109 protein-coding genes and 2 pseudogenes (2 of these 111 cut by a window edge) are annotated in these 109,753 nt (G+C 66.3%); 52 read left to right on the plus strand and 59 right to left on the minus strand.

The window, feature by feature from the left end:
* The 4 genes from CAG33_RS07230 to CAG33_RS07245 all read left to right on the plus strand — a co-directional run.
* Positions 1-666: the final stretch of a GMC family oxidoreductase gene (locus tag CAG33_RS07230; protein WP_085633937.1), read on the plus strand. It extends 981 nt beyond the left edge of the window; only the last 666 of its 1,647 coding nucleotides appear in the window; its start codon lies off the left edge, out of view; its stop codon occupies positions 664-666.
* A 127-nt stretch (positions 667-793) separates the two neighbouring features.
* Positions 794-2,416, plus strand: coding sequence for an MFS transporter (locus tag CAG33_RS07235; protein WP_085637530.1), 1,623 nt, complete (start codon positions 794-796; stop codon positions 2,414-2,416).
* A 175-nt stretch (positions 2,417-2,591) separates the two neighbouring features.
* A complete protein-coding gene (locus tag CAG33_RS07240) occupies positions 2,592-4,823 on the plus strand; it encodes a C1 family peptidase (RefSeq protein WP_085637533.1) in 2,232 nt (743 codons plus the stop codon).
* Positions 4,824-4,839: 16 nt separating this feature from the next.
* The gene (locus CAG33_RS07245; protein ID WP_085580040.1) at positions 4,840-5,259 is read left to right on the plus strand and encodes a hypothetical protein; all 420 of its coding nucleotides are present in this window, start codon (positions 4,840-4,842) and stop codon (positions 5,257-5,259) included.
* Between the two features lie 10 nt (positions 5,260-5,269).
* Here CAG33_RS07245 and CAG33_RS07250 read toward each other — a convergent pair whose 3' ends face one another.
* From CAG33_RS07250 to CAG33_RS07265, 4 genes are all read right to left on the minus strand, one after another.
* Positions 5,270-5,629 carry a DUF427 domain-containing protein gene (locus CAG33_RS07250; RefSeq protein WP_085580038.1) on the minus strand — a complete coding sequence of 120 codons (360 nt, stop codon included), beginning with the start codon at positions 5,627-5,629 and terminating at the stop codon, positions 5,270-5,272.
* Between the two features lie 143 nt (positions 5,630-5,772).
* Positions 5,773-7,179 carry a serralysin family metalloprotease gene (locus tag CAG33_RS07255; protein ID WP_085637536.1) on the minus strand — a complete coding sequence of 469 codons (1,407 nt, stop codon included), beginning with the start codon at positions 7,177-7,179 and terminating at the stop codon, positions 5,773-5,775.
* A gap of 198 nt (positions 7,180-7,377) precedes the next feature.
* The gene (locus tag CAG33_RS07260; RefSeq protein ID WP_085580034.1) at positions 7,378-8,139 is read right to left on the minus strand and encodes a hypothetical protein; all 762 of its coding nucleotides are present in this window, start codon (positions 8,137-8,139) and stop codon (positions 7,378-7,380) included.
* Between the two features lie 24 nt (positions 8,140-8,163).
* Positions 8,164-9,639 (minus strand): alkaline phosphatase D family protein, encoded by a 1,476-nt coding sequence (locus CAG33_RS07265; RefSeq protein ID WP_085580032.1) that lies wholly within the window; start codon positions 9,637-9,639, stop codon positions 8,164-8,166.
* Positions 9,640-10,073: 434 nt separating this feature from the next.
* On the opposite strand from CAG33_RS07265, the gene CAG33_RS07270 reads away from it, so the two are divergent.
* Positions 10,074-12,020 (plus strand): DNA topoisomerase III, encoded by a 1,947-nt coding sequence (locus tag CAG33_RS07270; RefSeq protein WP_085580030.1) that lies wholly within the window; start codon positions 10,074-10,076, stop codon positions 12,018-12,020.
* Positions 12,021-12,064: 44 nt separating this feature from the next.
* Entirely contained in the window at positions 12,065-12,568 is a 504-nt protein-coding gene (locus CAG33_RS07275) for a GNAT family N-acetyltransferase (protein WP_085637539.1), read from the plus strand.
* A gap of 13 nt (positions 12,569-12,581) precedes the next feature.
* On the opposite strand, the gene CAG33_RS28190 is transcribed toward CAG33_RS07275, so the two are convergent.
* Positions 12,582-12,953, minus strand: a complete 372-nt coding sequence (locus tag CAG33_RS28190; RefSeq protein ID WP_085580026.1) for a hypothetical protein — start codon at positions 12,951-12,953, stop codon at positions 12,582-12,584.
* Positions 12,954-13,080: 127 nt separating this feature from the next.
* Between CAG33_RS28190 and CAG33_RS07280 the strand changes: the two genes are divergently transcribed.
* Positions 13,081-13,410 (plus strand): hypothetical protein, encoded by a 330-nt coding sequence (locus CAG33_RS07280; RefSeq protein WP_085580111.1) that lies wholly within the window; start codon positions 13,081-13,083, stop codon positions 13,408-13,410.
* A 30-nt stretch (positions 13,411-13,440) separates the two neighbouring features.
* Here CAG33_RS07280 and CAG33_RS07285 read toward each other — a convergent pair whose 3' ends face one another.
* Together CAG33_RS07285 and cynR are read right to left on the minus strand one after the other, a co-directional pair.
* The gene (locus CAG33_RS07285) at positions 13,441-14,502 is read right to left on the minus strand and encodes an MBL fold metallo-hydrolase (protein ID WP_085637542.1); all 1,062 of its coding nucleotides are present in this window, start codon (positions 14,500-14,502) and stop codon (positions 13,441-13,443) included.
* Positions 14,503-14,548: 46 nt separating this feature from the next.
* Positions 14,549-15,430, minus strand: a complete 882-nt coding sequence (gene cynR / locus CAG33_RS07290) for a transcriptional regulator CynR (RefSeq protein WP_085637545.1) — start codon at positions 15,428-15,430, stop codon at positions 14,549-14,551.
* Positions 15,431-15,548: 118 nt separating this feature from the next.
* Between cynR and cynS the strand changes: the two genes are divergently transcribed.
* From cynS to CAG33_RS07310, 4 genes are all read left to right on the plus strand, one after another.
* Positions 15,549-16,016 carry a cyanase gene (gene cynS / locus CAG33_RS07295; protein ID WP_085580022.1) on the plus strand — a complete coding sequence of 156 codons (468 nt, stop codon included), beginning with the start codon at positions 15,549-15,551 and terminating at the stop codon, positions 16,014-16,016.
* 82 nt (positions 16,017-16,098) lie between these two features.
* Entirely contained in the window at positions 16,099-16,335 is a 237-nt protein-coding gene (locus tag CAG33_RS07300) for a DUF2790 domain-containing protein (RefSeq protein ID WP_085580020.1), read from the plus strand.
* A 12-nt stretch (positions 16,336-16,347) separates the two neighbouring features.
* Positions 16,348-17,007: a carbonic anhydrase gene (locus CAG33_RS07305; RefSeq protein WP_085580018.1), complete on the plus strand. Its 660-nt coding sequence runs from the start codon at positions 16,348-16,350 to the stop codon at positions 17,005-17,007.
* Positions 17,008-17,178: 171 nt separating this feature from the next.
* The gene (locus tag CAG33_RS07310) at positions 17,179-17,955 is read left to right on the plus strand and encodes an alpha/beta fold hydrolase (protein ID WP_085580016.1); all 777 of its coding nucleotides are present in this window, start codon (positions 17,179-17,181) and stop codon (positions 17,953-17,955) included.
* Between the two features lie 48 nt (positions 17,956-18,003).
* Here CAG33_RS07310 and CAG33_RS07315 read toward each other — a convergent pair whose 3' ends face one another.
* Together CAG33_RS07315 and glsB are read right to left on the minus strand one after the other, a co-directional pair.
* Complete coding sequence (locus CAG33_RS07315) at positions 18,004-19,506, minus strand: aldehyde dehydrogenase family protein (protein WP_085637548.1); 1,503 nt, start codon at positions 19,504-19,506, stop codon at positions 18,004-18,006.
* A 186-nt stretch (positions 19,507-19,692) separates the two neighbouring features.
* Positions 19,693-20,601, minus strand: coding sequence for a glutaminase B (gene glsB / locus CAG33_RS07320; RefSeq protein ID WP_085580012.1), 909 nt, complete (start codon positions 20,599-20,601; stop codon positions 19,693-19,695).
* 418 nt (positions 20,602-21,019) lie between these two features.
* Here glsB and CAG33_RS07325 point away from each other — a divergent pair, with 418 nt between their 5' ends.
* Both CAG33_RS07325 and CAG33_RS07330 read left to right on the plus strand, forming a co-directional pair.
* Positions 21,020-21,217, plus strand: a complete 198-nt coding sequence (locus tag CAG33_RS07325) for a hypothetical protein (protein ID WP_085580010.1) — start codon at positions 21,020-21,022, stop codon at positions 21,215-21,217.
* A 59-nt stretch (positions 21,218-21,276) separates the two neighbouring features.
* Complete coding sequence (locus CAG33_RS07330) at positions 21,277-21,792, plus strand: DoxX family protein (RefSeq protein ID WP_085580009.1); 516 nt, start codon at positions 21,277-21,279, stop codon at positions 21,790-21,792.
* Between the two features lie 2 nt (positions 21,793-21,794).
* Here the strand turns inward: CAG33_RS07330 and CAG33_RS07335 are convergent, their stop codons facing one another.
* On the minus strand, positions 21,795-23,423 hold the full coding sequence (locus tag CAG33_RS07335; protein WP_085633953.1) for a murein L,D-transpeptidase: 1,629 nt from the start codon (positions 23,421-23,423) through the stop codon (positions 21,795-21,797).
* Positions 23,424-23,571: 148 nt separating this feature from the next.
* Between CAG33_RS07335 and CAG33_RS07340 the strand changes: the two genes are divergently transcribed.
* The 4 genes from CAG33_RS07340 to CAG33_RS07355 all read left to right on the plus strand — a co-directional run bounded on the left by CAG33_RS07340 (position 23,572) and on the right by CAG33_RS07355 (position 26,886).
* Positions 23,572-24,297 (plus strand): murein L,D-transpeptidase catalytic domain family protein, encoded by a 726-nt coding sequence (locus CAG33_RS07340; RefSeq protein WP_085580005.1) that lies wholly within the window; start codon positions 23,572-23,574, stop codon positions 24,295-24,297.
* A gap of 232 nt (positions 24,298-24,529) precedes the next feature.
* On the plus strand, positions 24,530-24,787 hold the full coding sequence (locus CAG33_RS07345) for a DUF2790 domain-containing protein (protein WP_085580003.1): 258 nt from the start codon (positions 24,530-24,532) through the stop codon (positions 24,785-24,787).
* Between the two features lie 12 nt (positions 24,788-24,799).
* Complete coding sequence (locus CAG33_RS07350) at positions 24,800-25,471, plus strand: heavy metal response regulator transcription factor (RefSeq protein WP_085580001.1); 672 nt, start codon at positions 24,800-24,802, stop codon at positions 25,469-25,471.
* Positions 25,468-26,886: a heavy metal sensor histidine kinase gene (locus tag CAG33_RS07355; RefSeq protein ID WP_085579999.1), complete on the plus strand. Its 1,419-nt coding sequence runs from the start codon at positions 25,468-25,470 to the stop codon at positions 26,884-26,886. The genes CAG33_RS07350 and CAG33_RS07355 overlap by 4 nt, the downstream gene beginning before the upstream one ends.
* A gap of 312 nt (positions 26,887-27,198) precedes the next feature.
* On the opposite strand, the gene CAG33_RS07360 is transcribed toward CAG33_RS07355, so the two are convergent.
* The gene (locus tag CAG33_RS07360; RefSeq protein ID WP_085637551.1) at positions 27,199-28,590 is read right to left on the minus strand and encodes an MFS transporter; all 1,392 of its coding nucleotides are present in this window, start codon (positions 28,588-28,590) and stop codon (positions 27,199-27,201) included.
* 102 nt (positions 28,591-28,692) lie between these two features.
* Here CAG33_RS07360 and CAG33_RS07365 point away from each other — a divergent pair, with 102 nt between their 5' ends.
* Entirely contained in the window at positions 28,693-29,580 is an 888-nt protein-coding gene (locus CAG33_RS07365; RefSeq protein ID WP_085579997.1) for a LysR family transcriptional regulator, read from the plus strand.
* On the opposite strand, the gene CAG33_RS07370 is transcribed toward CAG33_RS07365, so the two are convergent.
* A complete protein-coding gene (locus tag CAG33_RS07370) occupies positions 29,577-30,197 on the minus strand; it encodes a cell wall hydrolase (RefSeq protein ID WP_085579995.1) in 621 nt (206 codons plus the stop codon). The genes CAG33_RS07365 and CAG33_RS07370 overlap by 4 nt on opposite strands.
* A 200-nt stretch (positions 30,198-30,397) precedes the next feature.
* Between CAG33_RS07370 and CAG33_RS07375 the strand changes: the two genes are divergently transcribed.
* Entirely contained in the window at positions 30,398-31,249 is an 852-nt protein-coding gene (locus tag CAG33_RS07375) for a CAP domain-containing protein (protein ID WP_085579993.1), read from the plus strand.
* 216 nt (positions 31,250-31,465) lie between these two features.
* Here CAG33_RS07375 and CAG33_RS07380 read toward each other — a convergent pair whose 3' ends face one another.
* From CAG33_RS07380 to CAG33_RS07395, 4 genes are all read right to left on the minus strand, one after another.
* Positions 31,466-31,621, minus strand: a complete 156-nt coding sequence (locus tag CAG33_RS07380; protein ID WP_085579991.1) for a DUF2474 domain-containing protein — start codon at positions 31,619-31,621, stop codon at positions 31,466-31,468.
* Complete coding sequence (gene cydB, locus CAG33_RS07385) at positions 31,608-32,624, minus strand: cytochrome d ubiquinol oxidase subunit II (RefSeq protein WP_085579989.1); 1,017 nt, start codon at positions 32,622-32,624, stop codon at positions 31,608-31,610. Before cydB ends, CAG33_RS07380 begins: the two co-directional genes overlap by 14 nt.
* Positions 32,625-32,641: 17 nt before the next feature.
* Complete coding sequence (locus tag CAG33_RS07390) at positions 32,642-34,057, minus strand: cytochrome ubiquinol oxidase subunit I (protein ID WP_085580109.1); 1,416 nt, start codon at positions 34,055-34,057, stop codon at positions 32,642-32,644.
* A 109-nt stretch (positions 34,058-34,166) separates the two neighbouring features.
* The gene (locus CAG33_RS07395; RefSeq protein WP_085637554.1) at positions 34,167-36,491 is read right to left on the minus strand and encodes an FdhF/YdeP family oxidoreductase; all 2,325 of its coding nucleotides are present in this window, start codon (positions 36,489-36,491) and stop codon (positions 34,167-34,169) included.
* A 352-nt stretch (positions 36,492-36,843) separates the two neighbouring features.
* Between CAG33_RS07395 and moaA the strand changes: the two genes are divergently transcribed.
* The 4 genes from moaA to CAG33_RS07415 all read left to right on the plus strand — a co-directional run bounded on the left by moaA (position 36,844) and on the right by CAG33_RS07415 (position 41,046).
* Entirely contained in the window at positions 36,844-37,842 is a 999-nt protein-coding gene (gene moaA / locus CAG33_RS07400) for a GTP 3',8-cyclase MoaA (RefSeq protein ID WP_085579985.1), read from the plus strand.
* Positions 37,843-37,869: 27 nt separating this feature from the next.
* Positions 37,870-38,769 carry a bestrophin family protein gene (locus CAG33_RS07405; RefSeq protein WP_085579983.1) on the plus strand — a complete coding sequence of 300 codons (900 nt, stop codon included), beginning with the start codon at positions 37,870-37,872 and terminating at the stop codon, positions 38,767-38,769.
* A gap of 206 nt (positions 38,770-38,975) precedes the next feature.
* Positions 38,976-40,268: an MFS transporter gene (locus tag CAG33_RS07410; RefSeq protein WP_085579981.1), complete on the plus strand. Its 1,293-nt coding sequence runs from the start codon at positions 38,976-38,978 to the stop codon at positions 40,266-40,268.
* Positions 40,269-40,278: 10 nt separating this feature from the next.
* Positions 40,279-41,046: a substrate-binding domain-containing protein gene (locus CAG33_RS07415; protein ID WP_085637557.1), complete on the plus strand. Its 768-nt coding sequence runs from the start codon at positions 40,279-40,281 to the stop codon at positions 41,044-41,046.
* Here CAG33_RS07415 and CAG33_RS07420 read toward each other — a convergent pair.
* The 11 genes from CAG33_RS07420 to CAG33_RS07470 form a co-directional block, all read right to left on the minus strand.
* Complete coding sequence (locus tag CAG33_RS07420; RefSeq protein ID WP_085579977.1) at positions 41,036-41,944, minus strand: LysR family transcriptional regulator; 909 nt, start codon at positions 41,942-41,944, stop codon at positions 41,036-41,038. The two genes, CAG33_RS07415 and CAG33_RS07420, sit on opposite strands and share 11 nt — an antisense overlap.
* A gap of 78 nt (positions 41,945-42,022) precedes the next feature.
* A complete protein-coding gene (locus CAG33_RS07425; protein ID WP_085630461.1) occupies positions 42,023-42,643 on the minus strand; it encodes a DUF2867 domain-containing protein in 621 nt (206 codons plus the stop codon).
* Between the two features lie 80 nt (positions 42,644-42,723).
* Positions 42,724-43,776 carry a ketoacyl-ACP synthase III gene (locus tag CAG33_RS07430; RefSeq protein ID WP_256576720.1) on the minus strand — a complete coding sequence of 351 codons (1,053 nt, stop codon included), beginning with the start codon at positions 43,774-43,776 and terminating at the stop codon, positions 42,724-42,726.
* 2 nt (positions 43,777-43,778) lie between these two features.
* Positions 43,779-44,021 (minus strand): acyl carrier protein, encoded by a 243-nt coding sequence (locus tag CAG33_RS07435; protein WP_085637562.1) that lies wholly within the window; start codon positions 44,019-44,021, stop codon positions 43,779-43,781.
* Between the two features lie 35 nt (positions 44,022-44,056).
* Entirely contained in the window at positions 44,057-45,415 is a 1,359-nt protein-coding gene (locus tag CAG33_RS07440; RefSeq protein ID WP_085637565.1) for a class I adenylate-forming enzyme family protein, read from the minus strand.
* A 32-nt stretch (positions 45,416-45,447) separates the two neighbouring features.
* Positions 45,448-45,759: a hypothetical protein gene (locus CAG33_RS07445; protein ID WP_085579968.1), complete on the minus strand. Its 312-nt coding sequence runs from the start codon at positions 45,757-45,759 to the stop codon at positions 45,448-45,450.
* A gap of 40 nt (positions 45,760-45,799) precedes the next feature.
* Positions 45,800-46,606 (minus strand): SDR family oxidoreductase, encoded by an 807-nt coding sequence (locus CAG33_RS07450; RefSeq protein WP_085637568.1) that lies wholly within the window; start codon positions 46,604-46,606, stop codon positions 45,800-45,802.
* Entirely contained in the window at positions 46,606-47,379 is a 774-nt protein-coding gene (locus tag CAG33_RS07455) for an SDR family NAD(P)-dependent oxidoreductase (protein WP_085579964.1), read from the minus strand. Before CAG33_RS07455 ends, CAG33_RS07450 begins: the two co-directional genes overlap by 1 nt.
* The gene (locus tag CAG33_RS07460; protein WP_085637571.1) at positions 47,376-48,557 is read right to left on the minus strand and encodes an NADH:flavin oxidoreductase; all 1,182 of its coding nucleotides are present in this window, start codon (positions 48,555-48,557) and stop codon (positions 47,376-47,378) included. Before CAG33_RS07460 ends, CAG33_RS07455 begins: the two co-directional genes overlap by 4 nt.
* A complete protein-coding gene (locus tag CAG33_RS07465; protein ID WP_085637574.1) occupies positions 48,554-49,639 on the minus strand; it encodes an AfsA-related hotdog domain-containing protein in 1,086 nt (361 codons plus the stop codon). Before CAG33_RS07465 ends, CAG33_RS07460 begins: the two co-directional genes overlap by 4 nt.
* A 73-nt stretch (positions 49,640-49,712) precedes the next feature.
* Entirely contained in the window at positions 49,713-53,324 is a 3,612-nt protein-coding gene (locus tag CAG33_RS07470; protein WP_256576721.1) for an indolepyruvate ferredoxin oxidoreductase family protein, read from the minus strand.
* A gap of 1,356 nt (positions 53,325-54,680) precedes the next feature.
* On the opposite strand from CAG33_RS07470, the gene CAG33_RS07475 reads away from it, so the two are divergent.
* A complete protein-coding gene (locus CAG33_RS07475; RefSeq protein ID WP_085579956.1) occupies positions 54,681-56,489 on the plus strand; it encodes a monovalent cation:proton antiporter-2 (CPA2) family protein in 1,809 nt (602 codons plus the stop codon).
* Positions 56,490-56,818: 329 nt separating this feature from the next.
* Here the strand turns inward: CAG33_RS07475 and hcnC are convergent, their stop codons facing one another.
* The 5 genes from hcnC to CAG33_RS07500 all read right to left on the minus strand — a co-directional run bounded on the left by hcnC (position 56,819) and on the right by CAG33_RS07500 (position 61,605).
* On the minus strand, positions 56,819-58,078 hold the full coding sequence (hcnC, locus tag CAG33_RS07480; RefSeq protein WP_085637581.1) for a cyanide-forming glycine dehydrogenase subunit HcnC: 1,260 nt from the start codon (positions 58,076-58,078) through the stop codon (positions 56,819-56,821).
* A complete protein-coding gene (hcnB, locus tag CAG33_RS07485; RefSeq protein ID WP_085637584.1) occupies positions 58,071-59,480 on the minus strand; it encodes a cyanide-forming glycine dehydrogenase subunit HcnB in 1,410 nt (469 codons plus the stop codon). Before hcnB ends, hcnC begins: the two co-directional genes overlap by 8 nt.
* Positions 59,477-59,791 (minus strand): (2Fe-2S)-binding protein, encoded by a 315-nt coding sequence (locus CAG33_RS07490; RefSeq protein ID WP_085579950.1) that lies wholly within the window; start codon positions 59,789-59,791, stop codon positions 59,477-59,479. Before CAG33_RS07490 ends, hcnB begins: the two co-directional genes overlap by 4 nt.
* A 372-nt stretch (positions 59,792-60,163) precedes the next feature.
* Positions 60,164-61,087, minus strand: a complete 924-nt coding sequence (locus CAG33_RS07495) for a hypothetical protein (RefSeq protein WP_085579948.1) — start codon at positions 61,085-61,087, stop codon at positions 60,164-60,166.
* A 191-nt stretch (positions 61,088-61,278) separates the two neighbouring features.
* Positions 61,279-61,605 (minus strand): hypothetical protein, encoded by a 327-nt coding sequence (locus tag CAG33_RS07500; protein WP_085637819.1) that lies wholly within the window; start codon positions 61,603-61,605, stop codon positions 61,279-61,281.
* A 176-nt stretch (positions 61,606-61,781) separates the two neighbouring features.
* Between CAG33_RS07500 and CAG33_RS07505 the strand changes: the two genes are divergently transcribed.
* Both CAG33_RS07505 and CAG33_RS07510 read left to right on the plus strand, forming a co-directional pair.
* On the plus strand, positions 61,782-62,465 hold the full coding sequence (locus tag CAG33_RS07505; RefSeq protein ID WP_085579946.1) for a response regulator transcription factor: 684 nt from the start codon (positions 61,782-61,784) through the stop codon (positions 62,463-62,465).
* Positions 62,443-63,837: a HAMP domain-containing sensor histidine kinase gene (locus tag CAG33_RS07510; protein WP_085579944.1), complete on the plus strand. Its 1,395-nt coding sequence runs from the start codon at positions 62,443-62,445 to the stop codon at positions 63,835-63,837. Before CAG33_RS07505 ends, CAG33_RS07510 begins: the two co-directional genes overlap by 23 nt.
* 82 nt (positions 63,838-63,919) lie before the next feature.
* Here the strand turns inward: CAG33_RS07510 and CAG33_RS07515 are convergent, their stop codons facing one another.
* Positions 63,920-64,717, minus strand: coding sequence for an SDR family NAD(P)-dependent oxidoreductase (locus CAG33_RS07515; RefSeq protein ID WP_085637588.1), 798 nt, complete (start codon positions 64,715-64,717; stop codon positions 63,920-63,922).
* A gap of 137 nt (positions 64,718-64,854) precedes the next feature.
* On the opposite strand from CAG33_RS07515, the gene CAG33_RS07520 reads away from it, so the two are divergent.
* Complete coding sequence (locus CAG33_RS07520; protein ID WP_085579940.1) at positions 64,855-65,775, plus strand: LysR substrate-binding domain-containing protein; 921 nt, start codon at positions 64,855-64,857, stop codon at positions 65,773-65,775.
* On the opposite strand, the gene CAG33_RS07525 is transcribed toward CAG33_RS07520, so the two are convergent.
* Both CAG33_RS07525 and CAG33_RS07530 read right to left on the minus strand, forming a co-directional pair.
* Positions 65,696-66,289 carry a DinB family protein gene (locus CAG33_RS07525; protein ID WP_085630481.1) on the minus strand — a complete coding sequence of 198 codons (594 nt, stop codon included), beginning with the start codon at positions 66,287-66,289 and terminating at the stop codon, positions 65,696-65,698. The genes CAG33_RS07520 and CAG33_RS07525 overlap by 80 nt on opposite strands.
* Before the next feature lie 72 nt (positions 66,290-66,361).
* Positions 66,362-67,282, minus strand: a complete 921-nt coding sequence (locus CAG33_RS07530) for a pyridoxal-phosphate dependent enzyme (RefSeq protein WP_085637592.1) — start codon at positions 67,280-67,282, stop codon at positions 66,362-66,364.
* A gap of 166 nt (positions 67,283-67,448) precedes the next feature.
* Here CAG33_RS07530 and CAG33_RS07535 point away from each other — a divergent pair, with 166 nt between their 5' ends.
* Positions 67,449-68,108, plus strand: a complete 660-nt coding sequence (locus CAG33_RS07535) for an isoprenylcysteine carboxylmethyltransferase family protein (RefSeq protein WP_085630486.1) — start codon at positions 67,449-67,451, stop codon at positions 68,106-68,108.
* A 132-nt stretch (positions 68,109-68,240) separates the two neighbouring features.
* Here the strand turns inward: CAG33_RS07535 and CAG33_RS07540 are convergent, their stop codons facing one another.
* Both CAG33_RS07540 and CAG33_RS07545 read right to left on the minus strand, forming a co-directional pair.
* Positions 68,241-68,921, minus strand: a complete 681-nt coding sequence (locus CAG33_RS07540) for an HAD-IA family hydrolase (protein WP_085637595.1) — start codon at positions 68,919-68,921, stop codon at positions 68,241-68,243.
* Positions 68,922-68,986: 65 nt separating this feature from the next.
* Complete coding sequence (locus CAG33_RS07545) at positions 68,987-69,403, minus strand: response regulator (RefSeq protein ID WP_085579929.1); 417 nt, start codon at positions 69,401-69,403, stop codon at positions 68,987-68,989.
* Between the two features lie 189 nt (positions 69,404-69,592).
* On the opposite strand from CAG33_RS07545, the gene CAG33_RS07550 reads away from it, so the two are divergent.
* Complete coding sequence (locus CAG33_RS07550) at positions 69,593-70,534, plus strand: class I SAM-dependent methyltransferase (RefSeq protein WP_085630492.1); 942 nt, start codon at positions 69,593-69,595, stop codon at positions 70,532-70,534.
* A 266-nt stretch (positions 70,535-70,800) separates the two neighbouring features.
* Here the strand turns inward: CAG33_RS07550 and CAG33_RS07555 are convergent, their stop codons facing one another.
* On the minus strand, positions 70,801-71,574 hold the full coding sequence (locus tag CAG33_RS07555) for a helix-turn-helix transcriptional regulator (protein WP_085579925.1): 774 nt from the start codon (positions 71,572-71,574) through the stop codon (positions 70,801-70,803).
* Positions 71,575-71,685: 111 nt separating this feature from the next.
* On the opposite strand from CAG33_RS07555, the gene CAG33_RS07560 reads away from it, so the two are divergent.
* Both CAG33_RS07560 and CAG33_RS07565 read left to right on the plus strand, forming a co-directional pair.
* Positions 71,686-72,789, plus strand: a complete 1,104-nt coding sequence (locus CAG33_RS07560; protein ID WP_085579923.1) for an extracellular solute-binding protein — start codon at positions 71,686-71,688, stop codon at positions 72,787-72,789.
* A 160-nt stretch (positions 72,790-72,949) separates the two neighbouring features.
* The gene (locus CAG33_RS07565) at positions 72,950-74,065 is read left to right on the plus strand and encodes a P1 family peptidase (protein WP_085637599.1); all 1,116 of its coding nucleotides are present in this window, start codon (positions 72,950-72,952) and stop codon (positions 74,063-74,065) included.
* A gap of 21 nt (positions 74,066-74,086) precedes the next feature.
* On the opposite strand, the gene CAG33_RS07570 is transcribed toward CAG33_RS07565, so the two are convergent.
* Positions 74,087-74,674: an NAD(P)H-dependent oxidoreductase gene (locus CAG33_RS07570; RefSeq protein WP_085630498.1), complete on the minus strand. Its 588-nt coding sequence runs from the start codon at positions 74,672-74,674 to the stop codon at positions 74,087-74,089.
* A gap of 99 nt (positions 74,675-74,773) precedes the next feature.
* Here CAG33_RS07570 and CAG33_RS07575 point away from each other — a divergent pair, with 99 nt between their 5' ends.
* Complete coding sequence (locus tag CAG33_RS07575) at positions 74,774-75,403, plus strand: TetR/AcrR family transcriptional regulator (RefSeq protein ID WP_085637602.1); 630 nt, start codon at positions 74,774-74,776, stop codon at positions 75,401-75,403.
* A 203-nt stretch (positions 75,404-75,606) separates the two neighbouring features.
* Here CAG33_RS07575 and CAG33_RS07580 read toward each other — a convergent pair whose 3' ends face one another.
* Positions 75,607-76,293, minus strand: coding sequence for a GNAT family N-acetyltransferase (locus CAG33_RS07580; RefSeq protein WP_085579917.1), 687 nt, complete (start codon positions 76,291-76,293; stop codon positions 75,607-75,609).
* Between the two features lie 213 nt (positions 76,294-76,506).
* Between CAG33_RS07580 and CAG33_RS07585 the strand changes: the two genes are divergently transcribed.
* A complete protein-coding gene (locus CAG33_RS07585) occupies positions 76,507-76,833 on the plus strand; it encodes a YXWGXW repeat-containing protein (RefSeq protein ID WP_085637605.1) in 327 nt (108 codons plus the stop codon).
* A 41-nt stretch (positions 76,834-76,874) separates the two neighbouring features.
* On the plus strand, positions 76,875-77,087 hold the full coding sequence (locus CAG33_RS07590; protein ID WP_085637608.1) for a YXWGXW repeat-containing protein: 213 nt from the start codon (positions 76,875-76,877) through the stop codon (positions 77,085-77,087).
* A gap of 6 nt (positions 77,088-77,093) precedes the next feature.
* Here CAG33_RS07590 and CAG33_RS07595 read toward each other — a convergent pair whose 3' ends face one another.
* Complete coding sequence (locus CAG33_RS07595) at positions 77,094-77,651, minus strand: YceI family protein (protein WP_085579911.1); 558 nt, start codon at positions 77,649-77,651, stop codon at positions 77,094-77,096.
* 51 nt (positions 77,652-77,702) lie between these two features.
* Positions 77,703-78,608, minus strand: coding sequence for a LysR family transcriptional regulator (locus CAG33_RS07600; protein WP_085630500.1), 906 nt, complete (start codon positions 78,606-78,608; stop codon positions 77,703-77,705).
* 120 nt (positions 78,609-78,728) lie between these two features.
* Here CAG33_RS07600 and CAG33_RS07605 point away from each other — a divergent pair, with 120 nt between their 5' ends.
* Positions 78,729-80,162, plus strand: a complete 1,434-nt coding sequence (locus CAG33_RS07605) for an amidase (protein ID WP_085637611.1) — start codon at positions 78,729-78,731, stop codon at positions 80,160-80,162.
* 53 nt (positions 80,163-80,215) lie between these two features.
* Here the strand turns inward: CAG33_RS07605 and CAG33_RS07610 are convergent, their stop codons facing one another.
* Positions 80,216-81,574 (minus strand): MATE family efflux transporter, encoded by a 1,359-nt coding sequence (locus CAG33_RS07610; RefSeq protein WP_085579905.1) that lies wholly within the window; start codon positions 81,572-81,574, stop codon positions 80,216-80,218.
* Positions 81,575-81,747: 173 nt separating this feature from the next.
* Here CAG33_RS07610 and CAG33_RS07615 point away from each other — a divergent pair, with 173 nt between their 5' ends.
* Together CAG33_RS07615 and CAG33_RS07620 are read left to right on the plus strand one after the other, a co-directional pair.
* Positions 81,748-82,308: a chorismate mutase gene (locus CAG33_RS07615; RefSeq protein WP_085637614.1), complete on the plus strand. Its 561-nt coding sequence runs from the start codon at positions 81,748-81,750 to the stop codon at positions 82,306-82,308.
* 135 nt (positions 82,309-82,443) lie between these two features.
* Positions 82,444-82,806: a hypothetical protein gene (locus CAG33_RS07620; RefSeq protein WP_085637617.1), complete on the plus strand. Its 363-nt coding sequence runs from the start codon at positions 82,444-82,446 to the stop codon at positions 82,804-82,806.
* A gap of 69 nt (positions 82,807-82,875) precedes the next feature.
* Here CAG33_RS07620 and CAG33_RS07625 read toward each other — a convergent pair whose 3' ends face one another.
* Positions 82,876-83,211 carry a hypothetical protein gene (locus CAG33_RS07625; protein WP_085579899.1) on the minus strand — a complete coding sequence of 112 codons (336 nt, stop codon included), beginning with the start codon at positions 83,209-83,211 and terminating at the stop codon, positions 82,876-82,878.
* 174 nt (positions 83,212-83,385) lie between these two features.
* Between CAG33_RS07625 and CAG33_RS07630 the strand changes: the two genes are divergently transcribed.
* The gene (locus tag CAG33_RS07630; protein WP_085637619.1) at positions 83,386-85,062 is read left to right on the plus strand and encodes a diguanylate cyclase; all 1,677 of its coding nucleotides are present in this window, start codon (positions 83,386-83,388) and stop codon (positions 85,060-85,062) included.
* A gap of 12 nt (positions 85,063-85,074) precedes the next feature.
* Here the strand turns inward: CAG33_RS07630 and CAG33_RS07635 are convergent.
* A pseudogene (locus tag CAG33_RS07635) lies at positions 85,075-86,162 on the minus strand (polyamine ABC transporter substrate-binding protein).
* A 51-nt stretch (positions 86,163-86,213) separates the two neighbouring features.
* A complete protein-coding gene (locus CAG33_RS07640; protein ID WP_085630510.1) occupies positions 86,214-87,515 on the minus strand; it encodes an FAD-binding oxidoreductase in 1,302 nt (433 codons plus the stop codon).
* Between the two features lie 160 nt (positions 87,516-87,675).
* On the opposite strand from CAG33_RS07640, the gene CAG33_RS07645 reads away from it, so the two are divergent.
* A complete protein-coding gene (locus tag CAG33_RS07645; protein WP_085637623.1) occupies positions 87,676-88,581 on the plus strand; it encodes a LysR substrate-binding domain-containing protein in 906 nt (301 codons plus the stop codon).
* 1 nt (position 88,582) lies between these two features.
* On the opposite strand, the gene CAG33_RS07650 is transcribed toward CAG33_RS07645, so the two are convergent.
* Together CAG33_RS07650 and CAG33_RS07655 are read right to left on the minus strand one after the other, a co-directional pair.
* Complete coding sequence (locus tag CAG33_RS07650; RefSeq protein ID WP_085579889.1) at positions 88,583-88,972, minus strand: cytochrome c family protein; 390 nt, start codon at positions 88,970-88,972, stop codon at positions 88,583-88,585.
* A 78-nt stretch (positions 88,973-89,050) separates the two neighbouring features.
* Complete coding sequence (locus tag CAG33_RS07655; protein WP_085579887.1) at positions 89,051-90,382, minus strand: PLP-dependent aminotransferase family protein; 1,332 nt, start codon at positions 90,380-90,382, stop codon at positions 89,051-89,053.
* Between the two features lie 90 nt (positions 90,383-90,472).
* Here CAG33_RS07655 and CAG33_RS07660 point away from each other — a divergent pair, with 90 nt between their 5' ends.
* Positions 90,473-91,366: a DMT family transporter gene (locus CAG33_RS07660; RefSeq protein ID WP_085637626.1), complete on the plus strand. Its 894-nt coding sequence runs from the start codon at positions 90,473-90,475 to the stop codon at positions 91,364-91,366.
* Between the two features lie 3 nt (positions 91,367-91,369).
* Here CAG33_RS07660 and CAG33_RS07665 read toward each other — a convergent pair whose 3' ends face one another.
* Positions 91,370-92,191: an AraC family transcriptional regulator gene (locus CAG33_RS07665; RefSeq protein WP_085579883.1), complete on the minus strand. Its 822-nt coding sequence runs from the start codon at positions 92,189-92,191 to the stop codon at positions 91,370-91,372.
* A 133-nt stretch (positions 92,192-92,324) separates the two neighbouring features.
* Between CAG33_RS07665 and CAG33_RS07670 the strand changes: the two genes are divergently transcribed.
* The gene (locus CAG33_RS07670; RefSeq protein ID WP_085579881.1) at positions 92,325-92,837 is read left to right on the plus strand and encodes a carboxymuconolactone decarboxylase family protein; all 513 of its coding nucleotides are present in this window, start codon (positions 92,325-92,327) and stop codon (positions 92,835-92,837) included.
* Positions 92,838-93,250: 413 nt separating this feature from the next.
* Here the strand turns inward: CAG33_RS07670 and CAG33_RS07675 are convergent, their stop codons facing one another.
* Positions 93,251-94,696 carry a SulP family inorganic anion transporter gene (locus CAG33_RS07675; protein WP_085637629.1) on the minus strand — a complete coding sequence of 482 codons (1,446 nt, stop codon included), beginning with the start codon at positions 94,694-94,696 and terminating at the stop codon, positions 93,251-93,253.
* A 138-nt stretch (positions 94,697-94,834) separates the two neighbouring features.
* Between CAG33_RS07675 and CAG33_RS07680 the strand changes: the two genes are divergently transcribed.
* Positions 94,835-95,131 carry a hypothetical protein gene (locus tag CAG33_RS07680; RefSeq protein ID WP_085630516.1) on the plus strand — a complete coding sequence of 99 codons (297 nt, stop codon included), beginning with the start codon at positions 94,835-94,837 and terminating at the stop codon, positions 95,129-95,131.
* A 5-nt stretch (positions 95,132-95,136) separates the two neighbouring features.
* Here CAG33_RS07680 and CAG33_RS07685 read toward each other — a convergent pair whose 3' ends face one another.
* Complete coding sequence (locus CAG33_RS07685; RefSeq protein ID WP_085630518.1) at positions 95,137-95,595, minus strand: GNAT family N-acetyltransferase; 459 nt, start codon at positions 95,593-95,595, stop codon at positions 95,137-95,139.
* A gap of 124 nt (positions 95,596-95,719) precedes the next feature.
* Between CAG33_RS07685 and CAG33_RS07690 the strand changes: the two genes are divergently transcribed.
* Positions 95,720-96,361: a TetR/AcrR family transcriptional regulator gene (locus CAG33_RS07690; RefSeq protein WP_085579873.1), complete on the plus strand. Its 642-nt coding sequence runs from the start codon at positions 95,720-95,722 to the stop codon at positions 96,359-96,361.
* Positions 96,362-96,382: 21 nt separating this feature from the next.
* Here the strand turns inward: CAG33_RS07690 and CAG33_RS07695 are convergent, their stop codons facing one another.
* The 3 genes from CAG33_RS07695 to ggt all read right to left on the minus strand — a co-directional run bounded on the left by CAG33_RS07695 (position 96,383) and on the right by ggt (position 99,912).
* The gene (locus CAG33_RS07695) at positions 96,383-97,402 is read right to left on the minus strand and encodes a lysozyme inhibitor LprI family protein (protein ID WP_085637632.1); all 1,020 of its coding nucleotides are present in this window, start codon (positions 97,400-97,402) and stop codon (positions 96,383-96,385) included.
* A gap of 180 nt (positions 97,403-97,582) precedes the next feature.
* Complete coding sequence (locus tag CAG33_RS07700; protein ID WP_085579869.1) at positions 97,583-98,116, minus strand: cysteine hydrolase family protein; 534 nt, start codon at positions 98,114-98,116, stop codon at positions 97,583-97,585.
* 68 nt (positions 98,117-98,184) lie between these two features.
* A complete protein-coding gene (ggt, locus tag CAG33_RS07705; protein WP_085579867.1) occupies positions 98,185-99,912 on the minus strand; it encodes a gamma-glutamyltransferase in 1,728 nt (575 codons plus the stop codon).
* Positions 99,913-100,063: 151 nt separating this feature from the next.
* Here ggt and CAG33_RS07710 point away from each other — a divergent pair, with 151 nt between their 5' ends.
* Complete coding sequence (locus CAG33_RS07710) at positions 100,064-100,579, plus strand: methylated-DNA--[protein]-cysteine S-methyltransferase (RefSeq protein ID WP_085637635.1); 516 nt, start codon at positions 100,064-100,066, stop codon at positions 100,577-100,579.
* Positions 100,580-100,664: 85 nt separating this feature from the next.
* Here the strand turns inward: CAG33_RS07710 and CAG33_RS07715 are convergent, their stop codons facing one another.
* From CAG33_RS07715 to CAG33_RS07725, 3 genes and pseudogenes are all read right to left on the minus strand, one after another.
* Positions 100,665-101,255 carry an NUDIX domain-containing protein gene (locus CAG33_RS07715; protein WP_085579863.1) on the minus strand — a complete coding sequence of 197 codons (591 nt, stop codon included), beginning with the start codon at positions 101,253-101,255 and terminating at the stop codon, positions 100,665-100,667.
* A 165-nt stretch (positions 101,256-101,420) separates the two neighbouring features.
* Positions 101,421-102,422: pseudogene (locus CAG33_RS07720) on the minus strand (chitinase); the annotation flags it as partial.
* A gap of 40 nt (positions 102,423-102,462) precedes the next feature.
* On the minus strand, positions 102,463-103,098 hold the full coding sequence (locus tag CAG33_RS07725; RefSeq protein ID WP_085580105.1) for a lytic polysaccharide monooxygenase auxiliary activity family 9 protein: 636 nt from the start codon (positions 103,096-103,098) through the stop codon (positions 102,463-102,465).
* Between the two features lie 317 nt (positions 103,099-103,415).
* Here CAG33_RS07725 and CAG33_RS07730 point away from each other — a divergent pair, with 317 nt between their 5' ends.
* Positions 103,416-103,841: a GNAT family N-acetyltransferase gene (locus CAG33_RS07730; RefSeq protein ID WP_085630524.1), complete on the plus strand. Its 426-nt coding sequence runs from the start codon at positions 103,416-103,418 to the stop codon at positions 103,839-103,841.
* A gap of 168 nt (positions 103,842-104,009) precedes the next feature.
* Here the strand turns inward: CAG33_RS07730 and CAG33_RS07735 are convergent, their stop codons facing one another.
* Positions 104,010-104,360: a hypothetical protein gene (locus tag CAG33_RS07735; protein WP_085579857.1), complete on the minus strand. Its 351-nt coding sequence runs from the start codon at positions 104,358-104,360 to the stop codon at positions 104,010-104,012.
* A gap of 146 nt (positions 104,361-104,506) precedes the next feature.
* Here CAG33_RS07735 and CAG33_RS07740 point away from each other — a divergent pair, with 146 nt between their 5' ends.
* The 7 genes from CAG33_RS07740 to CAG33_RS07770 all read left to right on the plus strand — a co-directional run bounded on the left by CAG33_RS07740 (position 104,507) and on the right by CAG33_RS07770 (position 108,771).
* Positions 104,507-105,211, plus strand: a complete 705-nt coding sequence (locus CAG33_RS07740) for a YoaK family protein (RefSeq protein ID WP_085637641.1) — start codon at positions 104,507-104,509, stop codon at positions 105,209-105,211.
* 86 nt (positions 105,212-105,297) lie between these two features.
* A complete protein-coding gene (gene tusD / locus CAG33_RS07745) occupies positions 105,298-105,690 on the plus strand; it encodes a sulfurtransferase complex subunit TusD (RefSeq protein WP_085580103.1) in 393 nt (130 codons plus the stop codon).
* Between the two features lie 2 nt (positions 105,691-105,692).
* A complete protein-coding gene (gene tusC, locus CAG33_RS07750; protein ID WP_085580101.1) occupies positions 105,693-106,049 on the plus strand; it encodes a sulfurtransferase complex subunit TusC in 357 nt (118 codons plus the stop codon).
* Positions 106,049-106,342 carry a sulfurtransferase complex subunit TusB gene (tusB, locus tag CAG33_RS07755; RefSeq protein ID WP_085579853.1) on the plus strand — a complete coding sequence of 98 codons (294 nt, stop codon included), beginning with the start codon at positions 106,049-106,051 and terminating at the stop codon, positions 106,340-106,342. The genes tusC and tusB overlap by 1 nt, the downstream gene beginning before the upstream one ends.
* Positions 106,339-106,674: a TusE/DsrC/DsvC family sulfur relay protein gene (locus tag CAG33_RS07760; RefSeq protein WP_085579851.1), complete on the plus strand. Its 336-nt coding sequence runs from the start codon at positions 106,339-106,341 to the stop codon at positions 106,672-106,674. The genes tusB and CAG33_RS07760 overlap by 4 nt, the downstream gene beginning before the upstream one ends.
* Positions 106,671-107,672, plus strand: a complete 1,002-nt coding sequence (locus CAG33_RS07765; protein ID WP_085579848.1) for a glycosyl transferase family protein — start codon at positions 106,671-106,673, stop codon at positions 107,670-107,672. The genes CAG33_RS07760 and CAG33_RS07765 overlap by 4 nt, the downstream gene beginning before the upstream one ends.
* Before the next feature lie 91 nt (positions 107,673-107,763).
* On the plus strand, positions 107,764-108,771 hold the full coding sequence (locus CAG33_RS07770; RefSeq protein WP_085637645.1) for a glutathione S-transferase family protein: 1,008 nt from the start codon (positions 107,764-107,766) through the stop codon (positions 108,769-108,771).
* A gap of 103 nt (positions 108,772-108,874) precedes the next feature.
* Here the strand turns inward: CAG33_RS07770 and cysG are convergent, their stop codons facing one another.
* On the minus strand, positions 108,875-109,753 hold the 3' portion of the coding sequence (gene cysG, locus CAG33_RS07775) for a siroheme synthase CysG (RefSeq protein WP_085579844.1). The gene runs 516 nt beyond the window's last position; 879 of the gene's 1,395 nt are visible here — the last part of the coding sequence; its start codon lies off the right edge, out of view; it ends in the stop codon at positions 108,875-108,877.

The raw sequence follows: 109,753 nt of genomic DNA on the forward strand, positions 1-109,753 counted from the left end.
CGCTACCTGTATGACCGCAGCGGGCCGCTGTCGATGGCGCCGAGCCAGTTGGGCGCGTTCGCCCGTTCGGGGCCGGAGCAGACCTCGGCCAACCTTGAGTACCACGTGCAGCCGCTGTCGCTGGAGCGTTTCGGCGAACCGCTGCACCCCTTCCCCGCCTTCACCGCCTCGGTATGCGACCTGCGTCCGCAGAGCCGCGGCCGGGTGGAGATCCGCTCGGCGGATCCCCAGGCGGCGCCGCTGATCCAGCCCGATTACCTCAGCCATCCCGAAGACTTGCGCGTGGCCGCCGACGCGATCCGCCTGACCCGGCGCATCGTCGCCGCCCCGGCCCTGCGCGTGTTCAACCCGGTGGAATACCTGCCCGGCGCCAACCTGCAGACCGAAGAGGAACTGCACGAGGCGGCGGCGAAGATCGGCACGACGATTTTCCATCCGGTGGGCACCTGCCGCATGGGCCACGGGGCGGACGCGGTGGTGGACGCGCAGTTGCGCGTGCACGGCGTGCCGGGCCTGCGCATCGCCGATGCCTCGATCATGCCGCGCATCACCTCGGGCAACACCTGTTCGCCTACGCTGATGATTGCCGAGAAGGCGGCGCAACTGATCCTTTCCCCGACCGTCGCCGCAGACCTTGCGGGAGCCAGCCTGCTGGCGATCTCCTGAATTACCGCTATCGCCAGCAGGCTGGCGCCTACAGGGGACGCTGCACCCGCTTCACAGACATCGCGCTTCACCGGGACACGCAACACCAGTGGAAACAACAAAAACAATCACTGTGAGGGATACCGATATGTCAGAACACGTTCAGCCGCTGGACGCCGTGGGCGCCACGCAGACCACCCCCGATACCCGCAAGGTCATCTTCGCGTCGTCCCTGGGGACGGTGTTCGAGTGGTATGACTTCTTCCTCTACGGCGCCCTGGCGGCGGTGATCAGCAAGCAGTTCTTCGCCGGGGTCAACGACACCACGGCGTTCATCTTCGCGCTGATGGCGTTCGCCGCAGGCTTCATCGTGCGGCCGTTCGGAGCGCTGGTGTTCGGTCGGCTGGGGGACATGATCGGGCGCAAGTACACCTTCCTGGCGACGATCATCCTGATGGGCGTGGCGACGTTCGCCGTGGGCCTGCTGCCGACATACGCCAGCATCGGCATCGCCGCGCCGATCATTCTGGTGGTGCTGCGCATGCTCCAAGGCCTGGCCCTGGGCGGCGAGTACGGCGGCGCCGCGACCTATGTGGCGGAGCACGCGCCCATCGGCAAGCGCGGGTTCCACACCAGCTGGATTCAGTCCACCGCCACCCTCGGCCTGCTGCTGTCGCTGCTGGTGGTGCTCGGCTGCCGTTACTTCACCGGCGATCAGTTCGAGATGTGGGGCTGGCGCATTCCGTTCCTGCTGTCGATCGTGCTGCTGGGCATCTCCACCTGGATCCGCCTGAGCCTGCACGAGTCGCCCGCGTACCTGAAGATGAAAGAGGAAGGCAAGACCTGCAAGGCGCCGATCCGCGAGTCGTTCGGCAAGTGGGAAAACCTCAAGGTGGTACTGACCGCGCTGTTCAGCATCAACGCCGGGCAAGCGGTGACCTTCTACGCGGCGCAGTTCTACGTGCTGTTCTTCCTCACCCAGTTCCTGAAGATGGACGCGGCGGTGGCCAACAGTCTGCTGATCGTCAGCGTGGTGATCGGCGCACCGTTCTTCATCATTTTCGGCTGGCTGTCGGACAAGGTCGGGCGCAAACCGGTGCTGATGATCGGCCTGCTGCTGGCCACGGCGCTGTACTTCCCGATCTTCAAGTCCCTGGCCCACTACGCCAACCCGGCCATCGACCAGGCCAGCCGCCAGGCGCCGATCACCGTGTCCGCCGACCCGGCCACCTGCACCTTCCAGTTCGATCCGGTGGGCAAGGCCAAATTCGACAGCCCGTGCGACAAGGTCAAGACCTTCCTGGTCAAGCAGGGCCTGCCCTACAACAGCGAAGCCCTGCCGGCCGGCAGCGGCGTGCAGGTGAGCGTCGGCGACGTCAAGCTCGACGGCTTCGACGAAGCCGCCCTGCGCGGCGCCGTGACCCTGGCCGGCTACCCGCAGCAGGCCGACATGCAGCAGATCAACAAACCGATGATCGTCGCCCTGATCGTGGCGCTGATCATCATCTCCGCCATGTGCTACGGCCCCCTTGCGGCGCTGATGGTCGAACTGTTCCCGACCCGCATCCGCTACACCTCGATGTCGTTGCCCTACCACATCGGCAACGGCTGGTTCGGCGGCTTCCTGCCGACCGTGTCGTTTGCGCTGGTGGTGTACACCGGGGATATCTTCTACGGCTTGTGGTACCCGGTGCTGATCACCGGGGTGAGCCTGGTGGTGGGCATGCTGTGCCTGCGGGAGACCAAGAACATCGACCTGAACAAGAACTGACGCCGGTCCTTGTCGGCGAGGGGCACCCCTTCGCCGACCACGCTTCATCGGCTCGCCGTACCCCGCGCCTGCGCCCGGAAATTCTCGTCTACGCTAAACCTCACCAACGAAACCCTGCGACGCAGAAAGCGTTCGTGGCGTGGGGGTACGCGCCTCTCGGATCGAGGATTTCCCCATGCCTGCCTCCGTGTTTTCCTTCGCCAAGACTCCCCTCACCCTCGACGCCCGCCCGGATCGCCTGGATCTGCGCGACCGGATCTTCACCCCGCGCGTACAGTCGCTTCCCGCCGCGTTTCCCTCGGATGACGACATCATCCATGAGCTGGCCGACTACCTGAACCGCGGCATGGTGCTGTACCAGGGCAACGAAGGGGCCTGCACCGGTTTCGGCCTTTCGGCGGTCATCAACTACCTGCTCTGGCGGCGCGACCGCCAGTCGGTGCTGACCAGCCCGCGCCAGCTCTACCATCTGGCCAAGCTCTACGACGAGTGGCCGGGCGAGGACTACACCGGCTCCAGCTGCCGCGGGGCCTTGAAGGGCTGGCACAAGCACGGTGCCTGCGAACGCAGCCTGTGGCCCTACACCGTCGCGCCGAACGGCTCGGCGCCGGACTTCGAAGCGCCGGCGGCCAACTGGGCGCAGGACGCCGTGACCCGGCCGCTGGGCGTTTACTACCGCGTCGAGAAAGACGACATCACCGCGATGATGGCGGCGCTGTATGAAACGAAAGTGCTCTACGTGTCGGCCAACGTGCACAAGGGCTGGGACCTGCAGCACAAGGGCAAGTCGGGCACCCAGGCGTTCCACAGCACCTCCCAGTTGCCGGTGATCAAGTGGACGTCCAAGCCTGAAGGCGGACACGCGTTCGCCCTCCTCGGCTACACCCACGAGGGGTTCATCGTGCAGAACTCCTGGTCCACGGCCTGGGGCTTTTCGGGCTTTGCAATCCTGACGTTCGAAGACTGGCTGGCCAACGGCACCGATGCCTGGACAGTGTCGCTGGGGGTGCCGATCAAGCACGGAACGGTTGCGCGCAATCTGCAGCCTGCCGACGTCCGGGGCGGTGCTTCGTCCCCGTTCATCGATGCCTTGTCTCCGGTCAACGCCAAGCGCGCAGGTCTTTCCCTGTTGTCGTTCGACCTGTTCAAGAAGCCCCGCAAGGGCCTGCCCGCCCTGGAGCCGAAAGCCGCCTATGGAATGACGGTGGTCATGGAAAACAACGGCGCCATCGGCCCACGCCTCGTAGACAAGGAAAACGTGCGCACCGCCGTGATGCATATCGTTCGGCAAGCGCCGAAGGTGTGGTACGGCAACCTCAAGGACTCAGACCGGCCGGACAAGCTGCGTATCGCGGTCTTCTCCCACGGCGGCCTCAACACCGAGAGCGATTCGATCGATCGCATCTGCGCGATGGCCCCCTACTTCCTCGCAAACGGCGTCTACCCGTTGTTCATCACCTGGCGCACCGGCGTGCTGGAGACCGTGGCGGATATCGTCAAAGACAACTTCCCCGGCCTGCTTTTCTCCTCGGGCGGCATCATCGACTCGATCAAAGACGCCAAGGACGAATTCGTGGAGGACATGGATCGCACGCTGGAAATGCTCACCAAACAATTCGGCGGCGACCAATGGAGCCAGACGAAGCAGAACGCGCTGGCCGGTTCGGTCAGCGGATTCACACCGCGGGCGTTGGTGGAGATAGCCGACAATCTGCAGGCGCTCGCCGCCGACCTGGGGCCAGCCAACGTCGAACTGCACCTGATCGGCCACTCCGCCGGGTCGTTGATCAATGGGCATCTGATCCAGTTGCTCTGGTCCAGGCATTTGCCCACCGCCACGTCCACACTGTTGGCGCCGGCCTGCACGCTCGACTTCGCCAATCGGACCTATCGCAGGGTCATCGAAGACGGCGGCTTGCAACGCAGCGACTTCCACTTGCACATCATGTCCGACAATCGCGAACAGGACGACAACGTCATCCACGTCTATCAAAAATCGCTGCTTTACCTCGTCTCCCGCTCGTTCGAGGAACTGCAACGCATGCCGCTGCTGGGCATGGCCAAGAGCCTCGACGGTGCCTATCACACCTTCAGCGACCCCAAACTGAGCGAATGGAACCCCGCCGCCAAAGACATGACCCTGCAGTGGAACAACTTCTACTGGAACGGCAATGCGCCTTCGGGTTTCGCCCTGACGGGCAAAGGCCTGACCGAGGAGGCCGCACGAACCCTGCACATCTACAACGACACGAAAATGAAGTACGGGCCCGACGACAAAGACAAGCACGACACCTCCCACGGCGGATTCGACAACGACGTGAATGTCATGACCTCGGCCCTTAAGACCATTCTGCGGCTCGACCCCGACGTCAACCTGAAAGAGCGCATCGTCGACCTGAACTATTGAGCACCGGAGCCCGCACATGACGCCTTCAACCCTCGCTCCACCGGGCGCAAGCGAACTGCTGCGCACCGTCGACGTCCGGGCCGTCGAACCCTGGTTCCCCACCTCGGTGATGCTGACCGCCGGGGAACGCTATTTCTTCCGGGCCTGGGGAAACTGGTTCGATTGGGGCACACAGCACAACGCCAACGGTGAGCCGCAACCCAAACTCGACAAGTTCCTGCCGTACATCCGCTGCAAGGCACCAGGCGCCACCTGGTTCACGCTGATCGGCGCGGTCGACAAGGACCGGGACAGTTTCTTCCCCATCGGCGACGGCCTGCGCTGGCCCGACGGCTGGGTCGCACCGGCCAGCGGTCAGCTCAGGTGCTTCGCCAACGATGTGCGGATCATGTACTTCAACAACACCGGGGCAGTCACGTTGCAGGTCTGGCGCTGAGCCCGGCGGTTCAACTGATCACCTGGAACTTCACCTGATCGGGGTAGAACGCCACATAGTCGCGGATCGCCGCCACCGACACTTTGGGGCGTTCGTAGGTCCACACCGCGTTGGCGCCTTCATGGCCGGGCACCTGCAGGCTGAAGTAGTTGGCGTCGCCCTTGTACGGGCAGTAGCTGGTGTGGTCGGTGCGGGCGAAGTATTTCTCGTCGATGTCTTCGCGGGGGACGTAATAGACCGGCGGGTAGTTGGCTTCCTTGAGGATCAGCACGTGGGAGGAAGCGGCCACCTGGATGCCGTGGAATTTCACCAGCAGGCAACCGGAAAGCTCTTCGAGGGAGATGACGGGTCTGGGGCCTGAACGTTTCATCGACTGCTCCTGACGGCGGTACAGGGATCGGTTCAGGTATAACCCATGCGACCCGACCGCGCCGGATCCGCAGCCGAACGGCGCACCGCCCATGAAAAAACCGCAGCCTTCGCAGGCTGCGGTTTCTTTTTGCGCAGGTCAGGTCACGCGACGATGTCGCTTGCCAGCGCCTGCCCCACCACGCCCACGGCGAAGTCCACCGAACCTTGGCCGGTCAGGTCGATCATCAGACTGGTCTGGTTGGTCTGCGCGAAGTAGGTGAGGATCGCATCGCCGGCATGGCCGGTGAAGCCGCTGACGAAGTTCAGCGTGGCCGCGCCGGTGGCGAAGCCGGCGATGCCCGACAGGTCGATCTTGTCCAGGCCGCTGGTGAAATCCATGATCCAGTCCGGCGCGGTCATGGTCGAGTCGCTGGCCGCGCCGAACACGAAGGTGTCGGCCCCTTCCCCGCCCCACAGCGTGTCGCCGCCGCCACCGCCGTAGATCAGGTCGTTGCCGGCGCCGCCCACCAGTTCGTTGGCCGCCGCGTTGCCGATCAGCAGGTCGTTGCCCGAACCGCCGATGGCGTTCTCCAGGGTCACGCCATAGGCGATGGACACGTTGCCCACCAGGCCGCCGACGTCGGAGAACGAACCTTCATTGAGGTTGATCTTCTGGTTGTGGCTGAAGCCGGAGAAGTCCAGGGTGTCGTTGCCGCCGCCGTCCCACACCGAGAACACCACCTTGGAACTGTTGGAGGTGGCGCTGTAGAAGTCGCGCTCGGCGTTGGAGTTGAAGCCGTAGACGGTGTCGTCGGCACGGGTCTGCAGGTTGGCGCCGTAGAGTTTCTGCACCGCCACGATGTCGTCCAGCAACGGCGCCGACGCGTAGGCGCCGCTGCCGTCCTTGCTGAAGTTCTGGGCGGTGTTGCTTTCGCTCCAGTAGCTCATGAGGCTGTAGCCGCGGGTGTCTTCGGCGTACTTGGCGTCACCGTAGGTCGGGTTGCCGTTGCCGGCGTTGTAGGCGCCGGGGTGCGACAGGCCGAGGGTGTGGCCGATTTCGTGGGTCAGGGTCTGGCGCCCGTAGTTGTTGGTGCCCGGGGTCTTGTTGACCTGGTACTGGTCGTTGATCAGGTACCAGGACTGACCGTCGTAGCTGCTGCCTTGGGGCAGATAGGCGAACGCCGCGCCGCCGGTGCTGACGTCGTAGTTGCCGAACGTCATGTGGCCGTCGCCGCCGTTGCCTTCGGTGAAGTTGACGTTGGCCACGTCGGCCCAGGATTGCATGGCGAGCACGGCCTGGGCTTTCTGCAGGGCGCTGAACTCGCCGAAGTTGCCCAGTTTCGGGTTGTAGTTGGCAGGCTTGTCGGTCAGGAAGGTGTAGCTGAGGTCGATCTTGCCGTCGCCGTTCTTGTCCTGCCAGGACATGCCCTTGCGCAGGATCTCGGCGGCGGCCTGGTCGGCGGTGAACGACGGTTTGCCGTTGACCTGACCGTCGCCGCGGTCGTACAGGTGGCGGAAGGTGTCGATTTCGGTGAAGGCGTTGCTGGCCTGGGAAGAGGCTTGAGGCATGGTGTACGTCCTTGTTTCAGAATTGTCGGTGTCCGACAGACCACGGCGATCTCCGGCGAGACCGTCCTGTCACTCGCCCCTGCCGTCGCGAAACGGCAGGCGCGGTGAACCTGACACAGCCCGAAACAGCGCGCCAATCAATTTCTCGATACTCCCGCCCGCGTCCCCGCTCTTCCCTTCACCTCAGTTGCCGTCGGCTCACTTGCCGTCGTGGATGTTGTAGTCGTGCGGCGCGGTGTACCGACCCTTGGGCGGCGCCACGTTGTTCTTGGTGAAGTATTCGTACCAGTACATCGCCGTCGCCCAGATCGCTTCGGGGCTGGAGGCGCGCGATTCGAGGCCGGGCGTGAGGTCCAGGCCGGTGGCCGCGTAGAGGGTTTCCAGCATGCAGGCCGTAGGCAGCCCGATGCCGTCGTGGATCGGGTTGGGCGTGCGCGCCACGCCCCAGGAAAACGCCAGCCAACGCACGACGTGCTCAAGCGCATCGACATAGGCCCGGCCCTTCTCGAACAGTTCGCGCTTGCTCAGCACGTCCTCCTGCGAACGGGGCCAGGCGATCACGGCGATGTTTTTCCAGCGGCCCTCGTCCGCCAGCAGCTGCACCGGGGACTCCACCACACCGTTGCGCTCGGTGGCGAACACGCCGCCTTCGGGCTGGAACAACGGCACGTGCAGGATCGTCGAGTGCGCCACGCCCTTGGGCGACAGTTTCAGGAAGGCTGACGTTGACCAGTAGGACGGCAGCAGGTCAAAGCGCAAGTGCGACTGGCCGGTGCGCAAGCGCCAGGCCATCGTGTCGTTGGCGCCGGCCAGCAGCACATAGGACTGGTCGGGATTCTTCTTGTCCGCCAGCTCGCCGACGGCGCGCTCCAGCCAGCCGACGTTGTCTTCCTTGGCCTTGCGCTTGAAGGTGCTGATCTGCGGGTTGGACCGCGCGACCTCTGTGAATTTGACGGGCATGTCGGTTCTCCATGAACGGGGTCATCAGGCATTGAGCAACGTGAAAGGGCCGGCGGACGACGCCGGCGTGGGTGGCGCGGTGATCGGGTAGTAGGTGACCTTCAGTTCCACGCCGAACCCTGAACGGGAAAACTCCACCAGCGCGACATGGTTGCCCCGCCAGCCCTGCGGCCGCGTCGGCTCGTCCGGCCGGAACGCCTTGTTGCCGAAAGAGGCCGGGGCCTTTTCGGGATCGGAGTGCAACGGCCATTGCTGGCGGTCGCCGAAGATGCCGTGCAGGAAGTCGCCCGCCTTGGCCAGTTGATCCACCACCGGCGTCGGCACCAGGCTGGTGGGCGAGCAGACCACCTCGGTCAGGCAGGTGCGCGAGGTCTTCATGTTGCTGGCCTGCATCACCCGGCTCCAGTGCACGTCGCCGGTGAGGAACACCACCTGGATGCCGTGCTGCCCCAACCGGTCGAGGGTGTCGATCATCATCTTGTACTGGACGCCGTAGTTGGCCAGCTCGGCGTCGCCCAGCTTGTCCATGAAGGCCGGCTGGGCCGACAGCGTCTGCCCGGTGGCCAGCACGCCGATGCGCGGCTGACCCTTGCCTTGGGAAGCGATCAGGTCATTGGCCCACAGCTTGAACGCGTTCTCGGCATCGATCGGCATCAGGCCCTGGGGGTGGTTGAAATCGGCCATGCGCTGGCTGCGCGTGTCGAGAAACAGCATGCTCAGCGGCTCGATGTCCAGGCGCAGGCTGGTCTGCGCCACGGTGCCGCCCTGCTGGTAGTCGGCGTACATCTCACGGGCGGCGTCGGCCCACAGGTTGACGCCGCCGGCGGGTGTCGGCGCGGTCTGGGTGCCGTTCTTCCAGAACTGGCTCCACGGGTAGTTGTTCCAGAACTCGTGATCGTCCGGCAGGCAAAAGGCCGGGGCCTTGCTCAGCCCTTGCTGGAGGCCGATGCCGCCGGTCATCTCCGAGAGCCAGTTGTGCCGGTACTTGCGCGAGATGGCCTGGCGCAGCGCGTCTTCGGTCTGGGGCATGGACTCCAGCGCCGGGGCATCGAGGTAGACCTGGTCGCCGGCGAACAGGGCCATGTCCGGCTTGACCGGCAGGCGTTGAATGAACCGGCCGACGTCCACCGCGTCGGTTTCGCAGCAGTAGCACGAGGCGAGCAGGATCTTGAAGCTGCCTTGCAACTTCGCCGGTACGCTGGCCGGCAACGAGGTCACCCGCAGGAAATACGGCGTGAAACCGGCCCCGGCGTCGACCCGGACGGGGTGCTCGACCCCGGCGCCCAGCGCCTTGAAGGTGAACACCGCCTGAAAGTTGGAGTACGGGTTGCCCGGCTTGCGGTCACGGATCGGCGCAAACACGCCGGCAGCCACCGGCACGAAGGGTTGGGAACCGACCGTGAAACTGACGGTGGGCGGCTTGGGCACGTCAAACGCCCCCACCCACAGCTTGATCTCATCGGGCGCGCCGAGCAGGGGACGAGCGATCAGATAGGCCATGGCAACTCCTGGGCCGCGAGGCCGGAAGATCTGGGTGACAGGCAGAGTCCGCCAATGGCCGGGCGACGCTGGCGCAAGGAAGGATGCCGGAGGAAAGCACGGGAAACGCGGCTCGGCTGCATCATGCAAATGCCCTCTCCACTGGACGCTCCAAGGTGGCCGCGCCGCTTCACCGATGAAGCGGGCCGGGCCTGATCCATAAGGAGTCTCGTTCCGAGAATTCGCCGCAGGACACAGCCATCGAACGAAACGGGCTCCGCCGAAACCGTTCGGGGGCGCCCTGATTGCTCAGTTAAGCAACGGTCGGCAGGAACGCAAGGCGCGGCAACCTCCGGCAACACGAAGGCTGTACATCCATACAGATAAAAGTTGCCCATCGGCGCAACTCCAGCCATCCTGTGCGCCTCTTCGGACTTTGATCGACGACGGTGTCCATGCGGCTGTACCTCTGCGAAAAACCTTCCCAGGCGAAAGACATCGCCGCCGTGCTGGGCGCCAAGCGCCGGGGCGACGGCTGCTGGCTGGGAACGGACGTCACGGTGACCTGGTGCATCGGCCACCTGCTGGAGACCGCGCCGCCGGACGCCTACGACGCCCGCTACAAGCGCTGGGTGCTGGCGGACCTGCCGATCATCCCCGACCGCTGGAAAATGACCGTCAAGCCGCGCACCGCCAGCCAGTACAAGGCAGTGAAGCGCCTGCTCGGCGAGGCCAGCGAACTGGTCATCGCCACCGACGCCGACCGCGAGGGCGAAATGATCGCCCGCGAACTGGTGGAGCATTGCCGCTACCGCGGGCCGATCCGCCGCCTGTGGCTGTCGGCCCTGGACGAAGCCTCGATCCGCAAGGCCCTGGCCGCGCTCAAGCCGGGGGCCGAGACCTTCAGCCTCTATCACTCGGCGCTGGGACGCTCACGGGCCGACTGGCTGATCGGCATGAACATGAGCCGTCTGTTCACCCTGCTAGGCCGCCAATCGGGCTATCAGGGCGTGCTGCCGGTGGGCCGGGTGCAGACGCCGACCCTGCGCCTGGTGGTGGATCGCGACCGCAGCATCGCGGACTTCGTACCGGTGCCCTACTGGGCCATCGACGTGCAGTTGCTGCACGACGGCCTGCCGTTCACCGCCCAATGGCGCGCACCGTCCGATGCCTGCGACGACCAGGACCGCTGCCTGAACCAGGCGTTGGCGCAGCAGGCGGCCGACGCGATCCGCGGCGCCGCCAGCGCCCGGGTGGTGAAGCTGCGCACCGAACGCCTGCGGGAAGTGGCGCCCCTGCCCTTCGACCTGGGCACCTTGCAGGAAGTCTGCTCGAAGAAGCTCGGCCTCGGCGCCCAAGAGACCCTCGACGTCGCCCAGGCCCTCTACGAGACCTACAAGGTCATCACCTACCCGCGCAGCGACTGCGGCTACCTGCCCCTGAGCCAGCACGCCGAGGCACCGGGGATCCTGGCGGCGCTGCGTCAGGCCGACCCGAGCCTCGAAGCCCTGCACGGCCACCTGCAACCGCAACGCCGCTCCCGCGCCTGGAACGACGCCAAGGTCAGCGCCCACCACGGCATCATCCCCACCGCCGCCGCGAAAAACCTCGAACGGCTCACCGGCAAGCACCGCGCGGTGTACACCCTGATCCGCGCACGGTATCTGGCGCAGTTCCTGCCCGACCACGAATACGACCGCACCCAGGCGGATTTCGATTGCGCCGGCCAGGCCTTGCGCGCCGTCGGCAAACAGATCGTCGAGCCCGGCTGGAAACGCGCCTTGCCTGAAGCGCTGGCCGCGGCCAGGGGGCGCGAGGCACCGGCGCCGCAAACCTTGCCGGCGCTGAGCCAGGGCGACGACTGCACGGTGGCGGACGTGAAGCTCAAGGATCTGTGGACCCAGCCGCCCAAGCCCTACACCGAAGGCGACCTGATCAAGGCCATGAAGAACGTCGCCAAACTGGTGGAGGATCCACTGCTCAAGCAGAAACTCAAGGACACCACCGGCATCGGCACCGAAGCCACCCGCGCCTCGATCATTCAGGGCCTGCTGGACCGCGGTTACCTGGTGAAGAACGGCAAGGCACTGTCGGCGACGCCTGCGGCGTTCAGCCTGATCGACGCCGTGCCACGGGCCATCGCCGACCCCGGCACCACGGCGATCTGGGAACAGGCGCTGGACATGGTGCAGAGCGGCGAGATGAGCCTGGAAGAGTTCGTCACCAAACAGGCGGCCTGGATGAGCAAGCAAGTCACCCGCTGCGCCGGCCTGAGCCTGACCATCAGCGGCCCGCCGCCCTCCGGCAAGGCTGCGGCGCCGTGGAAGAAAAAACGCAAGAGCACCGGACGCAAAACCGCCGGCGCCGGAAGACGCACGGCAAAAGCGGCCGCCAAACCGTAAACCGCGCACTAGAGTGTCTGAAGCGATTGCCAGGAACCCGCGCCATGCCCAGCATCGAACTGCACGCCGCCCACCGCGACGACCACGACACCCTCGACAGCCTGATGCAGTTCTACCTGCACGACTTCAGCGAATGGCTGCCGCTGAAACTCGGAGAGAACGGGTTCTATCCCATCGGGCCGACGCTCGACTACTGGCGCCACCCCGCCACCCGCGCCTTCCTGATCCGGGTGGACAACGAACTGGCGGGGTTCATCAGCGTGGACGGCAACACACACCTCAAGGGCGCCGAGCACAACCTGGGCTATCTCTTCGTCTGCCGGCGCTGGCGTGGCCGAGGCGTCGCGCAATTTGTCGTCTCTGACCTCTTGAGCTGCATCCCCGGCCAATGGCAGATTTTCCACATCGACGCCAACCGCCCGGCACAGCGGTTCTGGGCCGAAGCCATTCCGGCGCTGAGCAGCGGCGCATTCACCTGCGAGCAACGCGTGATAGACGGCTACCCTTGCACCGTCTACGGCCTCCAAAGCCCCGCTCCCATGGCCTGAACTCCCCTTTTCCTCATTCCAAAACGACTTTGTCCGACAATATGTAGTGACCAAAAATAATCACTACAAAACCGTTGACGACGTCGTTCGGCTTTTGCATGATGCAGACGTCTCCCCGATCGGGAGCACTGGCAACACGCTTGAGCAAGCTCGTCTGACCGCCGAGTTGTTTTTTCCGGATACACGCTGCCCACAAGGCAGATTGAAGAAGCTGACCTGGCCTGAACGTCCAGTACAAGGACGGGAAACGCTGGCGAAAATTCTCAAGTCGCTTGTGGCGAACCCTGAAAAAGTCGTCAAGGAGCCTCCCGGTTTTCGCTGTTTCTCTTCGTTGTGACGCTATCGCGTAGCAGTTATTCAACACGACTACATGCAACAGACGCATGACCCCGTACTTATCACGGGCGACCGCTGACGTCCTGGTTTCGGTGCCAGGGATCAACTAACCGATGGGCTACCTGTATTAGCGAATCAACTTTGCAAGATCACCAAACTGGTCAAGGGGCATGAACATGAATCTGAACAATCAACCTACCATCGAAGAATTGGCTCGTCTTTTCGCAGCGAAGAAAGACACCCACGACAGCCATATCCTGTGGATCAGCAAGTCGGGGCAGGTACAGATCGACTGCCTGTCGCCCCACGCCGGTGAAGAAGAGTTCGACAAGAACAACCAGAACCTGCTGGCCCGCCTGAAGATGTACCGCCGCGGCCAGGGTTATGTCGGCAAGAAAGCCGCCGCCGACAAGGACTTCATCGGCAATGTCCTGCAGACGCTGAAACAGGCCTGGGACTCGATGCAGAACCAGACTGAGGCCCGGGTCATCGACCGCCTCTGCTGATCGGCGAACGCCATGAAAAACCGCTCCCCTTCAAGGGAGCGGTTTTTTTTCGGGCGCCGGAAAGCGCACCTCGGACAGCGGCGCCGGCAGCACGACCGGCACCTGCGGGCCGACCGTGGTCTGCACCACCCGGATCATCGAGCGCACATCCTGCCCGACCAACAGCCTCGGTTCATGGGGATCGTTGCCGAAGAAGTTTTCCCAATGGCCGATCAGCACCATCCGTGGCCTATGCCGCTCCAGCACCCGCTGCGGATAGTGGCGTACCTGTTTCCACGACGAGGCGCAGAGTATTTCAACGTCGACGCCCTTGCCGTCGGCCAGCGCCGGCATGTAGCCGAGCGGCGGCGTGGCCGCCGAATCCTGATAGTGGATGCGATAGACCGGGTACTTTCCGGCGTCGTCCATCAGGTCGATGACCCAGGCCAGGCTCTGGCCGGACTTCCACCGCCACAGCGACAGCTCGGGTTTCGTCAGGTCGGTGTGATAGTCGCCGGGCACCAGGTTCAGGCCGGCGACATGGCCGGCGTGTTCGCTTTGGATCGGCATCACCCGGATGCGGCCGCTGGGGGACGGGAACCATTGCCCCTCCTTCATCAGCGGGCCGGGCTCGCCGAAGCCTTTCAGTTTCGCCATGTCGTCTTGAACATCGACAACGGGAAACCGCTTCAGCTCATCGAACCCCTGGAGGATGTGCTTGACCGTCTCCGAACCGTAGATCGTCGCCTGAGGCGTGTACTTGCGGACGATGATCGGCACATCCAGCAGATGGTCGTAATGGCCATGCCCCACCAGCAGCATCCGCACGTCAGCGGCGTCGGGCACGTCGCGCATGGCGTCATCGATCTTGCGCTCATTGGCCAGCACCAGCGGCGAAGGCACGCCGCGCAGGCCGAACAGGCTGGGGTTGCTGAACGACGGCGCCAACATCAGGCCCTCGCCCTTCCAGTGCAGCAGCCACCCGCCGACACCGAGGAACTGGATCTTCGGCCCGGCAAGGTGGTGTTCGTCCGAGACCCGAAGGCCCTGATCCAGCGGATCCCGGGTGCAGCCCGTCAACACCATCAGCACGATCAGCACAATCACCGGCATCGCTGCATTCCTCCGTGAGGCTGTCCAAAGCCTAGCGGAGGAAGGCTCAGGCGTCAGGCGTCCCCTGCAGCAGGTTCATGAACGCCACCGACGCGGCGCTGTGGTAGTTGTTGCGGCGCCGCAACACCGCCGCTCCGCGCTCTGGCGCCTCGCCTTCGGCGCGGACCTTGTGCAGCCCCCGGTCCAGGGTCGCGATGGCCTCCGGCAGCATGGTCGCCATCGGCGTGTGGCGTATCACTTCCAGCAGCGTGCTCACGGAGTTGACCTCGATCTGCACCCGGGGGGAGATGCCCTGCCGGCGAAAGTATTCGTCGGTGGATTGGCGCGTGATGAACCCCGGCGCCAGCAAGGCGAAATCCAGCTGCGCCACCTCGTCCGGGCTCAGCGGCGACTCACGTCCGTACAGCGGATGGCCGCGCCCGACCATGATCCCCAACGTCTCGACGAATGCGGGAATGCACTCGATGTCGGGATGGCGCGCCGGTGCGAACGCGATCGCGATGTCCAGCGAGTCGTCCGCCAGCCCCGCCTCGATGTCGTCCATCGACAGCTCGAAGATCTCCAGGTGAATGCCGGGAAACCGCGCCGCGAAATCCCGCACCAGCGGCCCGACCAGGTACGCCATGAACGTCGGGGTCATGGCCAGGCGCAAGGTGCCGCGGGTCAGGTCCTTGACGTCATGCAGCGCCCGCTTGCCCGCCTCCAGCTCCACCAGCACCCGCCGCGCGCATTCGATGTAGGCCAGGCCGGCGTCGGTGGGGCGGACCGTGCGCGAGGTGCGGTCGAACAGCGTCACGCCGAGGCTGTCCTCCAGTTGGCGGATCTGTTGCGACAGGGTCGGCTGCGACACGTGCAGCGCCTCCGCCGCGCGGGTGAAGCCGCCGTGGTCGGCCACGGCCAGCAGGTAACGCAGATGTCGCAGCAGCATGGGCACACCATCTATAGGCAGGACTTATGCAAAGCATTGTATATCGATCTTGGACGCTATTGATCGATCGGCGCAAGATCGCTTCCACACCCAAGCCAACCCCGAAAGGAGTGACACCATGCAACAGTCCCACGCCTACAACGACACCAGCCTGGCCCTGACCACCCGCGTCCTCGACGCCAAGGCCCGCAAAGACCTGTCGTGGCAGGACCTGGCCGACGACACCGGCCTGAGCCTGGCCTACGTCACCGCCGCCCTGCTCGGCCAGCACCCGCTGCCGGCGGCCGCCGCGCAGACCGTCGGCGACAAGCTGGAACTGGACGCCGCCGACGTCGCCGCCCTGCAGGTCATCCCGCTGCGCGGCAGCCTGAGCGGCGTGCCGACCGACCCGACCATCTACCGCTTCTACGAGATGATCCAGATCTACGGCACCACCCTCAAAGCCCTGGTCCACGAGCAGTTCGGCGACGGCATCATCAGCGCGATCAACTTCAAGCTCGACATCAAGAAAGTCGAAGACCCAGAAGGCGGCTCCCGCGCCGTGGTCACCCTCGACGGCAAGTTCCTGCCGCTGCGTCCGTTCTGATCCACCCGGCCCGCACCCGGCGTGCGGGCCTCCCCTACCCCGATAGCCGACACCGTCACACCACTTGTCTGGAGGCTGCCCCATGCAAAAGATTCCGTTGCTCCTCGCCCTGCTCGCCGGTCTTGCCGCCCAGGCCCAGGCCGATGAAGAAGCCGTCGCCTACCGCTACGGCATGGCGCTGGACATTGCCCAGGTCGTGAGCGTCACCCCGGTCGCGGACATCTGCGGCGTGGTGCCCGTCGAGATGACCTACCTCGATTCACACGGCGACAAACACATCCTTCAATACAGCGAATTCGGCACCGGCTGCTCCAACTGAGAGGACGACACCATGAAAAACCTGATCGAAGGCTTCCTGAAATTCCAGAGCGAAGCGTTTCCGCAACGCACCGAACTGTTCAAGCACCTGGCCACCACCCAACAGCCCGGCACGCTGTTCATCACCTGTTCCGACAGCCGCGTGGTGCCGGAACTGCTGACCCAGCAAGAACCCGGCGAGCTGTTCGTGATCCGCAACGCCGGCAACATCGTGCCCTCCTACAGCCCGCACCCGGGCGGGGTATCGGCCACGGTGGAGTACGCGGTGGCCGTGCTCGGCGTCACCGACATCGTCGTCTGCGGCCACTCCGACTGCGGCGCGATGACCGCCATCGCCCAATGCAAATGCATGGATCACCTGCCCGCCGTCAGCGGCTGGCTGCAGCACGCCGAGTCGGCGAAGGTGGTCAACGAGTCCCGGCCCCATGCCGATGACGCGGCGAAGCTGAGTTCGATGGTGCGGGAGAACGTGATCGCGCAACTGGCGAACATCCAGACCCACCCCAGCGTGCGCTTGGCCCAGGAAAAAGGCCTGCTCAACCTGCACGGTTGGGTCTACGACATCGAGACCGGCTCCGTCGACGCCCTCGGCAGCGACCGCCGCACGTTCGTGTCGCTGGCCGAGCACCCGGCCACCTGCGCGATACCGGCCACGTCCGCCGCAGCCGCCTGAACCCGACGCCCCGAACCCTTCGGGGCGTTCGCTTTGTATCGCTCTGTAGCCTGCGCGCCCCCAGACACAGTTCAACGCATCCACGGCGGGAGCCCGACACATCGCCGATACAGCCAGCGCCTTCAATAGGCCTGAACGCGGTATCCCTCCTCCCGACACAAGGAACACACGATGAACAAGTGGTTTGCAGGACTTGCCCTCACCGCCGCCATGGCCGGCGCCGCCTCGGCCATGGCCGCCGACGCCAAGCCCACCGTCGTACTGGTGCACGGCGCCTTCGCCGACTCCAGCAGCTGGAACGGCGTGGTGAAGATTCTGGAAAAGGACGGCTATCCGGTGGTGGCCGCCGCCAACCCGCTGCGCTCCGTCAAGGGCGACGCGCAATCGGTGGCCGATGTGCTGGCCGGGATCAAGTCGCCGGTGGTGCTGGTCGGCCACTCCTACGGGGGACCTGTGATCAGCGCGGCGGCCTACGGCAACGCCAACGTCAAGGCACTGGTCTACGTCGCCGCGTTTGCCCCCGAGGCGGGCGAAACCGTGGCCGGGCTGGCCGGCCGTTTCCCCGGCAGCACCCTCGGCCCGACCCTCGCCCCGCCCGTGGCCTTGAAGGACGGCGGCAAGGATCTGTACATCCAGCAGGACAAGTTCCACGACCAGTTCGCCGCCGACGTGCCGAACGCCGACGCGAAACTGATGGCCGCCACCCAACGCCCGATCACCGAAGCGGCGCTGAACGAGGCGTCGGGCGAGCCGGCGTGGAAGTCGATCCCGTCGTGGTTCGTGTACGGCGACAAGGACAAGAACATTCCGCCCCAGGCGCTGGCGTTCATGGCCGAACGGGCCCACGCCCGGCAGACCGTGGTGGTCAAAGGCGCGTCCCATGTGGTGATGGTGTCGAATCCGAAAACCGTGGCCAGCCTGATCGAAGCGGCCGCCACCGCGAAGTGAAACGAAAAGGCCGCGCCCGTCATCCCGACGGGCGCGGCCTTTTGCCGTTCAGCGTTTGACGCCCAGGTCGACCTGGGTCATGCGGCTGCGCACGGTGAACACACCGTCGCCGGACAGGATCGCGCTGCGGGCGAACAGGCGTCCGCTCTCCCAGTTCGAAAGCCCCAGTTCCGGCTTGTTCAGCGCGTATTGGCCATCGACCCAGCGGGTGATGCCGTTGCCCACGAACGGCGCGTTGACCGCACTGTAGAAGCGCTGCTGTTCGGCGACGTTCTCACTGATCAGCGACACGGTGAACTGCGGGCTGTAGCGGTTGAACAAGGCAATCGCCTGGTCCAGGCCGTCGACGATCATCAGGCTGGTTTCCGGGGTCTCTTCCCATTCCCACTCGCGGCCCAGCTGCGCCTCGGGCAGCGCTTCAGCCTGGGCCTCGGTTTTGTAGCCTTCGGCGCGGTAGACCTCGACCGTCGCGTTGCGCCACTCATCCGGCAGGCATCCTTCACTGCCCTCGACGATGTGCAGCTTGCAGGCCTGACCGCGCGCGGCGCCGGCCTGTCGCAGCGCATCGAGGAACAGCGGCACCAGTTCGGCGGCGCGCTCGCGGTGGATCAGGCAGACGTTGAGGGTGTTGCAGACCTTGCGGTCCAGCGAGTTGCGCACCACCGCCGCGAAACGTTCGGCGTCGGCCTCCCGGTCGGCGATCAGCCACGCGCCGCCGGTGCCGTGCAGGCTGACGGCGGTGCCGGCCTGCTGGGCGATGCTGCCCAACTGGCTGACCGCCCGGCCCGAACCCCGGGCCACCGCCAGCGACAGGCGCCGGTCGGCGAACATCGCCCAGCCGGCGGCGTGGTTGACGCTTTCCACCAGCGACACCGCACCGGCCGGCAGACCGGCATCGGCCAGCGCCGGGTTCAGCGCATGGGCGACGATGGCTTGCGCGGTGCCCAGCGCATCGCTGCCGATCCGCAGCACGGCGGTGTTGCCGGTGCGCAGTACGCCGGCCGCGTCGGCGAACACGTTCGGGCGGCCTTCGAACACGAAGGCGACGATGCCCAGCGGCGACACCACTTGCTCCACTTTCCAGCCGTCGTGCTCGACGCAGCTGATGACTTGGCCACGGGTGGCCGGCGCATCGCGCCAGGCCCGCAGGCCGGCGATCATGTCGCGGCGCATGCGCTCGTCGGCCAGCAGGCGCGTAGTGGAACGGCCGCGGGCCTTGGCCCTTTCGATGTCGGCCAGGTTGGCCGCTTCGATCAGGACCCAGCACTCGGCGGACTCCAGGCGTTGGGCGAACAGGTCGAAGAAGCGGCCGATGGCTTCGTCCGACACCGAAGACAATGCGCTGAAGGCAGCGGCGGCGCGTTCGATCGCCACCGCCGCCGCTTGCTGGTCGGCCACGGGAATCAGCAGCAGCTCACCGCTGACCTGCTCCACGAGCAGGTGGTCACCGGGTCGGAAACGCTCAGCCAGTTCGGGGCTGACCACGGTGACGCGGTTGCCGGCGAAAGGGATGGGCGTGCCAGCGACGAGACGTTCGAGCGCGAGAGACATGAAGCGGATTCACCATAGGAATGAGCGGGCAAAAAATGTATAGGAAGGCCCGCCACCAAGGCAACCCACAGAACCCTGTGGGAGCGAGCCTGCTCGCGATGGCGTCAGGTCAGCCGGCCCCTATGTCCCTGGCCCACCGCCATCGCGAGCAGGCTCGCTCCTACACTCGGCGAATGGCTGTGCCGGTCAGAACACCGACCAGCCGATCCGCGCGCTGAGCATCTCCAGCGCCGCCATGCCTGCCAGCGAGTTGCCCGCCGTGTTGAGCTCGGGCGACCACACGCACACCGTGAACTGCCCCGGCACCACCGCGACGATGCCGCCGCCCACGCCGCTCTTGCCCGGCAGGCCGACGCGGTAGGCGAAGTTGCCGGCCTCGTCGTACAGGCCGCTGGTGGCCATGATCGAGTTGACTTGCTGGGTCTGGCGGCGGGTCAGGATCTGTTCGCCGCTGTGCTTGCAGAAGCCATCGTTGGCCAGGAAGCAGAACGCGCGGGCCAGGTCGATGCAGCTCATGCGCAGCGCGCAGTGGCTGAAGTAGCTGCGCAGCACCGCCTCGACGTCGTTGTGGAAATTGCCGAACGACTGCATCAGGTACGCCATCGCTGCGTTGCGGGCGCGGTGCTGGTATTCGGACTCGGCGACCTTGCCGTCCACCATCACCTGAGGGTTGCCCGACAGCCGCCGGACGAAATCGCGCATCGACAGCGCCGGCGCGGCGAAGCGCGACTGGTTGATGTCGCAGATCACCAGCGCCCCGGCGTTGATGAACGGGTTGCGCGGCCGCCCGCGCTCGAACTCCAGCTGCACCAGCGAGTTGAACGGCTGGCCGGAGGGCTCGTGGCCCAGGCGTTCCCAGATCGCCTCGCCGGAATGCTCGATGGCCTGCACCAGGCTGAACACCTTGGAGATGCTCTGCACCGAGAACGGTGTGTCGGCGTCGCCGGCGCAGTACATTTCGCCGTCGTTGCCGTACACGGCGATGCCCAGTTGATTGGCCGGCACGGTGCCGAGGGCGGGAATGTAGTCAGCCACCTTGCCTTGCCCGATCAGGGGCCGGACAGCGTCAAGGATCTCGTTCAACAGCGCTTGCATGCCGGGTTCCGAAGTCTCGCCCCGTGGGATCGCGGGGACACCGTGGCTAGACGCTGCGGACCGCTGCCGGATCACAGCGCCCGATCAAATCCCTGTCCCGGTCAGTGCGGCGGTGGCTGTACCGGCCTCATCGTCGGATCGCCGCCCGGAACAAGCCCGCTCCCACGGTGCTTGGGTTGAACCCAACATCTGTGAACGACTCGGAACCTGTGGGAGCGGGCTTGCCCGCGATGAGGCCCGCACGGTCAAGCACACCCAGGTCTGTATCGCAGTGTGTACCGCCTCGCAGCAGACACACGGCGCCCACACTTTCGCCTCTGCGCGACACATCGCCGATACACCCCGGCGTTCAAATGAACCTGTCGACCGGCACTGCCGGTCAAGCCTTTCAAACCACTCGATACGTCGGAGAACCACCATGACTCAGCTCTCGAAAAAGTCCCTCGCCCTCGGCCTGCTGATCGCCTCGGGCCTGGCCCTGTCCAACGCCGCTTCGGCCTCCGAGGCCTTCAGCGTCAAGCAACTGGATCACGGCTACAGCCAGGCCAAGGCCGACGCCACGGAAAAGTCGTCGGAAGGCAAATGCGGCGAAGGCAAGTGCGGCGCCGGCGAATGACGCCCGGCACGGGGCACGCCGTTGCCCCGTTTCCCCTGTAAACCATGGAGCGTTTGATCATGACCCCCTCTCTTTCCTCCGCCGTCAAAGGCCTGCACCTGAACCTCGACCGCGCCGGCCAATGGCTCGCGCCGCTGACGCTGCGGCTGTTCATCGCCTGGGAATTCTTCGAATCGGGCCTGGAGAAGTTCAACGGCCAGAACTGGTTCGAAGACATCCAGGATCGGTTCCCCTTCCCCTTCGACCATCTGCCGGCGACCCTGAACTGGGAACTGTCGATGTGGGCCGAGCTGATCGGCGCGCTGGCGATCCTGATCGGCCTCGGCACACGCTTCTCGGCGGTCTCGCTGATCGTGGTGACCGTGGTCGCCACCGCCGCCGTGCACTGGCCGGCGGACTGGTCGTCGCTGAGCGAACTGGCCCAAGGCTACGCGATCACCAACAAGGGCTTCGGCAACTTCAAGCTGCCGGCCATTTACCTGGCGGCGCTGCTGCCGCTGGTGTTCGCCGGGGCCGGCAAGCTCAGCGTGGATGCGTGGCTGGCCAGGGTGTTCTGGCGGCGCCACGCCCGCTGAGGTCAGTGCGCCCGGTCCAGCCCCGCCAGCAGCGCGCTGTCGCGGCTGTAGATGTCCGGCGCGTAGAGCACGCGCCCGTGGCTGTCGACCTGGGCGGTCCAGTAGGTCATCAGGATCGGCACCGGGTTGGCCAGGCGGAATTCGTGGGTGGTGCCGGTGGCCAGCAAGGTATCGGTGCGCGCCTTTTCCGCCGGGCTGAGCAGCAGGTCGCGCAGCTTCATCGGATGCTCGACCCGCACGCAACCGGAGCTGAACGCCCGCGGCCCCTTGTCGAACAGCGCCTTGCTCGGCGTGTCGTGCAGGTACACCGAGAACGGGTTGGGGAAGCGGATGACCATCTGCCCCAACGGGTTGCGCGGCCCGGCGTCCTGGCGCAGGAGGATGTTGCCGGGGTTGTCCCAGTCGATGTCGGCGGCGGCCAGCGGCTGGCCGTTGGCGTCGAGCACTTGCAGGTTCTGGCGGCTGAGGAAGGTCTGGTCCTTGCGGATCTCCGGCAGCTTGTCTTCCTTCCAGATGGTCGGCGGCACGGTCCAGGTCGGGTTCAGGGTCAGCCGGGTGACCCGGGACTTGAGCAGCGGGGTCTGGCGTTCGGCGCGGCCGACCTGGGTGCGGGTCTGCCACACCGGCAGGCCGCCCTGGTACAGGGTCAGTTCGGCGGCGGCGACGTTGACCAGCAGGCCGTCCGGCTCCATGTCCTGGGCCAGCCAGCGGAAGCGTTCGAGGTTGACCCGCAACTGGTCACGGCGGGTCAGCGGGCTGATGTTGAGTTCGGCGATGGTGCCGGGGCCGACCACGCCGTCGGCCTGCAGCGAATGGTTGGCCTGGAAGCTCTTCACCGCCTCCACCAGCACGCCGTCGTAGGCGTTGCCCGGCGTACCGGCCGCGCTGTGCAGGTAGCCTTCGCTGTACAGGCGCTGAGCGAGTTCCGGCACGCGCTTGTCCGCCATGTCCGGGCGCAGCAGCGGCCCGTTGCTCACGGGCCCCCAATGCGGCAAGGCTTGCTGGCGCTGGGCGGCGTAGAGGTGACGCAGGTCCCGGTACTGCGCCAGGCGCGGACGGGCGCGGTCGAACGCCGCCGCGATGTCGTGCATGCCCGGCACGGCGATGTCCAGCAGTTCGGCCTGCCGGTCGCGGGGCGTGTCGTCGGCATGCCACAGAGGTTCGAAGTGCGATTGCAGCAGGCGGCCGTAATGCAGGTCCTGCAGGGCTTGCAGGTAGTGGCGGCTGATGTCGATGTCGGCGCACAGGTCGCCGTCCTGGGGTACGCTGCCCGCCACCGGATAGCGTTGGGGATTGAGGCCGTCATCGGCCAGCAGTTGCAGTTGCGCATGCAATGTCGTGAGCCGCTCGCGGTCTGCCCACACGGGCAGCCAGTCCTGCTGCTGATAGAACGCCTGCAACTGCTGGAGCGCGGGGGCGTCGAGCCGGGCCGCCACGGCCGGACAGGCCTGGGGCAGGCTGACCAGCGACGCCTGCAACGGGCTCTGCACCGGCGCCGGCGCGGCCACCGGCGCATCGACCGTCACGTCCGCCGGCAACGTCGGCAGCCCCGGCAACGGCTCACCGGCACAAGCGACAAACGGCGCAGCGAGCAAACAAATGCTCAAGTAGCATGCATGTTTTTTGAACAACTGCTTTACTCCAATCCATGGCCGTCCTGAATGACGGTCAACCTTACATCAGGTGCGGTGAACAGTCAGGCCCGATTCCCGGGCTTGCGGGGGACGACTGGACGTCAGGAGCCTAGCCAGACAAGCAGCAAGTGAGGACTCTCTGTAAATGTTGACGACGTTTCGCCGACTTCTGCTGACTGCCATCGTCCCGGCCTTGATCGCCGCCTCGATGACCAGCCCAGCCATTGCCGCCGGCACTGCCCGGCCATCCCTCTACAACAGCCTCGCGCACGCCGCACCGGAACTCAATCCCCAGGCGCTGAAAGGTGCCCTGAACGCCATGCAGTGCGCGGTCAACAGCGGCGCCCGGCAATCGCGCCACCTGGCGATCATCGACTACTCGCAGCCGTCCACGGCCCGCCGCCTGTGGATCTTCGACCTCGCCCGCCGGAAACTGGTGCTGCGCGACCTGGTCGCCCACGGCTCCAACTCCGGGGAAAACTACGCCACCCAGTTCTCCAACCGCGAGGGCAGCTACCAGTCCAGCCTCGGGCTGTTCCGCACCCAGGAAAGCTACGAAGGCACCCACGGCTATTCGCTGCGCATGGACGGCCTGGAACCGGGCTTCAACGACATGGCCCGCGACCGCGCCATCGTGATCCACGCCGCCGACTACGTGAACCCGTTGTGGAGCCAACGCCAGGGCCGCATCGGCCGCAGCCAGGGCTGCCCGGCGGTGCGCCCGCAGGTGGCCAAGCGAGTGATCGACAGCCTGAAGGACGGCCAGTTCATGTTCTCCTGGTACCCCGACCAGCACTGGCTCAAGTCCTCGCCGTACCTCAACTGCCAGCCGCAGCAGGTCGCCGGGATCATCAGCTCCGCCGGCAACTGATCCCTGCATCATTGGAGCCCTGCACAATCCCCTGCGGGCGCCAGACTGCTGACGATAGCGCCAGCGAACGCACCGCAGAACCGGCCAAGACCGTCGCTCACGCCGACCTTCTCGACCACCGTTTCATTACAGCTTTGTAATCAAGCTGTCGGTTTGCCGAGCGGATCGCCCGGTAGCCTGAAGTTGTCCCGGCACCTGTGCCGACCCACTTCACGCACCGAGCGACCCCATCATGAAAACCCTGATCCTCGCCTTCGCCGCCCTCCTCGCCACCGGTTCCGCGTTCGCCGCGCCTGCGCCGGAACCGACCGTGATCCACGACCAAAGCGGCTTCTTCGTTCATCTGGATATCGACAAAGTCCTGTCCAGCACCGATATTTCCCAGGCCTGCGGCGTGATTCCGGCGCGGCTCAACTACCTCGACCACCAGGGCCGCGAACATGTGCTGGACTATCAGGTGCAAGGCAGCGGCTGCACCAATGACCATTGAGGCCAAACGCCCATGAACATCCTCGTCGTCGAAGACGAACCCAAGGCCGGCAACTACCTGCTCAACGGCTTGCAGGAACTGGGCTACAGCGTGAGCCTGGCGCGCAACGGCGCCGACGGCCTGCACCTGGCGCTGGAGCACGGCTTCGACGTGATCGTGCTGGATGTGATGATGCCGCAGATGGACGGCTGGGAAGTCCTGCGCCGGCTGCGCAAGGAAGCCGACACGCCGGTGCTGTTCCTCACCGCCCGCGACGACATCGCCGACCGGGTCAAGGGCCTGGAGCTGGGCGCCGACGATTACCTGATCAAGCCGTTCTCCTTCGCCGAACTGGTGGCGCGCCTGCGCACCCTGACCCGGCGCGGGCCGATCCATGAAGAGGAACAGTTGCAGGTGGCCGACCTGCAGATCGACGTGCTCAAGCGCCGGGTCACCCGCGCCGGCACGCGGATCGTCCTGACCAACAAGGAGTTCGCCTTGCTGCAACTGTTCGCCACCCACACCGGCCAAGTGCTGTCGCGTTCGCTGATCGCCTCGCGGGTGTGGGACATGAACTTCGACAGCGACACCAACGTGGTCGATGTCGCGGTGCGTCGCCTGCGGGCCAAGCTCGACGATCCGTTCGCGCTCAAGCTGATCCACAGCGTGCGCGGCATCGGCTACCGCTTCGACATTCAGCCATGAAAACCAACGGCACCTATTCGCTGACCCTGCGCCTGGCGCTGGTCTTCGCCTTGCTCGCCTTCGCGTCGCTGGCGGGCCTCGGGGCGGCACTGTACAACGAGCTCGAAGAACAGTTGATCCGCCGCGACGACATCCAACTGGCCAGCCGGGTCGATCAGCTGCGCACCTTCCTCAACGACAGCAACACCCTGGAGCTGATCAAGAACAAGCCGGCGCTGTTCCAGAACATGCTCGGCAACCGCGAGGCCCTGCTCACCATCGGCGCGCCGGGGCAACCGCCGCTGCTGGTGGTCAACCCCGGCAACCTCGCCACCCCCAGCGTGCCCGCCGTGCCCATCGGCCACCCGATGGCGCTGAGCGACGTGAAGCATCTGCCGAGCATCAACGGCGTGCCGTTTTCGGCGGTGGCGGCGACCATCGACTCCGGCGAACTGGGCAACCTGCAAGTGCTCACCGGCCGCCTGATGACCGAACGCACGGCGATGCTCGCCACCTACCGGCTCAGCGTCTACGGCCTGGCGACGCTGGCGGCGGCGGTGCTGGCGCTGATCGGCTGCCTGCTGGTGTACCGTGGCCTGCTGCCGTTGCGCCGGCTGGCGCGGCATGCTCACGGCATCGGCGTCGGCAACCTGGGCGAGCGCCTCGACAGCCACGGCACCCCCCGGGAGCTGAAGCCGATGATCGATGCGTTCAACGCCATGCTGGACCGGCTCGCCAAGGGTTTTGCGCAACTGAGCCAGGTGTCCACCGACATGGCCCACGAACTGCGCACGCCGATCAACAACCTGCTGGGCGAAACCCAGGTCGCGCTGCAGCAGAACCGCAGCGTCGAGGCCTACCAGCAACTGCTCGCCTCCAACGTCGAGGAACTGGAGCGGCTGGCGCGGATGCTCGACAACATGCTGTTCCTGGCTCGCACCGATCCGGCCAGCGCCATGAGCCAGCGCCAGGAGCTGGACGCCGCCGACGAGATGCAGCGCATCGCCGACTACTTCGAAGGCCTGGCGGCGGACGCCGGCATCTGCATCGAGGCCCGCGGCAGCGGTGTGATCTGGGCCGAACCGATGCTGCTGCGCCGGGCCCTGGCCAACCTGTGCGCCAACGCGATCAAGTACGGCGCCGCGGATTCGACGGTGCGGGTCGAAGCCGCCGCCGGACCGGACGGCAGCCGCCTGCGGGTACGCAACCACGGCCCGACCATCCCGGCCGAACACCTGCCGCGGCTGTTCGAACGCTTCTACCGCGTCGACCAGTCCCGCCAGCGCTCGGCCCAGTCCAACGGCCTGGGCCTGTCCATCGTCGCCACCATCATGCAACTGCATCAAGGCCGCTACAGCGCCAGCAGCGCCGACGGCGAGACCTGCTTCGAACTCTTCTTCCCCGCCCGCCAAACGCCGTCCAGAGAACACCCCTGAACCCGCCGACATCCCCATCGCCTGTCCCACCGCCATCGCCGGCAAGCCGGCTCCCACAGGTTTTTGTGGTGTGCGCGGGTTCAGTATTCACCTTGGGCCCTGTGGGAGCTGCGGTGCGACGACTCGACTTGCCAGCGATGAGGCCAGCCCAGCCGACATCCCCGTCGCCTGACCCACCGCCATCGCCAGCAGGCTGGCTCCCACAGGGGACCCTGGGTGTTTGCAGGATCCAGGTACACCACAAAACCTGTGGGAGCTGGCTTGCCAGCGATGAGGCCGGCACTGCCGCCATCCCCATCACCTGACACTCCGCTACCGCTGCCCCACCAACGCCGACAGGTTGCGGGCCGTGCCGTTTACGGCAATGGCGATGACCATCAGCGTCGCGGCGACGCCAAAGGTCAGGTGCAAGCCTGCGGCAATCATGGCGGCCGGTGCCTGAGCCGGATCGCCGGCGACCCGGGCGAACACCGTCCCCATCGCCGCCGCCCCGGTGATCAGCCCCAGATTACGGGCCAGCCCCAGCATCGCCGACATCACCCCGCGCAGGTCCTGGCCGACGTCCGCCATCAGGGCGCTGCTGTTGGCCGCCTGAAACAGCGCATACCCGGCGGTGACCCACGCGATCGGCAGCAGATACCCCGGCAACCCAAGGCCCGTCGGCAACACCGCCAGCAACACACAACCGCCGGCCATGGCCGCCAATCCGCCCGCCACTATGCGCCGCGTCCCGAAGCGATCCACCAGCCATCCCGCCGGCACGCCGCCGAGCGCCGCCACCAACGGCCCGACCGACAGCGCCAGGCCCACCGCCAGGCTGCCCAGCCCCAACCCTCGGCTCAGGTAGAACGGCCCCACCACCAGCGTCGTCATCATCACCGTCGCCACCAACGCCGTCATCGCCAGACCGGCAGCACGGCGCGGATCGGCAAACAGCGCCATGCGCATCAAAGGCGCCGCCGCACGCCGCTCGACCGCGACAAACAGGCCCAGGCCCAGCAGGCTGATCGACAACAGCGCCACGGTGGCGCCCGGCGTTCCCGTGACGGTCATCGCCAACGCATACGCCGCCAGGGTCAGCGCCAGCGCCAGCGTCCCGGCGTGGTCGAACCGCACCCGCTTCTCCACCCCCCGATCCGCCGGCAGGTGACGCCACACCAGCCAGCCGTTGAGCAGTCCCAACGGCACGTTGATCAGGAAGATCGACGGCCACCCCGTCTGCGCGATCAGCAGCCCGCCCAACGACGGCCCCAACGAAGTGCCGATGGCCGACATCGTGCCCAGCAGCCCCATCGCCCGGCCGGTCTGCGCCTTGGGCACCGCATCGCCCACCAGTGCCGCCGTCAGTGCCAGCATCACCGCCGCGCCGAGCCCCTGCACCGCCCGCGCCGCGATCAGCCACCCCAATCCGGGCGCCAGCGCGCAACACAACGACGCGGCGGTGAACAGGCCGATGCCGATCAGCATCAGGCGACGCCGCCCGATCAGGTCACCGAGGCGACCTGCGCTGACGATCAACGTGGTGATCGCCAGCAAGTAAGCGAGGACGACCCACTGCACCTGCGCGAACGCGGCGCCGAAGGCGGCCGCCAGCGTCGGCAGGCCGGCATTGGCGATGCTGGTGTCCAGGGACGGCATCAGCATGGACAGGGAAAGGCCGGTCAGGGCCCAGCGGGAGGAACGGTGTAAAGGCTGTGGGGACATGGCAGGCGCTCTTCGCGAAGGTCATGGGCGCAGCCTATGTCTGGACGAGACAAGGCGGAAGACGCATGCTTTGCACTCCATACCTGCACGAAACGCCATGTCATGAATGCACCGGACCTGAACCTGCTGATCACCCTCGACGTGCTGCTCAGCGAAGGCAGCGTCGCCCGCGCCGCCGAGCGGCTGCGCCTGAGCCCGTCGGCCATGAGCCGCGCCCTCGCCCGTCTGCGCGACACCACGGGCGATCCGTTGCTGGTGCGCGCAGGGCGCGGCCTGGTGCCGACGCCTCGGGCCGTGGCCCTGCGCGAACAGGTCGGCCGCCTGGTGCAGGAAGCCGAAGCGGTGCTGCGCCCCGTCCAGGCGCTGGATCTCGGCCAACTGCAACGCACCTTCACCCTGCGCAGCAGCGACGGTTTCGTCGAGACTTTCGCCGCCGCCCTGCTCGCCCTCATCGCGGCGCAGGCGCCCGGCGTGCGCCTGCGCTTTCTGCAGAAAGCCGACCAGGACAGCGCCCCCCTGCGCGAAGGACGGGTCGACCTGGAGACCGGGGTGGTCGGCACGCGCACCGACGACACCCTGCACAGCCGCATCCTGTTCGAGGACCGTTGGGTCGGTGTCGTGCGGGCGGGCCATCCGTTGGCGTCGGGCAAGGTCAGCGCCAAGCGTTTCGCCGCCGGCGCGCACGTCCATGTGTCGCGGCACGGGCGCGAGACCGGCCTGGTGGACGATGCGCTGCACGCCCAAGGGCTGGCGCGGGAGATCGTCACGCTGGTCGGCGGCTTTTCCGCCGCCCTGGCGCTGGTGCGCGACTCGGACCTGATCGCCACGGTGCCGGAGCGCCACACCGGCTCCCTGCGCGCAGGCCTGCACAGTTTCAGCCTGCCGGTGACGTTGCCGCCGCTGACCGTCTCGATGCTCTGGCACCCGCGGATGGACGCCGATCCCGCCCACCGCTGGCTGCGCGACTGCGTGCGCCAGGTCTGCGCCTAACGGGCGTCGCCACCGGCGGGTTTGTAGAAGAGGAATTTCGCCGTCTCGGCGGTCTTGCGGTACTCGTTCGCCCAGCTCGGGTGAACGTTGCGGTCATGGAAATACAACGCGCCGTGGGTGCGATCCGTCAGCTGGCGGTTGAGGGCCTTGGCGGCGATCTCCTTGGCCAGCGCGTACTCGGCATCTTCCTTGACCTGGTCCGGCCTGCCGTCGCACCACCACGAGAACTGGCAGCTCTTGGTCTCCGACCCCTGCTTGACCACCTCGCAGACCGTGCCGGGAAACCCGTCGTGGCCGAGCCGGTTCATCACCACGCTGGCCACGCCTTCCATGTCGGCGGTGTCCTTGCCCTTGGCTTCCCAATAGATGCTGCGCGCCAGGCACGTAATGGGATCGTCCAACGGTGCCGCGCCCGCCGGATCGACCGCCTGCACTTCGGTCGGGGTGATGGCTTGCGACTTGGGCGCCGGTGCGGCGCTGACCTGGTCGGCGGCCTTTTCCTCCAGCACCTGGGCCTTGGCTTCGGCCTTTTCCTGGATCGGGGCTTGTTCGGCGGCCAACGCCGGGCCGCACGACAAGGTCAACGCAAGACAGACAACCACGCCTTTGAATCCCATGATCGACACTTCCGGCAGCGCCCGGTCCGGGCAATGTGTTGTGCGGCTGAGACACCCGGATTGCGGGGCTCTCGCAGAGTGTAGACGGCAAAATCCGAGGCCATGGGGCGCGGAAAAATCGCCGCCGCGAAGAAAAAGGCATTGCACCCACCGGGGCCCTTTCGCGCATGATGTGCGCACTCAGCCCAAGGGAGATTTCCATGCGCTTCATGCCATCCGCTCTGCGCCTTGCCGCGTTGTCCGTGGGCCTGGCGTTCGCCGCCTCGGCCATGGCCACCGACGAGTCGCAACTGGTCGAGTCGATCAACAGCTACCGCAGCCAGCCCCAGCGCTGCGGCACCCAGGCGTCCAGCGAGCTGCCGCCGCTGTCGGCCGACCCGCGCCTGATCCTGCCGGCCAGCGGCGTCGTCGACCTGCAGCAGGCCATGGCCCGCGCCAGCTACCCGATGGTAAACGTGCAGGCGATCAGCCTCAACGGGCCGAGGGATGCGGCGGCGGCGATGAAGGCGATCCAGGAGAGTTTCTGCCAGGTGGTGCTGGATCCGCAGTTCGTCGATGTCGGCGTCAGCCGCAGCGACCGCGACTGGCGCATCACCCTGGCCCGGCCGTTGCTGTCCGCCCGCCTCGGCGACGGGCCAAGCGAAGGCCAGAAACTGCTGGAGCAGCTCAACGCCGCCCGAGCCCAGCCGCGCCAGTGCGGCGGCCAAGCGTTCTCCGCCGCCGGGCCGCTGGCGTGGAATGCGGTGCTCGGCACCGTCGCCCAGGACCACAGCCGCGACATGGCCAACAAAAACTACTTCGACCACAAGGACCGCGACGGCCGCACGCCGGGCGACCGCGCCGAACTGGCAGGATACGGCGGCCAGCAGGTGGGCGAGAACATCGCCGCCGGCCAAGACACCGTGCAGAAAGTGGTGGCCGGCTGGCTCGCCAGCCCCGGCCATTGCGCCAACCTGATGAACCCGCAGTACCGCGAACTCGGCGCCGCCTACGCGGTGGACCCGAAGAGCGACGCGGGCATCTACTGGACCGCCCTGTTCGGCGCCGAGTGACGCCATCGCCAGCAGGCTGGCTCCCACAGGGAATGGTGGTGCTAGCAGATGCTGTGCTCACCGCAATAAAACGGTGGGAGCCAGCCTGCTGGCGATGAGGCCGGCACTGACGACATCTCCTGCGCCTGACCCACCGTCATCGCCAGCAGGCTGGCTCCCACAGGTTTCCTGGGCGCATTAAAAAACCGGAGCTAGGCTCCGGTCTTTTCTGCAGGGTCAGTGGGTCCTCATCCCCGCCGCATACATCAACAGCTTCAGCACGCTGGCCACCACCGCCAGCGAGGCGACGCTGCCCAGCCAGATCAGCAACAGCCAGCCCAGGCGCCGATGCCAGCGCTGCGGTTTCACGTCACGTCGCTCAATGGTAGCCATCGCCGATCCTCACTTTGCCGCGGAACACGTAGTAGCTCCAGAAGGTGTACATCAGGATCACCGGCAGGATGAACAGCGCGCCGATCAGGGCGAACAGTTGGCTGGTGGCCGGTGACGCCGCCGCCCACAGGCTGACCGACGGCGGGATGATGTTCGGCCAGATGCTCAGCGCCAGGCCGATGTAGCCCAGGAACATCAGCACCAGGGTGAACACGAACGGCCAATGGGTGTGACGCCGGCGCAGCGAGCGCAGCAGGCCGAACAGCGCCAGCAGCGCCAACACCACCAGCCCCGCGAACACCGTCAGGTGCGCATGGGTGAACCAGCGCCCCGCCAGTTCCGGATGCAGCTTGAGCGTCCACACGCCGATCACCACCACCATCGCCAGCAGCAGCCACGCCAGCGGACGGCTGTAGTGGCGCATCCGCGATTCGAGCATGCCTTCGGTCTTGACCAGCAACCACGTGCTGCCCAGCAGCGCATACGCCACCACCAGGCCGACGCCGCAGGCGAGCGGGAACGGTGCCAGCCAGTCGAGGCTGCCGCCGGCGAACTGACGGTCCACCACCGGGATCCCGGCCACGTAGGCGCCGATCACCACGCCCTGGGAGAACGTCGCCAGCAGCGAACCGCCGATGAACGCCAAGTCCCACAGATGCCGCTTCTCGGCCGGCGCCTTGAAGCGGAATTCGAACGCCACGCCCCGGAAGATCAGCCCCGCCAGCATGAACACCAGCGGCAGGTACAGCGCCTCCAGGATCACCCCGTAGGCCAGCGGGAACGCGCCGTACAACGCCGCCCCGCCCAGCACCAGCCAGGTTTCGTTGCCGTCCCACACCGGCGCGACGGTGTTCATCATCACGTCGCGCTCCTGCCCGTCCGGGATCATCGGGAACAGGATCCCGAGGCCCAGATCGAAGCCGTCCATGATCACGTACATCATCACCCCGAAAGCGATGATCACGCCCCAGATCAATGACAGGTCGATGCCTTGAATACCCATGTCTCAACGCTCCTTATTCAGTGGATCCGGCTGGCGGATTCGAGGTGGACGTTGGCGGCCGAAAGCGGCCGGCGCGGTGCCTGCTGGCTGTCGTCCTCAGGATCGTGGTCGTGGTGCGGCTGCGGGCCCTTGGCGACCAGTTTCATCATGTAGCCGATGCCCACGGTGAACACCGAGAAGTAGATGACCACGAACAGCGCCAGCGACGTGCTCATCTGCGCCACCGAGTGGTGCGACGCCGCGTCATGGGTGCGCAGCAGGCCGTACACCACCCACGGCTGACGCCCGACTTCGGTGGTGATCCAGCCGGCCAGCAGCGCGACCAGACCGCTCGGCCCCATCAGCAGCACCAGGCGCTGGAAGCCTCGGTGGCGGTAAACCGCGCCCTTGCGCCGCAGCGCAAAGCCGAGCACGCCGACCAGGATCATCAACATGCCCAGCCCGGCCATGACCCGGAAGCTCCAGAAGATGACGGTCGAGTTCGGCCGGTCTTCCTTGGGGAAGCTCTTGAGCGCCGGGATCTGCTTGTCGAGGCTGTGGGTCAGGATCAGGCTGCCGAGGTACGGGATCTCCAGCGCGTATTGGGTCTTCTCCGCCTGCATGTCCGGGATGCCGAACAGCACCAGCGGGGTCGGCTCGTTGCCGTGGTTTTCCCAGTGGCCCTCGATGGCGGCGATCTTCGCCGGCTGGTGCTCCAGGGTGTTCAGGCCATGGGCGTCACCGACCACCGCCTGGATCGGCGCGACGATCAGCGCCATCCACAGCGCCATGGAAAACATCTTGCGCACTTGTCGGGTGTCGTTGCCCCGCAGCAGGTGCCAGGCCGCCGACGCACCGACGAAGAACGCCGTGGCGACGAACGCGGCGATGGCCATGTGCGCCAGGCGGAAGGGGAACGACGGGTTGAACACGATGGCCAGCCAGTCCAGCGGCATCACCCGCCCGTCCACCACCGAGAAGCCCTGCGGGGTCTGCATCCAGCTGTTGGACGCGAGGATCCAGAAGGTCGAGATCAGCGTGCCGATGGCGACCATCACCGTGGCGAAGAAGTGCAGCCCCCGGCCCACGCGGTTCCAGCCGAACAGCATCACGCCGAGGAACCCGGCCTCAAGGAAGAACGCCGTGAGCACCTCATAGGTGAGCAACGGCCCGGTGACGCTCCCGGCGAAGTCCGAGAAGCCGCTCCAGTTGGTGCCGAACTGGTACGCCATGACCAGGCCGGACACCACGCCCATGCCGAAGTTGACGGCGAAGATCTTCGACCAGAAATGGTACAGGTCGCGGTAGGTGTCGTTGCCGGTCTTGAGCCACAGGCCTTCGAGCACCGCCAGGAAGCTCGCCAGGCCGATGGTGATCGCCGGGAAAATGATGTGGAACGAAACCGTGAACGCGAATTGAATCCGCGCCAGGTCCAGTGCCTCCAGGTTGAACATGATGATGTCCTCATCAAGGCTGAAAAGCGGCGGCACACGGCCGGGCCACCGCCAGGCGCGAACGCCTGCAGCCAGTCGAATTGCGAAAGGGTCGGATCGCTTCGGGCGGTTACGCCACCGACGACGGAATCAGGTTGCTCGCCTCGGCCGCCTCAAGGCGGATCGCCACGAACTTGGACGTCGGCGTGTAGGTGCGGTCGCCGTAGCTTTCCAGCGGCACCAACGGGTTGGTCTCCGGGTAGTACGCGGCGGCCTGCCCTACGGGGATGTCGTAGGCGATCAGGGTGAAACCGCTGACCCGCCGCTCGCGCTCGTCGTCCCACAGCGCCACCAGGTCGACCTTCTGCCCCGGTTCGAACCCGAGCCGGCGGATGTCCTGTTCGTTGGCGAACACCACGTCGCGCATGCCGTACACCCCGCGGTAGCGGTCGTCGAGCCCGTACAGGGTGGTGTTGTACTGATCGTGGGAGCGCATGGTCTGCAGGATCAGGTGCGGCTTGACCGGCAGGTTGCGCACGCCTTCGCTGATCAGGTGCTCGGGCAGCACGCACGGAGTGAACTGGGCCTTGCCGCTGGCGGTGTTCCAGACCCGGTCGGAGGCATCGTTGCCCAGATGGAAGCCGCCGGGGGTCAGCAGTTTTTCGTTGAACCGCTCGAAGCCCGGAATCACGTCGGCGATCAGGTCGCGGATGCGCCCGTAGTCGCCCACCGCCCATTCCCAGTCGATGGGGTGCTTGCCCAGGGTCGCGGCGGCGATGCCGGCGATGATCGCCGGTTCCGATTTCAGGTGCGGCGACTTGGGTTTGAGCTGGCCGAACGACAGGTGCACCATGCTGAAGGTGTCCTCCACGGTCACGCCTTGGGGGCCTTCGGCCTGGATGTCGATGTCGGTGCGGCCCAGGCACGGCAGGATCAGCGCGTCGCGGCCGGTCACCAGATGGCTGCGGTTGAGCTTGGTGGAGATGTGCACGGTCAGGTCGCAGTTGCGCATCGCCGCGTGGGTGCGCGGGGTGTCCGGGGTGGCTTGGGCGAAGTTGCCGCCCAGGCCGATGAAGACCTTGGCTTCGCCCCGTTCCATGGCGCCGATGGCCATGACGGTGTTGTGCCCGTGCAGGCGCGGCACCTTGAACTTGAAGCGTTTCTCCAGGGCATCCATCAGATCCTTGGGCGCCAGTTCGTTGATGCCCATGGTGCGGTCGCCCTGCACGTTGCTGTGCCCGCGCACCGGCGACAGCCCGGCGCCCGGACGGCCGACGTTGCCGCGCAGCAGTTGCAGGTTGATGACCTCCTGCAGGGTCGGTACCGAATGCACGTGCTGGGTCAGGCCCATGGCCCAGCACATGATCACGCTCTTGGCCCGGGCGTACATGCGCGCGGCCAGTTCGATGTCGGCCAGGGTCAGGCCGGACTGCTCGACGATGTGTTCCCAGGAGGTGGCGTCGACCTGGGCCAGGTAACTGTCGAGGCCCGAGGTGTGGTTGGCGATGAAGGCGCGGTCGAACACCGGCTCGCCGCCGGTGGTCAGGGCTTCGCGCTCCCATTGCAGGAGGAACTTGACCATGCCGCGGAACACCGCCATGTCGCCGCCCAGGGCCGGACGGAAGTACGCGGTATTGGTCGCCTCCCAACCGTTGCTGAGCATTTCGATGGGGTTCTGCGGGTTCTGGAAACGTTCCAGGCCACGCTCCTTGAGCGGGTTGAAGCACACCACCTGGGCACCGCGCTTCACCGCTTCGCGCAGCGGTTCGAGCATGCGCGGGTGGTTGGTGCCGGGGTTCTGGCCGATCACGAAAATCGCGTCGGCGTGGTGCAGGTCCTCATACACCACCGTGCCTTTGCCCACGCCCAGGCTTTCGATCATGCTCACGGCGCTGGCCTCGTGGCACATGTTCGAGCAGTCCGGGAAGTTGTTGGTGCCGTAGGCGCGGACGAACAGTTGGTACAGGAACGCCGCCTCGTTGCTGGCCCGGCCCGAGGTGTAGAACTCGGCCTCATGGGGCGACTTCAGGCCCTTGAGGTGGCGGGCGATCAGGGCGAAGGCTTCCTCCCAGGTGGTTTCCACGTAGCGGTCGATCCGTGCGTCGTAGCGCATCGGGTGGGTCAGCCGGCCCTGGTATTCGAGCCAGTAGTCGCTCTGCTCGGCCAGGGTCGAGACCGTGTACTTGTTGAAGAACGCCGGGTCCACCAGGCGCCCGGTGGCCTCCCAGTTCACGGCCTTGGCGCCGTTCTCGCAGAACTTCAGCAGGCCGGCGCCGGGCGCCTCGCCCCACGCGCAGCCGGGGCAGTCGAAGCCGCCGTTCTGGTTGGTCTTGAGCATGGCGCGGATGTTCTTCAGGGCGTTTTCACTGCCCAGCCAGTTCTTGGTGAGGCTGATCACCGCCCCCCATCCTGCAGCGGCGCCCTTGTAGGGTTTGTAGCGGTCGACTTGTGACATGGGACTTCTCCATGACGGTGCACACAGGCTAGAACCTGATCTCGGTTGAACGGCGACGACTGTCTTTGAACTAAAACGCCGTCGTTTCATTTGCCGGGCCAAGGATAGGAACGAGGGCAAAACATTGTCTAATCGCTATTAACGACCACCTTATCGAAACCATCTATCACGACGAAAAACCCTTTATTCATAGGCATTTGCAGAACTAACGAAACATCAGGACGGCAAAAAAAGTTCATCATCGACAGCATCAATCAGTCGTTCATTAAGAGTGATTGGACGTGTTTAAAAGTTGCCCATAACCTGCGCCGACTCCCGCCGTTTTCCGCGGCGTCACCCAAGCGAGGCTGTCATGTCAGAGCGCGTCTTGATCGATGGTTTCAACCGCCGCGTCGACTACCTGCGTCTGTCGGTCACCGACCGCTGCGACTTCCGCTGCGTGTATTGCATGGCCGAGGACATGCAGTTCCTGCCGCGCCAACGGGTGCTGACCCTGGAAGAGATCTTTCAGGTGGCGCAAAGCTTCGTGAAGCTGGGCACCCGCAAGATCCGCCTCACCGGCGGCGAACCTTTGATCCGCCCCGGCGCGGTCAAGCTGTGCGAGCAGATCGCCGCCCTGCCCGGCCTGCGCGAGCTGTGCCTGACCACCAACGGCTCGCAGCTGGGCAAGCTCGCCGCGCCGCTGTTCGACGCCGGGGTCAAGCGCCTGAACGTCAGCCTCGACAGCCTCGACGCGGACCGTTTCAAGCAGCTGACCCGCACCGGCGACCTGGCCCAGGTGATCAATGGCATCGATGCCGCGCGCAAGGCCGGATTCACCCGCACTAAACTCAACTGCGTGGTGATGCAGGGCCGCAACGACCATGAGATCAACGATCTGGTGCGTTTCGCCATCGACCGGGAGCTGGACATTTCCTTCATCGAGGAAATGCCCCTGGGCGCCATCAGCGAACACAGCCGCGCCGAGTCGTTCTTCTCCAGCAGCCAGGTGCGCGAGCGGATCGCCGAACGCTACACCCTGATCGATTCGGCCGAGTCCACCCAGGGCCCGTCGCGCTACTGGCGCCTGGCCGAGGCGCCGCAGATCCGGCTGGGGTTCATCTCGCCCCACAGCCACAACTTCTGCGGCACCTGCAACCGGGTACGGATGACGGTGGAAGGCCGCCTGCTGCTGTGCCTGGGCAACGAACATTCGGTGGACCTGAAAGCGGTGCTGCGGGCCCACCCGGGGCAACCGGAACGGCTGGAGAAGGCGATCATCGAGGCGATGAAGCTCAAGCCCTACCGCCATAATTTCGAAGTGAACGACGACGTCCAGGTCGTGCGCTTCATGAACATGACCGGCGGCTGACCCGCCACCCCTTCAAGGCAGACGTGCATGATCATCCGACCCAAGGTCAACCAGTTCGCCATCCTCTTCACCCTCAAGGGGTCGATCGCCAAACGCATCGCGATGCGCGCACTGATGGTCACGCTGCTGGCGTCGGCCATCGTGCTGGTGGAGATCCTGCACCCGAGCAACTTCACCAAGGTCAACGCCACGCCGTTCACCTTGCTCGGGCTGTCGCTGTCGATCTTCATGAACTTTCGCAACAACGCCTGCTACGACCGCTGGTACGAGGCGCGCAAGGCCTGGGGCGAGGTGATCGTGCACGTCCGCTCGGTGATCCGCGAGACCCACGTCATCCGCGAGTCCGCCGAGCGCCGCTCGCTGCTGCGCAACCTCTGCGGCTTCGCCCATGCGCTCAATGCGCGGCTGCGCCGGGAAGACGAAGCGGCGGCCAGCGCCGATTGGGTCACGCCCAAACCCGATGCGCAGGTGCCGGACTACAGCGGGCGGATCCTGCAGCAGATCGGCCAGCAATGCTCGGACCTGCATCAAAGCGGTGCGCTGAGCGAGTGGCGCTACATGCTGCTGGCCAACCACCTGACCAGCCTCACCCAGGCGCAGGCGGTGTGCGAGCGGATCAAGAACACGCCGCTGCCCTTCCCCTACACCTTGCTGCTGCACCGCACGATCTACCTGTTCTGCATCCTGCTGCCGTTCGCCATGGCCGAGCCGCTGGGCTGGCTGACGCCGTTGTTCACCGCCATCGTCAGCTACACCTTCTTCGGCCTGGACGCCATCGCCGACGAACTGGAAGACCCCTTCGGCCGCGACGAGAACGACCTGCCGACCGATGCGCTGGTACGCAACATCGAGCGCGACATCCTCTCGGAACTCGGCGCCGCGCAACTGCCGCCGGCGCTCACGCCGGTGGACTATGTCCTGAGCTGATCGACTCGCGCCTGCCCTTCGGTGCCTTCTCTGACGTCATCGCCAGCGAGGGCTCGCGCAGGACCCGACATTGATCCGCACAGCGCATCAATCCATGCCAACAATGCAATTAACAGATCGATCCTGCTGCGCCACTATCCGCCCCAATAAAAACCGTGCGCCGCCCTCCCGTCGCGCACGTCATAAAAGCGGTGGAGTACTTTTCTATGACAGCCTCAATCCCACACGGCGGCTCGCGGGCCGGCGCCATTTTCCGGGTCACCTCGGGCAACTTCCTCGAACAGTTCGACTTCTTCCTGTTCGGCTTCTACGCCACGCAGATCGCGGCGGTGTTCTTTCCGGCGAGCAGTGAGTTCGCCTCCCTGATGATGACCTTCGCGGTGTTCGGCGCAGGCTTTCTGATGCGTCCGCTGGGGGCCATCGTGCTCGGCGCGTACATCGACGACGTGGGCCGGCGCAAAGGCCTGATCGTCACCCTGTCGATCATGGCCAGCGGCACGATCCTGATCGTGCTGGTGCCCGGCTACGAGACCATCGGCCTGTTCGCCCCGGCGCTGGTGCTGATCGGGCGCCTGCTGCAGGGCTTCTCCGCCGGTGCGGAGCTGGGCGGCGTGTCGGTGTACCTGGCGGAGATCGCCACACCGGGCAACCGCGGCTTCTTCACCGCCTGGCAGTCGGCCAGCCAGCAGGTGGCGATCGTCGTCGCGGCGGCGCTGGGCTATGCGCTGAACCAATGGATGGCGCCGCAGGCGATCGCCGACTGGGGCTGGCGGATTCCGTTCTTCGTCGGCTGCATGATCGTGCCGTTCATCTTCCTGCTGCGGCGCAACCTGGCGGAGACCGAAGAGTTCGCCGCACGCAAGCACCGCCCGAACATGGGCGAAGTGTTCCGCACCCTGGGCCGCAACTGGACCGTGGTGCTGGGCGGCATGCTGATGGTGGCCCTGACCACCACCGCGTTCTACCTGATCACCGTGTACGCGCCGACCTTCGGCAAGACCGTGCTGCACCTGAGCACCTCCGACGCGCTGCTGGTGACCTTGCTGGTGGGTGTGTCGAACTTCTGCTGGCTGCCGGTCGGCGGCGCGCTGTCGGACCGCATCGGCCGGCGTCCGGTGCTGATCGCCATGGCGTTGCTGGCCCTGGCCACCACCTACCCGGCGCTGTCGTTCCTGGTGCAGGCACCGAGCTTCAGCCACATGCTGCTGGCGCTGCTGTGGCTGTCGTTCATCTACGGCCTGTACAACGGCGCGATGATCCCGGCGCTCACCGAAATCATGCCGGTGGAAGTACGGGTGGCGGGCTTCTCGCTGGCCTACAGCCTGGCGACGGCGGTGTTCGGCGGCTTCACCCCGGCGATGTCGACGTTCCTGATCGAATACACCGGCGACAAGGCCGCACCCGGTTACTGGATGAGCGTCGGCGCACTGTGTGCGTTGTGCGCGACGCTGTACCTGTACCGCCGGGCCGGCGGCCGTCTGCAACCGGTCGCGGCGTAAGGAGCCTGCCATGAAAAAATTGATCAGCCTCACCGCCCTCGCCCTGTTCGCCGTCAGCGCGTGGGCCCAGGCCGAAGAGCTGCGGGTGATGACCTCCGGCGGCTTCACCGCGGCCTACAAGATCCTCGGCCCGAAGTTCGCCGCCAGCAGCGGCAACACCCTCGACACCGTGCTCGGCCCGTCGATGGGCAAGGCGCCGGAAGCGATCCCCAACCGACTCGCCCGTGGCGAGCAGGCCGACGTGGTGATCATGGTCGGCTACGCCCTCGACGACCTGATCAAGCAAGGCAAGGTCGACCCCGCCTCGCGGGTGGAACTGGCAGACTCGCGGATCGGCCTGGTGGTGCGCGAAGGCGCGCCGAAGCCGGACATCGGCAGCGTCGAAGGCCTGAAGAAAACCCTGCTGGACGCGCACTCGGTGGCCTACTCCGACAGCGCCAGCGGCGTGTACATCGAGCAGCAGCTGTTCAAGAAACTGGGCATCGAAGATCAATTGAAGCCCAAGGCCAAGATGATCCCGAAAATCCCGGTGGGCTCGGTGGTCGCCAGCGGCGATTACCAGTTGGGCTTCCAGCAGGTCAGCGAACTGCTGCCGGTGCCGGGGGTGAGTTTCGTGGCGAAGATCCCGGAAGCGGTGCAGTCGGTGACCCGTTTCGCCGCCGGCATCCCGGTGGGCGCGCAGCACCCGCAGGAAGCCAAGGCGCTGCTCGCCTACCTCGCCGCACCGGCCGCCCAGACCGACGTGCAGGCCACCGGGCTGGACTCGGTCAAGCGCTGACCGGCTGCACCTTCATCTCCACCACCAGCCGTTCCAGCTCCAACGCCGCCGGGGTCAGGGTGCGACCCCGGCGCTTGATGATGCCGACGCTGCGCATCACCTGCGGTTCGGTCAGCGGGATCCGCGTCAGGATCGGATGGTCCGCCGCCGGCATCGCCATCAACGGCACCGCCGCCACCCCCAGCCCCGCCTCCACCAGACCGATCATGGTCGTCACGTGCCGCGTTTCGCAGATGCTCGGGCGCTGCGGCACCACGTGGGTCAACGCCTGATCCAGCAGAAACCGGTTGCCCGAGGTCTTGTCCAGCGAGATGTAGTCCTGGCGGTAGAACTCGTCCCAGGTCACGCTGCTGCGCCCGGCCAACGGATGGTCGCGGCGACAGGCCACCACGTAGCTTTCCTGCACCAACGGCTCGAAATCCACCCCCGCCTCCTGGGTGCCCATGAAACTCAGCCCGAAGTCCGCTTCGCCATTGACCACCGCGCTGAGCACGTCGTGGGCGCTGGAGTCGAGCACCTTGACCTTGATCCTCGGGAACTGCCGGTGATAGCGGGCCACCACCCGGGGCATGAAGTAGTACGCCGCCGACGGCACGCACGCCACGGTGACGTGGCCCAGGCGGGTCGAGGCCACTTCGCTGATGCCCAGCAGCGCCACGTCCAGGTCGTCCAGCAGGCGCTCGACGCTGGGCATGAAACCGCGCCCGGCCTGGGTCAGGCTGACCTTGCGCGTGGTGCGTTCGAACAGCTTCACGCCGAGGGCGTCTTCGAGCTTTTCGATCCGCCGGCTCAGGGCCGGCTGCGACAGGCGCACGGTGTCGGCGGCCTTGCGGAAACTGCCCTGCTCGACCACGGCGCGAAAGGCTTGCAGGTCGTTGAGGTCGAAGTTGATGGCCATGGCGGGACTCGGGCTGGATTGATTCGCGGAGGCTATGAATGTTACCAATTGATGCAAATCATTACAGCAGCGGACACCCTACCGGGCCGCCGTCGACAGCTGCCGCTCGATGGCGGCCAGGTTGCGTCGGCGTATCCAGCCGCTGGCCAGACGGATCGCCAGCCAATAAGGCGTGAACAGCAGGCGGGTGCGGGTGTTGGGGCAATGCACGAAGGTCTCGGTGCGCAGCGTGCGCGCGCCCTGCCCTTGCTCGATGACCTGGAAACGCAGCACCAGCCGGGCGATGCGCGGGTCGTCCAGCGCCGTGAACGCCTGCGCATCCGGGACGCGGTTCACGTTCAGGTCCGGGCGCCAGAAACGCCCCGCCAGGCCCATGGACACTTCGTCCGGCGTGCGTTGCAGCGGCGTGAACGAATCAAAGCCGAACGGCGCGCCGGCCGGCTGCGTGCGCCGGTTGCCCAGCATCCTCAGCAGTTTCGCCGGCAGCTCGCGCAGCGACAGCAGCGCGTTGACGACGCGGTCCTCGCGCATGTCGAAGGCGCAGACCGCGTCGATGATGCGCTCCGGTGACGCCAGGATCGTGCCCGACTCATGGCATTCATAGAATTGGAACGTCGGCAGAAACGGCGAAGGCGAAATCCAGGGCGCAACGGCCCGGCTCGGGATGATGCCCAGTGCCGTCCAGAATGTCGGGTTCATGAAAACTCCCTTGAGGGGCAAACGAGCGGGTGTGACGGTGCCCCTGAAAACCCAGGGCACCGCCACGCCGCACAGACAGCTTAGGCTTGCGCACGCACCTCTGCGTCCGCCGGTTCAGCCTTTTCCGGCACGAAGCACGGCGCCACGGCACGGGTCTGGCGAAGGTCGACCTTCATCGCGCCCCACGACAGCCCGGCGCCGAAGCCGCACAGCACGACGTGCTGCGCCTGCGGCGTGCCGACGGCGGCATGCCGCGACAGGACGATCGGGATGGACGTGGAGCTGGTGTTGCCGACGCCGTCGATGTCCACCGGCATTTTCTCCGGGGCGACGCCGATCATCCGGCGCAGGTAATTGAGCATGAAGCCGTTCGCCTGGTGCAGCACCAGCAGGTCGAGCGACTCGGGGCTCAGCCCCGTGTCGTCCAGCAGCGCCTTGACGGTCTGCGGCACCCGGGCGAGCGCGAAGTTCATCACCGCCGTGCCGTCCATCTGCAGGCAGCGGATGCTTGCGCAGGCCTGGCTGTCCGCGTCCCGGGTGTAGGCGATGTCGGAGGCCAGGGCCTCGCGGCCGCTGCCGTCGGTGCCGCAGACGAACTCGAACGAACTGTCACCCGCCTCCAGCAACGTGGCGGACGCCGCGTCGCCGAACAGCATTTTCACGTGCCGGTCACGCTCGTCGAGAATCCGCGTGGTCACGTCGCCCGTACACAGCAGGATCCTTTTGCAGGCCCCGGCCGAGATCAGCGCCCCCGCTTGCACCAGCGCGCTGACATAGCCGGAACAGCCGGCGGTCACGTTGATGACCAGGCAATGCTGCGGCAGGCCCAGCGCCTGCTGGACGATGTAGCCGACCCCCGGCGCCCAGGAATCCGGCGTCTGGGTCACCACGATCAGCCCGTCGATGTCGTCGGCGGCGCACAGCCCTTGATCGAGCAGGTGGCGGCACGCGGCGATCACCAGATCGGACGTGTGCAGGGTCTGGGTCTCCCTGACCGACTCGATGCCCGTGCTTTTCGCGATGCGGGCGACTTCCTTGGCGCCGAACAGCTCGGCGAAGCCGTCCAGCCCCACGCTGCGTTCGGGCAGCGCGGCCGTGACCGCGCGCACCGCAACCCCGGAAATGGTGTGCATGGTCAGGCCACTCCTTTCACTTTCCCGGCGGCCAGGTCGAAGATGTCCTGCACCGTCACCACGCCTTCGATCTCTTCGCCGGAGATGGTCGTGCCGGTGGTTTCGAACACCAGCGCCACAATCGAGATGCGCGCCATCGAGTCCCAGAAGTCGCTGCTTTCCAGCAAGGTGTCGCTCTTCAGTTCGTCCAGGGGGATGGACAGGATGTCGGCGATGCTTGCGCGCATTTTTTCCATGTCAGCCATGTGTCATTTCCTTATCGTTTGATGGCAATCGGGGCTCACGACCCGCTGAGGACGCCGGGATGGCGCATTTTCTTGAAACGGCTGGTGATCAGCGGCGTATCGCTGACGGACACCACCCTGGGCAATTGTTCCGGCGCCAGCACGCCGCGGATCTTGGCGTACAGCACGGCCTTGAAGTCCTCCAGCGCCTGGGGCGCCAGCAAGGTGAAGCGCGCCGCGACGATCTGGCCGAGCAACGGGTTGGGCTGGCCGTACACGACCACGTCAGACACGTTGTCGACGCCCATCAGCACGCTCTCGACGTGCGCCGGGAACACCTTCTTGCCGCCGACGTTGATCACGTCCACCGCCCGCCCGGAAACCCGGAAAAACCCCTCGTGCTCATCCGTCAGGTCGTGGGTGATCAGGTAGCCGTCGTCCGTCAGGTCGCCGGGGCCGGTCAGGTAGCCGAGCATGTTGGTCGGCCCGCGCACCTGCAGAATCCCGTCGACGACCCGCAGGCGGTAGGCCGGATCCTCGATCTTCATCCAGGCGCTGTCGCCGGCCTTGACGTCGCACGGCAGCACGCCGATTTCCGACATGCCGTAGAGCTGGCGCAGTTTCACGTCCGGCAGCAGGTTGGCGATGCGCTGGATGGCTTCAGGGGAGCTCGGCTCGGAACCGAAGTAGATGCGTTGCAGGCTGCGGGTGTCCCACTTCTGGAACACGCCGGTGATCGTCGCCAGGTTGAGCAGCGTCGGCGACACGTGCAGCGTCTGCACCTGGAACGCCTCGACGCAGCGGCCGACCTCCTGGGGCGAACGCTCCTTCGGCAGCACCAGGGTGCCGTGGGTCGCCAGCGCCTGCAGCACGGTGACCAGCCCGCCGATGTGGTCGAACAGCAGGAACGCCAGGATGGCGCCGCACCGCTCGGCATTCATGTAGCGGTCGAAGAACGGCGCCACGCCGTGCACCACGCCTTTGGCGGGCCCGGTGGAGCCCGACGAAAACACGATGAAACCGGCCTCGCGGCGCGACAGCAGGCCTTCGACGGTCGCCGGCAGCGCACGTGCTTCATGGGCCGCGAACGCGAAGCCTTGGGAACCGCCGCCCGTCACGGTGAACCGCGCGCCCGACGCTTCGGCCAGGTGCGCCAACTGCTCGTCGGCCTTGGGCACCGACAGCGCGACCACGTTGTTGCGCAGCCACAGCGCGAACAGCATGCAGACGCTGTCGAAGCTGTAGTTGTCCACCAGCAGGACGCAGGCGTCGCTGATGCCGCGGGACGCGAGTTCCTCGCCATAGGCGTGGATCCGCTCATGCAGTTGGGCGTAGGAGAAACGGCCCTCGTCGCTGACGATGGCCGGCTTGTCCGCGCCGTCTTTCAGGTGATTCAGAAACTCGACAACTTGCATATCCACCTCTCCATAAAAGTGCGGTCGCCGGATCAGCTCGCCTGGGCTTCAAGCGCAGGCGACAGCCGGCTCATGACGTAGGCGGCCAGCGTGCCCAGCGTGGCGAACGGCGTGGCGGTCGGCGGCAGGTCGGAGGTGTCGGCGAGGTGGACCTCGACGCCGAACCGGCTGCGGATCTGCTCTTCGGTGTCGACGATGATCGACACCAGGGTCATGGAGTCGATGGTGCCTTCGATGCCATACAGCGGGCTGTCCTCGCCCCGGGACAGATCGATGGGCTCGGGCAGCAGCAGGTCCTGTTGCCGCACGACGGCTTCGACGAGGGTTTTGACGGTGTTCAGCATTCCAACATTCCTTTATTGGGGGTGCGCGTTCAGGGGTTCGTCAGGCTTGGGGCAACGGTTCCCGGGTTTTCTCGTGATGGGCCAGCACCGTGCGCATGTCGACGAACTCGCCGCTCTTCACCCCGTAGTCGGCGGGCGCGGCGATCACGTTGCGGATGTCCTCGGCGCGCTGGGCGGCGGAGACCATGTAACCGGGCACCAGGGCCCGTTGCTGCAGGGACAGCAGCTCCGGAAACTGCGCCGTCCGCTCGCTGAAGCTCACCTGCCGGGACAGCCCGGTGTTGACGTTGCACAGGCCCAGCACGGCGAAGAAGATCTCCGGGTTCTCTTGCGCATAGACACCGCCCAGCGCCTTGAGCGCCGCCTTCGACAGGCTGTAGGTCAGCGTGCCCGCACGGAAGCGAACCCCCGCCATCGACGCCGACAGCACGCAGGTGGCCGGCCGATGGGGCGAAGCCAGGACCAGGTCCAGAATGGCCTTGTTCGCCAGCACGTTGACGTTGAGCACGTGCTGCACGTCCTCCAGCGAAAACGCCTCGGCGCGAGCCGGCACGTTGCCGCTGACGCCGGCGTTGAGGAACAGCACGTCGACGCCCCGGCTCAGGATCTCGGCGAACGGCCCCTTGAACAGCTCGCCGATGTCGCCGGTCTTTGAGAGGTCGAACGGCCGGAACCGGAAATTCGGGTGGTTCATGAACCGGTACGGTTCGCGCCGGGCGGTGCCGAAGACGGTGCAGCCGTCCTGCAGGAGCCGCTCCACCAGCGCCTCGCCGATGCCGCTGCTCACGCCGGTGATGAACACCCGCTTGCCCGGCGTCCGGGCCGGGTCGCGCTCTGGCCGGCCCATCAGAATTTCCCGGCCGAGAAACCGCCGTCCACCGGCATCACAGTGCCGGTGACGAACGAGGCCGAGTCGCTGAGCAGCCACAGGATCGCGGCGGAAATCTCGCTGGCGGCGGCGAACCGTTTCATCACCGTGACCTGCAGTTTGTGCTTGGTGGATTCGGGGTTGGCCTTCAGGCGCTCTTCCGAGTTCATGCCGCCCATGGTCGGGCCGGGGCACACCGCGTTGACGCGCACCGAATGGCGCTCCGGCAGGGATTCCTCGGCGGACTCGATGGCGCACACCTGGGTCAGCATGTTCAGGGCGGCCTTGCTGGTGGAGTAGGCGCTTTGCTTGGCCACGCCGAGCAGGCCGGCGCAGGACGACACGTTGACGATCGCGCCGCCGGCGTGTTTCGAGATCAGGTTGGTCTCGTGCTTGAGCAGCAGCAGCGGGCCCAGCAGGTTGATCTCCAGCACGCGTTTCCAGTCGGCGAAGTCCATCTCGCGGATCGGCGCATGCTTGGAGGTCACGCCGGCATTGTTCACCGCCAGGTCCAGCCGCCCGTGCCGGTCGTGGATGACGCGGAACAGCTCGGCCACGGAGGCTTCGTCGGTGACGTCGCTCTTGATGAAGGTGCAGTTGTCGCCCAGGCGGCTTTGCGCGGTCAGGCCGTCGTCCTCGTTGCGGCCGGTGATGTAGCAGATGCAGCCGGCTTCGACGAGTTTCTGGCTGACGTCGAAACCGATGCCGCGGGTGCCGCCGACAACCAGGGCGATTTTTCCGGTGAAGTTCATTTCAGGCTTTCCTCATAGTGCAATTGCAGTTTTTCCGGCCGCCGGTAATCCGGGTTGACGCAGCAGTACACCCGCTCGGCCATGGGATCCTTTTTGTCGCGAAAGCAAAACGCATCGCCCCGGCAGCGCGTGACCTCAGCGTCGCGGCCGGCCAGTTCCTTGGCGACGAAACGGTTGTCGGCCAGCATGGCGCGGCCGAACCCGATGAAGTCGGCGTCGCCGCAGCCGATGATTTCGTTGGCCTGGGCCACGCCGCTGACCGAGCCGGTGAAGCCCATCGGGATGCGCACGAACCCCTTGAGGTAGCGGCAGCCTTCGCGAGACATCGCCAGCGCCTTGTCCTTGTTCTTGAAGAAGAACGGAAAGGTCTCGCTGACGCCGGTGGAACAGGTAATGGCCGCCACCCCGGCGGCCTCCAAGGCGACCACCACATCGCCCAGCAGCACGGCCTGCTGCCCTTCCTCGCCCAGGCCGTCGTCGATGCCCAGGCGGACGGTGACCGGCACCCGGTCGCCGGTGGCCCGGCGGATGCCGTCGACGATGGCCAGCAGCAGCCGGGCGCGCTTGAGCGGGCTGCCGCCCCACTCGTCCTCGCGGCGGTTGGTGCGGGGCGACAGGAAGCTGCTGACCAGGTAACCGTTCGAGGCCTGGATCTGGATCAGCGCGGCGCCGGCCTGCTGGGCGTGCAGCGCAGCGGCGGCGAACTGGTCGATGCAGCGCAGGATCTGCGTGTGCGTCATCGCCACCGCCCGCGCCTCGGGAAACGCCTTGAGGATGGCGGGGGACGCGATGCCGCTGGGCGTCAGGATCTCGCCCTGCGCCGACGGCAACGCCTGCGGTCCGTAGTGCTGCAGCTGCACGCCCAGCGGAAAGTCGCGCTGGCGGGCCGCCTCGAACAGCGGGCGCAGGGCCTCGGCGTGGGCCGGCGACGTCAGCCGCAGGCCACGGCCGTTGTAGCGCGCCTCGGCGTCCACGCTGGCGTTGCCCAGGAAACCGAAGCCGCTGCCGCCGTCCATCAGCGACTGGTAGACCTTGAAGAATTCCGGCCGGGGAAAGCCGTTCCCGTCGCACAGGTCCATGCCCAGCGACGAAAAGTACAGTCGATTCTTCGCGACCGCCTGCGCGCCGAAATGCAGGGCCACGGTGGCGGGCATCGGTTTGCCGGTGGTCACGGTCATTGCCTCAGCGCCCCGAGGGCCGCCTCGTCCAGGTGAACGAAGCCGCGCTTGATCATGTCGCTGAGGATCTGCAGGTCGTTGAAGCCCAACGTCGGGAATTCCCACGAGGTGTACTTGCCCTCGCCGACGCTGCGCACGGCGCTGGAGAACTCGAACTTGCCCTCGTAGCCGAGGTGCAGCGTGACGGCATCGATGAACCCGACCTCCGGCGTCGTCGTCACGCAGCCGTCCTTGCCCAGGCCCACCAGCAGCACGTCTGCCTTGCGGCCCTGGCTGTCGCTGAGGGTGCAGGTCAGCTTCGACTGGTGGATCGGCGTGAACCAATCGCTGGCGTGGATGAAGATGTTGCGGGTCTTCTCGAACAGGCGCATGTCGATGACGGTCGCCTTGGTGTCGATCGTGGCGAACAGGGTCTGGCGCTGATAGAACGAGACCCGGAAGAAGATCTTCTTCGGCGATTCGGCGTCGGTCGGGGTCATGTTGTCGACCACCAGCTCGATGGGGTACATCAGCTCGGCGTAGGCGAAGAAACTCGCGTTCAGCTCGTTGACGCTGACGGTGACGTCGCCCCGTGCATGGCCGGTGTGGTGGTAGAGGTGGTGATAGACCGCCTGGCGCGCCGCCTCGATGAACATCGTGCCGGGCACGTGCTCGTGGGACTTGCGGTAGAAGAAGTAGTTGTTGGCGTTGTTGATGAAACGGAACGAACTGGAGCGGCGGATGGCCGGGATCGCTTCGCACAGCTGCGCCACGGCCTGCTCAGGGTCGTCGCCCTCCAGGGCGCCCTGCGGGGCGACGATCTGGTAAGGCAGCGCCCTCACCCGTTCCCACTCGTTCTGCGCCTCGCCGCCTTCGGCGAACGCCGCGCCCAAGCGGTTTCGCTTCATAAGCTCGGGCGCCACGCCGAAGGCGGCCTGGCCGTCGGTGCCTGCACCGAAGCGGCGCGAGAGCGGGTTGTGCGCAGCGGCCGCCAGGGTCGCTTCGTCCAGGTGCAGCGGCAGCGCGATTTTCGGCGCGCAGATCAGAACGTCGTCCGCCGAGCCCTTGTGCAGCAGGTCGGGTGCAATGGTGTCGTTGTTCATATCGGTCAACTCATCCTTGAAGAGGTTATGGGCCTGCTCTCTTTCGGTAAGGGGGCCGGCAGCCCCCCGGCAATCACGACGCTTCCATCACATCGCGTTCGGCTTCGTTGCTGGAAGGCGCGGCATGGATCGCGGGCGGCACCCACGACTCGACGCCGGCGGCTTCGCGGTGGATCGGGACGGGGTGCTGGCCCAGCAGGATCTGTTCGATGAGCGCCTTCTCGCGCAGGCGCGCAGCGGCGATCGAGCGTTCCTTGACGTGGCCGTAGCCACGGATCGAATCCGGCAGGTTGGCCCAGGCGATGAACTGCGGCAGGTTCTCCTGGGTCAGTTCGGGCAGCAGGCGCTGCAGCATGGCTTCATAGTCCTGGATCAGGCGCCGTTCCTCGCGCCGCTCGGCGGACCAGCCCAGCGGGTCGAACCGGGTATGGCGCAGGACGCGGCCCTTGGCCAGGATCTTCAGGAACGGCAACACCCAGCCGGAGAACTCGGTCTTCTTCTGTTTGTCGCGCAGCCACGGCAAGGCGAAGTGGAAGGTCAAACGGGTGCGGCCTTCGAAGCGGCTGGCCAGGGATTGCAGGAAACGGTCAGAGGTCAGCAGCCGCGCCACTTCGTATTCGTCCTTGTAGGCCATCAGCTTGAACAGGTTACGGGCGACCGCTTCGGTCAGCGCGCTGCCGTCGCCGACGGACGGCGCGGCGCGCACGATGTTCACCACGCGGCGGTAACGGGCGGCGTAGTCTGCGTTCTGGTAGTGCGTCAGGTATTCGCTGTTGCGCTCGATCAACCGGACAAGGCTGTCACGGGGGTTGGACGCAGCGCTGATGTCGTGCAGCGCGATGGTCTTCACGGCCTCGCCTGCGGTAGCGCTCGGGTCGAGGTAAGGCGCGACGAACGCGGCGTCCTGCGCCAGCAGCCGGCCCCAGGCAAAGGCCAGGTGGTTGGCGGCGGCGCTGCCCGCCAGGTCGATGGCCTTGTTCAGCGCTACCTGCGACACCGGCACCGTGCCGCGCTGCCAGGCGTAGCCCAGCATCAGCATGTTGGCCTGCATCGGGTCGACCAGGGTGTCCGCCAGTTGCCCGGCATCCAGGCTGTGGTAGTTGTCCGCGCCGACCTTTTGCTTGAGCAGGTCGACGATCGCCTGGGTCTCGATGCGCAGGTCGGTGCTGCGCAGCATCGCGCCGGTCTGGGTCTGCGCGCTGTTGGCGATCACCACGGTCTTTTCCGGCCGCAGCGTGGCCAGCGCATCGTCCTCGCTGGCCACGACCAGGTCGGCGGCCAGCAGCAGGTCGGCGCCGCCGATGTCGATGCGGTGCTGGTGCAGGGTCTGCGCCTGGTTGGCCAGACGGATGTGGCTCAGCACGGCGCCGCCCTTCTGGGCGAAGCCGGTGAAGTCGAGCACGCTGACTGCGCGGCCGTCCAGGTGGGCGGCCAGGGCGATGGTGCGCGCCACCGTGACGATCCCGGTGCCGCCGATGCCCACCAGGAGCATTTCGTAAGGGGTGTCGAGCGAACGGGACGGCAGCGGCGCCGCCAATGCCGCGGCCCGCGCCAGCACCTGGGCGCTGTCGGCCACCCGGCGCCGCTGTGCCCGCGGCTTGCCGGTCACCGTCACGAAGCTTGGGCAGAAGCCCTTGATGCACGACAGGTCGGTGTTGCAGGAATGCGGGTCGATGCGGCGCTTGGTGCCGAACGGCGTCTGCACCGGGGTCACCGACAGGCAGTTGGACTTGACCTGGCAATCGCCGCAGCCTTCGCACACCGCTTCGTTGATGACGACCTGGGTCTTCACCGCCGGGGCCGGCAATTGCTTCTGGCGTCGGCGGCCTTCGGTGGCGCAGACCTGGTCGAACACCAGCACGCTGACGCCGCGGGTCTGGCGCAACTGCAGCTGGACGTCCTCCAGCCGGTCGCGGTGATACAGCTCAATGCCGTCGGGCAGGCAGTCCTGTTCGCGGTAGCGCTCCAGGTCATCGGCCACCACGACGATGCGCTGGGCGCCTTCGGCCTTCACCAGTTCCACGGCCTTCTTCACCGTCAGCTTGCCGTCGATCGGCTGGCCGCCGGTCATGGCGACCGCGTCGTTGTAGAGCAGCTTGTAGGTGATGGTCACACCGGCGGCGATGGCTTGGCGGATCGCCAGGAAACCGGAATGGAAAAAGGTGCCGTCGCCGATGTTCTGAAAGATGTGCGGCGTCTCGACGAAGGGCGCCTGGCCGATCCAGTCCACCCCTTCCCCGCCCATCTGCACGCTGCCGCTGGTGGAGCGCTCGGGCATGCGCGCCGCCATGGCGTGGCAACCGATGCCGAGGCGCGCCTCGCTGCCCTTGGGCACCAGCGTCGAGGTGTTGTGCGGGCAGCCCGAACACAGGTAAGGCGTGCGCCGGATCCAGGCGTGGTCACGCGTCACCGCAGGCATGAGCCAGTAGGTCGGCATCTGCACCGCGATGCCCAGGTCCTGCAGCCGCTGCTGGAGCATCGCCGCGATCCGCGACGGCCGCAGCTCTTCGTGATCGCAGACCAGCGGCTGGCCGTTTTCGTCGGTCTTGCCGATGATCACCGCGCGCTGGTCGGCCACGGTGTTGTAGTGCTTGTGCTTGAGCTGCTCTTCGACGATGGCCTGCTTCTCTTCGATGATCAGCACTTGGTCGGCCCGCGTCGCCCACTCGTCCAGCACCGGCGACAACGGATAGACCAGGCTGATCTTGAGCAGCGCCACGCCGGCGTCTTCCAGCTGTTGCAGGGTGACGCCGCACTGCTGCAGCGCCTGGCGGACATCGCCGTAGGCCTTGCCGACCGCGCCGATGACCAGTTTCGGTTGTTCCGGTGCCGTGACCGCGGTATCGATCGGGTTGGCCAGGGCGAAAGCCCGGGCCGCCGCGAACTTGAAGGGCATGCGCCGTTCGATCTGCATGCCGGGCAGGTCCGGCCAGCGCCAGTGCAGGCCGTCCGGTCCCGGATCGACTTCTGGGGTGACGAACTCAGGCAACGGAGACGCGTCGACCGAGGTGGTCGCCTCCACCGTCTCGGTGATGGCCTTGAAACCCACCCACAGGCCGGATGCGCGCGACAGCGCCCAGCCCCACAGGCCGCAGCGTTCGTAGTCTTCGAGTCCGTTCGGGTGGATCACCGGCAGCCCCCAGGCGATCAGGGTGCGGTCGGACTGGTGGGACAGCGACGACGACACGCAGCCGTGGTCATCGCCGGTGACCACCAGCACGCCGCCCTTGGCCGAGGAGCCGTAGGCGTTGCCGTGCTTGATCGCATCGCCGGAGCGGTCGACGCCGGGGCCTTTGCCGTACCACATGCCGAACACGCCGTCGTAGCGTTTGTTCGGGTCGGTTTCGACACGCTGGGTGCCGATCAGCGCGGTGGCCGCCAGGTCTTCGTTGATCGCGGGCAGGAAGCGGATGTCCGATTTCTCCAGCGCGCCGCTGGCCTTCATCAGTTCCCGGTCCACACCACCCAGCGGCGAGCCGCGGTAGCCGCTCACGAACCCCGCCGTGCGCAGGCCGTTGGCCCGGTCGAGCGCGGCCTGGGTGAACAGCAGCCGCACCAGCATCTGTTGGCCGCTCAGGAAAATGCGTTCGCCGGGGGCCGCATCCTGCGCGTACACCGCGCGGCTGTCGTAGTGCTGGATACGCAGCGACGACGCCTGGGCCTGAGCGTTTGCCCCGTCCGGCACTGCTCCTTTGGATGCGCCGGCCGGCATCTGATCGGTCTGGGTTCGCTGACGCGCTGATCCAATGGAGTCTGAGTGCACGGTTTCAAGTCCTTATGAAAACTTCACATTAAATGTGCTTGTTTGCTCACCGCAGCAGGAACTTCCGGCCGCGCCATAAAACAACAGAGATGCAACTTCACAAATCAAAGGCGAACGAATGCACGAGCAATCATCAATTGCTCCAAACAACGCGCATACGCCTGCCTTCGCGGCATTAAGCGAAAAACATTGTTCTATTTTCAGGTGTATGACAGACGTTCTCCGCCGGCCAGACGAAAACCGTCGTTATTCGGGATCGATCAATTCAAAGTTCAAAGTTTCAACTCCTTGTGAAAACTTCATTTGAATGTCGCTGCGAAAGCGCCGGGCACGCAAGGGCCGGCCGCAGACGGGAGGTGTTTGCCGACGTCGACCGTTCAGCGGAACGCTGCGGGCGACGGGCATGCGCTGGGCAAGCAGATGACCCGGCAACCGCGTGAGGCCGACGCAGCCCCGCTGACGGGCGGATCATGGATCGAATAGATGATGTCCGCATACAAGGCGGGCTGACGGAATGCGAGTACAAGGTTTCAAGTCCCTATGAAAACTTCACTGAAGATCGCTTGTCTGCCCATCCGTCCTGGATGCGGCTTCACGACGTGCTCTGCACACTTGGCAAATGTCATGACAACACAAGCGAATGACCGGAACCCACCTCTCCTGAAGTCGTGGTTCCGACGGGTTGAATCTCGGGTGACTTCCGGCGGTTTCTTATAATTGCCGTTAGTACTTTGTGATGCGGGAAAAATAGTAGAGTCAGGACAAACGCTTTGTCAATCATTGCAACGAAAGTTTAACAGCCGGGGCACATATGAACTATCCAGTACACTAATAAAACCTGAAACCATCGTTCCAGATTCAAGTCGACTTTAACGAATCAGCCGCCCACGGGCCGGGGACTTGATCATTATGTGACTTGAATCAATAAAAAGTCTCAAGATCAATGCCTGCTGTTTTTCGAGTAACTACTCGGTAACTTTTCAGCTGAATTAACCTAAGACCAAAGTCTAACTTTACATAAGTAAACGCTTTCGGATGCCACCTCTCCCTTGTGGTGTACATGAGTCCTGCGAACACCCGAGATGCCTGTGGGAGCTGGCTTGCCAGCGATGAGGCCAGTTCAGCCGACATCGAAGGTGCCTGACACACCGCCATCGCCAGCAGGCTGGCCCTCCACAGTGATCCGAGGGACAGTCGCACCAGGTCTGCGCCGGTGGTACGTCGCGGGGTGAGCCTTTATCCTTGCTCCCCCGCCGTACCGAGTTCTGGAGTTGTGCCATGCCCCATGAAGGCAACCTGTTGCAAGCCGCCGTCGTCTTTCTCTTCGCCGCCGTGCTCACCGTGCCGTTGGCCAAGCGCCTGCAGTTGGGCGCGGTGCTCGGCTATCTGTTCGCCGGGGTGATCATCGGCCCATCGGTGCTGGGCCTGATCGGCAATCCGCAGAGCGTCAGCCACATTTCCGAACTGGGCGTGGTGCTGCTGTTGTTCATCATCGGCCTGGAACTGTCGCCGCGACGTTTGTGGGTAATGCGCAAATCGGTGTTCGGCGTGGGCCTGGCCCAGGTGCTGCTGACCGGTTCGGTGATCGGCGTGGTGGCGTTGTCGGTGTTCGGCCAAACGCTCAACAGCGCCATTGTGCTGGGCTTGGGCCTGGCGTTGTCGTCCACGGCGTTCGGCCTGCAGAGCCTGGCCGAGCGCAAGGAACTGACCAGCCCCCATGGGCGGCTGGCGTTCGCGATCCTGCTGTTCCAGGACATCGCCGCGATCCCGCTGATCGCGCTGGTGCCGATGCTGGCCGGCGTCGATCACCACACCAGCGGCGCCGACGATGTGCGCCATAGCCTGCAGGTGCTAGGCAGCATCGCCGTGGTGGTGATCGGCGGGCGCTATCTGCTGCGTCCGGTGTTTCGCGTGGTGGCCAAGACCGGGCTGCCGGAGGTCTCCACCGCCACCGCACTGCTGGTGGTGATCGGCACGGCGTGGCTGATGGATCTGGTGGGCGTGTCGATGGCGCTGGGGGCGTTCCTCGCCGGTCTGCTGCTGGCGGACTCGGAATACCGCCATGAGCTGGAAGCGCAGATCGAACCGTTCAAGGGCTTGCTGCTGGGCCTGTTCTTCATCAGCGTCGGCATGGGCGCCAACCTCAGCCTGCTGCTGAGCGCGCCGGTCACCGTGGTGGGGCTGACGCTGCTGTTGATCGCCCTGAAGCTGCCGCTGCTGTTCGTGGTCGGGCGGCTGGCCGGCGGGCTGAGCAAGATCAGTGCCGTGCGCCTGGGCATCGTGCTGGCGGCCGGCGGTGAATTCGCGTTCGTGGTGTTCAAGATCGGCCGCGACCAGGGCCTGTTCGAACCGCGCCTGTACGACCTGCTGGTGCTGACCATCACCTTGTCGATGGCGCTCACGCCGCTGCTGATGCTGATCTGCGCGCGGCTGGTCAGCCCCAAGGTGCAGCCGGTGGAAGTGCCGGAGAAATTCCGCCAGATCGACACCGACACCCCGCGGGTGGTGATCGCCGGCATGGGCCGGATGGGCCAGATCGTGGCGCGGATCCTGCGGGCGCAGAACATCAAGTTCGTGGCCCTGGACACCTCGGTGGAAACCATCGAGCTGTCGCGCAGCTTCGGCGGCGTGCCGGTGTTCTACGGCGACCCGATGCGTCCGGAAATCCTCAGCGCGGCCAAGGTCGGCGATGCGGAATACTTCGTGATCGCCACCGACGATCCGGAGACCAACATCAAGACCGCCGAGGTCGTGCGCAAGCTCTACCCGCACATGAAGATCATCGCCCGGGCGCGTAACCGTCAGCACGTGCACCGGCTGGTGGATGTGGGGGCCGAAGCGGTGCGCGAGACGTATTACTCCAGCCTGGAGATGAGCCGCCGCACCCTGGTCGGGCTTGGGTTGACCCAGGAACAGGCCGATGCGCGGATCAAGCGCTTCAAGCACCACGACGAACAGGTGCTCGAAGCCCAGCACGCGGTGTACGACGACGCGGCCAAGGTGCTGCAGACCGCCCAGGAAGCCCGGGCGGAACTGGCAAGGCTGTTCGAGTCGGATCAACTGGAAGAGCAATCGCGCAAGGCCTAGGCCCATGCGGAGTGTCAGCCGTCGAAGAGGCCAGCTGTGCCGGCCTCATCGCTGGCAAGTCGAGTCGTCGCACCGCAGCTCCCACAGGGCTTTGCGGTGAGCCCAGATTCTGCAAACACCAGAGATCCCCTGTGGGAGCCAGCCTGCTGGCGATGGCGGCATGTCAGGCAACAGAGATGTCGGCTGTGCCGGCCCCATCGCTTGCAGGCAAGCTCCTACAGGGTTATGCGGTGAGCAGAGATTCTGCAAACACCAGAGATCCCCTGTGGGAGCCAGCCTGCTGGCGATGGCGGTGTGTCAGCCACCGCCGAGGGCAGGCCGCTTCCGGATCACGCCATTTCCAGCTCCCGCTCTTCCTTGACCGGTGTCGCCCCGAAGCGGTCCGCCAGGAACGGGGTGATGTCCAGCGGCAGCGGTTCATCGTTGATCAGCTTGTCGAGCAGCACGCCGGTGATCGCCGAGGTCAGCACCCCGGTGCGGAAGTGCCCGCAGGCGTTGAGGTAACCCTCCACCCCCGCCATCGGCCCGAGGATCGGCAGTTCGTCCGGCGAGCCCGGCCGCAGCCCGGCCCAGGTGCGCTTGAGGTTGATGTCCGCCAGTTCCGGCAGGCAGCGCACCGCGCCTTGCACCAGCCCGGCGATTTCCGGCCAGGTGGTGGTCACGTCGTAGCCCTTGTCCTCGGTGGTGCTGCCGATCAGGATCTCGCCGTTGTCCTTCTGCGCCACGTAGCAGTCGCTGGTGGTCAGACAGCCGTTGAGGATCTTGGGCATGCGCTCGGTCAGCAGGATCTGGCCTTTCACCGGTTTCACCGGGATCCGCACCCCGGTGGCCCATTCGCTCAAGTCCGCCGCCCAGGCGCCGGCGGCGTTGACCAGGGTCTTGCAATGGAACACCCCGGCTTCGGCGGTCTGCACGCCGGTCACCCGTGAGCCGTGGTGCAGCACCCCGGTGACGTTGGTGTTGAAGAACAGGTCCACGCCGTTTTGCCGGGCGCCTTCGGTGTAGGCGTCGGCCAAGCGGAACGGGCTGACCTGATGGTCGCAGAGGAACTCCAGCGCCCCGCGCGCCTCATGGCTGACGCTCGGCTCCGATTCGCGCAGGGCCGCCTGATCGAGCCAGCGCACCTGGTCGGCCAGGTGCGGGATGCAGCCGACGATGTGCTCGGCGTACATCCGGTCCTCGTCGTCGTAGATGACGAACTTGAGGCCGGTCTTCTCGAACTTGAAATCCATCCCGTGGTTGTCGGCCAGCTCCCGATGCAGCGCCGGGTACAGGGCGTTGGACTGCAGGGCGAAGTCGAAGAACGACGGCGGCAGGATGTGCGGCGTGCTGGCGTCCACCGCCACCGCCGCGCCCTGGGTCTCGCGCTTGCGGTTGGCCGACATCATGCGAAAGAAGATCACTCCGCAGCCCAGCCCCACCGACTCGCCGATGGCCCACAGGCCGCCGGCCGAGGCGCGGGTGGCGTTGCCGGGGCGCTTGGCGTCGATCAGGGCGATCTTCAGGTCCTTGCGCTTGGACAGCTGATAGGCGACGGACGCGCCGATCACGCCACCGCCGGCGATGACCACGTCATAGAACTTACTCATGGGAAACGGCCTCCGTGCCGAGGGACTGGAACGCGGAAAAAGGAATCGGATCGATCGGGAAACGCGGCCGCAGCCAGCCCACATCGCGGCGGCCGGTGGCCTGGCGCAGACGGTCGCTGCAATAGCCGACGCACATCCGCCCCTGGCAGTCGCCCATGCTCACGCGGGTGCGCATCTTCAGGCTGGCGATGTCCTGCACGCCCTGCTCCAGCGCCCGGTCGATGTCGGCGCGGGTCGCGTGCTCGCAGCGGCAGATCACCGTGTCCGCCGCCGGCAACGCGGTCTGGCCGACGCCGCGTTCGGTGTAGCGGTCCACCGCAGCACGGAAGCGCACGATGGCCTTGAGCTTGCCCAGGTAGCGGTCGCGCCGCACCCGCGCCAGTTCTTCTTCCAGCACGCCCCGCTGCAACAGGATCGAGGTCGCGGCGATCTTGCCGGCGAGCATCGCCGCCTCGCCGCCGCGGATGCCGCCCATGTCGCCGGCCAGGTGCACGTGGGACTCGCTGCTCTGCTGCCAGACATCGGCGTTGGCACGCAGGTAGCCGTCGTCGCTGAAGCCGTGGTCCAGGCCCATCTGTTGGCTCAGTTGGGTGCGCGGGATGAAGCCGTAGCCGACCGCCAGGGTCTTGGCCTCGATACGCTCGGCGCGGCTCATGTCCGGCTCCCAGGTCGCCGAGTACGGCGCCACGCTGACGCTCTTCAGTTCGCCTTCGCCATGGGCCTCGACCACGCCCCAGCCGTAGTTCATCGGAATGCCGTGCAGCTTGAGGTAGGCCAGCATGCTCACGCCGTCAAGGAACAGCTGCGGCTTGTTCAGCAGCGCCAGGCTTTCCCGGGCGATCTTGCCGAACGCGCAGGCCTCGTAGACGCCCGCTACGCTGACGCCGGAGGCGTGCAACTGGCACGCCACCAACGGCAGCAGCGGCCCGGTGCCGGTGATCACCACAGGCCCTTGCGGCTTGACCACGCCGCTCTTGATCTGCAATTGCAGGCCGCCGAGCATGATCACGCCCGGCAGCGTCCAGCCGGGGAACGGCACGCTGCGCTCATGGCAGCCGGCCGCCAGCAGCAGTTGCGGATAGGCGATCTCGTGCAGGCGCTCGTCGCCGTCCAGCACCACCAGCGAACGCGTGCCCTCGGCGCCGACCACCCGGTGGTTGAGGCGCACGTCGATCAGCCCGGCCTGCTCGCGGAATTCGCCGTGCAGTTTGCCCAGCACCTCGGAATAGCGCGGCCCCAGGTAGTCCAGCTGCACGCCGTCGCGCAGAGGTCCGCGATAGACCACGCCGCCCAGCCGCGAAGCCTCTTCGAGCAGGATGCAGCGCACACCATGGCGGGCCAGTTCGGTGGCCGCCGCCATGCCCGCCGGACCGCCGCCGACGATGACCGGATGCTGGCTCATACGACCTCCTGCCCGTGGATGCGGTTGACCTGGGTCTCGATGCGCATGCCCTCGCGCACCACGGTCTGGCAGGCGCGGCGCTTGTGCCGCCCGTTGATCTTCACCAGGCAGCACTGGCACACGCCCATGCCGCAGTAGGCCCCGCTGATCTGGTTGTGGTCGTTGCGCGCGACCTGGCGCACGCCCAGGGACTGAATGACGCTGAGGACGGTTTCGCCGATGGCGGCGGTGACGGGTTGGCCGTTGATGTGGACAGTCATATCCGCCTGCGCCAACGGCTGGATATCAAAGGTTCTTTCTTGGCAGTGCATTGCGAATCATCCGTGAAAAGTTCAGGTGAGGTTGCGTCAGCTCCTTGCTGCACTACACCTTTGCCGGCCCGTGGGATTTGTCTCTCTATCGGGCAGGCAGCGGTCCTGCGTCAGCGCAACAACAGTGCGCGCGCAAGCAATGTAGTCGATCCAGCGGCAAGGGCGTGGAAGTTTTACGGTAGGGGATACCGCGAGAGGGAATATTGATCCAGGCCAGTGAAAGGCCTGCTGCCCGGGGTCGATCCGACGACCGGGACAGGCAGGCCTGAGGGGAACGAGGCTTCAGTGCACGAACAGGGCGATCAGGATGATGATCGGGATCGGCACGCCAAGGAAAAACAGCAGTAGTGAGCGCATGGCCAAACTCCTCGGTTAACGGACAGGGGGAACGCTGACGGCGGCGTAGGTCTCGACCTCGACATACTCGACCGCATCCCGGCGGCGACCGCCGAACGTGGCGGCGAGGCTGGCGAAGAACGCGCCGGCCAACAGGGCGACGAACATCCACAACGAAGTCCAGGCGGCCGCTTTGGCGGCGGCGTCGGCCGCTTGCTGGGCCTTGAGCTTGGCGTCGGCGATGGCTTTCTGGGTGCGGGCGTACACGTCGTCGACCCGGCGTTCGGCGTCGGCCTGGGTCAGGTCGGTGCGCTGCGCGACCAACTGGGCGAGGTAGGTACGGTCCTCGGCGCTGAGCTGACCGTTGGCCAGGCTCTGGGCGAAGATCCGGGTCACGTCGCCGCGCACGGCATCGTCGCTCACGGCGGCGGGACGCCCGTCGCGGAACAGGCTGTCGACGAAGTAACCGTACCGGTCGGTGTCGGTGCCCGCCGCCTGCGTCAGGCTGCCGGCTGCACCGCCGACCGCTTGGGCTCCGGCCTGAAGGCCGCCACCGACCACGCCGCTGACCGAGCCGGCGACCAGGGTCGCGGTGACCAGCGTCGCCACGCACCAGGCCAGGAAGCCGTGGGCGGTGTCGCGAAAGTACACTTCGTCACCGTGCAGGGCGGCCCACTTCACCCGCAAGCGCCCGGCGATGTAGCCGCCCAGGCCTGAGGCGACAATCTGCGTCGCCGCCAGCCAGACAATGGCGGAGATGCCCAGGCCCTTGGCGCTGACGCCCTCCCCGGCCCATGGCGACACCGCCGAGAACCCCAGGCCGATGCCCAGCAGCACCAGGATCGTCGACAAGGCAGCAGCCGCCGCCGCACCGGCGAAGATGGCGCCCCAAGACACGCCCGAGACAGTGCCCGCCCCGGCTTCAAAGTCAGGATAAAACCCATCGGAGGATCTATTCATTGTTGTGGCGCTCCCGGCATGAAAGATGGTGTTACAACTCGTCATCAGACCAATTGCACCGACCGTGCCAGACCACGACTTTGAATAAATCGTTGTTTTTCAATGGGCTGTAATTCGCCGATATGCATCGGCCATGCACTTTGCAACGACCGGACGGTCGCAGCGGGCGTTATGCATTGGCCGGGGGAAGGTCACTTGCGCCGATAGCTCTTGTTGCCGCTCGGCGTCAGGCAGTAGACCCCGCCGCGCGGCCCGGTGCAGAACGAGCCGGTGCCGCAGGCGCAGCCGTCGTCGCTTTGCAGCAGCGTCTGCGGTCTTGCCGCGCGCCGATCGCCGAACATCGCCGCGCAGCTTTTCTTCGAACCGCTGATGGAACCGTCGTTGCACAGGAACAGGTCCCCGTCGCACCGGGCGATCCCGCCCTTCTTGCCCGAGCACGGTGTGTTGGCCGCCGATGCCGACGCGCAAGCCAGCGCCAGCAACACCCCCGTCAACGGTATCCAGCCTCTGACGATCATGGTGGCCACGGTGTCCCTTCCGATTGAAATTGTGGCCAGATGATATCAATGTTGGCAGTGAATGGGATTTCCGGTTTCGCTCATTGGCGGCTACAACATGAAAGTTAATTTAAAGCGTCACCGATAAATGTTGGCAAAATGCAGCCATTCCGTTTGAACCGATCAGCAGGCCCCTCATGACTCGCATCCTGACCATCGAAGACGACGCCGTGACCGCCCGGGAGATCGTCGCCGAACTGAGCAGCCACGGGCTCGACGTGGATTGGGTCGACAACGGCCGCGAAGGCCTGGAACGCGCCGTCAACGGCCATTACGACCTGATCACCCTGGACCGCATGCTGCCCGAGCTCGACGGCCTGGCCATCGTCACCACCCTGCGCACCATGGGCGTGGCCACGCCGATCCTGATGATCAGCGCCCTCTCCGACGTCGATGAGCGGGTGCGCGGGCTGCGGGCCGGCGGCGACGACTACCTGACCAAACCCTTCGCCACCGACGAGATGGCGGCCCGGGTCGAAGTGCTGCTGCGCCGCCAGCACAACGGCGGCGCCCAACCCACCACGCTGCGCGTGGCGGACCTTGAGCTGGACCTGATCAGCCACGAGGCCCGCCGCGCCGAACAGGTGCTGACGCTGCTGCCCACCGAGTACAAGCTGCTGGAGTTCCTGATGCGCAACAGCGGCCAGATCCTGTCGCGCATGATGATTTTCGAAGAGGTGTGGGGCTATCACTTCGACCCCGGCACCAACCTGATCGACGTGCACATCGGCCGCCTGCGCAAGAAGATCGACCCGCCGGGCAATGTCCCGCTGATCCGCACGGTGCGAGGCTCGGGTTATGTCATTGCCGAACCCGTCTGACGGCTGGCGTTCCTCCAGCAGCCGGCTGCTGGCGCTCTACAGTTCGCTGTTCGTGGCCTGGAGCGCGATCCTGATGGGGGTCATGTACTTCGAGGTGTCGAGCTACCTCGACAACCTGGCCAAGCATTCGCTGATGCAGCGCCAGCACCTGTTCTCCCACTTTCGCGGTGAGCAGCTGGAAGACGCGCTGGCCGCGAGCATGACCTTCGACATCCGCGGCATCGACGCCTATGGCCTGTTCGATGCGCACCGCCGTTACCTGGGCGGCGCCTTGCAGCAGATCCCCGACGGCCTGCCGCTGGACGGCAAGATCCACACCCTGGCCGACTGCGCCGACTCCGACGACCCGACCCTGCCCGCCGACAGCTGCGACGCCGTGGCGACCCAGACCCGCGACGGGCGCTGGTTGATCCTGCTGCGGGACAACGGCTCGCTGTTCGCCGTGACCCGGATCATCCTGCACGCGCTGCTCTGGGGCGTGTCGCTGACCATCCTGCCGGGCATCGCCGGCTGGCACCTGCTGCGCCGCCGGCCGCTGCGCCGGATCCGCGCGATCCAGGCCAGTGCCCAGGCCATCGTCGCCGGCGACCTGACCCGGCGCCTGCCGCTGTCCAACCGTCGCGACGAGCTGGACATGCTCGCCGCCATCGTCAACGCCATGCTTGAGCGCATCGAGCGGCTGATGAACGAAGTCAAAGGCGTGTGCGACAACATCGCCCACGACCTGCGCACCCCGCTGACCCGCCTGCGGGCGCAGCTGTACCGCATGCAGCAGCAGGCCGGCGAAGGCTCGCAGGAGGCGGCGCAACTGGATCTGGTGCTGGCCGAGGCCGATACGCTGATGGCGCGCTTTCGCGGCCTGCTGCGGATCTCCGAGCTGGAGGACCGGCAGCGCCGCTCGGGGTTCGTCGAGCTGGAGCCGGTGCAGTTGCTTGAGGAGCTGCACGAGTTCTACCTGCCGTTGGCCGAGGAAGACCAACTGCGCTTCGAACTGCAGATGCCCGAGTCCCTGCCGCCCCTGAACGGCGACCGGGCGCTGCTGTTCGAGGCCGTGGCGAACCTGCTGAGCAACTCGATCAAGTTCACGCCGCCCGGCGGCACGGTGATCCTGCGCGGGGTCGACGCGGCGGGGCACACGCGGATCGAAGTGCACGACTCCGGCCCCGGCATTCCGGAGTCCGAACGCGAAGCGGTGTTCCAGCGCTTCTACCGCGCCGAGGGCGGGCAACCGAAAAACGGCTTCGGCCTGGGGCTGTCGATCGTCGCGGCGATCGTCAGCCTGCACGGCTTCAGCCTGGAGGTCGGCCGCAGTGAGCTGGGTGGCGCGAAGCTGGCGCTGGACTGCCGGGAGAGCCTGATTTCACAGCCCTGAAATCCCCCTTCCCCGCTGAACGGCAGGAGCCAGCCTGCTGGCGATGGCGGCCGGTCAGACTCCGCCGGCAAACCCCGCCCGTTCAGATCGTCAGGCTGTCGACCACGCCCCCGTCGACCCGCAGCGCGGCGCCGGTGGTGGCCGACGACAGCGGCGATGCGATGTACGTCACCAGGTGCGCGACCTCCTCCACATCGGCCACCCGCTGGATGATCGAGGTGGGGCGCGCCTTGCGCACGAACGCATCGGCCTCGTCGCGCAGGGTGCGGCCGGATTCGGCGGCGGCGTCCTTGAGCATCTCTTCCAGGCCGTCGGTGAAGGTCGGCCCCGGCAGGACCGCGTTGACCGTGACGCCGGTGCCCGCCAGGCGCTTGGCCAAGCCATGGGACACCGCCAGGTTGGCGCTTTTGGTCACGCCGTAGTTGATCATGTCGGCCGGTGTCGCCACGCCGGACTCCGAAGACAGAAAGATCACCCGCCCCCATCCGCGCTCGACCATCGCCGGCACGTAATGGCGGGCCAGGCGCACGCCGGAAATCACGTTGACCTCATAGAAGCGCGCCCACTCGCTGTCCGACGCCTCGAAGAAGTCCACATCGTTGAAGATCCCGAGGTTGTTCACCAGGATGTCGGCCACCGGCTCCGCCGCGAACAGCGCCTGCGCGCCTTCGGCGGTGCCCAGATCCGCGGCCAGGCCGCGCAGCTGCGCTCCCGGCACCTGGCGACGGATGCCCGCCAGCGTCTGCTCGACCTTGGCCGGGTCGCGGCCGATCACCACCACAGTGGCGCCCGCCTCGGCCAGCGACCGGCTGATGCCCAGGCCGATCCCGCCGGTGCTGCCGCTGACGATGGCCAGTTTTGCGCTCAAATCGATCTTCATGCCTTCACCTCATCGATGGGTAACGGTGTTCGTTCGAAAGCCCACAGGCTGCGCCCGCGGTGGATCCAACGTCAAGCCGCCCGGATCCCGCAACGACTCCTACACTGAAGACTCCGCCAACCCCGGAGTCCATCGGCATGAACCGCAACGACCTGCGCCGCGTCGACATGAACCTGCTGGTGATTTTCGAGACCCTGATGTTCGAGAAGAACCTGACCCGCGCCGGGGAGAAGCTGTTCCTCGGCCAGCCCGCCGTCAGCGCCTCGCTGGCCAAGCTGCGGGATCTGTTCGACGACCCGTTGCTGGTGCGCAACGGCCGCGTCCTCGAACCGACCCAGCGGGCCCTGGCGATCCTCAAGGAGTTGCAGCCGGCGATGGACACCATCTCCGGCGCGGTCAGCCGGGCCAAGGACTTCGACCCGCTGAGCAGCCGCGACGTGTTCCGCATCGGCCTGTCCGACGACGCCGAGTGCGGCCTGCTGCCGCCGCTGCTCAAGCAACTGCGCGAAGAGGCGCCGAATGTCGTGGTGGTGATCCGCCGGGTGAATTTCCTGCTGATGTCGTCGATGCTCGCCTCCGGCGAGATCTCCGTCGGCGTCAGCTACACCACCGACCTGCCGGCCAACGCCAAGCGCAAGAAACTGCGCGACCTGCGCTGCAAGATCCTGCGCGGCGACGACCGTCCCGGTGCGCTGACCCTGGACGACTACTGCGAACGGCCCCATGCGCTGGTGTCGTTCTCCGGGGACCTGGGCGGCGCCATCGACAACGACCTGGCCCGGGTCGGCCGTTCGCGCCGGGTGGTGCTGGCGGTGCCGCAGTTCGCGCCGCTGCGGGCGATCCTGGCCGGCACCGACATGCTCGCCACCGTGCCGGACTTCGCCGCCTGCGCGCTGGTCGAGGGCAGCGGCGTGCTGCGGGCCGACGAGCCGCCGTTCGAGATCATTCCCTCGGAGCTGTCGATGGTCTGGAACGGGGTCAACGACAACGATCCGGCGGAACGCTGGCTGCGCTCGCTGATTGCCCGTCACATGTCGGCGCCTCTGCCGGCGCACTGAACGCCTTGAAGCCGGGGTCGACCTCGCGCAGGTACACCGGCAGGTCGGTCATCGGCGGCATCTGCGGGATCTCGAAATACATCTGGATCACCCAGCCCCGGTGGTAGCTGTTGTGGTTGACCACATGCAGGAAAATCGCCCCGGCGCTCATCGTGCCGCCGTCGCCGGACACGAACGTGAAGTCCACCGGATGGTTCAACGACGCTTCGGTCTGCCCGGCGCTCCAGGCGCAGTACCAGTCATCGGCTTCCTCCTGGGCCCGGCGCAGTTCGGCGAGATCGGCGTAGACCAGATCGTGGGACGTCTCGAAGCCGTGGCTGCGCCCTTCCAGGTGCGCCTGCCAGATCCGGTCGACCACGTAGATGTGGTTCAGTGTGCCGATCATGTTTTTGAAGATGGTCTTGCGCTCCCGGGTGATTTCCTCCGCCGGCAACGCTTGCAGGCTGTCGAACAGGCGCCGGTTGGCCCAGCGCTTGTAGCCGGCGAACAGATGGGCTGTGGCCAGGTTGATCATCGCGGGCACCTTAGGCGCAAAAAAGGATCCGTCCAGAATAGTCCCTGTGCGCCGCAGCGGCGCCGTCACCGACTACTGGTCGGTGGTGCGCGCCCACCCCGCCACCAGTTGCGCGCTGATGCTGACCCCGCCGCACACGATGATCACCACGTCGTGGGCACCGGCCAGCGCCGGGTGGTCGAGGTAGGCCACCGCCAGCGAAACGCCGCAGGCCGGCTCGACCAGTTGGCGCAGGTCGCTGGCGTAGCGCACCACACCCAGGATCGCATCGTCGTCGGACAGCACCAGGCATCGGTGGGCAAATTCGCCGATGTGCGCCACCGGCCAGGCCGCCACCTGGGCCGCGCCGAGGGACGTGGCCACGGTGTCGATCCGGCTCAGGCGCACCGGATGACCGGCCTCGACCGCCGCCGCGAACGAGGCGGCGCCCTGGGTCTCGCAGGTGACGATGCGGCAGTCGCGGCGCCCGTGGCGCAGCAGCCCGGTGAGGATCCCCGCCAGCAGCCCGCCGCCGCCCACCGAGGTGACGACGGTGTCGACCTGCGGGCAGTCCTCGAGGATTTCGTCGACCATCGAGCTGTGCCCGCGCCACAGCACCGGGTGGTCGAAGGCCGGCACGTATTCGGTGTCCGCCGCGCCCGCCAGTTCCCGCGCCCGCTGGTTGGCCTCGTCCCAGACCTTGCCGTGCACGATCACCTCGGCCCCGGCCCGGCGAATGCGCGCGCGGGTCGCCTCCGGGGTGGTGTGCGGCACCACGATACAGGCCTGCAGGCCCAACCGGGCCGCCGCCACCGCCGTGGCCAGCCCCGCGTTGCCGCCGGACGGGCACACCACCTTGAACTTGCCCTGCGCCGCCGCCTGGCTGCACAGAAGGCCCATGCCGCGCAGCTTGAACGAGCCGCCCGGTTGCAGGTTCTCCAGTTTCAGCCAAATGCGGCGCTGCGGTGTCGAGAGCGTCGGATGAAGGATCAACGGCGTGCGGATGTGCAGCATGACGGCCTCCGGAGTGCGCCGCAGCCCGGCGACATCCGCGCCGGGCCGCGGTCGGTTAGGATGGCGGATGTCCCTTCCTCAAGCGTAGCCCACCCCGCCGCCGGGGCCCCGCACGACGAAACCGGCAACTACACTCAACGCAACGGCAGCCAGGGTTGAGGGTTCCATGAAGATGTCTGCACAGATGACCGTCGTCGCGGTGCTGGCCACGCTCGCGTACCTGGGCCTGGCGATGTGGGGCATCGGCGGCGTGGCGGTGTTCTTCTCCCACGGGGCGTTGGTGGTGGTGGCGCTGGCGACCCTGGCGATGGTGGTGGCCTCGCTGTTCAGCGAGGTGAACCTGAGTGCCGGCGAACGGGAAGACCGGGCCAACCGCTGGGTGATCCCGGCGTTCGGCGTGATCGGGCTGGTCAGCGCCGTGCTGCCGGCGTATTGCGACAGGATCGGCTTCTGGACCTTCGGCCGCGAAGGCGTGCGTTGGGTGGGGGCTGTGCTGTTCATCGCCGGCGGCGCGCTGCGCCTGTGGCCGGTGTTCGTGCTGGGGCACCGCTTCAGCGGGTTGGTGGCCATCCAGCCGGGGCACCGGCTGGTTACCGACGGCATCTACCGGCGCCTGCGCAACCCGAGCTACCTGGGGCTGGTGGTGAACGCGGTCGGCTGGGCGCTGGCGTTCCGTTCAACGGTGGGCCTGCTGCTGGCGGCGGTGACGCTGATCCCGCTGATCGCGCGCATCCACTCCGAGGAAGCCCTGCTGCGGGCGCAGTTCGGCAGCGAGTACGACGCCTATTGCGCCCGCACCTGGCGCTTGTTGCCGGGCATCTATTGACCCGGGGCGCCGACTTCAGCGGCGCCTGACACGCCGCCATCGCCAGCAGGCTGGCTCCCACGAGGATCCCGGGCGCCTACAAAATCCCTGTACCCCACAGGACCCTGCATGCCTTGCCTCGGTTGCCTGCGGTCAGCCATCCCGCCGTTTTGCGCTGAGCGACAACCGCCCGTCGCTGCCGGCGCGGATCTCCAAGCCGTCATAACGGTCAATCGTCGCGTGCGGGGTCTCAAGCGGGTACTGGTGGGTCGCGGTGATGACCATCAGCGGCGCGCCGACGGCCTCGGCGGCGAGGATGCCGGCGGTCGCGTCCTCGAAGACCAGGCAATCGCCCGGCTCGACGCCCAGGCGTTCGGCCGCCAGCCTGTAGCCGGCCGGATCCGGCTTGCCGGTGGTCACGTCTTCGGCGGTGATCATCACCGCCGGCTCGGGGATCCCCGCCGCCGCCATCCGCCGCAGGGCCAGATCCCGCGGCGCCGAGGTCACCATGGCCCAGCGATCCGCCGGCAAGGCCTTGAGGAACGCCGCCGCGCCGGGAATCTCGACAACGCCCTCGACGTCTTCGATTTCCGCCACGGTGATGTACGCCGCCTGCGCCTGCGCATCCACCCCCGGCAGGTTCAGCCGCCGGATGGTGTCGATGGCCCGCACGCCATGGATGGTCGGCAGAAACGAATCGACGTCCACCCCGTGGTGCACCGCCCACGCCGACCAGATCCGCTCGGCGGCGGCGATAGAGTTGAGGACGGTGCCGTCCATGTCGAACAGGAACGCGCCGAACGCGCGGTTGAGCACAGCATCAAGGGCAGGCAAGGGGTCGCATCCTCAGGCAAGGGGCCGGGCAAATGTGCCCGGCAATGTAACACTTGCGCAAAGGATCAGTGCAGCAGGCGCGGGGCCTTGAACTTAAAGGCGACAGCCACGCAGTCGAGCAGTTGGCCGATGGCCCAGGGCTTCTTGATGAACGCCACCGGATGCCGAACCCCGGAGGTCTGCGGCGTCTCGTAGCCGGACATGACCATCACCGGCTTGTCCGGCCAACGGTCACCCACCAGATTGGCCAGATCCGCCCCGTTGAGCGTGCCCGGCATGGTGATGTCGGTGAGCAGCAGCGCCACCTCCGGCGCGTGGGCCTCCAGATACTCGGACGCCGCGTCGGCGCTGGTCTGCGGCTCGACCCGGAAACCCTCCTCCTGCAGGATTTCGCAGAGAAACTCCAGAATCAGCGGATCGTCCTCGACCACCAGAATCAACTCGCCAGGCCGTTGCGAATTCGCCGTCGGTACTGGGCACATGAACGGTCACTCCCTGAATTGCATGAACAGTGTCGCGGATCGGATCCGCTTCTTATCTGGTATGAGCCGATGCCTGCGAGGAAATTCATTTTTGATACAGACGATTTTCCCGCTGCCCGCAGGCAGAGTCCGCGACGCCGGTTTTTTGTGGGTAAAATGCCCGCCCTTTTCGTTTGCCGATTCCGATTGATGACCCCTCAAGCCCTTGCCCTCCTCCACGCCCATCTGCTCGACGCGCTGGCCTCGCCCCCCGCCGAGACCCGCCGCCTGTTCCATGGGCGCGGGCGTTGCTGGCCGGATCTGGAGCAGGTCACCGTGGACTGGCTGCAGGGCGTGGTGCTGGTGTCGCTGTTCAAGGAACCGGAGGCGCAGCGGCTCGAAGCGCTCAAGGGGATGCTGCTGGAACTCACCGGATCGGCGCAGTGGCGCCAGTCCGGCGCCCACACCCTGTTGATCCAGCACCGTTACCTGCCGCAAAGCACCGCCGAATGGCTGCTGGGCGAGGAAATCGACGAGATGACGCTCGTCGAGGGCGGCCTGAAGTACCGGGTGGACCTGGGCCGCAAGCAGAACGCCGGGCTGTTCCTCGACATGCGCTACGGGCGCGACTGGGTGCGCGGGCAGGCGGCGGGCCAGCGGGTGCTGAACCTGTTCGCCTATACCTGCGGCTTTTCCGTGGCGGCCATCGAGGGCGGCGCCAGCCATGTGGTCAACCTGGACATGTCCCGCGCCGCCCTGAGCCGGGGCCGGGACAACCACCGCCTGAACGGCCATGACCTGGGCAAGGTGAGTTTCCTCGGCCACGACCTGTTCAAGTCCTGGGGCAAGGTGATCAACGGCGGGCCGTATGACCTGGTGATCATCGACCCGCCGTCGTTCCAGAAAGGCAGCTTCCTGCTGACCAAGGACTACCAGCGCGTGCTGCGCCGCCTGCCGGAACTGCTGACCCCGCAAGGCACGGTGCTGGCCTGCATGAACGATCCGTCGTTCGGCCCGGATTTCCTGATCGAGGGCGTGACGCGGGAAGCGCCCGGGCTGCGTTTCGAACGGCGGCTGGAGAACCCGCCGGAGTTTCCCGACATCGATCCGCAAAGCGGCCTGAAGGCCTTGGTGTTCCGGCGCCTGGACTGACGCTGCGGTCCATCGTGCGCATTACCAGCATCGTGGGAGACTGACGCACCGCCATCGCGGGCAAGCCCGCTCCCACAGGTATCGCGGGTGTATGCAGAATCCGCGAACACCTCGGACACTGTGGGAGCGGGCTTGCCCGCGATGGCGGTCTGTCAGCCAAGAATGATGGGCCTGACAGGCTGGTTCCACAGGGGATTGCGGTTGAACACCGAGCCCGTGAACACCCGGATCCCTGTGGGAGCCAGCCTGCTGGCGATGGCGGTGTGTCAGGCAGGCCGCAGCACCAGCGCGAACAGCTCGCCGTGCCCGGTGACGTTGAGCTTGTGGTAGAGGTTGCGCCGGTGCACCTTCACGGTCTCCGGCGAGATGCCCAGCTCCCGGGCGATGGCCTTGCTGGAGAAGCCTTGCAGGATCAGCCGCGCGGTGTCGATTTCCCGCGATGTCAGGCGCGCGTCGAAGCGGTCGAGCAACGTCGCCAGATCCCCGGCCGGCGCTTCGGCGACCGCCCCTTGCGGCGGCAGCAACTGCGCATGCCGGCGCATCGCCGCCAGCACCCAGTCGCGCACGCACAGCAGGCGCCCCTGCTCTTCAGTGCCGAACACCGTCGAACGGCCCAACGACAGGCTCAGCACCCCACCCTCGACGTTGACCAGAAACTGCAGCTCATCGGCCCCGACCACCGAGCGGAAGTAGCTTTGGTAGTACTCGCTCTGCATGAACTGGTCCGGCGCCACCGACGCCAGGCTGTGCAGCCCGTCGGCGATGCCGGCGACCGCCGCCTGGTGAAACGGGTCGAGCTGGTACAGGCCGGCGCTGTAGCCGGCCAGGTCTTCCTGCTCGTCGGGGTGGGCCGCGCTGTCGAAATCGGTCAGCAACTGCGGCGCCCGGCCCGGCGCCATCAGCGCCACCAGGGCATTGTCCAGCGGCACCAGCAACCGCAGGGTATCCACCAGCGCGCGCCAGAAACCGTCCTGGCCCACGGCGCCGAACATCCGCGCCAGGCTCTGGTGAACGGGCAGTTCCTTCAGCAATGCGTCCACGCACTACCCCTTTTGAGTAACCCTTGATGGGAATGGGTGGGCCGCCGCCGGCCCGATAGCCTGAGCGCTCCCGTCAATCACCGGCCTGCCGCAGGCCAGGAGTGCCGCATCATGCGTCGTCACCGTGGGTATATCAACCTGGGCCTTGGCGCCTGCGTGGCGGTGGCTTCGGCCGCCATGGCCACTGACGCGCCGAGCGTGCACGTCTACAACTGGTACGACTACATCGGCCCGACGACCCTGCATGACTTCAAGCGCGACAGCGGCATCGAGCCGGTGTACGACACCTTCGACAGCGCCGAGGTGCTGGAAGGCAAGCTGATGACCAGCCGCAGCGGCTACGACGTGGTGGTGGCCAGCAACTACAGCCTGCCGACCCTGATCCAGGCCGGCGCTCTCGCCCCGCTGCCCCGCGACCGGTTGCCGGGCTGGAAGAACCTGGACGACGGCCTGCTCGGCAAACTGGCCGACAACGACCCCGGCAACCGCTACGCCGTGCCCTACCTGTGGGGCACCAACGGCATCGGCTACAACATCGACAAGGTGCGCGCCGCCCTCGGCGACAAGGCGCCGGTGGATTCCTGGGACCTGGTGTTCAAGGAAGAGAACCTGGCCAAGCTTGGCGAGTGCGGCGTGGCCATGCTCGACTCCCCCTCGGAGATGCTGCCGGTGGCCCTGCATTACCTCGGCCTGCCGCCCAACAGCACCGACGCCGAGGACTACCGCAAGGCCGAAGCGCTGCTGCTCAAGCTGCGCCCGCACATCGCCTACTTCAATTCGTCGAAGTTCATCAGCGACCTGTCCAACGGCAACATCTGCGTGGCGGTCGGCTGGTCGGGGGCGATGCTCGAAGCCAAGACCAACGCCGAACAGGCCGGCAACGGCGTGAAAATCGCCTACAGTCTGCCCAAGGAAGGCGCGCCGGTGTGGTTCGACACGCTGGTGCTGCTCAAGGACGCACCGCACCCGGCCCAAGGCCTGGCGTTCATCGATTACCTGCTGCGCCCGGAGGTCATCGCGCCGGTCACCGACCACCTGTCCTACCCCAACGGCAACCGCGCGGCCACCGCGCTGCTCAACGCGGCCACCCGTGACAACCTCGCGGTCTACCCGCCCGCCTCGGCGATGGCGACGCTGTTCACCCTCGAACCGCTGCCCAAAGCCACCGAACGTGTGCGCACGCGGGTGTGGAGCAAGGTCAAGAATGGTCAGTAGCAAGCATCAACTGCAGGTTTGAGAGCTGACCGCAGATTCCATGCACACCCACGATCCACTGTGGGAGCCAGCCTGCTGGCGATGGCGTCATCCAAATCGCCGCAGGGCCCAGGCAAGACCGTTGTGCACACCCCTTCACCTTTACCGAGAGACTGAACCGATGAAACCCCGCGCCAGAGACCTGAACATCCGCATCGGCCGGTTGCAGCCCGGCCCGCTCAACGCCATCACCGACGTGCCCGGCGTGCGGGTCGGCCACAGCAGCGTGCGCGGCCGCAGCGCCGCCGGCCGCGACATCTGCACCGGCGTCACCCTGATCGAGCCCCGCGCCGGTTCGACCAACCGCCAACCGTGCTTCGCCGGGGTGCATGTGCTCAACGGCAACGGCGACGCCACGGGGCTGGAGTGGATTCGCGAAGCGGGCCTGTTGACCAGCCCGGTGGCCTTCACCAACACCCACAGCCTGGGCGTGGTGCGCGATGCGTTGATTGCGCAGGACCGGGCGCAGCAACCGGACGACGGCCGCCTGTACTGGAACATGCCGGTGGTGCTGGAGACCTTCGACGGCTTGCTCAACGACATCAACGGCTTCCACGTGAAACCCGAACATGTATTCGACGCCGCCAACGCGGCGACGGGCGGCCCGGTGGCGGAAGGCGCCGTCGGCGGCGGCAGCGGCATGGTCTGCCACGAGTTCAAGGGCGGCATCGGCACCGCGTCGCGCCGCCTGGACACGACCCAAGGTGGCTGGACGGTGGGGGCCATCGTCCAGGCCAACCATGGCGTGCGCCGGGAACTGCGGGTGGACGGCTACCCGGTGGGCCGTTTTCTGGAACCGAAGGCCTCACCGTTCACGGACGCGGCCCTGCCCCATCCGGGCATGGGATCGATCGTCGTCTGCCTGGCCACCGACGCGCCGTTGCTGCCGCACCAATGCACACGCCTGGCGCAACGGGCCAGCCTTGGCCTGGCCCGCACCGGGGGCGGCAACGAAGACCAGAGCGGCGACCTGTTCATCGCCTTCGCCACCGGCAACGACCACATCCCGCCCGCCGCCTACGAACGCAAGGGCGCACCGACCTGCGACGGGCTGCGCATGGTCACCAACGACCACATCAGCGCGCTGTTCCTGGCGGCCACCGAAGCGGTCGAAGAAGCCATCATCAACGCCTTGCTGGCGGCCGAGACCACCGAAGGCAACGGGCACACGGTGCCGGCGCTGGACGCCGACACCTTGCTCGCCGCGCTCGACAAGGCCGGTTGGCCCGGCGCCTGATGTTTCGTGCGGGGCCGGCCTTCACTTGAACAGGCCGAGCCCCAGCGCGTGGGCGGTTTGCAGATGCAGCGCCGGATCCTGCAGCTCCGATTCCAGCAACAGCGTCGAACGACCCACCGTCGCCCCGCAGTAGTCGAAGATGCCGTGCTCGATCTGCGCCTTCATCGCCGCACCGTAGCCGTGCCGTTCGTAAGTGCCAGCGTCCGCCCCGCCGAGGCCGACCAAGTGCACGTGCAAGCGGCCCAGCTTCTTCGAAAGCCCCGTTCCGCCGTCGAAATCGAAGGCCCAGCCGTTGCTGAACACCCGGTCGATCCAACCTTTGAGCAGCCCGGGCATCGCCCACCAGAACACCGGAAAGACCAGCACCAACGCATCGGCGCGGTCGATGCGCGCCTGCTCGGCCAGGACATCCGCTGGCGGCGGCGATTCGCGGTGGTGCACGGCCCAGTCCGTCCGGGTGAAACGCGGATCGAAACCTTCGGCATGCAGGTCGGCGATTTCGACCGTGTGGGCCGGATCGGCCGCCGTCACGCCTTGCGCGATCCGCTGCGCCAGCGCATGGGTCAATGAACGGTCATCGTGATGATCCACAACAATCAATGCGTGCATGGGAATCTCCAGGTGGTGGACGCGCGCCGGGGGCTCTATACTCCAGGCAAGCTACTATCGGTAAGCTACCGAAAGTAAACTACGTTTGGTATATAACCCATGTCAACCACCGAAATCCCCAAACCCGCCCAGCCCCGGCGACGCCTGTCGCGGGCGGATCGCCATCGCCAACTGCTCGAACAGGCCTGGCAGCTGATTCGCGAACAAGGCACCGACGCCCTGACCCTCGGGTATCTGGCGGAGAAGGCCGGCGTGACCAAACCGGTGGTCTACGACCACTTCACCACCCGGGCCGGCCTGCTGGCCGCGCTGTACCAGGATTTCGACCGGCGCCAGACCGCTCTGATGGACGCCGCGCTGGCCACCTGCGCGCCGCGCCTGACCGACACTGCGCAGGTGATCGCCACGCAATACGTCGACTGCGTGCTGACCCAAGGCAAAGAGATTCCCGGGGTGATCGCCGCATTGGCCAGCACCCCGGAGCTGGAGAAGATCAAACGGGAGTACGAAGCGATCTTCCTGGAAAAGTGCCGAAATGCATTGCTGCCCTTCACTCAGGGTGCAGCCATCACCCAAGCGAGCCTGCGCGCGATGCTGGGCGCCGCCGAGGCGCTGTCCCAGGCGGCGGCGAGCGAAGAGATCACTGCCGCCCAGGCCCGCGACGAGCTGTTCGCCGTGGTTTTCGCCTTGGTCGAAAGAGCCGCAAAGCAGGTGACTGACGGTACTTGAGGCCGCCCGCGCACCTTCCTACGATGGAGTTACGCAGCCGCTGGTCCGCCAGACCGCTGCGTAGGCGCGGGTGCATTGAACCCCTATCAAGCCCGCGCTTCGCTTCATGCGCATCTTGAGCCTCACGGGCTCTACTTCCTCCCCATCAAAGAGTCTTGAGGCTCTTTTTTTGTCTGCGTAAACCGGTGCCGCCGCGCGGGGAATCAGTGCAGGGTCAGGCGCTGGCGGACAAACGCTTCCGTGCGCCGCGTCACCTGGTCCAGATGCCGGTCGCGCTGCTTTTCCGCATCGAGCATCGCCCGCTTGCCGTGCTTCTGCAAAAGGTAGGTGTGGATCTGCTGCACTTCCAGCGAGCGGTAGATCGGCGTCGTGTCGATGTAGCCGCTCAGTCCGCTGCTGCGGTGATGGCGGGTGCTCATCAGCACCTGCGTCGCCCGTTGGCCGATCACCTGAAAGCCCATGGCTTCGAAGTACGGCACCTTGCCCACGGTGCACGTCAGTTCGGCATGGGGGTAACGGGCCAGCATCTCGCCGACCATCGCCCGCGCAAGGCCCTGGCGCCGATGCCCTTCACGCACGGCCAGGTAGGCGACGTTGCACGCCTCCCAATCGCCCTGCACCGGCAGGTACAGCAAGAACCCGGCGACCTGCTCCGGATCGTCCTCGTCGGTGGCGACCAACAGTTCCACCTCCGTGCCCTTCTCCCCGTTCAACGCCTCCAGGTACAGGTGCACCTCGTAGCCGACCGCGTACTGGTAGACGTTGTACAGCAGGTTGCTGGGGCCCAGGCCGATGGCGCTGATGTCGGTCAGGTAATCGACGACCATCTGCAGAATCTGGCTGTTGATGCCTTCGGGGCACGGTGACTTGAAGTGGGTGATGCGGGGCATGGCGGGCGGACTCCGGCGTAAGGCACAGTCGCCGGGCGACTGATGCCCGGCAAGCGGCGACATCATACCTTGTGCGGGGGATTGCGGTGTCCGTCGGATCTGGCGGTGCATGGCTGACAAAAATTTCATCTGCCCGGCAGCGGATCTTTCGCCGATTCGGCGTCCAATTCTTCAACTGCGCTCACTTTCCGAGGCAGGCCTTGAGGAGTTGTCATGAACGTTGTCCGTTCGTTGTCCCATTGGCGCAAAGCCCTGCTGCTGGTGCCGTTGACGTTCGCGGCGTTGGCCGGCACGCCGGCGTTCGCCCAACCCGAAGTCATCATCCGGGAAGCACCGCCGCCGATGCGCGTGGAACCGATGCCCGGCGCTCGCCCCGGCTACGCCTGGGACCAAGGCCACTGGCGCTGGGAAGGACGCGGCTACGCCTGGGTGCCCGGTCACTGGCAGCCGGTGGTGCGCCATGGTGCCCGCTGGAAACCGGGGCACTGGCAGGCGCGCGGACCTAACTGGTACTGGGTCGAAGGCCATTGGGTGCGCTGACCGTGAACCGACCGCAAACGCCCCTCTTCAGGAACACCGTCATGTCGCGATCCGTCAAAACCCTGATCGCCGCGGCGCTGGCGGCGATCACCCTGTCCGGCTGCGTCGTCGCCCCGGCCCGGCCGCACCGGCCACCCCCGCCGGTGGAAGTGGTGCCGGTCATGCCTGCGCCGGGCTATCACTGGGTACAGGGCCATTACCGCTGGGGCGGCAACCAATGGCGCTGGGTGCCGGGGCATTGGCGGGCCTACTGAGGCCCGTCACTGCTGCGGCGCCACCACCTTGAACTTGATGTCGATGTCCTTCGACACCACGGTGTCCGCCCATTCCCCCGCACCGAGGCCGAAGTCGTCGCGCTTGAGCGTCAGCGCACCGTCGAAGATGCCGATGCCGTCGCCCGGCTTCAGGTGCACCGGCACCTGCACCTCGCGGGAAATGCCTTTGAGGGTGAGCCGGCCGGTGACCCGGTAGCGGTCGGCGCCGGCCGGATCGAAGCGGGTCGACTCAAACACCGCCACCGGGTATTTCACGGTGTCGAACCAGGCCGGCTTCACCAGTTCGGTGTTGGCGTCCTCGCTGCCGGCGTCAATGCTGGTGAGGTCGATGCGCAGCGTGGTGCGGGCGTCGGCGAGGCGGTCGGTGTCGAACGCCAGGGTGGCGTCGAACCGGCCGAACGTACCGTACATCCGCGAGCCCATCTGGCTGTAGGTGAAACTGATCTGGCTGGCTGCCGTATTGACCCGCTCGTACTCGGCCGCCGACGCGGCGGACACTGCGCCCAGACACGACATTGCCGCCAACAGCCATCGGATCGACATGGGACTCTCCGCTCTCGGGCACCTCGATTGACTTAAGCAAACATCCGCCGCTCATGCCACCTCGCCGGCCATGTGCGCCTTCAAGTAAGCGATCAGCGCGGTGACCTTCGGCGACGGCACATGCTCGCGGGCGGTCACCGCGTTCAGGTCTTGGGGCGGTCCGATCCACTCGGGCAGCACCCGCACCAGCCGCCCGGCCCGCACATCCTCGTCCAGGCTCTGCTCCATCGCCAGCGTCAGCCCCTCGCCGGCCAGCAAGGCGTCGCGCAGCAGCGCAGGGTCGTTGGCCAGGATCTGCGGGTCGACGCGGTAATCCTTGAGCCGCCCGCCGGCCCGGCGCAACGGCCAGACATAACCGACATCGCGCCGGGCCTGGTGCAAGGTCAGCGTCCGGTGCCGCATCAGTTCTTCGGGACCTGCGGGATGCCCCTCGCGCTCAAGGTACGCCGGCGCGGCGAACAGGCCCGTGGGAAAGCTCGCCAGCCGCCGGGCGATCAGGCTCGAATCCGGCAGCGCGCCGAGGCGCAGCGCCAGGTCGATCTTCTCGCCCACCAGATCCAGCGGCACATGGGACGCCAGGATCTCCAGGCGCACCTGCGGATAGCGCTGGCGAAACCCGGCCAGCATCGGCGCGAACCAACTGACGCCGAACGAGAACGGCACCGTCACCCGCAGCCAGCCGCGGGGCCCTTCGCGCAATTGCTGCACGGCGTGTTCGGCCTGCTCCAGGGTGTCGGCGACGGACTGGCATCGCTCGTAGTACACGGCGCCGGCCTCGGTCAGGCTCAGCTGGCGCGTGGTGCGGCGCAGCAGCTGTGCGCCGATGGCCTGCTCCAGTTCCCGCACCCGCCGGCTGACCGTGGTCTTGGGAATCTGCAAGGCATGGGCCGCCGCCGTGAAGCTGCCCAGGCGCACCACCTGCACGAACACCAGCGTGTCATTCAAATCGCGTTTCATCCGTACACCTTCCCGACGGCGGACTGTGCCGTTTGCGGCACATTGCATGCCGGGATTATGGGCTAATCACCGCCGCTGGCGCGACTTAGGATCAAGCCTCCCCTTACTGGAGTGCCCCTGATGAAGCTCGAAGAATACGCCGCCCACGACGGCATCGGCCTGGCGCGGTTGGTCGCCGCCGGTGACGTCACCCCCCAGACGTTGGCCGCATTGGCCAGCGAAGCCGTGCAACGGGTCAACCCGTCGCTCAATGCGGTGATCGAACACTGGGCGCCCACCGTGACGCCCGGCAGCGGCCCGTTGGCCGGCGTGCCGTTCCTGATCAAGGATCTGGCCATCACCGCCGCCGGCCGCCGCAATGAATTGGGCAGCCGCCTCGCCCAAGGGCTCGTGGCACCGAACGACTCCCACCTGATGCAACGCTTCAACGCCGCCGGCCTGCTCACGCTGGGCCGCACCACCACGCCGGAAATGGCGTTCAGCACCGAAACCGATTCCACCCTGCAAGGCCCGACGCGCAACCCGTGGGATGCGCAACGCTCCGCCGGCGGATCCAGCGGCGGCGCCGGGGCGGCCGTCGCCGCCGGCATCGTGCCCATCGCCCACGCCACCGATGCGGCGGGCTCGATCCGGGTGCCGGCGGCGTTCAACGGCCTGGTGGGGCTCAAACCGACCCGGGGCCGCAGTTCCCACGGGCCGGTGATGGACGAAGTGTTCGCCGGCCTCGGCGTGCAGTTGGGCCTGTCGCGTTCGGTGCGTGACAGCGCAGCGTTGATGGACGTGGTGCAGGGCTGTGCGCCGGGCGACCCGTACCACACCGCCGCGCCGGCCGAGGGCTTTCTGGCCCAGGTCGGCCGCGATCCGGGCCGTTTGCGCATCGGCGTGCTCGACACGCCGTGGAACGGCGCCGCCGTCGACCCAGAGATCAAGGAGGCGCTGTCCGGCACCGCCCGCGAACTCGAAGCGCTCGGCCACCGGGTCGAGACCGTGCAAGCGCCGCTCGGCGTCTCGTGGGACGCCTTCGTCAACGCCAACGCGCACATCTGGTGCGCGAGCCTGGTGCGCTGGATCGACCACCTCGCCGGTGCCGCCCGCCGCCCCATCGACCGCAGCACCCTGGAGCCGGCCACCCTCGCCTGCTACGCCTTCGGCCAGCAATCCCGGGGCACGGACTTTGCGGCGGCGCTGGAGTTGCGCAACAGCATTGCCCGGCAGGTCGCCGCGTGGTTCGGGACGATCGATGTGCTGCTGACCCCGACCCTGCCGCAATTGCCGCAAGCCCTCGGCGCCTACAACCACGGCGCCGAGCGGCTGGACGGCCGGCAATGGACGGCACGGGTGTTCGAGCATTCGCCGTTCACGCCGGTGTTCAACGTGGCGGGAACCCCGGCGGTTTCGTTGCCGTTGGGCATCTCCCGCAACGGCCTGCCGATCGGCCTGCAACTGGCCGCCCGCTTCGGCGCCGATGACGTGCTGCTGCGCCTGGCGGTGCAACTGGAACAGGCCCTGCCGTGGCAGGGTCGCCGTCCTGCGCTATGGGCCGGCAACGCCTGACCGGCAAGCGGCCATCCCTGAGGCGAGGAAGCTTGCTCCCTCGCCTCAGGGGATTACACCAGCCGTTCGATCTTCTGATGCTGCCAGACCATTCTGTAATACAGCGTCTGCAGCACCAGCATCCCCAGGTAAGCCAGCGGAAACGCCATCCACACGCCCTGGAGGCCGTAGTGCCCGTCCAGCCAGTAGGCGGCCGGCAATTGCACGCCGACCACACACAAGATCGCCACCCCCACCGGCACCAGCACCGTGCCGCTGGCGCGCATGATCCCGCCGATGATCGCCTGGAAGCCGAACACCAGCAGGCTCCACAGCATGATGTGCAGCAGGTGCTCGGCCATCGCCCGGGTCGCGTCCTCGGTCAGGAATAGCCCCAACAGCCAATGCGACGCCAGGTAGCCCAGCACGATCAGGCCGCCGGTCAGGCCCACGTTGATCCAGAGCCCCGTGCGCAGGATCGGTCCCAGCCGTTCGAGCCGGCCGGCGCCGATGGCTTGGGCGCCGAGGATCGACGCGGTGATGGCGATCGACAGCGCCGGGAACTGCACGTAGTTGACGATCTGCGTGACCGCGCCATAGGCCGCCGTCGCCTGGGAGCCGTGCTGGTTCACCAGCGCCAGGATCACCAGCTCCGACAGCGACAGCACGATCATCTGCACCCCGGTCGGCAGGCCGATGCGCAACACCTTGCCCAGGATCGCCCCGTCCAGGCGCAGCGCCGCGAAGAACTCCCGGTCCGGCGCCAGCGGGTGCCCCTTGCGGATCAGCCGCCACGCCAGCCAGCCCATCGCCGCCAGGTTGCCCGCCAGCCCTGCGTACGCCGCGCTCTGGATGCCCATCTGCGGCAACCCCAGCCAGCCGCGGATCAAGGCCGGCGTCAGCGCCAGGCCGACGCCGGTCGAGACCATCAGCGCCAGCAGCGGCGACAGCGTGTCGCTCACCCCGCGCAGCAACTGGGTGAACAGCACGAACACCAGCATCGACGGCAAGATCCACATCATCACGTGGGCATAGGCCACCGCGTCGTCCAGCACATCCGCCGGCGTGCCCAGGCCCTGCAACGCCGGCCGCGCAAACACGCTGCCCAGCACCGCTGCCGCCAGACCGATCAGCACCCCCAACAGCAACGTTGCGCCGGAGATCGCCTTGACCATGTGCGCCTCCCGCGCGCCCCAGGCCTGGCCGATCAGCACGCCCGCCCCGGCACCCAGGCCGATGACCAGCGCAATGAAGAAAAAGATGATCGGGAACATTCCCGACACCGCCGCCAACGCCTGGGTGCCGAGCATCTGGCCGATGTAGATACTGTTGACCGTGCCGGACATCGATTGCAGGAAGTTCGACAGCACCATCGGCGCCAGGAACAGAAAGTAGGTTTGCCAGAGGGGGCGTTGGGCGGCAGGGTTTTGCATGGGGTAGAGATCCGTCTCGGCGGTCGGGGCTGATGACCGATAGCTTCAGCGAGTTGCCGCAAAGGCGCAATGAACATTTCGGGCCTCTGCCGCAAATGCTCCGGTGTGACCCATCGGTGGGTTCCGCCGCGCCGTTGTGGTAAACAACACGCCCCTTCATAGAGGTTGCCGACGTGCCCCACTCCCTGCGTTTGATGACGTGCGCATTGCTTGCGACGATCACCCTCACCGCCCAGGCTGCTCCATCTCCCGAGTCCTTGAAACCCTTGCTGACGACCCTCAACGAACGCCTGAACATCGGCGACCTGGTGGCGCTGACCAAATGGGACAGCGGCAAGCCGATCCAGGACAGTGCCCGGGAAGCCCAGGTGATCGCCAACGCCCGGACCCTGGCCGCCGAGCAAAAGCTCGACCCGGAAGACGTCGCGCAATTGATCGCCGCCCAGATGGAAGCCAACAAACTGGTGCAGTACGGCCTCCTGTCACAGTGGCAGGCGGCCGGCGCCGCGCCGGACACGCCGCGCCCGGATCTGGGCAAGCAGATCAGGCCCCGCCTCGATGAACTGCAGACCCGGCTGCTGCAGCAATGGGCCGCCTTCGCGCCCTATCGCCAGGATCCGGACTGCACGGCGTGGCTGGCCGGGGCGCGTAAGGGGCTGGCTCAGGACGCCCTGCATGAACTGGCCCTGATCCGCGCCACGGGCGAGTTGTGCGTTCGCCCCGCGAGACCTTGATCCGGATGGCTGACCTTGATTGCGGCCCTCATCGGCGGCATCGATAGTCACCATCAGCGCAATGAAGTTCTCTTAAAAAATCCCGGGCGTAACATCGGCTCCATACCCACCGACAACACCCTGGAGCACACGATCATGAAACGCCAAACCATCCTCGGCATCGCTTTCTCGGTACTTGCGCTGAACGCTTTTGCAGCCCCTTCCGCCCACACGATGATCGCCGAAGGCGGCTCGGACAAACTGATCGAAAGCCGTTTGGCCGAAGGCGGTTCGGACCGTCTGATGGAGCGTCGAGTGGCTGAAGGTGGTTCGGAGCGTCTGCTGGAACGCCGCGTCGCCGAAGGTGGTTCGGACCGTCTGCTGGAGCGCCGCGTCGCCGAAGGTGGCTCGGATCGTCTGCTGGAGCGCCGCGTCGCCGAAGGTGGCTCGGACCGCTTGATGGAACGCCGCGTCGCCGAAGGTGGTTCCGACCGCCTGCTGGAGCGCCGCGTCGCCTAATCCCTACAACTGCATCACCCATAAAAAAACCGGCCTGATCAGCCGGTTTTTTTTCGCCTTCGCCGTCGCTTACTGCGCGGTTTTCAGCTTGATCACGTCGCCGGACACCTTGGTGGTGTAGCCGGTGAGGACCCAGGCCCAGAACCAGTTTTCCTGGACCTGGGTGTTGATCATGGCATCGCCGCCGCGGGCCTGGATCGCGGCGCTCTGGGCGCGGACGAAACGGCTGTTCTGACGGATCGGGATGCAGCCGAACAGCAGCATGCCGGTGGCGCTGGCTTCGCTGTGGCCAATCACGGTGTATTGGCTGCTGTCGTAATGCTGGGTGTTCATCGGGGTGCCGGTGCAACCTGCCAGAACCGCACCGAACAGTGCGGCGGCGACGACTTTGCTGAGGTACTTCACTGCGTGACTCCATAAGGTGAACGCCCGGGATCCATCTCTCGGGCGGCGCACACTTTACCGGACGCGATAGCTCATTGATATCAAACTTGGCGGTTTTCTCGTCCCGCACTCACTGGCAGCCCGAGCGCGAATGCGCCTACCATGGCGCCACTCCAATAAGAACAGACACCGCCCATGCTCAAAGCCAGTCTGCGAAGCCACCTGACTCTCTGGTTTGCCGGTCTTTCTCTCCTGACGCTGCTGAGCGTCGGTTTCTACATCGGCCACATCGCCACCGAACAAATGAAGCAGGCCAGCGGCAACGCCTTGCTGAGCAACGCGCACTCGGCGGCGGCGCTGCTGGGCCAGCAGTTGCGCGAACGGCAACTGGAGGTCTACTTGCTCAGCCGGGCGCCGCACCTGGAGCGCGGCGACCTGGACAATCCGGCCATCCTGACCTCGATGAAACTGCGCAGCGAAGCCCGCGCCGAATACGCGTGGATGGGCGTGGCCGACGCCGAAGGCCGGGTGCACCAGGCCGTCAACGGGCTGCTGGTGGGCCAGTCGGTGCAGCAGCGGCCGTGGTTCCAGGCCGGCCTGCGCGGTGAGTACACCGGCGACCCGCACGAGGCCGTGCTGCTGGCCAAACTGCTGCCGGGCCTGCCGAACGGCGAGCCGCTGCGCTTCATCGACTTCGCCGCGCCGATCCACAATGCCGAAGGCCGGGTGATCGGCGTGCTCGGCGCCCACGCCCACTGGAGCTGGGTGACGCGGATCGTCGATTCGGCGGTCTCGCACAAGGACGCCGCACCGGACATCGAAGCGCTGATCATCGACCACGACGGCAAAGTGCTGTACCCCGAAGCGCTGGTCGGCCAGCAATTGGCGCCCACCGACCCCGCCTCGCCCGGCTGGATCGCCGCCAACGGTTACCTGACCGCCCAGGTCACGGTGCCGACCCCCGCCAGCACGGCGCTGTCCTGGTCGATCGCCGTGCGCCAGCCGCTGGACACCGCCCTGCAGCCGGCGCGTTCGCTGTTCTACAAACTGCTGTTGCTGGGCGGCCTCGCCGCCGTCGGGTTCGCGCTGGTCGGCCACTACCTGGCGCTGTACCTGAGCCGTCCGATCGAACACCTGGCGCGCTCGGCCCGGCAGGTGCAGAACCACGAATCCGGCGTGCGCTTCGCACTGCAGCACCCGGTGCAGGAGATCGCCCAGCTCGGCCAGTCCATCGACGCCATGACTCGCTCCCTGCTCGGCAAGGAACGCGAACTGCAACAGGCCAACGCCTCGCTGGAAGCCACGGTCGCCCTGCGCACCGCCGCCCTCGTCCAGGCCAACGCCGAACTGCTGACGCTGGCGACCCACGATGCCTTGACCGGCGTCCACAACCGTCGCCGCTTCGACGAGAAACTCACCGAATACAGCCTGCTGTTCCGCCGCACCGGCCGCCCGTTCGCCTTGCTGCTGATCGACGCCGATCACTTCAAGCGCACCAACGACACCCACGGCCACGCGGTGGGCGACGACGTGCTGCGGCAACTGGCGCAGCTCATCCAGGCCAACACCCGCGCCACCGACTTCGTGGCCCGCTACGGCGGCGAGGAATTCGCCGTGCTGCTGCCGGAGATCGCCCAGCCGGACACCCCGGACATCGTCGCCGAGAAGATTCGCGCCGCCGTCGCCGACGCACACTTCCCGGTGGTCGGCCAGATCACCGTAAGCATCGGCGTCGGCCTGGCCGACCCGGCCGACAATGCCCCCGCCGCACTGGTCACCCGGGCCGACCGGCAACTGTATCGGGCCAAGGCCGAAGGCCGGAACCGGGTGGTGTGCCAGGCGTCCTTCAGCGAGATGAACCGGCAAGGATGAAGGCCCGGGCACTCAGGTGTTGGTTTTCAGCCGGGTCCACAGCCGCGTCGTCAACCGGGCGATCGCCGCCGGCAACTCTTCCACGGTGAACAGCTTGTCCATCACCTCCCTGGGCGGGTAGATCGCCAGGTCTTGCCTCACCGCCGACGTCACCAGAGCGTCTGCGGCGGCGTTGGGGTTGGCGTAGTGGATGCTGTTGCTGATGTTGGCGATCACTTTGGGCTCCAGCAGGTAGTTCATGTACGTGTAGCCGTTGCGGGCGTGCGGGGCGTTCTTGGGCATGACCACCATGTCGAACCACAGGGTCGAGCCCTCTTCGGGAATCGAGTACGCGATGTCGATGCCGTTTTTCGCATCCCGGGCGCTGGCGGCGGCCTGGACCACATCGCCGTTGAAGCCGATCACCGCGCAGACGTTGCCGTTGGCCAGGTCGCTGATGTACTTGGAGGCATGGAAGTACTGCACATACGGGCGGATCTTCAGCAACAGCCGCTCGGCCTGCTTGTAGTCCGCCGGTTCGTGGCTGTGGGGCGGCAGGCCCAGGTAGTTGAGGGTGACCGGCAAGACCTGGGTGGGTTGTCGATGATCGCCACGCCGCATTGGCTCAGCTTCCGGATGTTGTCCTCGTCGAAGAACAGCTTCCATGAACGGGTCACGTCGGTGCTGCCGAAGATCGCCTTGATCTTCTCGACGTTGTAGCCGATGCCCGCCGTGCCCCACATGTACGGATAGCCGTACTGGTTGCCGGGGTCGTTGACCTCAAGCTTCTTCATCAGCACCGGGTCGAGGTTCTTCCAGTTCGGCAGCTGCGACTTGTCGAGTTTCTGAATCGCGCCGGCCTTGATCAGGCGCGACAGGAAATGGTTCGACGGGCTGACCACGTCGTACCCGGTGTTGCCGGTCATCAGCTTGGACTCCAGCACCTCGTTGCTGTCGTGGATGTCGTAGGTCGCCTTGATGCCGGTGAGCCGGGTGAAGTCGGGCAACGTGTCGTCGGCGATGTAGCCGTTCCAGTTGGAGATGTTGACGGTTTCATCGGCGAGGGCGGCGGACGAGCCGGCCGCCAGCAGGATCGCCAGGGAAAGTGCATGGACGCGCATGGTGGATCACCTGTGTCGTGGAGCGGTTGTTTTTGTTTGAGGTGCGCAACTTCAGATTTCTGTCCGGGCCCTGACCGCCTCCATGCGCATGCGCAGCCTTGCGCCGATGTCGAAGAACGGACGCGGCGGCAGCCAGCCGGGTTGCGCCCGCTGCATCACCGTGCGCAGCAGCGGCGAATCGACGCCCGATGCCAACTCCGCCAGCAACCGTCCCCACAGGGTGCCCCGCGCCACCCCCGAGCCGTTGCAACCGGCCACGGCGAACACGCCCTCCTGCACCCGCTCGAAATAGGCCTGCCCGCTGCGGGTCGCACTCAGGTGACCGGTCCAGGTGTAACGGATGTCCTGCTCGCCGAGAAACGGGAAACGCCGCTGCAGCCCACGGACATGGTGACGCCGGCGCTCGGCGAGCTCGCGGTCCGACAGATCCCGCGTGCGGTATTCGGCGGTGTTGCGGATCATTACCCGCCGGTCCGGCGTCAGCCGCACCGTGGCGCCCAGGGGGCGGGTCGAAAGCACGCCCCAGGGCTCGACCGCACCGATGGCCCGATACTCCTGGTCGGTGAGCGGCCGGGTGAGACTGGCGCTCAGTTCCATCGGGAACGTGGCGCTGTCGTCGATGCCCACCCGGGGCACGAAGGCGTTGAGGCACACCAGCACCCGAGCGGCTTCCACGCTGCCCCCGGGCCCGTTGGCGCGCAGACGGCCGTGGCCGAGTCGCTCAAGGCCCGTGATGTCGCTGCTCTCGAACACCGTGACGTTGTCCGGCACCGCATCGAGCAAACCCTTCACATACTTGGCCGGCTGCAGCAAGGCGTTGCCGTTGCCGCACCAGATCGCCGCCCGGTAGTGCGGCGTGCCGAGCCGTTGTTGCAGCGCTTGCCCTTGCAGCAGCTCCGCACGGGCACCCAGCGCCCGCAGCGTGGCCAGCTTGGCGTCCACCTGGCTGAGCTTGGCCGGGTCGCTGACCGCAAAGAAATAGCCGCTGTCGCGCCAGTCGCATTCGATGGCATGCCGGGCAATGCGCTGACGGACTTCTTCGTTGGCCGCCCGGGCAATCATCGTGTCGGTCTCGAACCCGGCGAAGCCCTGCGCACCGATCAGTTCGTCGCCGGCCGGGTGTTCATGGGCCACGACGAAACCCGAATTGCGCGCCGAAGCTCCTTGGGCCGCCCGCTGGCGGTCCACCACCGCGATGCGCGCCTGAGGGTGCAGTTCGGCGAGCGTCAGCGCCGCGCTGAGGCCGGTGATGCCGGCGCCGATCACCAGCCAGTCGGCCTTTTGCGCCCCCTCCAGGCGGCTGCGCTGCGGCGTATCCCCCGCTTGCGCAATCCAGCCACATACGTTTTCCATGCCTCACCTCGTTCGACGGTCGTTGCGCGCCTTGCCTCTTGCGGCCAGCCATGCGTGAATCGCATGCCATCCGAAGCAAGCTCAGCCTGACGACTAGAATCTATAAGGTCTTCGCTGGCCGAACCAACGCTATAAAATCATCGAGGCATACCGAAAACGCATGGATAAAATCCGCCATGTCCCGTCGCTGCAAGCCATGCAGGCCTTGGTGGAAGTCGCCGCCTGCGGCAGCTTCACCCGCGCCGCGCAGCGGCTGTGCCTGACCCAAAGCGCCGTCAGCCGGCAGATCCAGCAACTGGAAAGCCATTTCAACGTCGCCCTGTTCCTGCGCACCAGCCGCAGCCTGCTCCTGACCCCGGAAGGCGAGCAGGTGCTGGCCAGCGCCCACAGCATCCTCGACCAACTCAGCAGCCTTGCAGAGCGCCTGGCCCCGCAGCGGCGCCCGTTCAGGATCCGCATGCACGTGTCGCTGGCGGTGCGCTGGCTGCTGCCCCGGCTCAGCGACTTCTACCTGCGCCATCCCCTGGTGTCGCTGGCGATCGAGACCGTCGCCACCGAAGTCGTCGAACCGGCCAGCGACAGTGACGCCTACATCCTTTACCTGCCGACTGCGTCCAGCGACGCCGATTGCCTGACGTTGTTCGAGGAGGCGCTGGTGCCCGTTTGCGCACCGGATCTGCCGCACGCCCCACGGTCGGTCGAAGCACTGCCGGACTTTGCCCTGCTGCACCGCTCGGCGGACCGGCAAGCGTGGATCGAATGGCTGGCGATGAACGGCGGCAGGCCGCTGGAGGACTACCGGCACATACCGTTCAACCTGGATGAATTGGCGCTGGATGCGGCGGCGCGGGGCCTGGGGGTCGCGGTGACGGACATGACCCTGGCGGCCGAGTCCATCGAACGGGGCGTGCTGACGGTGCCGTTCGGCCAACCGCTCAAGACAGGCGGCACCTACACCTTGTGCCTGCAGCCTTCAGCGGCCGCGCATCCCGACTGCGCCGCGGTAAAGCAATGGTTCGCCGGGCAGGCGCAAACGGGATGGATCCGCAACGGCCCGGACGCATGAGTCATTCGGCCTGAAAGGTCTGGAGATACGCCAGCAGGTTGTCGATCTTCTCTTCGTCGCTGAGCCCCCAGAAGATCATCCGCGTGCCCGGCACCACGCCTTTCGGGTCCTTGAGGTACGCCGTCAGCGTCTCGCGGTCCCAGGTGATGCCCGAGCCTTTCATGGCCTCGGAATACACATAGTTGGCCGACGTCCCCGCCGCCCGGCCGATGATGCCGTTGAGCTGCGGGCCGAACCCGGGACGGGCGGATTCGCCCACCTGATGACAACCGCCGCACAGGCGCGGGAAGAGCTTGCCGCCAGCCTCAGCGTCGCCGGCGGCGCGGGCCGGAAGGCTCAAAAGGGCTGTGTTGAGGATCAGGGCGAGGGTCAGCAGGGCAGCGTTTTTCATCGGGGTTCCAGACAGGCCAGACGGGCGGCGCAAGGGTAGCAGATTGCGTAAGCCGCAAGCTTCAAGCCGCCGAGGACATTACAGATAAGCGCCCACCACCCGCCTGACCTTGATCAAGGCCTGGCGCAAAACGTCCATGCCCACCGACCCCAGGGCCAGCCGGATCGCGTGCGGCACATGGGCCGACACGGTGAACGGTTCCGCCGTGGTGACCGACACCTGCCCGCGCATCAGCTCAGCCACCACCTGATCGGCCCGGGCGTCTTCCGGCAGCGGCAGCCAGAGAAAATACGACGAAGGATGGCCCACCACCGGCAGCCCTTCGAGCACCTTCACCGCCAGCGCCTGACGGGCCCGGGCGTCTTGGCGCTTTTCCTCCTCCAGCCGCTCGACCGTGCCGTCATCCAGCCAGCCGCAGGCGATGGCGGTCATCACACCGGGGGTGTTCCAGGTGGTGGCGCGGATGATGCGCTCCAGCGCCGGCACCGTCGCCGGCGGTGCGACGATGTAGCCGACGCGCAGGCCGGTGGCGATGTTCTTGGACAGGCCTGAGACGTACACCGTGCGCTCCGGCGCCAGCACCGCCAGCGGGGGCGGCGGGCTGTCGGCCAGAAAGGCGTAGGCCGCGTCTTCGATGAGGGTCAGGTCATGCCGGCGGGCAATCGCCGCCAATTGCTCGCGCGGCCCCTGAGGCAGCACCCAACCCAACGGATTGTGCAAAGTCGGCATGCAGTACACGGCGCGCACCGGACGGCTGCGGCAGAGGGCATCCAGCGCCGCCAGGTCCGGCCCCTGGGCGGTGACCGGGATCGCCACCACCTCCAGGTGCAGCGCCTCAGCCAGCACCTTGAAGCCGGAATAGGTCAAGGCATCGGCGGCGATGACATCGCCGGGCTTGAGCAATGCCATCAACGTCACCGCCAGCCCCTGCTGCGCGCCGTTGACGATCAGCACCTGGCCGGCCTCGACCGCCAATCCGCGGCTGCGCAGGTGACGGGCGACCGAGGCCCGTTCGTGCTGGCGTCCGGCGTGGGGCTGATAGCGCAGCAGCGCCTCCAGGTCGCCGGACAATGCCAGTTGCCGCAACGCGGTGCGCAACAGGTCGTCCTGACCGGGCAGCGACGGATAGTTGAAATTGAGATCGATCATGCCGACGGCGACGTCTTTCTGGTCGATGCCTTGCCCCGGCGACAGCGAGGTTTCGCGCACGAACGTGCCGCGCCCGGTCTCGCCGCTCACCAGCCCCATGGCCTCGAGTTCGGCGTACACCCGCGAGGCGGTGACCAGCGCCAGCCCTTCGCGGGCGGCCAGTTGTCGGTGGGTGGGCAGGCGGGTGCCGGGCGCCAGACGCCCCGCGCGGATGTCGGCCGCGTAGAGGTCGACCAGGGACTTGTAGCGGGAACGGGGCATGCGGGCGTATCCATGACAATTCTTTGATTGTCTTGATTCTCAGCCATAGGATTCGCCCCAGGCAACCCCCAACCTTGAGTGCGACCCTGTATGGAACGAACGTCGAACCTGCCCCACCCCGCCCTGGAGAAGACCAGCGGCTGGATCAACGGATTCATTGGCGTGGTGATCTTCAGCGGCTCATTGCCGGCCACCCGGCTGGCGGTGCTGGAATTCGACCCGGTGTTCCTCACCGTGGCCCGCGCCACGCTCGCCGGCCTGCTCGGGCTGTGCCTGCTGTGGCTGTTCCGCGAGCGGCGCCCGGCGCGCGACCAGTGGTGGCCGCTGGTGATCGTGGCGCTGGGCGTGGTGCTCGGGTTTCCGCTGCTCACGGCGCTCGCCCTGCAATACGTGACGTCGGCCCATTCGATCGTGTTTGTCGGCTTGCTGCCGCTGGCCACGGCGGTGTTCGGCGTGCTGCGCGGCGGCGAGCGGCCGCGCCCGGTGTTCTGGATCTTCTCGTTGCTGGGCAGTGCGCTGGTGGTCGGTTTCGCGCTGGCACAGGGATTGAGCGCCTCGCCCACCGGCGACCTGCTGATGCTGGCGGCCATCCTGGCCTGCGGGTTGGGTTACGCCGAAGGCGCGAAACTGTCGCGCACCCTCGGCGGTTGGCAAGTGATCTGTTGGGCGCTGGTGCTGGCGCTGCCGGCGATGGCGGGCTTGAGCCTGTGGCGGATGCCTGCCTCGTTCTCCGGCATCAGCGTCACGGCCTGGACGTGCCTGGCCTACGTGTCGCTGTTCAGCATGTTGATCGGTTTTGTGTTCTGGTATCGCGGGCTGGCCCAGGGCGGGATCGCCGCCGTCGGGCAACTGCAGCTGCTGCCTCCGTTCTTCGGCCTGGCGCTGGCCGCGACGCTGGTGCATGAACAGGTCAGCCTGGGCATGCTGGCCGTGACGCTGGGGGTGATCCTGTGCGTGGCCGGGGCGAAGAAGTTCGCCCGCTAGCCCTCAGCGGGCGTCGGCCTTCCATTGCCTCGGGCTTAGCCCGGTCTTGCGCCGGAACGCCCGGGCCAGCGCCGACGGGCTCTCGTAGCCGACCTCTTCGGCGATCAGCGCAATCGGCCGGCCCTCGCGCAGACGCTTCTGCGCCAGGCTGATCCGCCAGCTCAAGAGATAGTCCAGCGGCGTCTGCCCGACCACCCGGCGAAAGTGCTCGGCGAACCCGGCGCGGGACTGGTTGGCGGCCGCCGCCAGCTCGGCCACGCTCCAGGCCCGGGCGGGCTCGTCGTGCATCAGCCCCAACGCCCGCGACAGCCTCGGATCGGCCAGCCCGGCCATCATGCCCGGCTGCTGGTCGCGCCGGCTGATGAGGTGGCGCAGCAGCAGGATCACCAGCAGCTCGAACAACCGGTCCATCACCGCTTCGCGCCCGCAGTGCCCGTCGAAGGCTTCCTTGAACAGCCACGCCAGCGTGCTGCCCAGCTCCGGGATGTCGGTGAGCTTCAGCACCAAGTAGTCAGGCAAGGCCGACGCCAGCGCGTTGCCTGAACCGCCGTCGAACGTCAGCGAGGCGCACACCAGTTGCGTGCCCATCGATTCGTCGGCGAACAGTCGGTGGGCCAAGGGCCGGGGGAAGAAAATCAGGGTTGGTTCGTTGAGCGTCAGCTCAGGGTCGTTGCCGGGCTTGAGCAGCACCTCGCCGGCCTGCAGCAGGTGCACATGGCCGCACGCCTGTTCGCCGCCGTAGGCGCTGACGCCGCAGAACGCGCCGCTGTGGAACGTGCCGGCATTGACGCCGAAGTGGGTGAGCAAGGTGGAGAGGCGATCCATGACGGCATCCTCGGCGACGGGTTTGGACGATCTGCCGCATATCCTCGACGATTTGCACCCAAAGCACCAGCCGCGCTCCCTAACATGAGCTCCATCCCCGGTGCACTCCGCACCGGACATTCGGAGATTCATCATGAGCCGCATCACCCCGATCAGCCTCGACACCGCCGCCGACGCCACCCGCACCGTGCTGGAAGGCGTGCAGAAGAAAATCGGCTTCCTGCCCAATGTGTTCACGACCCTGGCCAAGGCGCCCGTGGCACTGGACACCTACCTGCAAGCCTCCGCCATCCTGGGCAAGACCTCGCTCAGCGCCAAGGAGAAAGAAGCGGTGTACCTGGCCACCTCGCAGGTCAACGGCTGCGACTACTGCCTGAGCGCCCATACGCTGTTCGCCAGCAAGGCCGGGCTGTCGGCCGAGGACATCGCCCAGGCGCGCCACGGCCGGCTGAACGCCTTCGCCGCCCTCGCCCGCCAACTGACCGAGACCCGCGGCCAGTTGAGCGACGAACAGATCGCCGCCGCCCGCGCCGCCGGCATCGACGACAAGCAGATCATCGAAACGGTCGCACTCGTCGCCGTGCAGACCCTGACCAACTACCTCAACAACGTGGCGCTGACCGACATCGACTTCCCCGCCATCTGAAACCTGCCGGCTCCCACAGGGTTCAGCGGTGTCCGCACAAATGACCGGCCACCATCGATCCTGTGGGAGCCAGCTTGCTGGCGATAGCGGTCTGTCAGCTAAAGATGTTGCCCGTGCTGGCCCCATCGCTTGCAGGCAATCCCACAGGTATCCCGGGTGTTAGCAGGATCCAGGCACACCACAAAGCCCTGTGGGAGCTGGCTTGCCAGCGATAGCGGTCTATCAGCCACCCAAGATATTGCCTGTGCCGATCCCATCGCTGGCAAGTCGAGTCGTCGCACCGCAGCTCCCACAGGGTTCAGCGGCATCCTCAGAAATGACAGGCCAACATCGATCCTGTGGGAGCCAGCCTGCTGGCGATAGCGGCCTGCAAGCGACCCAAGATGCCGGCAGTGACACCCTCTCCCACTTGCTCAAGCGTGCTCCACCCCGGCGCGCTTGAGCAGTTTCTTGCAGCGCTCGGACAGGTGGAACACCTGCAACTGCTTGCCGGCCTTGGCGTACCGCTCGCGCAGGGTCTTCAGCGCGGCGATGGCCGAGTAGTCGACAAAGCTCAGGTGGCGGCAATCCAGGGTCACCCGCGCCGGATCGCCGGCCGGGTCGAACTGGTTGAGGAACGGCGTGGTCGAGGCAAAGAACAGCGTGCCGTGCAGCCGGTAGAGCTTGCTGCCGTCGGCCTCCAGATGCGCATCGGCGTACAGTTCGCGGGCCTGCTGCCAGGCGAAGTTGAGCGCGGCGATGACGATGCCGCACATCACCGCGGTGGCCAGGTCCGTGAACACGGTGATGACCGTCACCGCCATGATCACCAGCACATCGTTGAGCGGCACCTTGTTCACCACCCGCAAGGAGGCCCAGGCAAACGTCTGCTGCGACACCACGAACATCACCCCCACCAGCGCCGCCAGCGGAATGCGCTCGATCATCGGTGACAGGAACAGGATGAACAGCAGGATCGCCACCCCGGCCACCACGCCGGATACCCGCCCGCGCCCGCCGGAACTGAGGTTGATCACGGTCTGGCCGATCATGGCGCAGCCGCCCATGCCGCCGAACGCACCCGACACCATGTTCGCCGCCCCCAGCGCCACGCATTCGCGGTCCGGGTAGCCACGGGTCTCGGTGATTTCGTCGGTGAGGTTCAGGGTCAGCAGGGTTTCCAGCAGGCCGACCAGCGCCATCAGCACCGCGTACGGCGCGATGATGCGCAGGGTCTCCAGGTTCCACGGGATGTCCGGCAGCGCCAGGGCCGGCAGGCCGCCGGCGATGTGCGCCATGTCGCCGAGGGTACGGGTCGGCAGGGCCAGCAGGTACACCAGTGCGCCCACGCCGAGGATCGCCACCAGTGCCGGCGGCACCGAGCGGGTCAGGCGCGGCAGGAGGTAGACGATGGCCATCGTCAGCCCCACAAGCCCAGCCATCAGGTACAGCGGCGCGCCGCTGAGCCAGTGTTCGCCGTCCTTGAAATGCTCCAACTGCGCCAATGCGATGATGATCGCCAGGCCGTTGACGAAGCCGAGCATCACCGGGTGCGGCACCATCCGCACCAGTTTGCCCAGGCGCAACAGCCCGAACGCCATCATCACCAGACCGCCGAGCAGCACGGTGGCCAGCAGGTACTGCACGCCGTGCTGCACCACCAGCGCGACGATCACCACCGCCATCGAGCCGGCCGCCCCGGACACCATGCCCGGCCGGCCGCCGAACAGCGCGGTCAGCGTGCAGATGATGAACGCGCCGTACAGGCCCATCAGCGGATTGAGGTGGGCCACCAGCGCAAACGCGATGCATTCGGGCAACAGGGCGAACGAGGTGGTGAGTCCGGCCAGGACATCGGCGCGCAGACGTTTCGGTTTCATGGCTTACCTGATACGGGGTCGACGGAAAAACAGGGCTACGGATGTTACGCAAGTGCCCGCAGGCAAACCAGCGGACGCTGACAACCGCCGTCGGGCGCTCTAAGCTGGCGCGCCTGTTCCGTCGACCGAGAGCCCGTCATGCCCACCCCGTTGAACGCCCGGGAAGTCTGCCAGCGCCTGCGCGATGCCGCGCTGGGCGTGTGTCCGTTGCGCCGCACCGCTGAGCCGTGCGGATCGGCGCGGGTCACGGTCGATATCGACGGCTGGCGGTTGGCGCTCGACCTCGACGGGCCGCGCCTGCTGCATTGCCTCGAATGCCGCAGCCCCGATGGCCGGGCCTGGCGGCTCGACACCTCGCAACGCTTCGGCACCGACCCGGTCAGCCTGCTGAGCACCTGGGAGCTGGCGCAGATCGAGCGGCTGCTGGCCGAGTGACCGGCTCAGCCCTTGCGCAGATCGAGGGTGTAGGTGAAGTACCCGGTGTCGCGCACCCAGCCCAGCGACTCGTACAGGCCTTGGGCGGTGAAGTTGTCGGTGGCGGTTTCCAGCACCAGGCCCTTGGCCCCGCTCTGCACAGCAAAGTCCCGCGCCGTGTTCATCAGCAGCCTTCCTGCCCCACGGCCACGGGCGGCCGGAGTGGTGAACAGGTCGCTGAGCAGCCAGGTGCGATGGGCGTCGATGGATGAGAACGACGGGTACAGCTGCACAAAGCCCAGCGCCTGGCCGTCGGCGTCCTGCGCGATGAAGATCGCCGATTCGCCGGCGGCCAGGCGCTCGGCGATGAACGCCCGCGACTGCGCCAGATCCGACGGCTGGCCGTAGAAGCCGCGGTAGGCGTCGAACAACGCGGCCACCGCATCGAGGTGAGAGGCATCGGCGCGCAAGGTGCGAAGGGTCATGTGGTTTTTTCCGGGATCGATTGGATCGGCACAGCATAGCGTTGTCTGCCGAGTCTGCTGGCTTCATCGCTATATAGTTTTGTATATTGCGAACCCGAAACCGCCAGACTCCGCCGTGCCTTCCATGAGCAGCATCCGTCAACGCAACGAGCAACTGATCCTCGCCGCCGCCAGCGAGGAATTCGCCGCCAAGGGTTTCGACGCCACCCAGACCCGCGACATCGCCGCCCGTGCCGGCGTGCCCAAGGCCAACCTGTATTACTACTTCCAGACCAAGGAAAACCTCTACGCCAAGGTGCTGCTGGGTTTCGTCGAACCGCTGCTGGACGCCTCGGCGGCGCTGCGCGAGAGCGACGACCCGCTGATCGGCCTGCGGGCGTACGTGGCGGCGCGGATCCGCATCGCCCGCGAGCACCCGGCCATCGCCCGGGTGTTCAGCGGCGAACTGCTGCTCGGCGGCCCGCAGTTGCCGCCCGAGTGCCGCGACCTGCTGCACGCCGAAGCGAGGCGCAACGTCGAGTGCCTGCGCAGTTGGATCGACCGCGGCCTGCTGGCCCCGGTGGATCCCGAGCACCTGATGCTGTTCATCTGGTCGGCGACCCGCACCTACACCAACATCGGCTGGCAGATGGGGTGCATCACCGGGCGCGAAGTGCCGCAGGACGAGGACTACGCCGCGGCGGCGGACACCGTCACGCGGCTGGTGCTGGGCGGCGTGGTGCGGGAGCCGGCGGCCCCTGTGCACCGGTTGATGTTCGCGACCTGAGGTGGCGGCGACAGGCTAGCGTTACGGCATGCGCTCCAGCGGCAGGGTTCTGCCGCCCTGCATGCGCTCGTACCAGGCGTGCACGGCAGCGGGCAGGCGATCCTTCCAGTCGGGGACGTTGGTGTAGTAGCGGGCGCGGGACTCGCCCTGGGCATCGGGCACCAGCAGCGCGATCCAGAAGCGGTTGCCGGCGGCGCTCATCACGATGGCAGCGTTGAAGTTGCCCAAACCGCGCACCCACAGCTCATCGACCTCGCTGCCCGGCACGTCGGCGGACGGATCGCCGATCGTCATCGTCCCCGCGCTTTGCACCAGTGCCGGGTAGTCGCCCTTGAGCAGCGTGCGCAGTGTGTCGTCTTCCTGTTGCGTGCGCACCAGGCTCAGCGCCAGCAGATCGTAGTCCAGCTTCAAGGGCGTTGGCGAAGCGACATAACGCCCGGCATAGAACACTCCCATTCCTGCCCCGCAGTCAGCGTCGTCACCCTGTTGCGCGACGTTCAGCACGCCGTTGATCGCCGTGAAGCTCAACGCGCACTCGCCCTCGGCGTAGTCCGCCCCCGAGGCGCGGCGTGTGGCGGTTCCCTCCAGGCTGCCTTCGTTGGCGCCGGCGGTGGCCTCCACGGCGAAGGACACGTGCGAATCGTCCCGTAGGGACGTGTTCAGCTCTGCACCCGAGGCCACGCCTTCGGGAATCCGCTGCCACATCGCGTTCCAGCTGAACGGCTTTGCGGCGTATTCAAGTTCGGTGAGGCGCATGAGGTACAGGCGGCGCAGGCAACCCAACGTTTCGCCGCAGACGTCGCGGTTCTTCAGCCACGCCCGCTGATCCGCCTTGAGTGCCTTCGGGTCGGCGACCTCCGCCAGCGTGGTGCGCCAAACCGCGCTCAGCTTCTCATCGAGGGCGGAGGTGTACGGATCGGCGCAAAGGGTTTTCTCGACCGGGCCGGACGCCTTGGCGCAGTCGAAACCGGCGGCGTGGGACATCGGGGCGATTACGAGGCTGGCCAGCAGCCAGGCATGACGGGCATTGAACGCGGGCATCGACAGATTCCATTCCTGAGGCGCCGGCAGTATGCCGGGAGCGACCGGTCGATGCCCGGAGTTTTCACCGCCTGCAGGAGCGAGCCTGCTCGCCAAAGCGTCATCCCCCTCAATGTCCGAGGCGAACGACACGACGCCTCGCGAGCAGGCTCGCGCCTACAGGGAAGGCTGCTCGGCGGGTCAGAAGGTGATCTGAGCCGCCGGCGTGACGTCGATCCGCGCCACCGAGCTGCTCAGATGAGCCAGATCCTTGTTGTGCTCGGCGATGATGTCTTCGGCGCTCATGCTGCCGTTGTCCACGGTGGAGTGGGCGTCGGCCGCCAGCACCACGTCATAGCCCAGTTGATGCGCCTGGCGCACGGTGGCGTTGACGCAGTAATCGGTCTGCAGGCCGCCGATCACCAACCGGTCGAAGTCTTCCTTGGGGATCAGCTTCTGCAGCGTAGTCTGGCAGAACGAGTCCGGGGCGGTCTTGCGCACGTACAGGTCGCCCGGCGCGGTCTCCAGGCCGTCCGCCAGTTGCCAGCCGTCGCTGCCGTGGGCCAGCAGGTCGCCCTCTTCTTCGTGCTGGATGAACACCACCGGCACGCCGGCCTGGCGGGCGCGTGCGCTGAGGCGGTTGAGGGTGTCGATGACGCGGGGGATGTCGTAGCACGCGTATTGGCCCGAGCACAGGGCGCGTTGGACGTCGATGATCAACAATGCGGTGGACATGGCAGGCCTTCCTTGATCGATCCGTGAGACAGGGGCGGACAAACGCCCGCCCCTCTTTTTTACGCGCGTCAGTAACCCAATGACAACCCGGTGTTGCGCCGCGGGTCGTTGGCGCCGTAGAAGCGGTTCTTGCCCACCGGTTTGCCGCCCAGGGACGGCGCGCCGACAAGGATCGCCGCGATATGGTTGGCATCTTGCGGGCCGGCGAACTTGTGGCCCCAGCTTTCGAGGATCTTCCTGGTGTCGGGGCTGGCGGCGAAGTCTTCGAGGTTGGTCTGCTCCGGCATCCACTGCTGATGGAAGCGCGGCGCATCGACCGCTTCCTGCAGGCCCATGCCGTAGTCGATGACGTTGAGCATGGTCAGCAGGGTCGCGGTGATGATCCGGCTGCCGCCCGGCGTGCCGACCACCATCACCACCTTGCCGTCCTTGGTGACGATGGTCGGGCTCATCGACGACAGCGGCGCCTTGCCGGGCGCGATGGCGTTGGCCTCGCCCTGCACCAGGCCGTACATGTTCGGCACGCCGACCTTGGAGGTGAAGTCGTCCATCTCATCGTTGAGGATCACCCCGGTCTTGCTGGCCATCACGCCGGCGCCGAACCAGTCGTTGAGGGTGTAGGTCACCGACACGGCGTTGCCCCACTTGTCGACGATCGAGTAGTGGGTGGTGTTGCTGCCCTCATGGGGCGCGACGCCCGGCTTGAGTTCGGCGGAGACGCCAGCCTTCTGCGGCGCGATGGCCTCGCGCAGCTTGGTCGCGTAGTTTTTGTCCAGCAGGTGCTCGATGGGGTTCTTCACGAAGTCCGGGTCGCCCAGGTAGCTGTTGCGGTCCACGTAGGCGTGGCGCATGGCTTCGATCTGGTAGTGCATGCCCTGGGCGGAATGGAAGCCCAGGTCCTTCATCGGATAGCCTTCGAGAATGTTCATGATCTGGCAGATCACCACGCCGCCGGAGCTGGGCGGTGGCGCCGAGATCACGTGGTAGCCGCGGTAGTCGCACTCCACCGGCGCCAGTTCGCGGGTCTTGTACTTGTCCAGGTCGGCCTGGGTGATGATGCCCTTGTTGGCCTGGCTTGAGGTGACGATGGCGTCGGCCACCCAGCCCTTGTAGAAACCGTCCGCGCCTTTTTCGGAAATGGTGCGCAGGGTCTTGCCCAGATCCTTCTGCACCAGCTTCTGCCCCACCTGCATCGGCTCGCCGTTGCTGAGGAAGATCGAGCCGGAGTCGCGCATGTCCTTCTTGAACACGTCGGTGGCGTACTCCAGCAGATCGACGTCGCCCTGCTCCAGCACGAACCCGTCTTCGGCCAGCTTGATGGCCGGGGCGATCATCTCATTGCGCGGCTTGGTGCCGTACTTCTTCAGCGCCAGCTCCATGCCCGACACCGTGCCCGGCACGCCGACCGCCAGATGGCCGCGGGTGCTCAGGTCCGGAATGACGTTGCCGTCCTTGTCCAGGTACATGTTCGCGGTGGCGGCCAGGGGAGCCTTTTCCCGGAAGTCGAGGAAGGTCTTGCGCCCGTCCGCCAGTTGAATGGTCATGAAACCGCCGCCGCCCAGGTTGCCCGCCGCGGGGTAGACCACCGCCAGCGCGTAACCGACGGCGACCGCCGCATCCACCGCGTTGCCGCCGTTCTTCAGCACATCGACGCCCACGTGGGTGGCCAGGTGCTGGGCGGTGACCACCATGCCGTTCTCCGCCGCCACCGGGGCCACCGAAGCGGCATGGGCCGTGAGACAGGCCAGGGTGAAGGAGGTCGCGATCAGGGTCTTGGCAAAAGGTTCGTACTTCATGGGTCGGTCCCTTCTTGTTATTAGGCTTTTCAGGAAAGCAGGGAGAAGCGCTGCAAGAGCCACAAGCAGTATGGCCGCGATTGCGATTTGCGCCTCCCGGAACACGCCGTATGCTGTGCGCTGTTCCCGCCCCCCCCACGGAGTCCGACCTATGGCCTACACGTTCATCACCCTGCCCTCGCCGGTCGGCGAACTGAAGCTGGTCGCGAACGGCCAGCGACTGGCGGCCATCCTCTGGGAAAACGACAGGCCCGACCGGGTGCGCCTGGGACCGATGGTCGAGGCGCCGGACAACCCGGTGCTGCTCAAGACCGCGCAGCAGCTGCAGGAATATTTCGCCGGCACGCGAAACCGCTTCGAGCTGGAGCTGGATTTCGCCGGCACCGACTTCCAGAAAAGGGTCTGGACGGCGCTGCTGACCATTCCCTTCGGCGAGACCCGCACCTACAGCCAGATCGCCGAGCAGATCGGCCACCCCAGCGCGGTGCGGGCAGTGGGCGCGGCGAACGGGCGCAATCCGATCTCGATCGTTGCGCCGTGCCATCGGGTGATCGGCGCATCGGGCAAACTGACGGGGTTCGCCGGAGGGCTTGAGGCCAAGGAGCGGCTATTGAAGTTGGAAGGTTGCCGGTGGGCCGAGGTCGGACGGACGGGGGAGCTGTTCTGATCGCCTGTCTTCAGTGATCGGCCCACTGTGGCGCTGCGGCTATTTTCAATGGGGGTGAGAGAGATTGCTCCCTCACCAAAGGGCCTCAAGCGGAGAACAGGTCGTTCATCGCCGCATACTGCAACAGCATGATGGTCTTGGCATCGCAGATCTCGCCGCGCCCGAAAGCGGCCAGCGCATCATCGAAGCGCCACTCCAGCACCTCCAGCTCTTCGGTCTCTTCCTCCAGGCCGCCGCCGGCGCCGACCTTCGACGACGCGTCGTACTCGGCAACGAAAAAGTGCAGCTTCTCGGTCACCGAACCCGGACTCATGTAGGACTCGAACACCTTCCTCACGTCATGCACGCGGTAGCCGGTTTCCTCCTCGGCTTCGGCACGGATGCGTTGCTCGGGATCGGCCCCTTCAAGCAGCCCGGCGGCCACTTCGATCAGCAGCCCGTCATGGCCGTTGACGAACACCGGCAGACGGAACTGCCGGGTCAGCACCACCGTGCGCCTCTCGCGGTTGAACAGCAGGATCGCAGCACCGTTGCCGCGGTCGTAGACCTCACGGGTCTGGCGCTGCCAGTCGCCGCTGTTGCGCCGGTAGTCGAAGGTGATTTTCTTGAGCAAGTACCAATCGTGGGACAGCACCTGCGTATCGATGAATTTGACCCGTTCGGCCGTGTTGGACATGACGCCTGACCCTTGTGTCCTTGAAGGACGCCCATGGTAGGCGAAAAGACGCGGCCCACGGACGAAAAAAAGCCCGGCAGCGCTACCGGGCTTTCTGTTCGCTTACTGCTGTTGGCCGATGTCGACCGTCATGTCGTCCGACGCGTGCTCAGACAGCTTGGCGCCATGGATCAGCGGCCCGTAACGGCGGCTGAATTCCCAGTTGTACGGCACCCGGTCCTTGCTGATGCCGTTGTCCCAGTTCACCGACCAGGTCATCAGCCCCTTGATCGGATGCCCTTTGATGGCCAGCCGCTTCATGGCGTTGCCCACCGCGGTCTTGTCGATCACGTAGCCGGTGGCGGCGGCATCGACGTTGGACGGCAGGCCGATGACGAACTTGTCCGCCGCGATCTTGGTGAACCCGCGGGTGCCGGTCACCAGGCTTTCGGTCAGGTAATAAAGGAAGTCTTCCTTCATCGCGTCGTTGTTCTGCGCGATCCACGCACCGTTGCCGTTGTTGGCCTCCGGCACCCAGACCCCGTCGCCGCCCTGGTTGTAGAACTGCGGGGCGATGAAGTCGTAGTAGCCTTCCAGCGCTTGCAGGTAGCCGACGTACTTGCCGTTGGCGGTCAGGTACGGGAACTCCGGCGCCATGCTGATGATGAAGTGCTTGCCCTGGCCTGCGTAGTGATCCTTGACCAGTTTCAGCGCCGCCGGCAGGACGGTCTTGTTGGCGGCGAAATCAATCGCGCTCTGTTCAAGATCGATGTCCAGCCCGTCGAAGCCGTAGGTTTCCACCAGACGGATGATCTCGTTGGCCAGCGGTTGTTCTTGGCCGGCGCGCAACTCGATGTGCGCATCGGCGCCGCCCAGGGAGATCAGCACCGCCCGCCCCTGGCTGTTGAGCACGCCGACCTGGCGGCGGAACTCGGCGTCGGAGACGTTGTGGGGCTTGAAGGTCGGGATGCCGTTGCCTTTCATGAAGGCCACAGCGACCACGTTGTACTCCTTGGGTACGTTTTCAAGCGCGATGTTGGCGAACTGCCCTTGCCGGTAGCCGTCGCTCGGCCCCGCCGGCCAGTTGTGCCAGAAGCCCATGAGGATCTTCTTGCCGGCGATGCTCGGCATCAGCGACGCCGCGTCGCCCGCCTGGTTGTGCAACAGGGTGAAATCAATGTTCGACATGTTCTAATCCTTCAGAACGTGTGGGTCGGTTGGCGCGGACTTACTTGAAGTCGACGTCGAAGGCCTGATAGAAGGCGTTGCCGGTGTTGGCGACGATCCACATCAGGACGATCACGTGACGCCCCTTCTTGTTGGCCGGCAGTTTCACCGAATGGTTGACCTTGGCCTTCAGTTCGCCCGCATGACTGTAGTACGGAACCTGCGGGTAGAAATCCTCGAAGAACGGTTGCGCCTCCAGTTGCGCACGGGTGATGCGGGTCTTCGGATCCCAGCCGTCCTTGGTGATCAGCCAGCGGTAGCCGCGGGTGGTGTGCGGGGCGGTGTACTCCCATTTGATGTCCAGGGTCTGGCCCGGTGTGACGTTGAGCAGCGGCCAGGTGAACGGGCGACCGAGCTTCTTGCTCATTTCCTCGTCGGTGAAGTTCACGCAGTCGCGGGCATCGTCCTTGCCGCCGCTGAGGATGTAGCCGTCGGCCGGCGGCACGACGCTCGGGTTGTCCGTGCCGAACGGCGCGGGGAACGGACCGGCCGCCAGCGCCGGGAAGTTCTTGCCGCCTTCCATTTCGTTGACCTGCCAGCCGCCCAGCAGGCCTTGCTCGATGGCCACCGAACCACGGCTGGCCGGAGAGGTGACGCGACCGTGTCGCAGTTGGGTTTCAGGGGTTGCTTGATTCATGTTGTTCACTCCATTGATTTAAGAACTCTCCTTCCCGAGGAGAGGCCTTCAAGCTAACGGAGGGGGATTTTTTGTCCATCGGCGGATTTGTCGCAGCGGGCGGCCTTGCGCCAGCAATCGTCAATGAATACTGGATGTATATACAGCACCCTAAGTCAGCGCGTACTCATCCTGTAGCAAAAAACCTACACGCCAAAGGCATGAAAACCGGCATCGGCGGATCAAGGCACCGGCGACGGCGCAAGGCCGGCCGGGGGGATGGATCAAAGGTCAATGCCGGGTTAGGCTGCGCCTTCGTTGCCAAAAGGAAGTTGCACATGAACCTGCGAATCGAGCTGTCGCACACCAATACGGAAGAAGAACGCCTGGCCATCCTGGCGCCGCTGCACGCCTACAACGTCGCCCAGGCCGGCATCGCGCCCTCCACCCCCCTCACCTTGCTGGTGCGCGACGACAGCGGCGCGATTCTCGGCGGACTTTATGGCCGTTTTGTCTGCGAGTGGCTGTTCGTCGACCTGCTGTCGGTGCCTGAAGAAGGACGGGGCCAAGGCATCGGCTCCAGGCTGATGGGCATGGCCGAGGAGCTGGCGCGGGAGAAAGGCTGCTTCGGGATCTGGCTCGACACCTTCGATTTTCAGGCGCCGGTGTTCTACCGAAAGCTTGGCTACAGCGAATTCGGTGAACTGGCGGATTATCCGCCGGGGCACAAGCGGCTGTTCTTTCAGAAGCGGTTGAAGGACTGAGCCGGCAGGCCTCCTGCGAGTGCAACGGCATTGCCCTTGCTTTCGCTCTGCGGGGCCTGGGCTGATGCCATCGCCAGCAGGCTGGCTCCTACAGGGATCGGTGCATGGCACAGATCCACTGTGGGGCTTGCCCGCGATGAGGCCGGAACAGCCTCCGCCTCAACCGACCTACAGGCAGGTCGCCAGCGCCGCCAGCCGGCGCTTGGCGACGAAGTCGTCCTTCTGCGCGTAGTACTTGAGCGTGGTGCCGGACGCGTCGCTGACCACATCGACGAACGATTCCGCCGAGCGGGTGTACACCGTGGTGCCGCCCTGCTTGCCCGGCTCCAGATAAGCCGCCGCGTCCACACCGAACACCGCTTCGTCCTGCCAGGAGAACTGCACGCACTGCGCCACGTCCTTGCCGGGCTTTTCCGAGGTCAGGGTCTTGTAAGGGGTTCGGGTGCGGGCGTCTTCCATCACCGATCCCGCGCAACCGGCCAGCAAAACCGCCGCCAGCGCCACCGTCAGCATTCGCATTGCATTCGCTCATTCAAAAAAGAACGGACTGTATCACTGCCCGGCAAGGTTTCGTTCAGCTTTACCGCATCGGACGGCGCGACAACCCTCGCGCTATGGAGTAAAGCCGTGTTTTCCCACCCAGGAACCCGGCCAGGAACCCGCCCATGCTGCCGTCCGCCACCACTCACCGCGCCACGCCCGGCCATCTGCATACCCAGAAATGGCGCGGCCGCGTCGGCTTGACGCTGGTCGCCTGCCTGTCGGTGCTGGCCGGCATGACCGATGCCATCGGCTTCATGGCCAGCGGCGACTTCGTCTCGTTCATGAGCGGCAACACGACCCGCCTGGCGGTGGCGATCAGCGACGGCGACCTGGGCCTGACCCTTCGCCTGTCGATCCTGGTCGCCACGTTCGTCTTCGGCAATGCCCTCGGCGTCATCATCAGCCGGCTGAGCGGGCGTCGGGCGCTGCCGTTGCTGCTGTGCATCGCCGCGCTGCTGTGCGCCGCGGCGGCCTGGCCGTTCGAGCAGCAATTGCCGGCCCTGCTGGCGGCGATCACCGCCATGGGCATGCTCAACGCCTGCGTCGAGGAAGTGAACGGGCTGCCGGTGGGGCTGACCTACGTCACCGGGGCCCTGTCACGGTTCGGCCGGGGACTGGGCCGCTGGCTGCTGGGCGAACGACGCAACGGCTGGCGGGTGCAACTGGTGCCCTGGACGGGCATGTTCGTCGGCGCGGTCATCGGTGCGCTGCTGGAACGCCATCTGGGCCTTCAGGCCCTGTTTTTCAGCGCATTGCTGGCCGGCGTGCTCGGGGTGGTCGCCCTGAAGATCCCCCGCCGCTGGCAACTGGGCTACATGCCGCGCTGACACTCACCGCGCCTGCGGCAACATCCGCTTCGCCGCCCCGGCGAGAAAGCTTTATCATGGCCGCAGTTTCGCTGATCGAGTCCGTCATGAAGTTCGCCATCGCGCTGTTTTCCGCCGCCCATGCGCCCTCCTCGCGCCGTGCCCTGCTGTTCGCCCAGGCGGCGCTGGCCGGCGGGCATGAGATCGTCCGGCTGTTTTTCTACCAGGACGGCGTGCACAACGCCTCGGACAGCGTGGTCACCCCGCAGGACGAACAGGACCTGCCCAAGCAATGGCGCGCCTTCATCACCGAACAGCGGCTGGACGGCGTGGTGTGCATCGCCGCCGCCCTGCGCCGTGGCGTGCTGAACGCCGAAGAGGCCGCACGCTACCAGCGTGACGCCGTGGCCGTCAGTGCGCCGTGGGAACTGTCCGGCCTGGGCCAACTGCACGATGCGGTGCAGGACGCCGACCGTCTCATCTGCTTCGGAGGCGCATGAACATGGCTAAATCCCTGTTGATCATCAGCCGCCAGTCGCCATGGTCCGGCCCCGGCGCCCGCGAGGCGCTGGACATCGTGCTGGCCGGCGGCGCGTTCGATCTGCCGATCGGCCTGCTGTTCCTCGACGACGGCGTGCTGCAACTGGCCGCCGGGCAGAACGCCAAGGCCTTGCAGCAGAAGGACCTGAGCGCCAATCTGCAGGCGCTGCCGATGTTCGGCGTCGAAGAACTGTTCTACTGCGCCGACAGCGCCGCCCTGCGCGGCCTCGGCGATCTGTCGCTGGACGAGGCGCAGCCCTTGGCCGCCGACCGCATCACCGCCCTCATTGACCGTTACGACCAAGTGATCACGCTCTGATGTCGACTTTGCATGTGCTGTCCCATTCCCCGTTCGGCGACGAACGCCTGACCAGTTGCCTGCGCCTGCTGGGCAGCGCCGACGCCTTGCTGCTGTGCGGCGACGCCGCCTATGCCCTGCGACCCGGCACCGCGCCGTTCACTGCGCTCCAGGCCCGCAACGCCAGGCTGTACGTGCTGGCCGAAGACGCCCAGGCCCGAGGGCTTGAGGTTCCGGACTGGGCCGACGCCATCGACTATCCGGCCTTCGTCGAGCTGTCGGTGCGCCACGACAAGGTCAACACCTGGCTATGAAGACCCTGACCGTCGGCGCCCGCGCCATCGAACTGGACAAGGACGGCTTCCTGGTGGACCTGAGCGACTGGTCGGCCGAGGTCGCCGCTGCCCTCGCCGTCGCCGAAGACATCGAGCTGACACCCGACCACTGGGAAGTCCTTGAGCTGCTGCGCGCCTTCTACGCGGAGTTCGAGCTGTCCCCGGCCACCCGGCCGCTGATCAAGTACACCGCCCTGAAGCTGGGCCCGGACAAGGGCAACAGCCTGCACCTGAACCGCCTGTTCAAAGGCACCCCCGCCAAGCTCGCCGCGAAACTGGCGGGCCTGCCCAAACCGACGAATTGCCTATGACCGACTTTCCAGCGCTGACCCTCGAAACGCCCGCCGAGCATCCGTTCGCCCAGTTCGTGCGGATCCTGGGCAAAGGCAAGCGCGGCGCCCGCGACCTGACCCGCGCCGAGGCCCGCGAGGCCATGGGCATGGTGCTGGACGGCAAGGTCGAGGACACCCAGCTCGGCGCCTTCCTGATGCTGCTGCGGCACAAGGAGGAAAGCGCCGAAGAGATGGCCGGCTTCACCGAAGCCCTGCGCGAACGCTTGCATGCCCCGTCGTTGGCCGTCGACCTGGACTGGCCGACCTATGCCGGCAAGAAACGCCACCTGCCGTGGTATCTGCTGGCGGCCAAGTGCCTGGCGCAGAACGGCGTGCGCATCTTCATGCACGGCGGCGGCGCCCACACCGCCGGGCGTCTGTACAGCGAACAGCTGCTCGGTGAGCTGAACATCCCACTGTGCCGCGACTGGCAGCAGGTCGGCTCGGCGCTGGACAACGGCGGCCTGGCGTTCATGCCGCTGGTGGACTGGGCGGCGCCGTTGCAGAAGATGATCGACTTGCGCAACACCTTGGGCCTGCGCTCGCCGATCCACTCGCTGGCACGGATCCTCAATCCGCTGGGCGCCCGTTGCGGCCTGCAAAGCATTTTCCATCCCGGCTATCAGGCGGTGCACCGCGAAGCCAGCGGCCTGCTGGGCGACACGGCCATCGTGATCAAGGGCGACGGCGGCGAAATCGAGATCAACCCGGACGCCGACAGCCACCTGTACGGCACCGCCGGCGGCGCAAGCTGGGACGAGGAATGGCCGCGGCTGTCGGCCCAGCGCCACGTCAAACCGGCATCGCTGGAGACCCGCCAATTGAAGGCGGTCTGGCGCGGCGAGTCGGACGACAGCTACGCCCGCATGGCTTTGATCTCGACCATGGCGCTCGCCCTCCGGGGGCTGGGCCAGAGCCGTGAGCAAGCCTTCGAAACGGCCGAACAATACTGGGCTGCACGGAACAAATCGATTTAATCGATCATAGCTGCCCGATCTTTGCGCTTTTTGTTCGAACCCATCGGAATAGACTCCACTCCAACGATTATTGGTTTGCGGAGTCTTGAACATGGGTTTACTGGTCGATGGCCGCTGGCAGGACAAATGGTACGAAAGCGACAAGGACGGCGCCTTCCGGCGCGAACAGGCGCAACGCCGCCATTGGGTCACCCGCGACGGCCGCCCCGGCCCCAGCGGTGAAGGCGGCTTTGCCGCCGAGGCCGGGCGCTACCACCTCTATGTGTCGCTGGCCTGCCCGTGGGCCCACCGCACGCTGATCCTGCGCAAGCTCAAGGGGCTGGAAAGCCTGGTCGACGTCTCGGTGGTCAGTTGGCTGATGCTGGAAAACGGCTGGACCTTCGACAAGGCGCTGGGCTCCACGGGCGACCGGCTCGACGGCTTCGACTTCATGCACCAGCGCTACACCGCAGACACCCCCGACTACACCGGCCGCGTCACCGTGCCGGTGCTGTGGGACAAACGGCTCAAGCGCATCGTCAGCAACGAATCGGCGGAGATCATCCGCATGTTCAACAGCGCGTTCGACGGCTTGACCGGCAACGGCCTGGACTTCTACCCGGCACCTTTGCGCAGTGAAATCGATGGGCTGAACGAGCGGATCTACCCGGCGGTCAACAACGGCGTGTACCGCGCCGGCTTCGCCACTTCGCAGCAGGCGTATGAAGCGGCGTTCGACGATGTGTTCGCCGAACTGGATCACCTGGAAAGGCTATTGGGCACCCACCGCTACCTGGCGGGAGAGTTCCTCACCGAAGCGGACATCCGTCTGTTCACCACCCTGATCCGCTTTGACGCGGTGTACCACGGGCACTTCAAGTGCAACCTGCGGCGGATCGCCGATTATCCGAACCTGTCGAACTGGCTGCGCGAGCTGTACCAGTGGCCGGGCATCGCCGACACGGTGGATTTCCAGCACATCAAGCACCACTACTACGGCAGCCACAAGACCATCAACCCGACCGGCGTCGTGCCCAAAGGTCCTGAGCAGGACTTCACCGCGGCCCATGACCGGGCGCGGCTGAGCGGGAAAGGGATCTGGAATCACATCAGCGTTTGAGGGCCCCAATCGCCAGCAGGCTGGCTCCTACAGGGGATCTGTGTCGTTCACGAATCCAATGTGGGAGCCAGCCTGCTGGTGATCGGCACAATGCGGTCTGTCGTCAGACTTGCCCCTGAGCCCCTTCGAACCACGCCAGTTTCTCGCGCAGTTGCACCACTTCGCCGACGATCACCAGGGTCGGCGCATGCACTTCATGCTCCGCCACCAACCCGGGCAGGTCGGCCAGGGTACCGGTGAACACCCGCTGATTGACCGTGGTGCCCTGCTGGATCAGCGCCGCCGGGGTGTCCGCGCCGCGCCCGTGCTTGATCAACTGCTCGCAGATGACCGGCAGCCCCACCAGGCCCATGTAGAACACCAGCGTCTGCGCCGGCGCGACCAGGTCGGCCCAGGGCAGATCGGTGGAACCGTCCTTCAGGTGCCCGGTGACGAAACGCACCGACTGCGCGTAGTCGCGGTGGGTCAGCGGGATCCCGGCATAGGCCGCGCAACCGCTGGCCGCCGTGATGCCCGGCACGACCTGGAACGGGATGCCGTGGGCCGCCAGTTCTTCGATCTCTTCGCCGCCGCGGCCGAAGATGAACGGATCGCCGCCCTTGAGCCGTACCACGCGCTTGCCGGCCTTGGCCAGATCCACCAGTTGCCGGTTGATCTGATCCTGGGGCACCGCGTGGTCGGCGCGGCGCTTGCCGACGTAGACCCGCTCGGCGTCCCGGCGGCACAGCTCCAGAATCGCCGGCGCCACCAGACGGTCGTACAGCACCACGTCAGCCTGCTGCATCAGGCGCAAGGCGCGGAAGGTCAGCAGATCCGGATCGCCGGGCCCTGCGCCCACCAGATACACCTCGCCGGTGGCCACCGGTGCCTGGCCATCGATCTTGGCCTGCAGCAGACGTTCGGCCTCGGCGCCCTGCCCGGCCAGTTGCCGGTCGGCGATCGGCCCCTGGAACACGTCCTCCCAGAAGGCACGACGCTGCTG

The sequence above is a fragment of the Pseudomonas sp. B3(2017) genome (genome assembly GCF_002113595.1).
Taxonomy (GTDB): Bacteria; Pseudomonadota; Gammaproteobacteria; order Pseudomonadales; family Pseudomonadaceae; genus Aquipseudomonas; species Aquipseudomonas ekonensis.

What these genes read in the sequence shown, in the direction of transcription:
- CAG33_RS07620 (WP_085637617.1), top strand. Translation starts at nt 82,444, where the DNA reads ATGAAACGCCAAACCATCCTCGGCATCGCTTTCTCGGTACTTGCGCTG.
- CAG33_RS07350 (WP_085580001.1), top strand. Translation starts at nt 24,800, where the DNA reads ATGAACATCCTCGTCGTCGAAGACGAACCCAAGGCCGGCAACTACCTG.
- CAG33_RS28190 (WP_085580026.1), bottom strand. Translation starts at nt 12,953, where the DNA reads ATGCGTCTGTTGCATGTAGTCGTGTTGAATAACTGCTACGCGATAGCG.
- CAG33_RS07410 (WP_085579981.1), top strand. Translation starts at nt 38,976, where the DNA reads ATGACAGCCTCAATCCCACACGGCGGCTCGCGGGCCGGCGCCATTTTC.
- CAG33_RS07330 (WP_085580009.1), top strand. Translation starts at nt 21,277, where the DNA reads ATGACCCCCTCTCTTTCCTCCGCCGTCAAAGGCCTGCACCTGAACCTC.
- CAG33_RS07695 (WP_085637632.1), bottom strand. Translation starts at nt 97,402, where the DNA reads ATGCCCGCGTTCAATGCCCGTCATGCCTGGCTGCTGGCCAGCCTCGTA.
- CAG33_RS07365 (WP_085579997.1), top strand. Translation starts at nt 28,693, where the DNA reads ATGAATGCACCGGACCTGAACCTGCTGATCACCCTCGACGTGCTGCTC.
- glsB (WP_085580012.1), bottom strand. Translation starts at nt 20,601, where the DNA reads ATGCAAGCGCTGTTGAACGAGATCCTTGACGCTGTCCGGCCCCTGATC.
- CAG33_RS07390 (WP_085580109.1), bottom strand. Translation starts at nt 34,057, where the DNA reads ATGTTCAACCTGGAGGCACTGGACCTGGCGCGGATTCAATTCGCGTTC.
- CAG33_RS07570 (WP_085630498.1), bottom strand. Translation starts at nt 74,674, where the DNA reads ATGCACGCATTGATTGTTGTGGATCATCACGATGACCGTTCATTGACC.
- CAG33_RS07275 (WP_085637539.1), top strand. Translation starts at nt 12,065, where the DNA reads ATGCCCAGCATCGAACTGCACGCCGCCCACCGCGACGACCACGACACC.
- CAG33_RS07250 (WP_085580038.1), bottom strand. Translation starts at nt 5,629, where the DNA reads ATGAAACGTTCAGGCCCCAGACCCGTCATCTCCCTCGAAGAGCTTTCC.
- CAG33_RS07630 (WP_085637619.1), top strand. Translation starts at nt 83,386, where the DNA reads ATGCTCAAAGCCAGTCTGCGAAGCCACCTGACTCTCTGGTTTGCCGGT.
- CAG33_RS07300 (WP_085580020.1), top strand. Translation starts at nt 16,099, where the DNA reads ATGCAAAAGATTCCGTTGCTCCTCGCCCTGCTCGCCGGTCTTGCCGCC.
- CAG33_RS07530 (WP_085637592.1), bottom strand. Translation starts at nt 67,282, where the DNA reads ATGCTGCACATCCGCACGCCGTTGATCCTTCATCCGACGCTCTCGACA.
- tusB (WP_085579853.1), top strand. Translation starts at nt 106,049, where the DNA reads ATGTCGACTTTGCATGTGCTGTCCCATTCCCCGTTCGGCGACGAACGC.
- CAG33_RS07305 (WP_085580018.1), top strand. Translation starts at nt 16,348, where the DNA reads ATGAAAAACCTGATCGAAGGCTTCCTGAAATTCCAGAGCGAAGCGTTT.
- CAG33_RS07415 (WP_085637557.1), top strand. Translation starts at nt 40,279, where the DNA reads ATGAAAAAATTGATCAGCCTCACCGCCCTCGCCCTGTTCGCCGTCAGC.
- CAG33_RS07420 (WP_085579977.1), bottom strand. Translation starts at nt 41,944, where the DNA reads ATGGCCATCAACTTCGACCTCAACGACCTGCAAGCCTTTCGCGCCGTG.
- CAG33_RS07265 (WP_085580032.1), bottom strand. Translation starts at nt 9,639, where the DNA reads ATGGCCTATCTGATCGCTCGTCCCCTGCTCGGCGCGCCCGATGAGATC.
- CAG33_RS07245 (WP_085580040.1), top strand. Translation starts at nt 4,840, where the DNA reads ATGACGCCTTCAACCCTCGCTCCACCGGGCGCAAGCGAACTGCTGCGC.
- CAG33_RS07505 (WP_085579946.1), top strand. Translation starts at nt 61,782, where the DNA reads ATGACTCGCATCCTGACCATCGAAGACGACGCCGTGACCGCCCGGGAG.
- CAG33_RS07455 (WP_085579964.1), bottom strand. Translation starts at nt 47,379, where the DNA reads ATGAACTTCACCGGAAAAATCGCCCTGGTTGTCGGCGGCACCCGCGGC.
- CAG33_RS07590 (WP_085637608.1), top strand. Translation starts at nt 76,875, where the DNA reads ATGTCGCGATCCGTCAAAACCCTGATCGCCGCGGCGCTGGCGGCGATC.
- CAG33_RS07375 (WP_085579993.1), top strand. Translation starts at nt 30,398, where the DNA reads ATGCGCTTCATGCCATCCGCTCTGCGCCTTGCCGCGTTGTCCGTGGGC.
- cynR (WP_085637545.1), bottom strand. Translation starts at nt 15,430, where the DNA reads ATGCTGCTGCGACATCTGCGTTACCTGCTGGCCGTGGCCGACCACGGC.
- CAG33_RS07425 (WP_085630461.1), bottom strand. Translation starts at nt 42,643, where the DNA reads ATGAACCCGACATTCTGGACGGCACTGGGCATCATCCCGAGCCGGGCC.
- CAG33_RS07440 (WP_085637565.1), bottom strand. Translation starts at nt 45,415, where the DNA reads ATGCAAGTTGTCGAGTTTCTGAATCACCTGAAAGACGGCGCGGACAAG.
- tusD (WP_085580103.1), top strand. Translation starts at nt 105,298, where the DNA reads ATGAAGTTCGCCATCGCGCTGTTTTCCGCCGCCCATGCGCCCTCCTCG.
- CAG33_RS07730 (WP_085630524.1), top strand. Translation starts at nt 103,416, where the DNA reads ATGAACCTGCGAATCGAGCTGTCGCACACCAATACGGAAGAAGAACGC.
- CAG33_RS07325 (WP_085580010.1), top strand. Translation starts at nt 21,020, where the DNA reads ATGACTCAGCTCTCGAAAAAGTCCCTCGCCCTCGGCCTGCTGATCGCC.
- CAG33_RS07255 (WP_085637536.1), bottom strand. Translation starts at nt 7,179, where the DNA reads ATGCCTCAAGCCTCTTCCCAGGCCAGCAACGCCTTCACCGAAATCGAC.
- CAG33_RS07520 (WP_085579940.1), top strand. Translation starts at nt 64,855, where the DNA reads ATGAACCGCAACGACCTGCGCCGCGTCGACATGAACCTGCTGGTGATT.
- CAG33_RS07585 (WP_085637605.1), top strand. Translation starts at nt 76,507, where the DNA reads ATGAACGTTGTCCGTTCGTTGTCCCATTGGCGCAAAGCCCTGCTGCTG.
- CAG33_RS07355 (WP_085579999.1), top strand. Translation starts at nt 25,468, where the DNA reads ATGAAAACCAACGGCACCTATTCGCTGACCCTGCGCCTGGCGCTGGTC.
- CAG33_RS07515 (WP_085637588.1), bottom strand. Translation starts at nt 64,717, where the DNA reads ATGAAGATCGATTTGAGCGCAAAACTGGCCATCGTCAGCGGCAGCACC.
- CAG33_RS07735 (WP_085579857.1), bottom strand. Translation starts at nt 104,360, where the DNA reads ATGCGAATGCTGACGGTGGCGCTGGCGGCGGTTTTGCTGGCCGGTTGC.
- CAG33_RS07490 (WP_085579950.1), bottom strand. Translation starts at nt 59,791, where the DNA reads ATGCACTGCCAAGAAAGAACCTTTGATATCCAGCCGTTGGCGCAGGCG.
- CAG33_RS07675 (WP_085637629.1), bottom strand. Translation starts at nt 94,696, where the DNA reads ATGAAACCGAAACGTCTGCGCGCCGATGTCCTGGCCGGACTCACCACC.
- CAG33_RS07395 (WP_085637554.1), bottom strand. Translation starts at nt 36,491, where the DNA reads ATGTCACAAGTCGACCGCTACAAACCCTACAAGGGCGCCGCTGCAGGA.
- CAG33_RS07535 (WP_085630486.1), top strand. Translation starts at nt 67,449, where the DNA reads ATGAAGATGTCTGCACAGATGACCGTCGTCGCGGTGCTGGCCACGCTC.
- CAG33_RS07405 (WP_085579983.1), top strand. Translation starts at nt 37,870, where the DNA reads ATGATCATCCGACCCAAGGTCAACCAGTTCGCCATCCTCTTCACCCTC.
- ggt (WP_085579867.1), bottom strand. Translation starts at nt 99,912, where the DNA reads ATGAAGTACGAACCTTTTGCCAAGACCCTGATCGCGACCTCCTTCACC.
- CAG33_RS07280 (WP_085580111.1), top strand. Translation starts at nt 13,081, where the DNA reads ATGAATCTGAACAATCAACCTACCATCGAAGAATTGGCTCGTCTTTTC.
- CAG33_RS07270 (WP_085580030.1), top strand. Translation starts at nt 10,074, where the DNA reads ATGCGGCTGTACCTCTGCGAAAAACCTTCCCAGGCGAAAGACATCGCC.
- CAG33_RS07760 (WP_085579851.1), top strand. Translation starts at nt 106,339, where the DNA reads ATGAAGACCCTGACCGTCGGCGCCCGCGCCATCGAACTGGACAAGGAC.
- CAG33_RS07605 (WP_085637611.1), top strand. Translation starts at nt 78,729, where the DNA reads ATGAAGCTCGAAGAATACGCCGCCCACGACGGCATCGGCCTGGCGCGG.
- CAG33_RS07670 (WP_085579881.1), top strand. Translation starts at nt 92,325, where the DNA reads ATGAGCCGCATCACCCCGATCAGCCTCGACACCGCCGCCGACGCCACC.
- CAG33_RS07650 (WP_085579889.1), bottom strand. Translation starts at nt 88,972, where the DNA reads ATGAAAAACGCTGCCCTGCTGACCCTCGCCCTGATCCTCAACACAGCC.
- CAG33_RS07565 (WP_085637599.1), top strand. Translation starts at nt 72,950, where the DNA reads ATGAAACCCCGCGCCAGAGACCTGAACATCCGCATCGGCCGGTTGCAG.
- CAG33_RS07765 (WP_085579848.1), top strand. Translation starts at nt 106,671, where the DNA reads ATGACCGACTTTCCAGCGCTGACCCTCGAAACGCCCGCCGAGCATCCG.
- CAG33_RS07340 (WP_085580005.1), top strand. Translation starts at nt 23,572, where the DNA reads ATGTTGACGACGTTTCGCCGACTTCTGCTGACTGCCATCGTCCCGGCC.
- CAG33_RS07435 (WP_085637562.1), bottom strand. Translation starts at nt 44,021, where the DNA reads ATGGCTGACATGGAAAAAATGCGCGCAAGCATCGCCGACATCCTGTCC.
- CAG33_RS07645 (WP_085637623.1), top strand. Translation starts at nt 87,676, where the DNA reads ATGGATAAAATCCGCCATGTCCCGTCGCTGCAAGCCATGCAGGCCTTG.
- CAG33_RS07500 (WP_085637819.1), bottom strand. Translation starts at nt 61,605, where the DNA reads ATGATCGTCAGAGGCTGGATACCGTTGACGGGGGTGTTGCTGGCGCTG.
- CAG33_RS07610 (WP_085579905.1), bottom strand. Translation starts at nt 81,574, where the DNA reads ATGCAAAACCCTGCCGCCCAACGCCCCCTCTGGCAAACCTACTTTCTG.
- CAG33_RS07430 (WP_256576720.1), bottom strand. Translation starts at nt 43,776, where the DNA reads ATGCACACCATTTCCGGGGTTGCGGTGCGCGCGGTCACGGCCGCGCTG.
- CAG33_RS07710 (WP_085637635.1), top strand. Translation starts at nt 100,064, where the DNA reads ATGGCCTACACGTTCATCACCCTGCCCTCGCCGGTCGGCGAACTGAAG.
- CAG33_RS07600 (WP_085630500.1), bottom strand. Translation starts at nt 78,608, where the DNA reads ATGAAACGCGATTTGAATGACACGCTGGTGTTCGTGCAGGTGGTGCGC.
- tusC (WP_085580101.1), top strand. Translation starts at nt 105,693, where the DNA reads ATGGCTAAATCCCTGTTGATCATCAGCCGCCAGTCGCCATGGTCCGGC.
- CAG33_RS07525 (WP_085630481.1), bottom strand. Translation starts at nt 66,289, where the DNA reads ATGATCAACCTGGCCACAGCCCATCTGTTCGCCGGCTACAAGCGCTGG.
- CAG33_RS07475 (WP_085579956.1), top strand. Translation starts at nt 54,681, where the DNA reads ATGCCCCATGAAGGCAACCTGTTGCAAGCCGCCGTCGTCTTTCTCTTC.
- CAG33_RS07240 (WP_085637533.1), top strand. Translation starts at nt 2,592, where the DNA reads ATGCCTGCCTCCGTGTTTTCCTTCGCCAAGACTCCCCTCACCCTCGAC.
- CAG33_RS07345 (WP_085580003.1), top strand. Translation starts at nt 24,530, where the DNA reads ATGAAAACCCTGATCCTCGCCTTCGCCGCCCTCCTCGCCACCGGTTCC.
- CAG33_RS07495 (WP_085579948.1), bottom strand. Translation starts at nt 61,087, where the DNA reads ATGAATAGATCCTCCGATGGGTTTTATCCTGACTTTGAAGCCGGGGCG.
- hcnC (WP_085637581.1), bottom strand. Translation starts at nt 58,078, where the DNA reads ATGAGTAAGTTCTATGACGTGGTCATCGCCGGCGGTGGCGTGATCGGC.
- CAG33_RS07680 (WP_085630516.1), top strand. Translation starts at nt 94,835, where the DNA reads ATGCCCACCCCGTTGAACGCCCGGGAAGTCTGCCAGCGCCTGCGCGAT.
- CAG33_RS07260 (WP_085580034.1), bottom strand. Translation starts at nt 8,139, where the DNA reads ATGCCCGTCAAATTCACAGAGGTCGCGCGGTCCAACCCGCAGATCAGC.
- cydB (WP_085579989.1), bottom strand. Translation starts at nt 32,624, where the DNA reads ATGGGTATTCAAGGCATCGACCTGTCATTGATCTGGGGCGTGATCATC.
- CAG33_RS07560 (WP_085579923.1), top strand. Translation starts at nt 71,686, where the DNA reads ATGCGTCGTCACCGTGGGTATATCAACCTGGGCCTTGGCGCCTGCGTG.
- cynS (WP_085580022.1), top strand. Translation starts at nt 15,549, where the DNA reads ATGCAACAGTCCCACGCCTACAACGACACCAGCCTGGCCCTGACCACC.
- CAG33_RS07770 (WP_085637645.1), top strand. Translation starts at nt 107,764, where the DNA reads ATGGGTTTACTGGTCGATGGCCGCTGGCAGGACAAATGGTACGAAAGC.
- CAG33_RS07370 (WP_085579995.1), bottom strand. Translation starts at nt 30,197, where the DNA reads ATGGGATTCAAAGGCGTGGTTGTCTGTCTTGCGTTGACCTTGTCGTGC.
- CAG33_RS07450 (WP_085637568.1), bottom strand. Translation starts at nt 46,606, where the DNA reads ATGGGCCGGCCAGAGCGCGACCCGGCCCGGACGCCGGGCAAGCGGGTG.
- CAG33_RS07235 (WP_085637530.1), top strand. Translation starts at nt 794, where the DNA reads ATGTCAGAACACGTTCAGCCGCTGGACGCCGTGGGCGCCACGCAGACC.
- CAG33_RS07445 (WP_085579968.1), bottom strand. Translation starts at nt 45,759, where the DNA reads ATGCTGAACACCGTCAAAACCCTCGTCGAAGCCGTCGTGCGGCAACAG.
- CAG33_RS07285 (WP_085637542.1), bottom strand. Translation starts at nt 14,502, where the DNA reads ATGCCGGTGATTGTGCTGATCGTGCTGATGGTGTTGACGGGCTGCACC.
- CAG33_RS07725 (WP_085580105.1), bottom strand. Translation starts at nt 103,098, where the DNA reads ATGAATCAAGCAACCCCTGAAACCCAACTGCGACACGGTCGCGTCACC.
- CAG33_RS07380 (WP_085579991.1), bottom strand. Translation starts at nt 31,621, where the DNA reads ATGGCTACCATTGAGCGACGTGACGTGAAACCGCAGCGCTGGCATCGG.
- CAG33_RS07690 (WP_085579873.1), top strand. Translation starts at nt 95,720, where the DNA reads ATGAGCAGCATCCGTCAACGCAACGAGCAACTGATCCTCGCCGCCGCC.
- hcnB (WP_085637584.1), bottom strand. Translation starts at nt 59,480, where the DNA reads ATGAGCCAGCATCCGGTCATCGTCGGCGGCGGTCCGGCGGGCATGGCG.
- CAG33_RS07310 (WP_085580016.1), top strand. Translation starts at nt 17,179, where the DNA reads ATGAACAAGTGGTTTGCAGGACTTGCCCTCACCGCCGCCATGGCCGGC.
- CAG33_RS07550 (WP_085630492.1), top strand. Translation starts at nt 69,593, where the DNA reads ATGACCCCTCAAGCCCTTGCCCTCCTCCACGCCCATCTGCTCGACGCG.
- CAG33_RS07545 (WP_085579929.1), bottom strand. Translation starts at nt 69,403, where the DNA reads ATGTGCCCAGTACCGACGGCGAATTCGCAACGGCCTGGCGAGTTGATT.
- CAG33_RS07360 (WP_085637551.1), bottom strand. Translation starts at nt 28,590, where the DNA reads ATGTCCCCACAGCCTTTACACCGTTCCTCCCGCTGGGCCCTGACCGGC.
- CAG33_RS07685 (WP_085630518.1), bottom strand. Translation starts at nt 95,595, where the DNA reads ATGACCCTTCGCACCTTGCGCGCCGATGCCTCTCACCTCGATGCGGTG.
- moaA (WP_085579985.1), top strand. Translation starts at nt 36,844, where the DNA reads ATGTCAGAGCGCGTCTTGATCGATGGTTTCAACCGCCGCGTCGACTAC.
- CAG33_RS07580 (WP_085579917.1), bottom strand. Translation starts at nt 76,293, where the DNA reads ATGCCCCGCATCACCCACTTCAAGTCACCGTGCCCCGAAGGCATCAAC.
- CAG33_RS07655 (WP_085579887.1), bottom strand. Translation starts at nt 90,382, where the DNA reads ATGCCCCGTTCCCGCTACAAGTCCCTGGTCGACCTCTACGCGGCCGAC.
- CAG33_RS07460 (WP_085637571.1), bottom strand. Translation starts at nt 48,557, where the DNA reads ATGACCGTGACCACCGGCAAACCGATGCCCGCCACCGTGGCCCTGCAT.
- CAG33_RS07640 (WP_085630510.1), bottom strand. Translation starts at nt 87,515, where the DNA reads ATGGAAAACGTATGTGGCTGGATTGCGCAAGCGGGGGATACGCCGCAG.
- CAG33_RS07660 (WP_085637626.1), top strand. Translation starts at nt 90,473, where the DNA reads ATGGAACGAACGTCGAACCTGCCCCACCCCGCCCTGGAGAAGACCAGC.
- CAG33_RS07510 (WP_085579944.1), top strand. Translation starts at nt 62,443, where the DNA reads ATGTCATTGCCGAACCCGTCTGACGGCTGGCGTTCCTCCAGCAGCCGG.
- CAG33_RS07665 (WP_085579883.1), bottom strand. Translation starts at nt 92,191, where the DNA reads ATGGATCGCCTCTCCACCTTGCTCACCCACTTCGGCGTCAATGCCGGC.
- CAG33_RS07740 (WP_085637641.1), top strand. Translation starts at nt 104,507, where the DNA reads ATGCTGCCGTCCGCCACCACTCACCGCGCCACGCCCGGCCATCTGCAT.
- CAG33_RS07715 (WP_085579863.1), bottom strand. Translation starts at nt 101,255, where the DNA reads ATGTCCAACACGGCCGAACGGGTCAAATTCATCGATACGCAGGTGCTG.
- CAG33_RS07595 (WP_085579911.1), bottom strand. Translation starts at nt 77,651, where the DNA reads ATGTCGATCCGATGGCTGTTGGCGGCAATGTCGTGTCTGGGCGCAGTG.
- CAG33_RS07700 (WP_085579869.1), bottom strand. Translation starts at nt 98,116, where the DNA reads ATGTCCACCGCATTGTTGATCATCGACGTCCAACGCGCCCTGTGCTCG.
- CAG33_RS07315 (WP_085637548.1), bottom strand. Translation starts at nt 19,506, where the DNA reads ATGTCTCTCGCGCTCGAACGTCTCGTCGCTGGCACGCCCATCCCTTTC.
- CAG33_RS07575 (WP_085637602.1), top strand. Translation starts at nt 74,774, where the DNA reads ATGTCAACCACCGAAATCCCCAAACCCGCCCAGCCCCGGCGACGCCTG.
- CAG33_RS07465 (WP_085637574.1), bottom strand. Translation starts at nt 49,639, where the DNA reads ATGAACAACGACACCATTGCACCCGACCTGCTGCACAAGGGCTCGGCG.